Source organism: Comamonas squillarum (genome assembly GCF_025309455.1).
Taxonomy (GTDB): Bacteria; Pseudomonadota; Gammaproteobacteria; order Burkholderiales; family Burkholderiaceae_C; genus Comamonas; species Comamonas squillarum.
The window spans coordinates 3,052,501-3,166,197 of the sequence record NZ_CP104377.1 but is presented as its reverse complement, the minus strand read 5'-3'; the positions used below and the strand labels follow the sequence as shown (position 1 = coordinate 3,166,197).

General features: G+C 63.4%; 99 protein-coding genes, 8 tRNA genes and 1 pseudogene (2 of these 108 cut by a window edge). 59 read left to right on the top strand and 49 right to left on the bottom strand.

Annotated elements, in window-relative coordinates:
- Both N4T19_RS14665 and N4T19_RS14660 read left to right on the top strand, forming a co-directional pair.
- Window positions 1-564, top strand: the 3' end of a protein-coding gene (locus N4T19_RS14665; protein WP_260718423.1) for an OprD family porin. 771 nt of this gene lie to the left of the window's left edge; only the last 564 of its 1,335 coding nucleotides appear in the window; the start codon falls outside the window, past its left edge; its stop codon occupies window positions 562-564.
- Window positions 565-714: 150 nt separating this feature from the next.
- On the top strand, window positions 715-1,104 hold the full coding sequence (locus tag N4T19_RS14660) for a Fur family transcriptional regulator (RefSeq protein WP_116926839.1): 390 nt from the start codon (window positions 715-717) through the stop codon (window positions 1,102-1,104).
- 14 nt (window positions 1,105-1,118) lie between these two features.
- Here N4T19_RS14660 and N4T19_RS14655 read toward each other — a convergent pair whose 3' ends face one another.
- The 4 genes from N4T19_RS14655 to N4T19_RS14640 form a co-directional block, all read right to left on the bottom strand.
- A complete protein-coding gene (locus tag N4T19_RS14655; RefSeq protein ID WP_260718420.1) occupies window positions 1,119-2,309 on the bottom strand; it encodes a DUF1624 domain-containing protein in 1,191 nt (396 codons plus the stop codon).
- A gap of 121 nt (window positions 2,310-2,430) precedes the next feature.
- Window positions 2,431-2,949 (bottom strand): TPM domain-containing protein, encoded by a 519-nt coding sequence (locus N4T19_RS14650; RefSeq protein WP_182343998.1) that lies wholly within the window; start codon window positions 2,947-2,949, stop codon window positions 2,431-2,433.
- Window positions 2,949-3,887, bottom strand: coding sequence for a TPM domain-containing protein (locus N4T19_RS14645; protein ID WP_260718417.1), 939 nt, complete (start codon window positions 3,885-3,887; stop codon window positions 2,949-2,951). Before N4T19_RS14645 ends, N4T19_RS14650 begins: the two co-directional genes overlap by 1 nt.
- 4 nt (window positions 3,888-3,891) lie before the next feature.
- Window positions 3,892-4,494: a LemA family protein gene (locus tag N4T19_RS14640; RefSeq protein ID WP_021027151.1), complete on the bottom strand. Its 603-nt coding sequence runs from the start codon at window positions 4,492-4,494 to the stop codon at window positions 3,892-3,894.
- Window positions 4,495-4,624: 130 nt separating this feature from the next.
- Here N4T19_RS14640 and N4T19_RS14635 point away from each other — a divergent pair, with 130 nt between their 5' ends.
- Window positions 4,625-5,194 carry a DUF2946 family protein gene (locus N4T19_RS14635; RefSeq protein ID WP_260718413.1) on the top strand — a complete coding sequence of 190 codons (570 nt, stop codon included), beginning with the start codon at window positions 4,625-4,627 and terminating at the stop codon, window positions 5,192-5,194.
- 29 nt (window positions 5,195-5,223) lie between these two features.
- Here N4T19_RS14635 and N4T19_RS14630 read toward each other — a convergent pair whose 3' ends face one another.
- From N4T19_RS14630 to N4T19_RS14615, 4 genes are all read right to left on the bottom strand, one after another.
- Complete coding sequence (locus N4T19_RS14630) at window positions 5,224-6,111, bottom strand: c-type cytochrome (protein ID WP_260718411.1); 888 nt, start codon at window positions 6,109-6,111, stop codon at window positions 5,224-5,226.
- A 194-nt stretch (window positions 6,112-6,305) separates the two neighbouring features.
- Window positions 6,306-7,745 carry an efflux transporter outer membrane subunit gene (locus tag N4T19_RS14625; protein ID WP_116926845.1) on the bottom strand — a complete coding sequence of 480 codons (1,440 nt, stop codon included), beginning with the start codon at window positions 7,743-7,745 and terminating at the stop codon, window positions 6,306-6,308.
- Window positions 7,738-10,956 carry an efflux RND transporter permease subunit gene (locus N4T19_RS14620; RefSeq protein ID WP_260718408.1) on the bottom strand — a complete coding sequence of 1,073 codons (3,219 nt, stop codon included), beginning with the start codon at window positions 10,954-10,956 and terminating at the stop codon, window positions 7,738-7,740. Before N4T19_RS14620 ends, N4T19_RS14625 begins: the two co-directional genes overlap by 8 nt.
- A 15-nt stretch (window positions 10,957-10,971) precedes the next feature.
- Window positions 10,972-12,300 (bottom strand): efflux RND transporter periplasmic adaptor subunit, encoded by a 1,329-nt coding sequence (locus tag N4T19_RS14615; protein ID WP_409935114.1) that lies wholly within the window; start codon window positions 12,298-12,300, stop codon window positions 10,972-10,974.
- A 221-nt stretch (window positions 12,301-12,521) separates the two neighbouring features.
- Here N4T19_RS14615 and N4T19_RS14610 point away from each other — a divergent pair, with 221 nt between their 5' ends.
- The 22 genes from N4T19_RS14610 to N4T19_RS14505 all read left to right on the top strand — a co-directional run bounded on the left by N4T19_RS14610 (window position 12,522) and on the right by N4T19_RS14505 (window position 33,357).
- Complete coding sequence (locus N4T19_RS14610) at window positions 12,522-13,157, top strand: TetR family transcriptional regulator (RefSeq protein WP_116926847.1); 636 nt, start codon at window positions 12,522-12,524, stop codon at window positions 13,155-13,157.
- A 114-nt stretch (window positions 13,158-13,271) separates the two neighbouring features.
- Window positions 13,272-13,347 (top strand) — tRNA-Arg (locus N4T19_RS14605).
- Between the two features lie 352 nt (window positions 13,348-13,699).
- Window positions 13,700-13,776: transfer RNA gene (locus tag N4T19_RS14600), tRNA-Arg, on the top strand.
- A 153-nt stretch (window positions 13,777-13,929) separates the two neighbouring features.
- Window positions 13,930-14,015 (top strand) — tRNA-Tyr (locus tag N4T19_RS14595).
- 53 nt (window positions 14,016-14,068) lie between these two features.
- A tRNA-Gly gene (locus N4T19_RS14590) sits at window positions 14,069-14,142 on the top strand.
- A 39-nt stretch (window positions 14,143-14,181) separates the two neighbouring features.
- A tRNA-Thr gene (locus tag N4T19_RS14585) sits at window positions 14,182-14,256 on the top strand.
- A 66-nt stretch (window positions 14,257-14,322) separates the two neighbouring features.
- Window positions 14,323-15,513, top strand: coding sequence for an elongation factor Tu (tuf, locus tag N4T19_RS14580; protein ID WP_116926819.1), 1,191 nt, complete (start codon window positions 14,323-14,325; stop codon window positions 15,511-15,513).
- A gap of 13 nt (window positions 15,514-15,526) precedes the next feature.
- Window positions 15,527-15,602 (top strand) — tRNA-Trp (locus tag N4T19_RS14575).
- Between the two features lie 88 nt (window positions 15,603-15,690).
- Window positions 15,691-16,074 (top strand): preprotein translocase subunit SecE, encoded by a 384-nt coding sequence (gene secE / locus N4T19_RS14570; RefSeq protein ID WP_021025391.1) that lies wholly within the window; start codon window positions 15,691-15,693, stop codon window positions 16,072-16,074.
- Window positions 16,074-16,667 carry a transcription termination/antitermination protein NusG gene (gene nusG, locus N4T19_RS14565; protein ID WP_021025390.1) on the top strand — a complete coding sequence of 198 codons (594 nt, stop codon included), beginning with the start codon at window positions 16,074-16,076 and terminating at the stop codon, window positions 16,665-16,667. Before secE ends, nusG begins: the two co-directional genes overlap by 1 nt.
- Before the next feature lie 102 nt (window positions 16,668-16,769).
- Complete coding sequence (gene rplK / locus N4T19_RS14560; RefSeq protein WP_021025389.1) at window positions 16,770-17,201, top strand: 50S ribosomal protein L11; 432 nt, start codon at window positions 16,770-16,772, stop codon at window positions 17,199-17,201.
- A gap of 1 nt (window position 17,202) precedes the next feature.
- The gene (rplA, locus tag N4T19_RS14555; RefSeq protein WP_021025388.1) at window positions 17,203-17,898 is read left to right on the top strand and encodes a 50S ribosomal protein L1; all 696 of its coding nucleotides are present in this window, start codon (window positions 17,203-17,205) and stop codon (window positions 17,896-17,898) included.
- A gap of 242 nt (window positions 17,899-18,140) precedes the next feature.
- Window positions 18,141-18,659 (top strand): 50S ribosomal protein L10, encoded by a 519-nt coding sequence (gene rplJ / locus N4T19_RS14550; RefSeq protein WP_021025387.1) that lies wholly within the window; start codon window positions 18,141-18,143, stop codon window positions 18,657-18,659.
- Window positions 18,660-18,696: 37 nt separating this feature from the next.
- A complete protein-coding gene (rplL, locus tag N4T19_RS14545) occupies window positions 18,697-19,071 on the top strand; it encodes a 50S ribosomal protein L7/L12 (protein ID WP_021025386.1) in 375 nt (124 codons plus the stop codon).
- Between the two features lie 270 nt (window positions 19,072-19,341).
- Entirely contained in the window at window positions 19,342-23,454 is a 4,113-nt protein-coding gene (rpoB, locus tag N4T19_RS14540; RefSeq protein ID WP_116927794.1) for a DNA-directed RNA polymerase subunit beta, read from the top strand.
- 19 nt (window positions 23,455-23,473) lie between these two features.
- Window positions 23,474-27,703 (top strand): DNA-directed RNA polymerase subunit beta', encoded by a 4,230-nt coding sequence (gene rpoC / locus N4T19_RS14535; RefSeq protein WP_260718399.1) that lies wholly within the window; start codon window positions 23,474-23,476, stop codon window positions 27,701-27,703.
- A 283-nt stretch (window positions 27,704-27,986) separates the two neighbouring features.
- Window positions 27,987-29,396: a 16S rRNA (cytosine(967)-C(5))-methyltransferase RsmB gene (gene rsmB, locus N4T19_RS14530; RefSeq protein ID WP_182343965.1), complete on the top strand. Its 1,410-nt coding sequence runs from the start codon at window positions 27,987-27,989 to the stop codon at window positions 29,394-29,396.
- Window positions 29,397-29,406: 10 nt separating this feature from the next.
- Window positions 29,407-30,003 carry a DUF4390 domain-containing protein gene (locus N4T19_RS14525; RefSeq protein WP_165841254.1) on the top strand — a complete coding sequence of 199 codons (597 nt, stop codon included), beginning with the start codon at window positions 29,407-29,409 and terminating at the stop codon, window positions 30,001-30,003.
- A gap of 20 nt (window positions 30,004-30,023) precedes the next feature.
- Complete coding sequence (locus N4T19_RS14520; protein ID WP_260720305.1) at window positions 30,024-32,291, top strand: sensor histidine kinase; 2,268 nt, start codon at window positions 30,024-30,026, stop codon at window positions 32,289-32,291.
- 39 nt (window positions 32,292-32,330) lie between these two features.
- A complete protein-coding gene (locus tag N4T19_RS14515; protein WP_182343962.1) occupies window positions 32,331-33,023 on the top strand; it encodes a response regulator in 693 nt (230 codons plus the stop codon).
- 52 nt (window positions 33,024-33,075) lie between these two features.
- Window positions 33,076-33,151: transfer RNA gene (locus tag N4T19_RS14510), tRNA-Phe, on the top strand.
- A gap of 130 nt (window positions 33,152-33,281) precedes the next feature.
- A tRNA-Phe gene (locus N4T19_RS14505) sits at window positions 33,282-33,357 on the top strand.
- Between the two features lie 54 nt (window positions 33,358-33,411).
- Here N4T19_RS14505 and N4T19_RS14500 read toward each other — a convergent pair.
- The 3 genes from N4T19_RS14500 to N4T19_RS14490 form a co-directional block, all read right to left on the bottom strand.
- Window positions 33,412-33,900, bottom strand: coding sequence for an NUDIX hydrolase (locus tag N4T19_RS14500; protein ID WP_260718394.1), 489 nt, complete (start codon window positions 33,898-33,900; stop codon window positions 33,412-33,414).
- Between the two features lie 24 nt (window positions 33,901-33,924).
- Window positions 33,925-34,281, bottom strand: coding sequence for a helix-turn-helix domain-containing protein (locus tag N4T19_RS14495; protein WP_260718392.1), 357 nt, complete (start codon window positions 34,279-34,281; stop codon window positions 33,925-33,927).
- Window positions 34,282-34,513: 232 nt separating this feature from the next.
- Window positions 34,514-34,873 carry a helix-turn-helix domain-containing protein gene (locus N4T19_RS14490; RefSeq protein WP_260718390.1) on the bottom strand — a complete coding sequence of 120 codons (360 nt, stop codon included), beginning with the start codon at window positions 34,871-34,873 and terminating at the stop codon, window positions 34,514-34,516.
- Between the two features lie 349 nt (window positions 34,874-35,222).
- Between N4T19_RS14490 and N4T19_RS14485 the strand changes: the two genes are divergently transcribed.
- The 4 genes from N4T19_RS14485 (at window position 35,223) to N4T19_RS14470 (ending at window position 37,737) form a co-directional block, all read left to right on the top strand.
- A complete protein-coding gene (locus N4T19_RS14485; protein WP_165841255.1) occupies window positions 35,223-35,360 on the top strand; it encodes a hypothetical protein in 138 nt (45 codons plus the stop codon).
- 107 nt (window positions 35,361-35,467) lie between these two features.
- Complete coding sequence (locus N4T19_RS14480) at window positions 35,468-36,019, top strand: DNA-directed RNA polymerase subunit alpha C-terminal domain-containing protein (RefSeq protein ID WP_116927803.1); 552 nt, start codon at window positions 35,468-35,470, stop codon at window positions 36,017-36,019.
- A 16-nt stretch (window positions 36,020-36,035) separates the two neighbouring features.
- Window positions 36,036-36,485 (top strand): helix-hairpin-helix domain-containing protein, encoded by a 450-nt coding sequence (locus tag N4T19_RS14475; RefSeq protein WP_260718388.1) that lies wholly within the window; start codon window positions 36,036-36,038, stop codon window positions 36,483-36,485.
- Window positions 36,486-36,699: 214 nt separating this feature from the next.
- Window positions 36,700-37,737, top strand: a complete 1,038-nt coding sequence (locus N4T19_RS14470; protein ID WP_260718386.1) for a DUF7933 domain-containing protein — start codon at window positions 36,700-36,702, stop codon at window positions 37,735-37,737.
- A 141-nt stretch (window positions 37,738-37,878) separates the two neighbouring features.
- Here the strand turns inward: N4T19_RS14470 and N4T19_RS14465 are convergent, their stop codons facing one another.
- Together N4T19_RS14465 and panC are read right to left on the bottom strand one after the other, a co-directional pair.
- Window positions 37,879-39,888, bottom strand: a complete 2,010-nt coding sequence (locus N4T19_RS14465) for a DUF5979 domain-containing protein (protein WP_260718384.1) — start codon at window positions 39,886-39,888, stop codon at window positions 37,879-37,881.
- 414 nt (window positions 39,889-40,302) lie between these two features.
- On the bottom strand, window positions 40,303-41,151 hold the full coding sequence (gene panC, locus N4T19_RS14460) for a pantoate--beta-alanine ligase (protein WP_260718382.1): 849 nt from the start codon (window positions 41,149-41,151) through the stop codon (window positions 40,303-40,305).
- A 662-nt stretch (window positions 41,152-41,813) separates the two neighbouring features.
- On the opposite strand from panC, the gene N4T19_RS14455 reads away from it, so the two are divergent.
- Window positions 41,814-43,079, top strand: coding sequence for an Hsp70 family protein (locus tag N4T19_RS14455; protein WP_260718380.1), 1,266 nt, complete (start codon window positions 41,814-41,816; stop codon window positions 43,077-43,079).
- Between the two features lie 25 nt (window positions 43,080-43,104).
- Here N4T19_RS14455 and rsmI read toward each other — a convergent pair whose 3' ends face one another.
- Entirely contained in the window at window positions 43,105-44,037 is a 933-nt protein-coding gene (gene rsmI / locus N4T19_RS14450) for a 16S rRNA (cytidine(1402)-2'-O)-methyltransferase (protein ID WP_260718378.1), read from the bottom strand.
- On the opposite strand from rsmI, the gene N4T19_RS14445 reads away from it, so the two are divergent.
- The 3 genes and pseudogenes from N4T19_RS14445 to N4T19_RS14435 all read left to right on the top strand — a co-directional run.
- Window positions 44,028-44,474, top strand: a complete 447-nt coding sequence (locus tag N4T19_RS14445; RefSeq protein WP_116927666.1) for a YraN family protein — start codon at window positions 44,028-44,030, stop codon at window positions 44,472-44,474. The two genes, rsmI and N4T19_RS14445, sit on opposite strands and share 10 nt — an antisense overlap.
- 188 nt (window positions 44,475-44,662) lie before the next feature.
- The gene (locus N4T19_RS14440) at window positions 44,663-45,262 is read left to right on the top strand and encodes an SIS domain-containing protein (RefSeq protein WP_116927665.1); all 600 of its coding nucleotides are present in this window, start codon (window positions 44,663-44,665) and stop codon (window positions 45,260-45,262) included.
- Window positions 45,262-45,921: pseudogene (locus N4T19_RS14435) on the top strand (BON domain-containing protein); the annotation flags it as partial. The gene N4T19_RS14440 and the pseudogene N4T19_RS14435, both read left to right, overlap by 1 nt.
- Before the next feature lie 206 nt (window positions 45,922-46,127).
- Here N4T19_RS14435 and N4T19_RS14430 read toward each other — a convergent pair.
- The 4 genes from N4T19_RS14430 to N4T19_RS14415 form a co-directional block, all read right to left on the bottom strand.
- Window positions 46,128-47,054 (bottom strand): NAD(P)-dependent oxidoreductase, encoded by a 927-nt coding sequence (locus N4T19_RS14430; protein ID WP_021027360.1) that lies wholly within the window; start codon window positions 47,052-47,054, stop codon window positions 46,128-46,130.
- Window positions 47,055-47,130: 76 nt separating this feature from the next.
- The gene (locus tag N4T19_RS14425; protein WP_116927663.1) at window positions 47,131-48,267 is read right to left on the bottom strand and encodes a PilT/PilU family type 4a pilus ATPase; all 1,137 of its coding nucleotides are present in this window, start codon (window positions 48,265-48,267) and stop codon (window positions 47,131-47,133) included.
- A gap of 73 nt (window positions 48,268-48,340) precedes the next feature.
- Window positions 48,341-48,949: a cyclic nucleotide-binding domain-containing protein gene (locus tag N4T19_RS14420; RefSeq protein ID WP_116927662.1), complete on the bottom strand. Its 609-nt coding sequence runs from the start codon at window positions 48,947-48,949 to the stop codon at window positions 48,341-48,343.
- A 110-nt stretch (window positions 48,950-49,059) separates the two neighbouring features.
- Window positions 49,060-50,103, bottom strand: coding sequence for a type IV pilus twitching motility protein PilT (locus tag N4T19_RS14415; protein WP_021027363.1), 1,044 nt, complete (start codon window positions 50,101-50,103; stop codon window positions 49,060-49,062).
- A gap of 83 nt (window positions 50,104-50,186) precedes the next feature.
- On the opposite strand from N4T19_RS14415, the gene N4T19_RS14410 reads away from it, so the two are divergent.
- The 3 genes from N4T19_RS14410 to N4T19_RS14400 all read left to right on the top strand — a co-directional run bounded on the left by N4T19_RS14410 (window position 50,187) and on the right by N4T19_RS14400 (window position 52,656).
- Window positions 50,187-50,915 carry a YggS family pyridoxal phosphate-dependent enzyme gene (locus tag N4T19_RS14410; protein WP_182343914.1) on the top strand — a complete coding sequence of 243 codons (729 nt, stop codon included), beginning with the start codon at window positions 50,187-50,189 and terminating at the stop codon, window positions 50,913-50,915.
- 105 nt (window positions 50,916-51,020) lie between these two features.
- Window positions 51,021-52,157, top strand: a complete 1,137-nt coding sequence (locus N4T19_RS14405) for a pyridoxal-phosphate-dependent aminotransferase family protein (RefSeq protein ID WP_116927661.1) — start codon at window positions 51,021-51,023, stop codon at window positions 52,155-52,157.
- Between the two features lie 82 nt (window positions 52,158-52,239).
- A complete protein-coding gene (locus N4T19_RS14400; protein WP_116927672.1) occupies window positions 52,240-52,656 on the top strand; it encodes an FKBP-type peptidyl-prolyl cis-trans isomerase in 417 nt (138 codons plus the stop codon).
- A gap of 58 nt (window positions 52,657-52,714) precedes the next feature.
- Here the strand turns inward: N4T19_RS14400 and N4T19_RS14395 are convergent, their stop codons facing one another.
- Window positions 52,715-53,317, bottom strand: a complete 603-nt coding sequence (locus N4T19_RS14395; protein ID WP_165841247.1) for a zinc-ribbon domain containing protein — start codon at window positions 53,315-53,317, stop codon at window positions 52,715-52,717.
- Window positions 53,318-53,344: 27 nt separating this feature from the next.
- Window positions 53,345-54,964 carry a nitric oxide reductase transcriptional regulator NorR gene (gene norR, locus N4T19_RS14390; RefSeq protein ID WP_260718370.1) on the bottom strand — a complete coding sequence of 540 codons (1,620 nt, stop codon included), beginning with the start codon at window positions 54,962-54,964 and terminating at the stop codon, window positions 53,345-53,347.
- Between the two features lie 141 nt (window positions 54,965-55,105).
- Here norR and hmpA point away from each other — a divergent pair, with 141 nt between their 5' ends.
- Window positions 55,106-56,281, top strand: coding sequence for an NO-inducible flavohemoprotein (gene hmpA, locus N4T19_RS14385; RefSeq protein WP_260718369.1), 1,176 nt, complete (start codon window positions 55,106-55,108; stop codon window positions 56,279-56,281).
- A gap of 152 nt (window positions 56,282-56,433) precedes the next feature.
- Here hmpA and N4T19_RS14380 read toward each other — a convergent pair whose 3' ends face one another.
- Window positions 56,434-56,685, bottom strand: coding sequence for a DUF3297 family protein (locus tag N4T19_RS14380; protein WP_133858265.1), 252 nt, complete (start codon window positions 56,683-56,685; stop codon window positions 56,434-56,436).
- 171 nt (window positions 56,686-56,856) lie between these two features.
- Between N4T19_RS14380 and N4T19_RS14375 the strand changes: the two genes are divergently transcribed.
- The 4 genes from N4T19_RS14375 to N4T19_RS14360 all read left to right on the top strand — a co-directional run bounded on the left by N4T19_RS14375 (window position 56,857) and on the right by N4T19_RS14360 (window position 64,083).
- On the top strand, window positions 56,857-58,182 hold the full coding sequence (locus N4T19_RS14375) for a DUF445 domain-containing protein (RefSeq protein ID WP_021025983.1): 1,326 nt from the start codon (window positions 56,857-56,859) through the stop codon (window positions 58,180-58,182).
- Between the two features lie 343 nt (window positions 58,183-58,525).
- Window positions 58,526-60,592 (top strand): ligand-gated channel protein, encoded by a 2,067-nt coding sequence (locus N4T19_RS14370; protein ID WP_260718365.1) that lies wholly within the window; start codon window positions 58,526-58,528, stop codon window positions 60,590-60,592.
- Between the two features lie 395 nt (window positions 60,593-60,987).
- A complete protein-coding gene (locus N4T19_RS14365) occupies window positions 60,988-63,033 on the top strand; it encodes a ligand-gated channel protein (RefSeq protein ID WP_260718364.1) in 2,046 nt (681 codons plus the stop codon).
- A 69-nt stretch (window positions 63,034-63,102) separates the two neighbouring features.
- Window positions 63,103-64,083: a siderophore ABC transporter substrate-binding protein gene (locus tag N4T19_RS14360; RefSeq protein ID WP_182343908.1), complete on the top strand. Its 981-nt coding sequence runs from the start codon at window positions 63,103-63,105 to the stop codon at window positions 64,081-64,083.
- 67 nt (window positions 64,084-64,150) lie between these two features.
- On the opposite strand, the gene N4T19_RS14355 is transcribed toward N4T19_RS14360, so the two are convergent.
- A complete protein-coding gene (locus N4T19_RS14355; RefSeq protein WP_260718362.1) occupies window positions 64,151-64,549 on the bottom strand; it encodes a rhodanese-like domain-containing protein in 399 nt (132 codons plus the stop codon).
- Between the two features lie 92 nt (window positions 64,550-64,641).
- On the opposite strand from N4T19_RS14355, the gene ftrA reads away from it, so the two are divergent.
- Window positions 64,642-65,640 carry a transcriptional regulator FtrA gene (gene ftrA / locus N4T19_RS14350; RefSeq protein ID WP_116927653.1) on the top strand — a complete coding sequence of 333 codons (999 nt, stop codon included), beginning with the start codon at window positions 64,642-64,644 and terminating at the stop codon, window positions 65,638-65,640.
- A gap of 174 nt (window positions 65,641-65,814) precedes the next feature.
- Here the strand turns inward: ftrA and N4T19_RS14345 are convergent, their stop codons facing one another.
- From N4T19_RS14345 to N4T19_RS14310, 8 genes are all read right to left on the bottom strand, one after another.
- Window positions 65,815-67,041: a CaiB/BaiF CoA transferase family protein gene (locus tag N4T19_RS14345; protein ID WP_260718361.1), complete on the bottom strand. Its 1,227-nt coding sequence runs from the start codon at window positions 67,039-67,041 to the stop codon at window positions 65,815-65,817.
- Window positions 67,042-67,049: 8 nt separating this feature from the next.
- Entirely contained in the window at window positions 67,050-67,829 is a 780-nt protein-coding gene (locus tag N4T19_RS14340; protein WP_260718359.1) for an enoyl-CoA hydratase-related protein, read from the bottom strand.
- 192 nt (window positions 67,830-68,021) lie between these two features.
- Entirely contained in the window at window positions 68,022-68,816 is a 795-nt protein-coding gene (locus N4T19_RS14335) for a MetQ/NlpA family ABC transporter substrate-binding protein (RefSeq protein WP_116927650.1), read from the bottom strand.
- A gap of 109 nt (window positions 68,817-68,925) precedes the next feature.
- Entirely contained in the window at window positions 68,926-69,363 is a 438-nt protein-coding gene (locus N4T19_RS14330) for a hypothetical protein (RefSeq protein ID WP_116927649.1), read from the bottom strand.
- Window positions 69,364-69,430: 67 nt separating this feature from the next.
- On the bottom strand, window positions 69,431-70,015 hold the full coding sequence (locus N4T19_RS14325; protein ID WP_260718357.1) for a DJ-1/PfpI family protein: 585 nt from the start codon (window positions 70,013-70,015) through the stop codon (window positions 69,431-69,433).
- Between the two features lie 216 nt (window positions 70,016-70,231).
- Window positions 70,232-70,957, bottom strand: coding sequence for an OmpW/AlkL family protein (locus N4T19_RS14320; RefSeq protein ID WP_182343900.1), 726 nt, complete (start codon window positions 70,955-70,957; stop codon window positions 70,232-70,234).
- A 322-nt stretch (window positions 70,958-71,279) separates the two neighbouring features.
- Window positions 71,280-72,215 carry a tripartite tricarboxylate transporter substrate binding protein gene (locus N4T19_RS14315; RefSeq protein WP_260718354.1) on the bottom strand — a complete coding sequence of 312 codons (936 nt, stop codon included), beginning with the start codon at window positions 72,213-72,215 and terminating at the stop codon, window positions 71,280-71,282.
- Window positions 72,216-72,276: 61 nt separating this feature from the next.
- Window positions 72,277-73,194, bottom strand: coding sequence for a LysR family transcriptional regulator (locus N4T19_RS14310; protein WP_260718353.1), 918 nt, complete (start codon window positions 73,192-73,194; stop codon window positions 72,277-72,279).
- Between the two features lie 152 nt (window positions 73,195-73,346).
- On the opposite strand from N4T19_RS14310, the gene N4T19_RS14305 reads away from it, so the two are divergent.
- Complete coding sequence (locus tag N4T19_RS14305; protein WP_116927644.1) at window positions 73,347-74,717, top strand: hypothetical protein; 1,371 nt, start codon at window positions 73,347-73,349, stop codon at window positions 74,715-74,717.
- Between the two features lie 464 nt (window positions 74,718-75,181).
- Here the strand turns inward: N4T19_RS14305 and N4T19_RS14300 are convergent, their stop codons facing one another.
- The 5 genes from N4T19_RS14300 to N4T19_RS14280 all read right to left on the bottom strand — a co-directional run bounded on the left by N4T19_RS14300 (window position 75,182) and on the right by N4T19_RS14280 (window position 81,669).
- Window positions 75,182-76,348, bottom strand: a complete 1,167-nt coding sequence (locus tag N4T19_RS14300) for a hypothetical protein (protein WP_260718350.1) — start codon at window positions 76,346-76,348, stop codon at window positions 75,182-75,184.
- Window positions 76,349-76,656: 308 nt separating this feature from the next.
- Window positions 76,657-77,163 (bottom strand): hypothetical protein, encoded by a 507-nt coding sequence (locus N4T19_RS14295; protein ID WP_260718348.1) that lies wholly within the window; start codon window positions 77,161-77,163, stop codon window positions 76,657-76,659.
- Between the two features lie 90 nt (window positions 77,164-77,253).
- Window positions 77,254-77,937: a TetR family transcriptional regulator gene (locus N4T19_RS14290; protein ID WP_182343886.1), complete on the bottom strand. Its 684-nt coding sequence runs from the start codon at window positions 77,935-77,937 to the stop codon at window positions 77,254-77,256.
- A gap of 141 nt (window positions 77,938-78,078) precedes the next feature.
- A complete protein-coding gene (locus tag N4T19_RS14285; protein WP_260718347.1) occupies window positions 78,079-80,517 on the bottom strand; it encodes a membrane-bound PQQ-dependent dehydrogenase, glucose/quinate/shikimate family in 2,439 nt (812 codons plus the stop codon).
- Window positions 80,518-80,781: 264 nt separating this feature from the next.
- The gene (locus tag N4T19_RS14280) at window positions 80,782-81,669 is read right to left on the bottom strand and encodes a LysR family transcriptional regulator (protein ID WP_182343882.1); all 888 of its coding nucleotides are present in this window, start codon (window positions 81,667-81,669) and stop codon (window positions 80,782-80,784) included.
- Between the two features lie 93 nt (window positions 81,670-81,762).
- Here N4T19_RS14280 and N4T19_RS14275 point away from each other — a divergent pair, with 93 nt between their 5' ends.
- The 5 genes from N4T19_RS14275 to N4T19_RS14255 are packed head-to-tail and all read left to right on the top strand — an operon-like array spanning window position 81,763 to window position 85,698.
- A complete protein-coding gene (locus tag N4T19_RS14275; protein WP_260718344.1) occupies window positions 81,763-82,650 on the top strand; it encodes an amidohydrolase family protein in 888 nt (295 codons plus the stop codon).
- A 21-nt stretch (window positions 82,651-82,671) separates the two neighbouring features.
- Window positions 82,672-83,505, top strand: coding sequence for an SDR family NAD(P)-dependent oxidoreductase (locus tag N4T19_RS14270; RefSeq protein WP_116927639.1), 834 nt, complete (start codon window positions 82,672-82,674; stop codon window positions 83,503-83,505).
- A 25-nt stretch (window positions 83,506-83,530) separates the two neighbouring features.
- On the top strand, window positions 83,531-84,517 hold the full coding sequence (locus N4T19_RS14265; RefSeq protein WP_260718342.1) for a Bug family tripartite tricarboxylate transporter substrate binding protein: 987 nt from the start codon (window positions 83,531-83,533) through the stop codon (window positions 84,515-84,517).
- Between the two features lie 15 nt (window positions 84,518-84,532).
- Entirely contained in the window at window positions 84,533-85,051 is a 519-nt protein-coding gene (locus N4T19_RS14260) for a carboxymuconolactone decarboxylase family protein (RefSeq protein ID WP_116927637.1), read from the top strand.
- Window positions 85,051-85,698 carry a hypothetical protein gene (locus N4T19_RS14255; protein ID WP_260718341.1) on the top strand — a complete coding sequence of 216 codons (648 nt, stop codon included), beginning with the start codon at window positions 85,051-85,053 and terminating at the stop codon, window positions 85,696-85,698. The genes N4T19_RS14260 and N4T19_RS14255 overlap by 1 nt, the downstream gene beginning before the upstream one ends.
- Here the strand turns inward: N4T19_RS14255 and N4T19_RS14250 are convergent.
- From N4T19_RS14250 to leuS, 4 genes are all read right to left on the bottom strand, one after another.
- A complete protein-coding gene (locus tag N4T19_RS14250; protein ID WP_260720304.1) occupies window positions 85,695-86,090 on the bottom strand; it encodes a VOC family protein in 396 nt (131 codons plus the stop codon). The genes N4T19_RS14255 and N4T19_RS14250 overlap by 4 nt on opposite strands.
- Before the next feature lie 119 nt (window positions 86,091-86,209).
- Window positions 86,210-87,262, bottom strand: coding sequence for a DNA polymerase III subunit delta (gene holA, locus N4T19_RS14245; protein WP_182343872.1), 1,053 nt, complete (start codon window positions 87,260-87,262; stop codon window positions 86,210-86,212).
- 40 nt (window positions 87,263-87,302) lie between these two features.
- Window positions 87,303-87,815 carry an LPS-assembly lipoprotein LptE gene (locus N4T19_RS14240; protein ID WP_116927635.1) on the bottom strand — a complete coding sequence of 171 codons (513 nt, stop codon included), beginning with the start codon at window positions 87,813-87,815 and terminating at the stop codon, window positions 87,303-87,305.
- 5 nt (window positions 87,816-87,820) lie between these two features.
- Window positions 87,821-90,520: a leucine--tRNA ligase gene (gene leuS, locus N4T19_RS14235; RefSeq protein WP_260718338.1), complete on the bottom strand. Its 2,700-nt coding sequence runs from the start codon at window positions 90,518-90,520 to the stop codon at window positions 87,821-87,823.
- Window positions 90,521-90,822: 302 nt separating this feature from the next.
- Here leuS and N4T19_RS14230 point away from each other — a divergent pair, with 302 nt between their 5' ends.
- Entirely contained in the window at window positions 90,823-92,049 is a 1,227-nt protein-coding gene (locus tag N4T19_RS14230) for a mechanosensitive ion channel family protein (RefSeq protein WP_182345508.1), read from the top strand.
- 13 nt (window positions 92,050-92,062) lie between these two features.
- On the opposite strand, the gene N4T19_RS14225 is transcribed toward N4T19_RS14230, so the two are convergent.
- The 6 genes from N4T19_RS14225 to N4T19_RS14200 all read right to left on the bottom strand — a co-directional run bounded on the left by N4T19_RS14225 (window position 92,063) and on the right by N4T19_RS14200 (window position 97,845).
- A complete protein-coding gene (locus tag N4T19_RS14225; RefSeq protein WP_260718336.1) occupies window positions 92,063-93,904 on the bottom strand; it encodes a GDYXXLXY domain-containing protein in 1,842 nt (613 codons plus the stop codon).
- Window positions 93,904-94,905, bottom strand: coding sequence for a DUF2157 domain-containing protein (locus tag N4T19_RS14220; protein ID WP_260718335.1), 1,002 nt, complete (start codon window positions 94,903-94,905; stop codon window positions 93,904-93,906). The genes N4T19_RS14225 and N4T19_RS14220 overlap by 1 nt, the downstream gene beginning before the upstream one ends.
- Before the next feature lie 184 nt (window positions 94,906-95,089).
- The gene (locus tag N4T19_RS14215) at window positions 95,090-95,518 is read right to left on the bottom strand and encodes an ExbD/TolR family protein (RefSeq protein WP_116927822.1); all 429 of its coding nucleotides are present in this window, start codon (window positions 95,516-95,518) and stop codon (window positions 95,090-95,092) included.
- Window positions 95,519-95,546: 28 nt separating this feature from the next.
- Window positions 95,547-96,275, bottom strand: coding sequence for a MotA/TolQ/ExbB proton channel family protein (locus N4T19_RS14210; protein ID WP_182345507.1), 729 nt, complete (start codon window positions 96,273-96,275; stop codon window positions 95,547-95,549).
- A 51-nt stretch (window positions 96,276-96,326) separates the two neighbouring features.
- Window positions 96,327-97,163 (bottom strand): 4-hydroxy-tetrahydrodipicolinate reductase, encoded by an 837-nt coding sequence (dapB, locus tag N4T19_RS14205; RefSeq protein WP_116927820.1) that lies wholly within the window; start codon window positions 97,161-97,163, stop codon window positions 96,327-96,329.
- A gap of 115 nt (window positions 97,164-97,278) precedes the next feature.
- On the bottom strand, window positions 97,279-97,845 hold the full coding sequence (locus tag N4T19_RS14200; protein WP_182343865.1) for an outer membrane protein assembly factor BamE: 567 nt from the start codon (window positions 97,843-97,845) through the stop codon (window positions 97,279-97,281).
- 100 nt (window positions 97,846-97,945) lie between these two features.
- Between N4T19_RS14200 and fur the strand changes: the two genes are divergently transcribed.
- The 3 genes from fur to N4T19_RS14185 all read left to right on the top strand — a co-directional run bounded on the left by fur (window position 97,946) and on the right by N4T19_RS14185 (window position 101,345).
- Window positions 97,946-98,368, top strand: coding sequence for a ferric iron uptake transcriptional regulator (gene fur / locus N4T19_RS14195; RefSeq protein WP_021025553.1), 423 nt, complete (start codon window positions 97,946-97,948; stop codon window positions 98,366-98,368).
- Window positions 98,369-98,514: 146 nt separating this feature from the next.
- The gene (locus N4T19_RS14190) at window positions 98,515-100,125 is read left to right on the top strand and encodes a DUF1800 domain-containing protein (protein WP_116927818.1); all 1,611 of its coding nucleotides are present in this window, start codon (window positions 98,515-98,517) and stop codon (window positions 100,123-100,125) included.
- 11 nt (window positions 100,126-100,136) lie between these two features.
- Window positions 100,137-101,345 carry a DUF1501 domain-containing protein gene (locus N4T19_RS14185; RefSeq protein ID WP_182343861.1) on the top strand — a complete coding sequence of 403 codons (1,209 nt, stop codon included), beginning with the start codon at window positions 100,137-100,139 and terminating at the stop codon, window positions 101,343-101,345.
- A gap of 20 nt (window positions 101,346-101,365) precedes the next feature.
- Here N4T19_RS14185 and hprK read toward each other — a convergent pair whose 3' ends face one another.
- The 3 genes from hprK to hpf all read right to left on the bottom strand — a co-directional run bounded on the left by hprK (window position 101,366) and on the right by hpf (window position 103,411).
- Window positions 101,366-102,322, bottom strand: a complete 957-nt coding sequence (gene hprK, locus N4T19_RS14180; RefSeq protein ID WP_021026712.1) for an HPr(Ser) kinase/phosphatase — start codon at window positions 102,320-102,322, stop codon at window positions 101,366-101,368.
- 133 nt (window positions 102,323-102,455) lie between these two features.
- The gene (locus tag N4T19_RS14175; protein ID WP_116927816.1) at window positions 102,456-102,941 is read right to left on the bottom strand and encodes a PTS sugar transporter subunit IIA; all 486 of its coding nucleotides are present in this window, start codon (window positions 102,939-102,941) and stop codon (window positions 102,456-102,458) included.
- 137 nt (window positions 102,942-103,078) lie between these two features.
- Window positions 103,079-103,411: a ribosome hibernation-promoting factor, HPF/YfiA family gene (hpf, locus tag N4T19_RS14170; RefSeq protein ID WP_116927826.1), complete on the bottom strand. Its 333-nt coding sequence runs from the start codon at window positions 103,409-103,411 to the stop codon at window positions 103,079-103,081.
- 483 nt (window positions 103,412-103,894) lie between these two features.
- Here hpf and N4T19_RS14165 point away from each other — a divergent pair, with 483 nt between their 5' ends.
- Window positions 103,895-104,815: a phosphoribosylaminoimidazolesuccinocarboxamide synthase gene (locus N4T19_RS14165; RefSeq protein WP_021026709.1), complete on the top strand. Its 921-nt coding sequence runs from the start codon at window positions 103,895-103,897 to the stop codon at window positions 104,813-104,815.
- A 56-nt stretch (window positions 104,816-104,871) separates the two neighbouring features.
- On the opposite strand, the gene N4T19_RS14160 is transcribed toward N4T19_RS14165, so the two are convergent.
- On the bottom strand, window positions 104,872-105,159 hold the full coding sequence (locus tag N4T19_RS14160) for a hypothetical protein (RefSeq protein WP_232539465.1): 288 nt from the start codon (window positions 105,157-105,159) through the stop codon (window positions 104,872-104,874).
- A 77-nt stretch (window positions 105,160-105,236) separates the two neighbouring features.
- Between N4T19_RS14160 and N4T19_RS14155 the strand changes: the two genes are divergently transcribed.
- From N4T19_RS14155 to N4T19_RS14130, 6 genes are all read left to right on the top strand, one after another.
- On the top strand, window positions 105,237-106,568 hold the full coding sequence (locus N4T19_RS14155; protein ID WP_260720303.1) for a glutamate-5-semialdehyde dehydrogenase: 1,332 nt from the start codon (window positions 105,237-105,239) through the stop codon (window positions 106,566-106,568).
- A gap of 120 nt (window positions 106,569-106,688) precedes the next feature.
- Window positions 106,689-108,179 carry a Trk system potassium transporter TrkA gene (gene trkA / locus N4T19_RS14150; protein ID WP_260718328.1) on the top strand — a complete coding sequence of 497 codons (1,491 nt, stop codon included), beginning with the start codon at window positions 106,689-106,691 and terminating at the stop codon, window positions 108,177-108,179.
- 9 nt (window positions 108,180-108,188) lie between these two features.
- Complete coding sequence (locus tag N4T19_RS14145) at window positions 108,189-109,655, top strand: TrkH family potassium uptake protein (RefSeq protein WP_116927813.1); 1,467 nt, start codon at window positions 108,189-108,191, stop codon at window positions 109,653-109,655.
- 116 nt (window positions 109,656-109,771) lie between these two features.
- Window positions 109,772-111,061, top strand: a complete 1,290-nt coding sequence (gene gshA, locus N4T19_RS14140; protein WP_021026705.1) for a glutamate--cysteine ligase — start codon at window positions 109,772-109,774, stop codon at window positions 111,059-111,061.
- Window positions 111,062-111,222: 161 nt separating this feature from the next.
- A complete protein-coding gene (locus N4T19_RS14135) occupies window positions 111,223-113,100 on the top strand; it encodes a potassium transporter Kup (RefSeq protein ID WP_232539464.1) in 1,878 nt (625 codons plus the stop codon).
- A 69-nt stretch (window positions 113,101-113,169) separates the two neighbouring features.
- Window positions 113,170-113,697 carry the 5' portion of a benzoate/H(+) symporter BenE family transporter gene (locus N4T19_RS14130; protein ID WP_182343855.1) on the top strand. It continues 654 nt past the right edge of the window, so only the first 528 of its 1,182 coding nucleotides appear in the window; it begins with the start codon at window positions 113,170-113,172; its stop codon lies beyond the right edge, outside the window.

Below are 113,697 nucleotides of genomic sequence, written 5' to 3'. Positions count from 1 at the left end.
GCCGAGAAGCAAAGCCTCTCGCTGAGCCTGAACCTGTACCGCAACAAGGACACCGGCGCGGCCAAGGCCGGCCGGGTGGACAACCTGACCTGGAGCCTGATGGCGACCTATGCGGCCGGCATGCACCAGCTGGGCCTGGGCTACCAGAAGGTCGATGGCGATACGCCGTTCGACTATGTCAACCGGGGCTCCATCTGGCTGGACAACGCGATGCAGCTGTCGGACTTCAATGCGCCGCATGAGGCGTCCTGGCAGCTCAAGTACGAGGCCGATCTGGGCCAGTGGCTGACACCGGGCCTGCGCGCGGGCGTGGCCTATACACGCGGCTCGGGCATTGACTACCGCCGCGCCGGCAGCGTGTACGCCAACTACCTGGGCGCCAGCGGCCGTGGCGGCCGCCACTGGGAGCGCGACATGCTGCTGCGCTACACCGTGCAGCAAGGCCAGGCCAAGGGGCTGGCGCTGCAGCTGCGCTACGGCGTGCACCGGGCCAACCAAACCCAGGGTGAGCTCAATGTGAACCAGGTGCGGCTGCTGGCGGAGATGCCCTTGCAGATTTTCTGAGGCACCAGCGCGGCGACGGAGGGCCACTGAGGGCAATGGCGGGCAGTGGCCTGCCCGCCAGCGCTGCCTGGCTGCAGGCCGCAGCCCAAGCGGCTATGATGGGCGCTCCCCCGATTGCCCATCCGTTCTTCGGAACGCCCCTGTCAGACCATGCAACGTCCTACCCGCCAGCGCGCCGCCATCGCCGATGCCTTTGCATCGCAAGGCCGTCCACTCTCACCCCAAGAGGTGCTGGAGATTGCGGGTGCTGCGCTGCCGGCCTTGGGCATTGCGACCGTCTACCGCAACCTCAAGTTGATGACCGAAGAGGGCCTGCTGCGCGTGGTCACCTTGCCCGGTGGCCTGCCGCTGTATGAGCCGGCCACGCATGACCACCACCACCACTTCCAGTGCAACAGCTGCCGGCGGGTGTTTGATATCCAGGCCTGCCCGGGCGACCTCAAGGGCATGGCACCGCCGGGCTTTCTGGTGGAGGGCCATGAGATCACCTTGTACGGCCAGTGCAAGGATTGCCGCAGCGGCGCGGGCCCTGCGGCTTAAGCTATCACGGCGGCTTACAGGTACTTGAGCCAGGCAATATCGCGCCGGCGGGCCTTGAACGCGGCAAAGGCCTTGACCGGCGGGTAGAGCGCAACGCCCAGGGCGAGGGTGCTGAGCCAGACCATCCACATCGAACCAAAGCCGAACAGCTCGCCCTGGTTGTTGCCCCAGATCGCCTGCGCGCCCAGGTAGAGAAACTTGAGCACATAGAGGTGCAGCACATAAAAGAACATCGGCGCGGCGCCAAACACCGTCAGCGGTGCCAGCCAGCGCATCTGTGGCCGGCGCTCAAAGGCGCGCAGCAGCAGCAGGCCGATGCCCAGGGTCAGCGCCAGAAACAAGAGGGATGGCGGGTACTTGGTGATGTTCAAAAAGCCCATGGCGCTCACGAGGAACGAATCGTCCACCACCCAGGGCTTGTCGCCATAGACGTTGGTGGCACGCAGCAGCACAAAACCCACCAACAGGCCCAGGCCCCAGGTCAAAAGGCGGCGCTGGCGCTGCAGTGCATCGGCACCCTTGGCAAACCAGGGGCCCATCGCATAGCCCAGTGCGATCACGCCGATCCAGGGCAGCAGGGGGTAAGAGGTGCGCAGGCGCAGGGTCTCGCTCACCTCGATCCAGCCCCGGTCATGCAGCACGGCCCACAGCGTGTGCAGCGCATGGTCGGGCGCAAAGTGCAGGTGGTCGAGCAGGTTGTGGCCGGCCACCAGCAGCAGGCCCAGTGGAATGATCAGGCGGCGCGGTAGCCACACCAGGGCCGACAGCATCAGCATCGACAGGCCAATGGCCCAGATCACTTGCAGGAAGATCTTGGTGGGCGGGAACTGGAAGGTCCAGGCAAAGTTGACCACGGTCACCTCCAGCAGCACCAGAAACAGCCCGCGCTTGAACAGAAAGCCCGAGGCCGCCGCGCGCCCATCTTCGTACTTGCTGCCGTACAAAAAGGCTGACAGGCCCGTGAGCAGCACAAACACCGGCGCGCACAGGTGGGCAAGCAAGCGGCTGAAGAACAGCTCCGGTGCGGTGGCGGAGACATCCATCGGGTCGGGCACCTGGTGGTGCAGGTAGAAGGTCTCGCGCACATGGTCGATCAGCATGAAGAGGATGACCAGGCCGCGCAGGGCGTCAATCGATTGCAGGCGGCTGGCGCCCGGCAGACCGGCAGCAGGGCTGCGGGGGAGGATGGGGGTGTCGGAGGACATGGAGAAGGCAGGCGAGAAGGGCGGGCGAAAGGCGTATCAAATGATATTGATTGCGCATTATCATTTATATCGACTGCCCGGTTGGGCTGGGAGGCAGAAATTCGCCTCCCGTGCGCCGTGCTCAGCCGATCAGCGGCTGGTCATCGAGTTCGTTACCTGCCGCCGAGGGTGCGGCGCCGCGTGGGAACTGCTGCTCCAGATGGTGCGAAACCTGGCCAATGGCCGCCAGCAAGGCCTTTTCGTACTGGCCGCTGCGCAGGTCGTTAGCCAGGCTGTCGACCATCGCCTGCCACTGCGGGCCGCTGACGCAGCGCGAGACGGCCCGGTCGGCGACGATCTCGATCGCATGGTCGGTCAGCAGCAGGTAGATGAGCACGCCATTGTTGTGCTCGGTATCCCAGACGCGCTGCTTGCCAAACTGCATCACCGCGCGCTCGCGCGCGGGCGCATCACGGCGGATATAGCTCCAGGGCAGGGCGCTTTCCACATAGACGCGGATCTGGCCGCTGTGCCTGGCCTCCGATGCCGCGATGGCCTGCGCCAGGCGCTGCCTTGCGTCATCGGGCAAGGCATGGGAGGCATCGCGCTCCAGAAAGCGGTGGCGCAGTTGCCTGCCCCAGCGTTGCAACCAATGGCCCATCACCAGCTCCCCGAGGCGCCACCGCCCCCAAAATTGCCGCCGCCGCCGGAGCTGAATCCGCCGCCTCCACCGCCGCCGCCACCAAATCCACCCCCGCCAAAGCCGCCTCCGCCGCCAAAGCCTCCACCACCGCCGCCGATCGAGCTGCCCCCTCGCATGGTGCCGGCCAGCAAGACCACAAAGAGCGCAGCAACGCCAGCGCCAATGCCCAGCAGCACGCTGGAGGTGAGCCAGGCCGCTACTAGGCCAGCTGCGCCGCCGGTGGTCAGCGAGCCCAGCGCGCGGCCCAGCATGCTGCGCAACACGCTGCCGCCCACCATCACAAAGATAAAGAAGAACAGCAGCAGCTGCGCCGGGTCATCGGGCAAGGCCGACGACGCTTGGTTGCGGGCGGGGGGCGTGCTGCGGGGCGGCGGCAGCGCCTCGCCCTTGATCAGCGCGCTGATCTGGGCCAGGCTGTCGCCAATGCCGGCGGCAAAGTTGCCGGCGCGGAAAGCCGGTGCCATCGTCTGGTCAATGATGCGCGCAGCGCGCAGGTCAGGAATCGCGCCTTCCAAGGTCTTGGCGACCTCGATGCGCATGCGCCGGTCGTCCTTGGCCACCAGCACCAGCAGGCCATCGCCCACCTCCTTGCGGCCAATCTTCCAGGTGCTGGCCACGCGCTGGGCATAGGCGGCAATGTCTTCGGGGCTGGTGCTGGCGACCATCAGCACCACGACCTGCGCGCCGGTGTCGCGCTCCAGCGCCGTCAGCTGCGCTTCGAGCTGGGCCTGGTCCTGCGCGCTCAAGGTGGCGGTCTGGTCGATCACATGGGCGCTGAGTGCGGGCACCGGCTGCACGGCAGCGCGCGCTGGCGCGCTGAGCCAGGGCAGCAGCACGGCCACTGCCAGGGCCAGCACCCAGGCCAGCGGCGGGCGCCAAGCGGGCATCCGGGCCATGCGCTTACTTCCGCTCGGACGAGAAGTCGACGCTAGGCGGCTGGGAAATCTGGGCCTCGTTCTGCACCGTGAAATTGGCCTTGGGCTGGTAGCCAAAGACCTTGGCCGTCAGGTTGGTGGGGAACACGCGGGCCTTGATGTTGTAGGCCTTGACGGTGCCGATATAGCGGTCCCGCGCCACGGCAATGCGGTTTTCTGTGCCTTCCAGCGTCACGCGCAGATCGCGGAAAGCCTGGTTCGCCTTGAGCTCGGGGTAGCGCTCCGAGACCACCATCAGGCGCGACAGCGCGCTCGACAGCTCGCCCTGGGCCTGCTGGAACTTGTTGAAAGCCTCGGGGTTGTTCACCAGCTCGGGCGTGGCCTGGATCGAGGTGGCCTTGGCCCGCGCTTCGATCACCTTGGTGAGCGTGTCCTGCTCGAAGTTGGCCTCACCCTTGACGGAGGCCACGATGTTGGGCACCAGATCCGCACGGCGCTGGTACTGGCTCAGCACCTCGCTCCAGGCGGCGGTGGATTCTTCGTCCAGCCGTTGAAAATCGTTATAGCCGCAGCCCGTCAGTGCCAGCGCTGCGGCTGCGACCACCAGAAATCGTTTCCATGCGTTCATGAGGGCTCCTCGCCATGTTCAGAGCCGCCATTGTTACCGATCTGGCAGCGGCCCATTGTCAGCGATTATTGACGGTCTGAGGGGCGCATGACCGGCATGTCGGCGTCAGCGCATGCAGTAGGATCAGCAGATGGACGATATCGTGAAACAAGCCATGGCCAAATGGCCCAACGTGCCCGCCTGCTGGGGCTGGCTGGCGCTGGATGCGCGCGGCAACTGGTGGCTGCGCGATGCGCAGGCCCAGGCCGTCGGTGCTTTTACCAGTGGCCTGCCAGGCGCCAAGGGCTCGCGGGTGGAGCATGACAAGCTCGCGCAGTTCATTGCCCGCAATTACCTCGCCGATGCCCAGGGCTGCTGGTATTTCCAGAACGGCCCGCAGCAGGTGTTTGTGGAGCTGGAGGCCACCCCTTGGGTCTGGCGTGCGCAGTGGCGCGATGAGGCCCTGCATCTGCATGCCCATACCGGCGCTGTGCTGGCGCCTGCGCAGGTGCAGGCCGTGCTGGCCGATGAGCAAGGCGCCGTCTACCTGCACACGGACCAGGGGCTGGGCATTGTGCATACGCAGGATGTGCTGGATGTGTCGCAGGCCCTCGAGCAGGGCCTGCTGCCCGAGCCCACCGAAGTGGCCAGCGTGCTGCTGGAAAAGCGCTATGGCTTTGTGCGCTCGCCCGCTGCGCTGAAGGCGGCGGGCCAGGCTTGATCTTTTAGGTCGCGCGGTGGGCGGCTTGGTTACTGCGCTTGCTCCACCATGTACTGCACCGCCGCATGGATCTCTTCATCCGATGCGCTGGAGCCGCCGCGCGGGGGCATTGCGCCCTTGCCGCTGATGGCAATCTTCACCATGCTGTCGATGCCCTGGGCGATATAGGGTGCCCAGGCGGCCTTGTCACCGAACTTGGGCGCGCCTGCCACACCAGCGGCATGGCAGACAAAGCAGGCCTTGTCATACAGCGCCTTGCCATTGGCGGCGGCGTTGGCTGTGGGAGCAGCGGCTGCGGGCGCTGCGGCTACGGCCGCTGCTGGCTCGGAGGCTGCCGCAGCAGGGGCACTAGTGGCAGCCGGTGCAGCCGCAGCAGCAGTGGCGGGGGTGGCACTGCCCGCCGCATCGGCGCTGGCAGAGGCCGGGCGCTGGGGTTCGTCAAACTTGGCGCCTGCAGCATTGGCCATGTAGACCACGCCGCGCGCGATTTCGGTGTCTTCAAAGTCACCGCCGCCTTGCGGGGCCATGGCGCCCTTGCCGGCCAGGGCCGAGTGCACCAGCGCTTCCAGGCCGGTCTTGATGCGCGGCGCCCAGGCAGCAGCATCTTCAAACTTGGGGGCGCCGGCGGCGCCGGTGGCATGGCAGGTGGCGCACTGCGCCTGGTAGACCTCCTGGCCGGATTTGAGGGGGCGGTTGGCGTCGCGTATTTCGACCGAGCCCACTTTTTGCAGCCGGCTTTCGATGGATCCTGCGTTATCGGCCGCGCCAGGGCCGGATTTGTTGGCCGAGGTCACAAAGGTCACCAGGCCAATGATGGCAAATACCGGGATCACAAAAGCAAAGATCACCGTCCACAAAAATTGCTTGGGTGATTTGACGGGGCCTGTATGTGCTTCTTCTTGCTGGATGTCGCTCATGGCTTCCTCAAATTCTCTGTGGGCTTGTTGTTCATCGTGCAGAGGCCAAAATCATTATATCGACGGGTTTTTTGGCAGGGCCTCCGGGCAAATACCTGCAGGTAAACAACCACAGTTGCACCGCGCGCGCATAAAAAAATGGCTTGCCAGCAGGTCTGGCAAGCCATTGTGGGGCCGCAGTCGCGGGCAGGAACCTATGGTTTGCCAGCAGTCGGGGCCGCCTGTGCGACAGTGTCGGCCGGTGCCGGATCGGTCCAGCCGCCACCCAGTGCCTTGTACAGGCCGACCTGGTTTTGCAGCTGGGTCAGGCGCACTTGCACCACGGCTTGCTGCAAGGTGAACAGCGAGCGCTGCGCATCGAGCAGGTCCAGGTAGCTGGCCACGCCATTCTTGTAGCGCAGGTCCGACAGCTTCAGGCGTGCCGACTCGGCCTCGACCTGGGCTTGCTGCGACTGCAGCTGGTCGGACAGCGTCTGGCGGCTGACGAGGGCATCCGACACTTCGCGGAACGCCGTCTGGATGGCCTTCTCATACTGCGCAGCCGCAATCTGGGTCTGCACCTGCGCCACTTCCAGGTTGGCCTGGTTGCGGCCGGCATTGAAGATCGGCAGGTACAGCGAAGGCGCGATCGTGAAGCCCTTGGACTTGGAGTCGAACAGGTCGGACAGCTCGGAGCTGGCAAAGCCGGCGCTGGCCGTCAGCGAGATCGCCGGGTAGAACAGCGCACGCGCCGCGCCAATGTTGGCATTGGCGGCGATCATGGTCTGCTCGGCCTGGCGCAGGTCGGGGCGGCGCAGCATCAGGTCCGAGGGCAGGCCCGCTGGTACATCGGCCATCACCGGCAGATCGGTCAGGCGCTTGCCCTGCAGGCTGGTCAGCAGCTCGGCCGGTGGCGTCTGGCCCAGCAGCAAGGTCAGGGCGTTGACGTCCAGCGCGCGCTGGCGCAGTTGCTGGGCCAAGGTGGCCTTGGCGTTTTCCGTCAGCGACTGGGCCTGGCGGTAGTCCAGCTCCGAGGCCACACCGGCATCGAGGCGCAGCTTGGACAGCTTGATCGATTCCTCACGCGTCTCCAAGGTGCGGCGCGAGATGTCGATCAGCTCCTCGTCGGCCTGCAGGGTCAGCCAGGCATTGGCAACCGAGGCCACCAGGCTGATCTGGGCCGACTTGCGGCCTTCTTCGGTGGCCAGGTACTGGGCGAGAGCCTGCTCCTTGAGGCTGCTGATGCGGCCAAAGAAGTCAATCTCCCAGCTCTGGATGCCGACACCTACGCTGAAGGCATTCGCATAGCCGCCAGTGATCTGGCTGCGCTGGCGCGAGGCCGCACCCGAGACGCCCACTTCCGGAAAGCGCTGGGCGTCCTGGATCTGGTAGAGCGCACGGGCCTGGGCGATGTTGAGCACCGCCACGCGCAGGTCACGGTTGTTGTCCAGCGCGGTCTGGATCAGCTGCTGCAGGCGCGTATCGGTGAAGAAGTTCTGCCAGGGAATATCGGCAGCGGCCTGCTGCGTCTCTTCCGTGGCCACCGGGTACTGCGCCGCCACCGGGCTGGCGGGCTTGTCCAGTGAGGGAATCAGCGAGCAGCCCGAGGCCAGCAGCGCTGCAGCCAAAACGGTTGGGATCAGTTTCTTATTCATGGTGGGTTCCTTTCCCCACATTGGCAGACAGAACGGCGTCATGTCCGCGGTCAGGCGAATGCGGCGCGGGCGGGCTGCCTTGCGGTCCCTGGTTCTGCTCGCCCTTGCGGCCGAACAGACGGAAGACCTCGACAAAGAACACCGGCACCAGGAACACGGCCAGGAAGGTGCCGATGATCATGCCCCAGAACACGCCGGTGCCGATCTCGTGCTGGCTCACGGCGCTGGCGCCCGAGGCGATGTACAGCGGCACCACACCCAGGATGAACGCGAGCGAGGTCATCAGGATCGGGCGGAAACGCAGGTGACCGGCTTCGAGCGCCGCATCGAGCGCACTCATGCCCTGGTCGTGCAGGTCTTTGGCGAACTCCACAATCAAGATGGCGTTCTTCGCAGACAAGCCGATCACGGTGATCAGCGCCACCTGGAAGTAGATGTCGTTGGGCATGCCACGCAGGTGCATACCGGCAACGGCGCCCAACACACCGAGCGGCACCACCAGCAGCACGGCCAGCGGAATGCTCCAGCTCTCATACAGCGCTGCCAGGCAGAGGAACACCGCCAGGATCGAGAACGCGTACAGGATCATCGCCGACGAGCCGGCTTTCTTTTCGTCCAGCGACTGGCCGGTCCACTCATAGCCAAAGCCTTGGGGCAGCTCGGCCGAGAGTTTTTCCATCTCTGCCATCGCGTCACCGGTGGTGTAGCCGGGCTTGGCCTGGCCGGTGATGCTCATCGACGGATAGCCGTTGTAGCGCGACATCTGCATCGGGCCGGTGATCCACTTGGCCGTCACCAGAGTTGAGAGCTCGACCAGCTTGCCGTCCGCATTGGGCACGGTCAGCTTCAGCACGTCCTCGGGCTGCATGCGGGTGGCGGCGTCGGCCTGGATGGTCACGCGCTGCATATAGCCCTTGTTCGGGAAGTCGGTCGAGTTGCTCGAGCCCAGTGCCGTCGACAAGGTGGTGGCGATATCGCCCATGCTGACCTTTTGCGCATACACCGCATTGCGGTTGATATCGACCTGCCACTGCGGCGCGTCGTCCACACCGTCAAAGCGCATGCCGGTCAGGATCGGGCTCTTGCTGGCCTTGGCGATCAGGTCATTGCGGGCCTTGAGCAGCTCGGCGTGACCATGGTTGCCCCGGTCCTGCAGACGGAAGGTAAAGCCATCGCTGTTGCCCAGCTCGGAGATCGATGGTGGCACCAGGGTGTAGATGAAACCATCGCGCAGGCTCATCATCGCGCCCATGGCACGGCCGGCGAACGACGAGGCGTCCGAGCCCGGCGCGGTGCGCTCGGACCAGTCCTTGAACACCGTGAAGGCCAGACCCATGTTCTGCGCTTGACCGGCAAAACTGAAGCCCAGAATGCTCACGATGTTGGCCGTCTCAGGTTGCGCCAGGGCAAAGTCTTCGAGCTGCTTCATGGTCTCGCTGGTGCGCTCCTGGGTGGCACCTGGGGGCAGCTGCACCAAGGAGATCACATAGCCCTGGTCTTCCACCGGCAGGAACGCGGTGGGCAGCGCCTTGAAGCCAAACACCACACCGACGATCACCGCGGCATAGACCAGGAAGGCCATGAAAGTGCGCTTGACGACGCCGACCAGGGTCTTCTGGTAGCCCTTGGTGGCCTTGCCGAACATGCGGTTGAACCAGTTGTAGAAGGGGCCCAGCAGGCCGGTCTTCTTGTCATGCGCATGGCCCTTGGGAATGGGCTTGAGCATGGTGGCGCACAGCGCAGGCGTCAGGGTCAGCGCGAAGAAGCCCGAGAAGAAGATCGAGATCGCCATCACCAGCGAGAACTGGCGGTAGATATTGCCGGTCGCGCCCGAGAACATGGCCAGCGGGATGAACACGGTCACCAGAATCACGGTAATACCGACCACGGCGCCCTGGATCTGGCCCATGGCCTTGATCGTCGCCTCCTTGGGCGATAAACCCTCTTCGGACATGATCCGCTCGACGTTCTCGACCACCACGATCGCATCGTCCACGACGATACCGATCACCAGCACCATCGCGAACATCGACAGAATGTTGATGGTCAGCCCCACGCTGTACATCACCGCAAAGGCCCCGAGCAGCGCAATGGGCACGACGATGGTCGGGATCAAGGTGTAGCGGATGTTCTGCAGGAAGATCAGCATCACGATGAACACCAGCACGATGGCTTCGAGCAGCGTGTGCAGCACTTTTTCAATCGAGATCTTGACGAACTTGGAGGTGTCATACGGCGCGGCCCACTTCACGCCGGCTGGCAGGAAGGGTTCGAGCTCGTCCATCTTGCTGTAGACCTCTTTGGCGGTGGCCATCGCGTTTGCGGTCGAGGTCAGCTGCACGGCCAGCGCCACGGCGGGCTTGCCATCCAGGCGCGAGTTGGTGGCATAGCTCTCGGAGCCCAGCTCCACGCGGGCCACGTCCTTGAGGCGCACGGTCGAGCCGTCCGAGTTGGAGCGCAGCACCACCTCGCCGAACTCTTCGGGCGTGGACAGCTGGCCCGGCACGACGATCGTGGCATTCATCATGGTGCCCGGCAGGCTCGGCGTATCGCCCAGCGCGCCGCCCGAGATCTGCTGGTTCTGCGCGGCAATGGCGGCATTGATTTGTGCGATCGACATGCTGTAGCCCTGCAGCTTGGCAGGGTCGACCCAGACGCGCATCGCGCGGCCGGCCGCAAACAGCTGGGCCTTGCCCACGCCGTTCAGACGCTGGATTTCCGGCACCACATTGCGGTTGACGTAATCGGAGATTTCGTCACGCGAGGTCTCCCCGGTGTCCGACTGGAAAGTCAGAATCATCAGGAAGTTGCTCATCGACTTGTCGACACGCACCCCCAGCGATTGCACGATGCTGGGCAGGCGTGGCGTGGCGCGGGCCAGCCGGTTTTGCACATCCACCTGGGCCAGGTCGGGGTTGGTGCCGGGCTCGAAGGTCACGGTCAACTCGCCGCTGCCGGTGGCAGAGGCGGACGACGACATGTACATCAGGCCTTCGGCGCCGTTGATTTCCCGCTCGATCAGTTGCAGCACCGAGTCAGTCAGGGTTTGCGCGGTTGCGCCAGGGTAGGTCGCCGTCACCGTGATGGTGGGCGGCGCCACACTCGGGAACTGCGCCACCGGCAGTCGGGTAATGGACACGATACCTGCGAGGACCACGAAGATCGCGATCACCCAGGCAAAAATCGGTCTGTGAATAAAGAACTTTGACATTCCGCTGTGTCCTGTTTATTTGCTGGCGGCGGTGTTGCCTGCAGCTTCTGGCGAGGCGGCGGGCTTGTCCGCCGCGGGTGCCTCAGCCTGGGGCGCTGCCCCGGCTGCGGGAGCCGCTGGCGCTGCCGCCTTGTCGCTCGGGTTCTTCCATGGCACCGGCGTGACGTGTGTCGCGCCCATGCCCAGCTTGATGAAGCCATCGACCATGACCTGGTCGCCCGCCTTGAGGCCTTCGCTGACCACCCAGTTCGTGCCCTTGGACTGGCTGATCTGCACCGGCCGTGGGCTGACCGAGCCATCGGCAGCGACGACCATCACGATGTTGCCCTTTTCATTGCGGGTGACGGCCTGCTGGGGCACCAGCACGGCGTTTTCCACTTGGGCTTCCTGGATGTGCACACGCACATACATGCCCGGCAGCAGCAGGTTTTCGGGGTTGGGCAGCTCGGCGCGCACACTCACCTGGCCGGTGGCAGGGTCCACCGTCAGATCGGTGAACAGCAGCTTGCCGGGGTGGGCATAGGGCTTGCCGTCGTCGGTGTAGACGATGACCTTGGCGGCGTTGTCACCGGCCTTGGCCAGCTTGCCGGACTTGAGGGCCTCCCGCATGCGCAGGATGTCGGACGACGACTGCGTCACGTTCACATACAGCGGGTTGATCTGCTGAATCACGGCCAGTTCGGTCACACCGCTTTGGCCCACCAGCGCGCCTTCGGTCACCAAAGAGCGGCCAATGCGGCCGGAGATCGGAGCCGTCACCGAGGCATAGCCCAGGTTGATGTTGGCATTGGTGACTGCAGCTTTGCCGGCCGCGACCTGGGCCTGTGCTGCCTTTTCGTTGGCGACGGCAACGTCGTATTCCTGCTTGCTGATGGCGTTGGCTTCGACCAGGGGCTTGTAGCGGCGGGCGGTGGATGCCGCCTGGGCCAGCGTAGCCTGGGCCTGGGCCAGAGTCGCCTGTGCGCTTTCCAAGTTGGCCCGGTAGGGCGCATTATCGATCTGGAACAGCACCTGGCCGGCCTTGACGTCCGAGCCTTCGGTGAACAGACGCTTTTGCAATATGCCCGCTACGCGCGCGCCGACCTGGGCGACGCGGACGGGCTCCAGGCGACCGGGCAGGTCGGAGACCACGGGAATGCTCTCCAGCTTCACCGTCAGAACGCTGACCTCAGGCGGCTTGGGCGCGCCTCCTTGTGGGGCTGCGTGTTCGTCTTTCTTGTTGCCGCAGGCGGTCAAGACCAGGGCAGCGACCAGCGTCAGGGCCAGCACGCCGGTTTTGCGGCGTGGGCTGGTAGCGGCTGGGCGGTTCCCGGTAGATTGGTTTGCTTCATACATCTGCTGCATGAAAGTCCCTTCGGTAGATGAGAAATGGTAAAGATGGAGAACCCGGAGGTTCCTCTAGGGCTTGTCTCACATCCGGGCGCGGATGATCCTCAATTCCCATGAAATTGCTGCGCGATTATACATACATGCGCAAATGTATAATTGTCGAAATTTGATAAATAACGCATGGCCTTTGGGTTGACAAACAGGGGTCATGTGCTTGCAAGAACGGAATACACGCGATGGCCCGACGTACCAAAGCAGAGGCAGATGAGACCCGCATCAAGCTGCTGGATGCGGCAGAACAGGTGTTCTTTGAGAAAGGCGTTGCGCGCGCCTCACTCAACGAAATCGCCCAGCGGGCAGGTGCGACCCGCGGGGCGGTGTACTGGCACTTCAAAGACAAGGTCGATGTGTTTTCATCGATGCTCGATCGCATTTGCATGCCCTTCGAGGAAATTTGTGATGACAAATACGGTGACCTCGCACCGCTGGACCGCATTCGCCGGTCCATCTATGCGGTGTTCGACAGTATGGATGGGGATGAACGCCGCCGCAAGGTATTTGACACGGCGCTGTTCAAGCTCGAATACGTCGGTGAGCTAGAGAGTGTGCGCGAAGGCCATGTCGAGAGTTTTGCCTGCTCGCAGCGCAAATTTGCCGCGGATCTGGAAGAGGCCGCCAGCCGGGACCGGGTGCAGATGCAGATGACGCCCCAGGAGGCGGCGCTGGGCTTGCACTCCCTGTTTGTGGGGCTGATCCATGGCTGGGTGCTCAATGAAGGCAACTTTCCGCTGCGCAGCATGGGTGAAAAAGCGGTCGAAGCCTATCTGGCAGGCCTGGGCTTTGGCCCCGGCAAGCTGCCTGCGGGTGCCTGAAGGCTGGTGGTGCCGGCAACAGGTGCGATGCCGCGCGACAACTGAACGGCCAGGGCATCCAAGCCATGCCATAATCTGCGGGTTGATCTGCAGCGCCTGGCGTCTGCAGCTTGTGCGGCTGTAGCTCAGTGGATAGAGTATTGGCCTCCGAAGCCAAGGGTCGTGGGTTCGATCCCCGCCAGCCGCACCAACGCCTTCTTTGTGCGCTGCCAGAGCAGCGCCAACCCGCCTGTGGAGCCGCAGTGCGGGTTTTTTGTTGCCTGGTGCCTGATGCCTATTGGGTGCTGCTGGTGTGCGGTTGTTGGGTTGCCCGGCTGCAGATGGGGCTGCATTCTGCGGAGGGAGGCGTTGCGCAGCGGTGGCTACCAGGCCTTTGCGTGTCGCTGGTTGGGCATTGCTATGTGTCTCTGCAGGTATTAAAGAGGAAAGAGGCCCCATGTGCGCCATCGCTGCGACGGATCGCACAGCTTTCGCACGATTTTTTGAAAAAACCTGGCCGATTCGTCTGAGGCACTCAAAAACCGCCTACAATATGCAGCTTAGCGGCTGTAGCTCAGCTGGATAGAGTACTTGGCTACGAACCAAGGGGTCGTGGGTTCGATTCCTGCCAGCCGCACCAGTTAAGAGCCTCGAGATTCAGGTCTCGGGGCTTTTTATATAGAGTGAAGCATTGTTTTCGGGTTTGTTCGGGTTGCGTCCCTTGAAGAAATTTGCGAGAAATCGGAAGTTTCTAAAAACAGCCAAAAATGATGCTACAATCTAGTTCTTCTTCGGAGGGGTGCCCGAGTGGCTAAAGGGGGCAGACTGTAAATCTGTTGGCTTACGCCTACACTGGTTCGAATCCAGTCCCCTCCACCAGAAATGGTTGAAGAAGAAAGCTTTGCAGCAATTGCGCTTCTGGCGCGGTTGATGCGGGAGTAGTTCAATGGTAGAACCCTAGCCTTCCAAGCTAATGACGCGGGTTCGATTCCCGTCTCCCGCTCCAGTCTGCAGTAAAGCGATCCTGTTGCAATTTGAAAAAATTGCCCATGTGGCTCAGTGGTAGAGCACCCCCTTGGTAAGGGGGAGGTCGGCAGTTCGATCCTGCCCATGGGCACCATATTTAAGTGCGCACGGTTCTTGTTGCGCTATATCCCATTAGGTTTAGGTTTTTTCGGAGTCTAGAATGGCAAAAGGAAAATTCGAGCGCACCAAGCCGCACGTGAACGTGGGCACCATTGGTCACGTGGACCACGGCAAGACCACGCTGACGGCTGCTATCGCAACCGTGCTGTCTGCCAAGTTCGGCGGCGAAGCCAAGAAGTACGACGAAATCGACGCTGCTCCTGAAGAAAAGGCACGCGGCATCACCATCAATACCGCACACGTTGAGTACGAAACGGCTAACCGCCACTACGCTCACGTGGACTGCCCAGGTCACGCCGACTATGTGAAGAACATGATCACCGGCGCTGCCCAGATGGACGGCGCTATTCTGGTGTGCTCGGCTGCTGACGGCCCCATGCCCCAGACCCGTGAACACATCCTGCTGGCTCGCCAGGTGGGCGTGCCTTACATCATCGTGTTCCTGAACAAGTGCGACATGGTGGATGACGAAGAGCTGCTGGAGCTGGTGGAAATGGAAGTCCGCGAACTGCTGGACAAGTACGATTTCCCAGGTGACGACACCCCCATCATCCGCGGCTCGGCTAAGCTGGCTCTGGAAGGCGACCAATCCGACAAGGGTGAACCCGCTATCCTGCGTCTGGCTGAAGCGCTGGACACCTACATCCCAACGCCAGAGCGCGCTGTGGACGGTGCTTTCCTGATGCCCGTGGAAGACGTGTTCTCCATCTCCGGTCGTGGTACCGTGGTGACCGGCCGTATCGAGCGCGGTATCATCAAGGTCGGCGAAGAAATCGAAATCGTCGGTATCAAGGACACCGTCAAGACCACCGTGACCGGCGTGGAAATGTTCCGCAAGCTGCTGGACCAAGGTCAAGCTGGTGACAACGTTGGCCTGCTGCTGCGCGGCACCAAGCGTGAAGACGTGGAGCGTGGCCAAGTGCTGTGCAAGCCTAACTCGATCAAGCCACACACTCACTTCACCGCTGAAGTGTATGTGCTGAGCAAGGACGAAGGCGGCCGCCACACCCCCTTCTTCAACAACTACCGTCCTCAGTTCTACTTCCGTACCACGGACGTGACCGGCGCCATCGAGCTGCCAGCTGACAAGGAAATGGTGATGCCTGGCGATAACGTGTCGATCACCGTCAAGCTGATCAACCCCATCGCTATGGAAGAAGGTCTGCGTTTCGCTATTCGCGAAGGCGGCCGTACCGTGGGCGCTGGCGTGGTTGCCAAGATCATTGCGTAAGTATTGATTTCGTAGGGGTATAGCTCAATTGGCAGAGCGTCGGTCTCCAAAACCGAAGGTTGTAGGTTCGATTCCTACTGCCCCTGCCACTGAATAAGTGGTCAACCAAGCCCGCCTGATTACAAGGCGGGCTTCGGCGTCTTGAGTGATGCCTATTTTCATCTCTGAATTGTCGACATGGCTGCTACACAAGTTGAAACTGTTAGTTCTGGTGCGGACAAGCTCAAGCTGTTCGCCGTAGCTGCATTGGTCATAGCTGGTATCGCCGGCTTTTACCTGTTGGCCAAACAAGGTGCGATTGCCCAGTGGGCCGTGCTGATTGTGGCTCTCATTGCGGCTGTCACCGTTTTTCTGGTGTCTGAACCAGGTAAGCAATTTGTTGGTTTTGCCAAGGACTCCTGGCGTGAAGTCAAGAAGGTTGTTTGGCCTTCGCGTAAAGAGACGCTGCAGATGACCGCCTACGTGTTCGCGTTTGTGGTCATCATGTCTTTGTTCTTGTGGATGACTGATAAAACGCTGGAATGGGTCTTGTATGACCTGGTTCTGGGCTGGAGGAAGTAATGTCGAACACGGACGAAACAACCAACACAGGCGCTGAGGCGCCTATGAGTGCTGCTAATCCCGATCTGCGCTGGTACATCGTGCATGCCTACTCGGGCATGGAGAAGGCCGTCGAGCGCAATATCCTGGAGCGCATTCACCGCTCGGACATGCAAAGCAAGTTCGGTCGCATCCTGGTGCCTACCGAGGAAGTGGTGGAAGTGCGCAATGGTCAGAAGAAGACCACCGAGCGCCGCCTGTTCCCCGGTTATGTGTTCGTCGAGATGGTCATGGATGACGACACTTGGCACTTGGTCAAGCACACCAGCAAGGTGACGGGTTTTGTGGGCGGTGCCAAGAACCGTCCGGCACCCATCTCCGAAGCAGAAGTTCAGAAGATCGTTCTGCAGATGGAAGAAGGCTCGGACAAGCCACGCCACAAGATCGAATTCACGGTGGGTGAATTCATCCGCGTCAAGGAAGGTCCGTTCACGGACTTCAACGGATCTGTCGAAGAAGTAAACTACGAAAAGAGTCGACTTCGCGTTTCTGTTATGATCTTTGGCCGTTCAACTCCGGTTGAGCTGGAATTTGCGCAGGTCGAAAAAACCTGATTCATTTTCATGCACTTACGGACTCGGTGCCTAAACAGAGTCTTAACCCCCGGGGAGCCCGCGCTATGCAGTGCGGGCGTTTTTACCCGTAAGGAGCTATAAATGGCAAAGAAAATTGTCGGCTTCATCAAGCTGCAAGTGCCAGCTGGTAAAGCCAATCCATCGCCACCCATTGGTCCAGCGCTGGGTCAACGTGGTCTCAACATCATGGAATTCTGCAAGGCGTTCAACGCCCAGACCCAAGGTGTCGAGCCAGGTCTGCCACTGCCTGTGGTGATCACCGCTTTTGCGGACAAGAGCTTCACGTTCGTCATCAAGACCCCGCCCGCAACGGTGCTGATCAAGAAGGCGATCAAGCTGGACAAGGGCTCTTCGAACCCTCTGGCCACGAAGGTCGGCAAGATCACCCGCGCTCAGCTGGAAGAGATCGCCAAGACCAAGCTGAAGGACATGAACGCTGCTGACGTTGACGCCGCTGTGCGCACGCTGGCTGGTTCCGCCCGTTCGATGGGCGTTACGGTGGAGGGCCTCTAAGATGGCAAAGTTGACCAAGAAGCAAAAGGCCCTGCAAGGCAAGGTGGACACCACCAAGCTGTACGCATTCGCTGATGCAGTTGCAATCGTCAAGGACGCAGCAACGGCCAAGTTCGACGAATCCATCGACGTGGCTATCCAGCTGGGCGTGGACGCCAAGAAGTCGGATCAAGTGGTTCGTGGCGCTGTCGTGCTGCCTAACGGCACCGGCAAGACCACCCGCGTGGCCGTGTTCGCACAAGGCGCCAAGGCTGAAGAAGCCAAGGCCGCTGGTGCCGATATCGTGGGTATGGACGAGCTGGCCGCGATGGTCAAGGCTGGTGACATGCCTTTCGACATCGTGATCGCTGCGCCTGACGCCATGCGTATCGTTGGTACCCTGGGTCAAATCCTGGGCCCACGTGGTCTGATGCCTAACCCCAAGGTGGGCACCGTGACTCCCGACGTCGCTACGGCTGTGAAGAACGCCAAGGCAGGTCAGGTGCAGTTCCGCGTTGACAAGGCTGGTATCGTTCACTCGACCATCGGCCGCCGCTCGTTCGAGAACGACAAGCTGCAAGGCAACCTGGCAGCCCTGATCGACGCTCTGAACAAGGCAAAGCCAGCTACCAGCAAGGGTCTGTACCTGCGCAAGGTGGCGGTGTCGTCGACGATGGGTATCGGCGTGCGCGTCGATGCACAGACCATCGCAGCGTAATTGCTAAAAAAATCGTCAGGCAGGTGCTTGCACCTGTCTGGTGTGGTGGGCTGGCAAGGGGTTTTGAAAAAGACGCCATGCCAGGCCATCCAAGACCGTTGGTGTGATTCGATCACTTAAATCTTTTTGCCAACGCAGATGGCGATCCCGCTGCAGATGGATGAATTTCCAAAACAGTTGGTCGCTGCAACAAGAGCGCGCAGGTGGAGTTCGCTCCTAATGCGCATTTGAAGGAGTAGACCTTGAGTCTGAATCGCAGTGAGAAAGAAGCGGTCATCAATGAAGTGACCAGCCTCGCCGCTAAAGCTCAAACGCTTGTGTTCGCGGAATACCGCGGCATCACGGTCGCTGACATGACGAAGCTGCGTGTGGAAGCACGCAAGCAAGGCGTGACGCTGAGTGTTCTGAAGAACACCCTGGCTCGTCGCGCTGTTGCTGGTAGCAGCTTTGAAGTGGTCGCTGACCAGATGACCGGCCCGCTGATCTACGGTTTCTCTGAAGATGCAATCGCCGCTGCCAAGGTAGTGGCCGATTTCGCGAAGACCAACGACAAGTTGGTGATTCGCGGTGGTGCATTCGAAGGAAAGGCGTTGGACGCTAACAGCGTTAAGCAACTGGCAAGCGTGCCTTCCAAGGAAGTGCTGCTGGCCCAATTGTGTGGCTTGCTCATGTCGCCAATCTCGCGTACGGCCGTTGTGCTGGGCGCATTGGCGGCCAAAAAGGGCGAAGGCGCGGAAGTCGCCGAAGTCGCTGCAGCTTAAGCGCGGCAAAACCAACCGATATATTTAGGAAATCAAAATGGCATTCGATAAAGACGCATTCTTGACCTCCCTGGACAGCATGACTGTTCTGGAACTGAACGACCTGGTCAAGGCAATTGAAGAGAAGTTTGGCGTGAGCGCTGCTGCTATGGCCGCTCCTGCTGCTGGTGGTGGCGGTGCCGCTGCTGCTGCTGAAGAAAAGACCGAGTTCAACCTGGTGCTGCTGGAAGCCGGCGCTAACAAGGTTGGCGTGATCAAGGCCGTGCGTGAAATCACCGGTCTGGGTCTGAAGGAAGCCAAGGACATGGTCGACGGCGCTCCTAAGGTTCTGAAGGAAGCTATGCCTAAGGCTGACGCTGAAGCCGCTGCTAAGAAGCTGGTGGACGCTGGTGCAAAGGCCGAACTCAAGTAATTGAGGGCTTTTTCAAGGCTGGAGTACCCGAAAAGGTGCTCCAGCCTTTGGCGCTTCTGGAATATCGTTCGCTAGAGCACACCAAAAACTGGCTGTTGATGGCTGATTTTTAGTGTTTTCTAACATCCGACACTAGAAAACCCCTTGGTTCGGGTGGTGTGCAATGCACCACCGTCTGCCATGGTTGGTAGTGGCCAACCCACCAAGCTGCAACCCCCTCGCGGGGGTGTCGTCGAAGACCCAGGACTCATGTCTTTGCCCGGAGATCTCATGGCCTATTCTTACACCGAACGCAAGCGAATCCGCAAAAGTTTCGGCAGCCGCGATAGCGTGCTCGAAGTGCCTTACCTGCTGCAAATGCAAAAAGATGCTTACACCGCATTTTTGCAAGCAGACTCGGCCCCCAAAAAGCGTACTGATGAAGGCTTGCAAGCTGCCTTCAACTCGGCTTTCCCCATCGTCTCGCACAACGGTTTTGTGGAGATGAAGTTTGTCGAGTACAACCTCGCCAGGCCCGCTTTCGACGTGCGCGAATGCCAGACCCGTGGTCTGACCTTCTCGTCCGCTGTGCGTGCCAAGGTGCAGTTGATTATCTATGACCGTGAATCCTCCACGCCCCAATCCAAGGTGGTCAAGGAAGTGAAGGAGCAGGAAGTCTACATGGGCGAAGTGCCCCTGATGACGGACAAAGGTTCATTCATCGTCAACGGCACCGAGCGCGTGATCGTCTCGCAGCTGCACCGCTCGCCAGGCGTGTTCTTTGAACACGACAAGGGCAAGACGCACAGCTCGGGCAAGTTGCTGTTCTCGGCTCGCATCATCCCTTACCGCGGCTCCTGGCTGGACTTCGAGTTCGACCCCAAGGACCTGCTGTTCTTCCGTGTGGACCGCCGCCGCAAGATGCCGGTGTCGATTCTGCTCAAGGCCATCGGCATGACGCCCGAGTCCATCCTGGCGACGTTCTACGAGAACGACAACTTCCGCCTGATGGACAGCGGCGCGCAAATGGAATTTGTGGCTGACCGCCTCAAGGGTGAAGTCGCGCGCTTTGACATTACCGACAAGTCGGGCAAGGTCGTCGTCGCCAAGGACAAGCGCATCACCGCGCGCCACACCCGCGAGATGGAGCAATCGGGCACCAAGTTCATCAGCGTGCCTGAAGACTTCCTGCTCGGCCGCGTCGCTGCCAAGAACATCGTTGACCCTGACACCGGTGAAATCATCGCCAAGGCCAACGAAGAGATGACCGAAGCGCTGCTCAAGAAGCTGCGCGCAGCTGGCATCCAGGATCTGGCTTGCATCTACACGAACGAGCTGAGCCACGGCGCCTACATCTCGCAGACCCTGCGCACCGATGAAACCGCTGACGAGTTCGCTGCACGCGTTGCCATCTACCGCATGATGCGCCCTGGTGAGCCTCCCACCGAGGACGCCGTGCAGGCGCTGTTCCAGCGTTTGTTCTACAACGAAGACACCTACGATCTGTCGCGTGTCGGCCGTATGAAGTTCAACGCCAAGATCGGCCGCGACACCGCGATCGGCCCCATGGTGCTGTCCAACGAAGACATCCTCGAAGTCGTGAAGATCCTGGTGGATCTGCGCAACGGCAAGGGTGAAGTCGATGACATCGACCACTTGGGCAACCGCCGCGTGCGTTGCGTGGGCGAGCTGGCCGAAAACCAGTACCGCACCGGTCTGGCACGTATCGAAAAGGCTGTGAAGGAGCGTCTGGGCCAGGCTGAGCAAGAGCCCCTGATGCCGCACGACCTGATCAACAGCAAGCCGATCTCGGCCGCCCTGAAGGAATTCTTCGGCGCCTCGCAGCTGTCGCAGTTCATGGACCAGACCAACCCCCTGGCTGAAATCACGCACAAGCGCCGTGTTTCCGCTCTGGGCCCAGGCGGTCTGACTCGCGAACGTGCAGGCTTCGAAGTGCGTGACGTGCACGTGACCCACTACGGCCGCGTCTGCCCGATCGAAACGCCTGAAGGTCCCAACATTGGTCTGATCAACTCGCTGGCTCTGTACGCGCGTCTGAACGAGTACGGTTTCATCGAAACCCCTTACCGTCGCGTGATCGATGGCAAGGTGACCGACCAGATGGACTACCTGTCGGCCATCGAAGAAGGCAAGTACGTGATCGCGCAGGCCAATGCCGAGCTCGACGCCGAAGGCCGCCTCACCGGTGACCTGGTCTCTGCCCGTGAAAACGGTGAATCGACCCTGCTGTCCGCCGAGCGCGTGCAATACATGGACGTGTCGCCCGCACAGATCGTGTCGGTGGCTGCGTCGCTGATTCCGTTCCTCGAGCACGATGACGCGAACCGCGCATTGATGGGTGCCAACATGTCGCGCCAGGCCGTGCCTGTGCTGCGCCCTGAAAAGCCCATGGTTGGTACCGGTATCGAGCGCGTTGCAGCGGTCGACTCGGGCACCGTCGTGACGGCTACCCGTGGCGGTATCGTCGATTACGTGGACGCGACCCGTATCGTGATCCGTGTGAACGACGAAGAAGCTGTGGCCGGTGAAGTGGGTGTGGACATCTACAACCTCATCAAGTACCAGCGTTCCAACCAGAACACCAACATCCACCAGCGTCCCGTGGTTCGCCGCGGCGACAAGCTGGCCAAGGGTGACGTGATTGCCGACGGTGCATCGACCGACCTGGGCGAAATCGCCATTGGTCAGAACATGCTGATCGCCTTCATGACCTGGAACGGCTACAACTTCGAAGACTCGATCCTGATCTCCGAACGCGTGGTGGCTGAAGACCGCTACACCTCGATCCACATCGAGGAGCTGGTGGTGATGGCCCGTGACACCAAGCTGGGTGCCGAGGAAATCACACGCGACATCCCGAACCTGTCCGAGCAGCAACTCAACCGTCTGGACGAGTCCGGCATCATCTACGTGGGTGCAGAAGTGCAGCCCGGGGATGTGCTGGTGGGCAAGGTCACGCCAAAGGGCGAGACCACGCTGACCCCAGAAGAGAAGCTGCTGCGCGCCATCTTCGGTGAGAAGGCGTCCGATGTGAAGGACACCTCGCTGCGCGTGGACCAGGGCTCGCAAGGTACCGTGATCGATGTGCAGGTCTTCACCCGTGAAGGCATCACGCGCGACAAGCGCGCCCAGCAGATCATCGACGACGAACTCAAGCGTTTCCGTCTGGACCTGAACGACCAGCTGCGTATTGTGGAAGCCGATGCGTTTGACCGTATCGCCAAGCTGCTCAACGGCCGCGTGGCCAATGGCGGCCCACAAAAGCTGGCCAAGGGCACCAAGATCGACAAGGCCTATCTGGACGGCGTGGAGAAGTTCCACTGGTTCGATATCCGCCCTGCCGAAGACGACGTCGCCGCGCAGCTGGAGTCCATCAAGAACTCCATCGAGCAGCAACGCCACAACTTCGACCTGGCTTTCGAAGAAAAGCGCAAGAAGCTCACGCAAGGCGACGAGCTGCCCGCTGGCGTGCTCAAGATGGTCAAGGTCTACCTGGCCGTCAAGCGCCGTCTGCAGCCTGGCGACAAGATGGCCGGCCGTCACGGTAACAAGGGTGTGGTCTCCAAGATCGTGCCGGTGGAAGACATGCCTTTCATGGCCGATGGCACCACCGCCGACATCGTGCTGAACCCGCTGGGCGTGCCTTCGCGCATGAACATCGGTCAGGTGCTCGAAGTCCACCTGGGCTGGGCCGGCAAGGGCCTGGGCCAGCGTATCGGTGACATGCTGCAGGCCGAAGCCCGTGCCACTGAAGTGCGCTCCTTCCTCGAAGAGGTGTACAACAGCCGCGGTCGCAAGGAAGACCTCAAGCAACTGTCCGATGACCAGATCATGTTCATGGCGGAGAACCTGAAGAACGGCGTGCCTTTCGCAACGCCGGTGTTTGACGGTGCTTCCGAGCAGGAAATCAAGGACATGCTCAAGCTGGCGTACCCGGATGACATCCAGGCACGCAAGGGTCTGACCGAGCCACGCACGCAGGCCTACCTGTATGACGGCCGCACCGGTGAGCGCTTCGAGCGCCCCACCACGATCGGCTACATGCACTACCTGAAGCTGCACCACTTGGTCGATGACAAGATGCACGCCCGCTCCACCGGTCCTTACTCGCTGGTGACGCAACAACCTCTGGGCGGTAAGGCCCAGTTCGGTGGTCAGCGTTTCGGTGAAATGGAAGTGTGGGCGCTGGAAGCCTATGGCGCCGCTTATGTGCTGCAGGAAATGCTGACCGTGAAGTCCGATGACGTGGTGGGCCGTACCAAGGTGTACGAATCCATCGTCAAGGGCGAACACGCTATCGAAGCCGGCATGCCGGAGTCGTTCAATGTGCTGGTCAAGGAAATCCGTTCCCTGGGCCTGGACATCGAACTGGAACGTTCTTAATTGAAGGGGGAAAGAGTCTATGAAATCGCTACTCGACCTGTTCAAACAATTCACGCCTGATGAGCATTTCGATGCCATCAAAATCGGCCTGGCTTCGCCCGAAAAGATCCGTTCGTGGTCTTTCGGTGAAGTGAAGAAGCCCGAGACCATCAACTACCGTACCTTCAAGCCCGAGCGCGATGGTCTGTTCTGCGCCAAGATCTTTGGCCCGATCAAGGACTACGAATGCCTGTGCGGCAAGTACAAGCGCTTGAAGCACCGCGGTGTGATCTGCGAGAAGTGCGGCGTTGAAGTCACGCAGACCAAGGTGCGCCGCGAACGCATGGGTCACATCGACCTGGCCGCGCCTTGCGCCCATATCTGGTTCCTCAAGTCCCTGCCATCGCGCCTGGGCCTGGTGCTGGACATGACCCTGCGCGACATCGAGCGCGTGCTGTACTTCGAAGCCTATGTGGTGACCGACCCCGGCATGACCCCGCTGAAGAAGTTCAGCATCATGTCGGAAGACGAGTACGACAAGAACGTCGAAGAGTATGGTGATGAATTCGTGGCCAAGATGGGCGCCGAAGGCATCAAGGACCTGCTCGAAGGCATCGAGATCGACGCGGAAATCGAGCGCCTGCGCAACGACCTGACCGGCTCCGAAGTCAAGGTCAAGAAGAATGCCAAGCGCCTGAAGCTGCTCGAAGCGTTCAAGAAGTCCGGCATCAAGCCCGGTTGGATGGTGATGGAAGTGCTGCCTGTGCTGCCTCCCGATCTGCGTCCGCTGGTGCCGCTGGATGGCGGCCGCTTTGCGACCTCCGACCTGAACGACCTGTACCGCCGCGTCATCAACCGTAACTCGCGTCTGCGCCGCCTGCTGGAGCTCAAGGCCCCAGAGATCATTGCCCGCAATGAAAAGCGCATGCTGCAAGAAGCGGTCGACTCGCTGCTGGACAACGGCCGCCGTGGCAAGGCCATGACCGGCGCGAACAAGCGTGCCCTCAAGTCGCTGGCCGACATGATCAAGGGTAAGAGCGGTCGTTTCCGTCAGAACTTGCTGGGTAAGCGCGTCGACTACTCCGGTCGTTCCGTGATTACCGTGGGCCCAACGCTCAAGCTGCACCAGTGCGGTCTGCCCAAGCTGATGGCGCTGGAGCTGTTCAAGCCTTTCATCTTCGCGCAGCTCGAAGCGCGTGGCATCGCCACGACCATCAAGGCCGCCAAGAAGGAAGTGGAAACCGGCACCCCCGTGGTGTGGGACATCCTGGAAGAGGTGATTCGCGAGCATCCGATCATGCTCAACCGTGCGCCTACGCTGCACCGTCTGGGTATTCAGGCGTTCGAGCCTATCCTGATCGAAGGCAAGGCCCTGCAACTGCACCCGTTGGTTTGCGCGGCATTCAACGCTGACTTCGACGGTGACCAGATGGCTGTTCACGTGCCGCTGTCGGTGGAAGCACAGATGGAAGCCCGCACCCTGATGCTGGCCTCCAACAACGTGCTGTTCCCCGCTTCGGGCGAACCCTCGATCGTTCCTTCTCAGGACGTGGTGCTGGGCCTGTACCAGGCCACCCGTGAGCGGATCAACGGCAAGGGCGAAGGCATGGTGTTCTCCGACATCGGCGAAGTGCAACGCGCACTGGATGCCGAGCAGGTCGAGCGCGCCACCAAGATCAGCGTGCGTCTGACCGAGTGGAACAAGAACAAGGCCTCGGGTGAGTTCGAGCCGACGACCAAGCTGGTGGAAACCACCGTGGGCCGCGCGCTGCTGTCCGAGATTCTGCCCAAGGGTATGCCTTTCTCTTCGATCAACAAGACGTTGAAGAAGAAGGAAATCTCCAAGCTGATCAACATCTCGTTCCGCAAGTGTGGCTTGAAGGAAACCGTGGTGTTCGCCGACAAGCTGCTGCAAAACGGCTTCCGTCTGGCAACGCGCTCCGGTATCTCGATCGCCATTGGCGACATGCTGGTGCCACCGCAAAAGGCCGAGATCATCGCCCGCTCCGAAGCGGAAGTGAAGGAAATCGAGCAGCAGTACGTCTCCGGTCTGGTGACGGCTGGCGAGCGCTACAACAAGGTGGTGGACATCTGGGGCAAGGCCGGTGACGAAGTCTCCAAGGTCATGATGGCCCAGCTGGCCAAGGAAAAGGTCATTGACCGCCATGGCAACGAAGTCGATCAGGAATCGTTCAACGCGATTTACATGATGGCCGACTCCGGCGCCCGTGGCTCGGCCGCACAGATCCGCCAGCTGGCAGGTATGCGTGGTCTGATGGCCAAGCCCGATGGCTCGATCATTGAGACGCCTATTACCGCGAACTTCCGCGAAGGCCTCAACGTGTTGCAGTACTTCATCTCCACCCACGGTGCCCGTAAGGGTCTGGCCGATACGGCGCTGAAGACGGCTAACTCCGGTTACCTGACGCGTCGTCTGGTGGACGTGACGCAGGACTTGGTGATCACCGAGCTCGACTGCGGCACGCACAACGGCACCTTGATGCGCGCTGTGGTGGAAGGCGGTGAAGTGATCGAATCGCTGCGCGACCGTATCCTCGGCCGTACCGCTGCGGACGAAGTGCTGCACCCCGAAACCCGCGCGGTGCTGGCCAAGGCCGGCGACCTGCTGGACGAAGACCTGATCGAAGATCTGGAAGCGGCTGGCGTGGACGAAGTGAAGGTGCGCACCGCACTGACCTGCGAAACCCGCTTTGGTCTGTGCGCTACCTGCTACGGCCGCGACCTGGGCCGTGGCGGCATGATCAACCTCGGCGAAGCCGTCGGTGTGATCGCTGCCCAGTCGATCGGTGAGCCTGGCACGCAGCTGACCATGCGTACGTTCCACATCGGTGGTGCGGCTTCGCGTGCGGCTGTGGCCTCCAGCGTGGAAGCCAAGTCCAACGGTATCGTGGGTTTCAACCCACAGATGCGCTATGTGACCAACAACAAGGGCGAACTGGTTGTGATTTCCCGCTCCGGCGAAATCGTGATCCAGGACGAGTACGGCCGCGAGCGCGAGCGTCACAAGATGCCTTACGGCGCTATCTTGTCGATCAAGCCTGATCAACAGATCAAGGCGGGCACCGTGCTGGCCAACTGGGATCCGCTGACCCGACCCATCATTACCGAATACGCCGGTCAGGTGAAGTTCGAGAATGTGGAAGAAGGTCTGACCGTGGCCAAGCAGGTCGACGAAGTGACCGGTCTGTCCACCCTGGTGGTGATCGATCCGAAGCACCGTGGTTCTGCCAAGGTGGTGCGTCCGCAGGTCAAGCTGGCGGATGCCAACGGCCAGGAAGTCAAGATTCCTGGTACCGACCACGCGGTGACGATCGGCTTCCAGGTCGGCGCTCTGCTGCAGGTGCGTGATGGCCAGGAAGTGGGCCCCGGCGAAGTGCTGGCCCGTATTCCTATGGAAGGCCAGAAGACCCGCGACATTACCGGTGGTCTGCCACGTGTGGCCGAGCTGTTCGAAGCCCGTACGCCGAAGGACAAGGGCGCGCTGGCCGAGATGACCGGTACCGTGTCCTACGGTAAGGAAACCAAGGGCAAGGTGCGCCTGCAGATCACCGATCTGGAAGGCAAGGTCTGGGAAGAGCTGGTTCCAAAGGAACGCAACATCCTGGTGCACGAAGGCCAGGTGGTCAACAAGGGCGAGCTGATCGTCGACGGCCCAGCCGATCCGCAGGACATCCTGCGTCTGCTGGGTATCGAAGAGCTGTCGCGCTACATCGTTGACGAAGTGCAGGACGTGTACCGCTTGCAAGGCGTGAAGATCAACGACAAGCACATCGAGGTGATCGTTCGCCAGATGCTGCGCCGCGTGGTCATCGAAGCCCCAGGTGATACCTCCTACATCCAGGGTGAGCAGGTCGAGCGCTCCGAAGTGCTCAACACCAACGAAGCTGCACAGCGCGATGGCAAGATCCCAGCGGTCTACTCCAACGTGTTGCTGGGTATTACCAAGGCTTCGCTGTCGACCGACTCCTTCATCTCGGCCGCTTCCTTCCAGGAAACGACCCGCGTGCTGACCGAGGCTGCCATCATGGGCAAGCGCGACGAGCTGCGTGGCCTGAAGGAAAACGTCATCGTGGGTCGTCTGATCCCCGCTGGTACCGGTCTGGCTTACCACCAGGCACGCAAGGCCAAGGACGAGATGGACGAGGCCGAGCGCCGCGCCATCGCCGATGCAGAAGCGGCCGATCTGGCCGGTGTGTCGGAAGAAGCGGTGGCCGCTGCCGACAGCGCTGCAGACCCTGCTGCTGACTAAGCCGCCAATCCCTGACCGATACCTATCGGTCAGGTTGGGCTGAGCAAGACCCGTAATTTCGCGCCGCGGAATTACGGGTTTTTTAATGCCTGGCAGCCCGGCTGCTGACGCGCCCTGATGATGGCTCTGTGCAAAGTCCTCTGCTCCATTTCGTGTCTGAAGCAGGTCACTTTGCACAGCGTCTTTACCAGGCAGGCTCTGCACGCGCAGAGGCCTCCTGGGGCATATCGATTAGTATTCCTTTTGATCCGCAGCGGCACCCAGGCCATTGCACTCCTTCGGCATGAACCTCCCTTCCCGTCCACGACAACCCTCCCGGGCCGCCACAGCGCCCAACACCAACCAGGGCCCCAGCCTGTCCGCCCAGCTGCTGGCGGTGGCGCGCGCCTTGCAGGATGTGCGCCAGGGGCAATCTGCCCGCGCCGTGTTGGGCGGGGTAGAGCCCGCGCTGCGCGCCGGCGTGCAGGCCTTGCTGATGGATGTGCTGCGCGTGCTGGGCACCGCAGAAGCCGTGCGTGCCGAGCTGGCCCCGCGCAAGCCTGCCAGCGCGGTCGATGCCTTGCTGTGCACGGCGCTGGCCTTGCTGCTGCCCGAGGTGCCGCGCTACGACGCCTTCACCGTGGTGAACCAGGCGGTGGATGCGGCCAAGAAGCGCTCGGCCACCAAGTCGCAATCGGCCTTCATCAATGGCTGCCTGCGCAGTTTTTTGCGCGAGCGCGATGACCTGCTGCGCGCCGTGGCCCAGGAGCCGGTGGCGCAGTACAACCACCCGCAGTGGTGGCTGGGGCGCCTGCAAAAGGACTATCCGCAAGATTGGCAGGCCATTGTGGCGGCCAACAATGCGCAGGCGCCGATGGCCTTGCGCGTGAACCTGCAGCGCTGCAGCCGCGCCGATTACCTGGCGCTGCTGGATGAAGCGGGCATCGAGGCCGTGGTGGGCGTGGGCGAGGCCGGCCTGGTGCTGACGCGCGGCGTGCCGGTGGACCAGCTGCCGCAGTTTGCGCAGGGCTGGGTCTCGGTGCAGGACAGCGCCGCCCAGATGGCCGCGCCGCTGCTGCTCGATGGCTTGCAGCCGCACGATGGCCGCGCGCTGCATGTGCTCGATGCCTGCGCCGCGCCCGGCGGCAAGACCGCGCATCTGTTGGAAGCCGCCACGCCCCAGCGCCCCATCGACATGGTGGCGCTGGAGATCGATGCCAAGCGCGCCGAACGCATTGGCGATACCTTGGCGCGGCTGTCACTGCAGGCCGATGTGGTGGTGGCCAGCGGCAGCGAAGTGGCCAGCTGGCTGCCGGCGGTGCAAGCGCGCCACGGGTTGCAGCAATTTGATGCAATTTTGTTGGATGCGCCTTGCTCGGCCTCGGGCATCGTGCGCCGCCAGCCCGATGTGCGCTGGCTGCGCCGCGCCACCGACATCGCGCAGCTCGCCGCCATCCAGCGCCAGCTGCTCGAAGCCCTGTGGCCCCTGGTCGTGCCCGGCGGCCGGCTGCTGTACTGCACCTGCTCGGTCTTCCATGAAGAGGGCGAGGGCCAGGTGGCGCAGTTCCTCCGCCGCCACGCCGATGCCCAACGCCTGCCTGCGCCAGGGCATTTGTTGCCACAGTTGCGCGAGGCCGGTCACAATAGCCTGGGCAGCCTGGCGCGCGACCATGACGGTTTTTACTACGCGCTGCTGCACAAGCCGCTTCGTTGAGCCCGTCCGTATGCGATTGATCCACCATTTCCTCCTTGCGCTGATGCTGTGCTGTGCCGCAGCGGCACCGGCCATGGCGTCGGAGAATGAGAAAAAGGTCGAGCTGCAGCTGGTGCGCAATGCCGACGGTGCCTTTGCCACGGTGGCGCTGCAGTTTGCGCTGCCCGACCAGATCGAAGATGCCCTCAACAAAGGCGTGGCGCTGTACTTTGTGCAGGAGGCCGAGGTCATCTCCGAGCGCTGGTACTGGCGCGACAAGACCGTCAAGAAAACCGCCCGCTACCTGCGCGTGAGTTACCAGCCGCTGACCCGGCGCTGGCGCCTGCATGTCTCGAGCATGCCGCTGACCGACGCCGGCGCGGTGACCTCGCTGGGCCAGAGCTTTGACAGCCTCGAAGAAGTGATGCTCGTGGTCAAGCGCGTGCGCAACTGGAAGATCGCCAGCGCCGATGAGCTCGCAAGCGATGTGGACTACCTGGTCAAGTTCAGCTTCCGGCTCGACAGCAGCCAGCTGCCGCGTATCTTCCAGTTCGCGCCGTTCAGCAATGGCGGCCTGAACCTGCAGCTCAGAAGCCAGCTGCCGCTGCCCGAGGCGAGCGCGCCGTGAAAATCGAAAAGTCATCGTCGATGCGCGTGGCCTACACGCCCAGCCGTGCGCGCTGGTCGGTGATCGTTGGCCTGTCGGCGATGATCGGCATCGGCCTGGTGCTGCTCTTCCTGCTGTCTTTCGCCACCAACAACCGCGTGCTGTACGAGCGCTATTACGGCGTGCTGCTGGGCGTGAACATCGGCGTGGCCTGTGTGCTGAGCATGGTGGTGCTGTGGGGCGTAGTCATCCTGGTGCGGCGCCTTGTGGCTCGGCGCTTTGGCAGCAAGCTGCTGCTCAAGCTGGCTGCCACCTTTGCGCTGGTGGGCGTGCTGCCCGGCGTGGTGATCTATTTCGTCTCCTACCAGTTCGTCTCGCGCTCGATCGAGAGCTGGTTCGATGTCAAGGTCGAAGGCGCGCTGGACGCCGGGGTCAACCTCGCGCGCATCACGCTCGACACCACCTCCACGGCGATGGCCGAGCGCACCCGCACCGCCAGCAGCCAGCTGTCCCAGATATCGGATGCCGCATCGGGCCTCGTGCTCGAGCGCATCAAGGACCAGCTCGGCGCCGATGATGTGGTGCTGTGGTCGGCCAGCTCCCAGGCCATTGCCAGCACCGGCCAGTCGCGCTTTGTGCTCAACCCCGACAAGCCCTCGGCCGCCTTGCTGCGCACCGCCACCCAGCAGCAGCGCGCCTATCAGATCGATGGCCTCGAAGAGGTGTCCGACATCAACGGCGCCATCACCGGCGACCCGTCCAAGGTGCGCGTCAAAACCCTGGTGCAGGTCGCCAATGGCGATGTGGGGGTGATCCCCGACGGCCGCTTTTTGCAGGCCACCATGCCGCTGCCAGCGGCCTTGGTGGTCAACGCCCTCAAGGTGCAGGAGGCCAACCGCGAGTACCAGGAACGCGCGCTGGCGCGCGACGGCCTGCGCCGCATGTACATCGGCACGCTCACCTTGAGTCTGTTCCTGGCCGTTTTCGGCGCCGTGGTGCTGGCCGCCTTGCTGGGCAACCAGCTGGTGCGCCCGCTTTTGGTGCTGGCCGAAGGCGTGCGCGAGGTGGCATCGGGCAATCTGCGACCCAAACCGGTGCTGCCCAGCAAGGACGAGTTAAGCGGCCTGACCCGCTCGTTTGCCGAGATGACCCAGCAGCTGCTCGACGCGCGCCGTGCGGTCGAGCGCGGCATGCGCCAGACCGATGAGGCGCGGCAGAGCCTGCAGACCATTCTGGACAACCTTACCGCCGGCGTCATCGTGCTTGATGCCCAGGGCGTCATCCACTCCAGCAACCCCGGGGCCACCCGCATTCTGCGTGCGCCGCTGGCCGCCTTTGAAGGCCGCCCGCTGCGCGATCTGCCCGGCCTGCAGGCCTTTGCGCAAGAGGTGGACCGGCAGTTTGCCCGCCTGCACGATGTCACCGACGAGCACTACCTGGACCACTGGCAGCAGCCCTATGAGCTCCATGGCGACAGCCAGCTGCCCAACCAGAACAGCATCAACCTGGTGGCGCGCGGGGCCACCTTGCCCGACAACCGCCGCCTGCTGGTGTTTGACGACATCTCCGAAATCGTCTCGGCGCAGCGCGCCCAGGCCTGGGGCGAGGTGGCCAGGCGCCTGGCCCATGAGATCAAGAACCCGCTCACACCGATCCAGCTGTCGGCCGAGCGGCTGGAGATCAAGCTGGGCAACAAGCTCGAAGGCCAGGACCAGGCGATTTTGAAAAAGTCTGTCACCACCATCGTCGACCAGGTCGATGCGATGAAGCGCCTGGTCAACGAGTTCCGCGACTACGCCCGCCTGCCGGCCGCCGAGCTGCAGTCCATCGACCTCAATGCGCTGGTGATGGACGTGCTGCATTTATATGGCGCGGAAAATGCTGTGGTACCGGTGGAGGCGGAGCTGGACAGTGCGGCCCCACGTATCATGGGCGATGCGCAGCAGTTGCGGCAGGTCATCCATAACTTGCTGCAAAATGCGCAGGATGCAACGCAACAGGCCTGGGTGGGCAAGGAGGCATCAGCACCGGCGGTGCGGATCTCCACCCGGTTCAGTGGCAACAGCAAACGCGTGCGTTTGACAATTGCTGACTGCGGTTGCGGTTTTCCAGAACATATATTACAAAAGGCATTTGAGCCCTACGTGACGACCAAGCCCCGAGGTACCGGCCTGGGCCTGGCCGTCGTCAAAAAAATTGCGGACGAGCATGGCGCTCGCGTAGAAATCTCTAATCGAGTCGAGGGGGAAAAAATCTTAGGTGCCCAAGTGTCGTTATCATTCTCTATCGAAAAAGAGTTGATGATTTAAAATAACTCTCACACCTGCTGCACTGGATTTTCAAAAAATATGGCAAATATTCTGGTTGTCGATGACGAATTGGGAATTCGGGATCTCCTGTCGGAGATCTTGAACGATGAAGGCCACAGCGTGGACGTTGCGGAGAACGCCACACAGGCGCGCTTGGCCCGCAACGAAAGCGGCTACGACCTGGTGCTGCTCGACATCTGGATGCCCGACACCGATGGTGTGTCGCTGCTCAAAGAGTGGTCGATGACCGGCCTGCTCACGATGCCCGTGATCATGATGAGTGGCCACGCCACCATTGATACCGCCGTCGAAGCAACGCGCATTGGCGCGTTCTCTTTTTTGGAAAAGCCCATCACGATGCAAAAGCTGCTCAAGGCAGTAGAGCAGGGCTTGCAGCGCAATGTGCCCGCGCCCGCCGCAGCCCCGGCGGCTGCCGTTCCGGGCAAGGTGGTGCCAACTTTCACCCCCACAGGCTACAGCGCCCCGGTGGTTGCCACCGTGGCCACCGCAGCTGCAGCGGACGCCGCGCCCAATGCCCACCAGGGCTTTGATCTGGACCGGCCGCTGCGCGAGGCACGGGACGGCTTCGAGAAGGCCTACTTCGAATTTCACCTGGCGCGCGAAGGCGGCTCGATGACCCGCGTGGCCGAGAAGACCGGCCTGGAGCGCACCCACCTCTACCGCAAGCTGCGTCAGCTGGGCGTGGACCTGAGCCGCAATAAAAAGAACTGATTTCAGTTTTTTGAAAAAGCGCCCTTTTTTTCGGGCTATAATTCAACTCGTGGGCCCGGTAGCTCAGTTGGTAGAGCAGCGGATTGAAAATCCGCGTGTCCGTGGTTCGATTCCGCGCCAGGCCACCACAAAACAACAAGCCTCTGCACCAGTGATGGTGCAGAGGCTTTCTTGTATCTGCACATGCATCGCATGTGCAGCAATTCCCCCAAATTTCCGAACGGGCGCGCGGCGCAGGCTATAATGCTAGCTTGTGTTGGCCCGGTAGCTCAGTTGGTAGAGCAGCGGATTGAAAATCCGCGTGTCCGTGGTTCGATTCCGCGCCAGGCCACCAAACGCATTCCCAAGCCCATCCTCTGTGATGGGCTTTTGTGCGTCTGGTGCGGGCTCAGCGGCTGGGCGGCGCCGTGCCGGCAGCTCGGTCAAGCAGCACTTGCTTGAGCCCTGCCGGGTAGAGCGCCGGGCCGCCCGGGGCATCGAGCGCCGCCAGGTCAAACCAGCGCGCTGTGCACAGGGTGCCGCTGTCTTCGTGAAAGCAGATGTGGTCCAGGTGCGCAAAGGGCGCTGCATCAAACACGACATTGGCGATAAACAGCACCTCGTGGCCTACCGCCCCGTGGTGCGTGTAGAGGTTCTCCATCACGATGGGTGGTCCCTGGACTTGCGCTTCCACGCCCAGCTCTTCCAGGAACTCGCGTTGCAGCGCTGCCTGCCAGCGCTCGCCAAACTCCACGCCGCCGCCAAGGGGGCGCACCCCTGTCAGGCGGCCCGCATCATCCATGACCTCGGTCGCCAGCAATTGGCCATTGCGCCAGTGCAGGCCAAGGGCTTTGACTTTGATGTGCTGGGGTGGGCGCCATGGGGTGGTTGCCGTCATGCTTGCTTCTATAAAAGTAGGTTGTTAGTGGTGGCCGCTGCGTGCGCGCATACGCTCACACAGTTGCTGTATGACTCCGGTCACCAGCGCGTGGTCGGCTGGCTCCAACTCAGCAAGCCATTCACTGATCTGCATGGCTTGCTGATCAGGGGTGGCTGCGCGTTCGCTGACCAGGTCACTGATATGCACCTGCAGCGCTGCCGCGAGGCTCTCTAGCGTTTGCAGCGAGGGCGTTGATTTTCCGCATTCGAGGCGGTCAATGGCCTCGGGCTCGACCTGCAGGCGGTATGCCAAATCTGCTTGCGACCAGTTGCGTGATTGTCTGAGTTCTGCAATGCGATTTCCAACTCGCTTGGTGATGGACTCTCTCTTTTTCGCCATATTCGTTCAACTCCCATTCGCCCCACCTTCAAACGCAAGAAGAGAAGGGGGCAGGGCACGAGTTTCAGGAGTTCTTCAAATGCTGTCGTCACGAAATACGTGACAACAAACAGGCGCGTTGATGGCACAGTCCGGTGGAGTCAATGGGCGCTGCGTTCTGCTGCCGGACTAAGGTTTTTGTCTACTGTGCGATGCGAGGGTGCCGCGATGTCGATGATGAATACGCCCTCCATCAACCACCAGGTGAACGCAGCCGCTCACAAAGCTGCTGCACGATACCAGTGACAAAGGCGCGGTCCGCCGGCTCCAGATCAGAGAGCCAGGCGCTGATCCGCATGGCCTGGTCATCGGGGGCGGTGGAGCTGTGGGCGAGCAGATCGGCGATGCCCACGCGCAGTACCGAGGCAAGGCTTTCGAGCGTATGCAGTGAGGGCACGGAGGCCCCGCGTTCAAAGCGGCTGATGGTCTCGGGCTCCACCTGCAGGCGCTCTGCCAGTTGCGCCTGCGTCCATTGGCGCGACTTGCGCAGCTGGGCAATGCGCTGGCCCAGCAGTTGGGCCAGGGGCTTCTCGGCAAGCTTCTTATTGATCATATCTGTCTAGTTCAAATCCAACAGTTATGGTTGTGTGCCGGTGTGGAATGGGCCAGAATGCAATATGTGGAATCCAATGTAATTTCGCTATATATGGTGCGGCCGCCGGGCGCTGCCATGCGGCGATGCAGACCCGGATCCATGGCATCCGAGCATTCACACCACCCAACGAAAGGAAGTCAGCGCCATGCAGCAGGTCCGGCCGCAGAAGCGACATAGCCCAGCCGCCGATGGGAGGGCAGGCAGCGACGGTGCGATACAGACCGGCACCACCGCGGCAAGGCCTGCTCCCGGCGTGGCGGCGGCCCCCGTGCGCCGCCGGTGGGGCGCGATACAGATAGGCATTTGCGTGCTGTTCTTTGTGGAAGGTCTGTGGGGCCTGTACCTGGTGGGCTGGCCGGCGCTGAGCCTGTGCGTTCTGGGGGCGATGTACATGGCCAAGGTGGCCAGGCGCCATGGGGCGCCGCAAGGCAGCGGTAAGCGCTAAGCCCTCCACGCCCTCCGAATGAGGCGGTTGTTGGCACTGGGCATCACCAACCACAGCGATGGCGGCAGGAAAAAAGGCATGCGGACATGCTGCTCTGTGTATAAGACATGTCAACAAATCTAATTTCAGCCGCCCATGTAATATTTTGCAAGGCCAAGGGGCTACGATGGTTACAGATGACTACATCACCATCCCCACCGCCTGACCGGCCTGATAAGCCGCTCCAGGATCTGCTGCCGCCAGATCTGTGGAAGCTGCTGGCCAGGCATGACATCACCACGCTGGCCCAGGTCGACGCACTGTATCCGGCCAAGCTGCTGAAAATCCACTACCTGGGGCCCGTGCGTTTTCGGCAGATCGAGGCGCTGCTTTTCCCCGGGCGGCGCTATGAGGTGCCTGTGCTGGCACCGATCGAGACAGAAGATCTGGATGGCACCTCGCTAGAAGGCCTGGTGTCCCGGCGCGTATTGATCACCCTGCGCCGGCATGGCATCAAGACCGTGCAGCAGCTGGTCGCGGCCTATCCCCGGCGCCTGGTGGAGATAACGGGCTTTGGTATCAAGGCGCTGCGCGAAGTGGAGGCCACGTTTTTTGATGGGCAGCGCTTTGAGCCGATGAAATCAAGAAAAACCATAAGTAACACAATTAAGCAAAGATGATTATGATTTCATAAATATGGCAAATGGTTCAGAGATCCACCCCTCCACTTCACTAGACGGGAAGCTGCCTGCGCCATTGGTACGGATTCTGGTGCACCACGGCATTGATACGGTCGAGGCGGTGCGCAAGGCCTACCCGCTGGGGCTGCTCGCGATCAAGGGCATTGGTCTGCTGCGGCTGCGCAAGATCGAAAAGGCCTTTTTGCCTGGCCAGTCCTATGTTCCCATGCACTCGAGGCCCAAGCTGCCCTTTGTCTCCGGCTCTTGCCTCAATGGCTCGCTGCCCGTGGCCATTGTCCGGGCACTGGCGCGCGGTGACATCACCACCCCCGAGCAACTGCGCCAGGCCTACCCGCATGAACTGCTCAAGATCCGCTCGCTGGGCGAGGGCTCGCTGCGCGAGATTGAACGGGTCTACTTCCCAGGCCAGCGCTACGTGCCGCCAGGCAACGGAAAAATCCGCTAATCGGGCGGTTGTCCATGTTGTCCTATCCGTAGCTAGGTGCATCGGATTTGGTTATGCGGTGCCAGGGGTGCCGCAGGCGCCGCCCGTAATATTCACGGAAGACTTTCAAAATATTCCACCCGCCACCAGCGGGGATATTCTGACGGATTATGTGGGTGTGATAGGCCAAACCTATACGGCCGCCCCGTCATGGCTCACAGGCTGCAATGGGCTGATGTCATCGGCAGACCAGCCGGTTGCGGGAGCGGATGGCCAGACGGCCAGCTGTGGCACCCAGGAGGCCTGGAATGTCACCCAGCAGTTGGCACAGGCGCTTGGCGCCTTCAAGGGCCAGGCCGCCCCCGCGACCAATTTCGCCGTGTCGGCCTATACCTCCAACAATCCTGGCGCGGGCAATGTGGAGTTTGAAACGGCGACGCCCCTGACGCTGCCGATCCCCAGCCGCTTCATCGCCGTGGGTATAGACGTGGCGGCCGCCAACTGCTACCGGGCCAGCGCACCACAGTTGCAGTTCGCTTTGCTCGATGACGGCACCCCAGTTGCTGCCGGTGGTCAGATCAAGGGATGTGGCGGCACGTTGCAGGACATGCCAGCGCTGGGCGCTGCTGGCGCCGCGACGGCGGGGCAAGGTGCACGGGTGGGCACCTATACCAGTGGCGGTGTACTGGTCAACAGCGCCTCGGTCGGCATCCGCATGACCAATGCCAATGGCAGTGGCGGCGGTAATGACCATGCCTTTGACAATATCCAGTTGCTGGACGTCAGCCCGACCCTGGACAAATCGTTCAGCCCGGCGACCCAGCCAGTAGGCGGCGTGAGCGTGCTGACCTTCACGGTCACCAATACGACGGAGCTGGGCGCCAAGGCCGGCTGGTCGTTTACCGACAACCTGCCTGCAGGCCTGGTGGTAGCGCCCACACCTGCAACCGCCACGACCTGCCCCAGCGGCGTCGTGACGGCAGCAGCCGGTGCCACCAGCATCGATGTGACCGGCAATCTGGCCGATGCGATGGAGTCCTGCACGGTGTCCGTCAGCGTCACATCTGCCACTGCTGGCGCCTATGCCAATGGGCCTGACAACATTGAATCGGCGGGCTTGAACCCACCGCAGGTGTCCACCGTGACCTTCACTGCGCCCAGCACGCCATCCACCCCAACACCGGTTCCCACCAATGCACCTTGGGGCGTGCTGCTGCTGTCGGCCTTGGTCGCAGGCTTTGCCAGCCTGCGCGCCGCTCGCAACCGCGCCTGATCTGGCGCGCTGCGCAAGCGCTGCACCGGGTTAGGTCCCGCCACCAAGGCACAAGGCCTGGGTTCAGCACCATGCCGAACCCAGGCCTTTTTTTGATAGCGGGGCGCTGTACCACTGTCAGTGGCACGCGCTGCCATCATCTCAGCGGCGTTGCGTGCGTCGCAGCACCAGCATGCCCATCAGCGCCATCGCCACGGCCATCAGCAGCAGCTTGATGGTGTCCAGTGCTGGCACTGCCGCTGGTACCGCAGGCGCTGTGCGCACCAGCGTGTTGACGAAGGAGGCCGTGTTGCCATTGGCTGCGGTGACCAGCGTCACCGGCGCGGGCAGGCTGGTACTCCAGGTGTAGCCCGCCGGCGCATCGGGCATGGTGGGCGCTTCGCTCACCGTGCAGCTGGCGCCCTGGGGCACGTTGGTGATGGCGATGGCCCCTGCGTTGCTCCCGCTCAAGCCCACTGCCGTTGTGAAGCTGCCGTCTGCACCGCAGTTGGCGGTAAAGCTGAAGCTGCCGCTGATACCCGCTGCCGGGCCGCCGGCCACGGTCTTGCTGATCGTGATGTCGGTGTTGGCACGCGCCAAGGTGTTGACCAGCTGCGCGCTATTGGCCGCTGGCGGTGCTGCCATCGCCACGGAAACACTGGGCGCAGGGTCTTCCACCCAGAGATGGTTGGCGGGCGGTGTGGGGCGTGTGCCCTCGGTCACCACGCAGCTGCCGCTGGCGATCACCGGCGTGATGGAGACGCTGCCCGTGGTGGCCGTGTCCAGCGTGATCGAGGTGTTGATTGCTGGCGCGACCACGCCGTCGCTGCCGGTGCAGACCACCGAGACGGGAAAGCTGCTGCCCGTCAGATCCACGGGCGTGATGTTGGCGGGCCAGACCACCTGCTTGGAGATGGCAAGCTGCGCGGCATGGCAGGCGAGGCTTGCGGTGGCTGGCGTATTGACCTGGCCGGTGGGCGAGACAAAGTCGGTACCCGGCGTGATGGTGTTGGTCACCGATGGGGTGCTGATGCATGCCTGGCGGCCGGCATCGGTGTTGGGCCATTGCACGGGCACGGTGATGGTGCAACCGCCGCCAGGAATGCCAAAGCCGCTATCGCTGATGATGTTCGAGCCCGGCACCGCACTGAAGTTATTGGCCGTGCAGGTGTTGCTCACGGCGCCCGTTGCCACCACCAGGGGGGCAGGCAGGGTGTCGCTCAGCGTCACGTTGCCGATGGCCTGCGGCGTGCTGTTGGACAGCGTGATCGTCAGCTGCGTGGTGTTGTCACTGCCACCCAGAAAGAGGTCCGCTTTATCAAAGCGCTTGCTGACCTTGGGCAGGCCGCAGGCGCCGCTTTCCGAGGTAGCGGCATTGAGGAAGGCGGGCGCGACCTTGCTTTGGTTGGTGGTCCAGGGTGGGCCGTAGAAAATCGAGATGTCGACCACGGCAAACACGCAAGCGCCTCGGCCGGCATTGGATTGCACGGTGGGAATCAGCAGCCCATAGACATTGTCCGTTGGCGTTGTGCCTGCCGATGGCAGCGCTCCGGCAACGTACAGCGCGTTGTTGGCCGGCACGTTGTTGATGTAGGTGATGTAGCCGCCCTGCAAAGGGTTCAGTGCCGTGAACGAGCCGGCATAGGGCGAATTCGTGTTCAACGGGAAAGCGCCATATGCATTGACAGTGGTGCCCAAGCTAAACGTGGACTGGGTGCCGGCATTGAGCGTATCCACCATTCGCTGGGCATTTTGGGCGTTGCGGTTCTCGCAGCAGCCATCGACAAAGAAGACGATGGAGTTGGCCCAGCGATTGGCCACCGCCGTCTGCAGCACGGCCCAGTTGCTCGGGTCAACCGCCCGGTAGGTGCTCGCCACAATCACGATGTCATAGGCTGAGCCAGACGCGGCGGTAAAGGTTGCCGCAGAGATCGCATTGGCGTTGCCCAGCACGGACCTGCGTGTCAGTTGGCCAGAGCTGGGCAGCGCATTGGTAAATTCATTCTCAAGATTTTGGTAGGCCTCGATGGCATCCCCGTCTTCAGGATTGGGACCTGCGGGATCCGAGTTGGTGGTCAGCAGCAAAACCTGTTGTGCCAGCGCATGCTGCGCGCCGAAGCTCAACAAAAAAGCTGCCAGCAGCAGCCTGAAAAACATCAATGGATTGGTCATGTCTCTTCCCATGGAATCTGCTCAGCCACAAAACGCAGCACATAGCCTCATCTGGCAATGTAACCAGTAGATGATATATGTATCAATATGAATCATAAACCAGGCGTGTGATGGCCCTTGCAGGCACTCGACAAAGCCATGCATGGACCTTCAATCCAGGTCATAAATTGATTAATTAAATGGGAATGTACTGTCTATTGATGATTGGGCGTGTATGTTTTTTGCCCGACTGCAGCGCGAATGCAGCAAACAATTGTCAGCCCATAGGCAGCCTTCACTGCCGCCTGCCTGCTTTCTTGATTGCTATCAAAAGTGGAGCGTTTTAAGGTTGGGTGCGCCCATCACACTCTGGCTGCCCAGACCCCGGCCGGGCTGCTGGCCCATGGGCCACAGCGATGGGGCTGGCGCAGCGCCTTAAAACTCCAGGTTATCGATCAGCCGCGTGCTGCCCAGGCGTGCCGCGCCCAGCGCCACCAGCGGCGCGCTGGCCAGCTCGCCTTCGGCGGGCGCCAGCAGGTTGTGGCGCTGGCGCACGGTCAGGTAATCGGGCTCCCAGCCCAGGGCCCGCAACGACTGCATGGCCTGGGTTTCGAGCTCCGGCAGGTTGGCGGGCGCGTTGCGGGCGGCAGCGGCCAGCGCCTTCAATGCTTGGGACAGGGCCATGGCCTGCTGGCGCTCGGCCGCGCTCAGGTAGCCATTGCGCGAGCTCAGTGCCAGGCCGTCGTCGGCGCGCGCGGTGGGGCAGCCGATGATCTCGATGGGCAGCGCAAACTGCGCCACCATGCGGCGGATGACCATCAGCTGCTGGTAGTCCTTCCAGCCAAAAATGGCCGCGCCCCCGCCGGTGCTGGCAAATACGCAGCTGAACAGCTTCATCACGACGGTGCAGACCCCGGTGAAAAAGCCGGGGCGGAACTCGCCTTCCAGAATGTCGGCCAGTGCTGGGTCGGGCTGCACCTTGAACAGCTGGGGCTCGGGGTACAGGTCCTTCTCGCGCGGGGCAAACAGGATGTCGCAGCCGGCCGCCTGCAACTGGGCGCAGTCGCCCTCCCAGGTGCGGGGGTAGCTGTCGAAATCCTCGGTCGGCAGGAACTGCAGGCGGTTGACGAAGATGCTGGCCACCGTCACCGCGCCATGGCGTTTGGCCTCATGCACCAGCGAGATATGGCCTGCATGCAGATTGCCCATGGTGGGCACAAAGGCGGGCCGGCCGCGCTCGGCCAGGGCTTGTCGAAGTTCTGCGATGGTGTGGGTGACTTGCATGGTGGGCATGGGCGTTGCCAGCGGTGGTGCAGGGAGCGCAGAGCATAGCAGCACGCCGATGGGCTTTGTATAGGGCTATTAGAACCTGTTCTAAGTCTCTACGCAGCCGCGTTGGAGTGCAATCGGGATGAGTTCGAAGGGATGGAACGCAGCTTGCACCGGAGTGCAAGCAAGGGCCAGCGCGCAGAAATCGCCCGATTTCACCCCAACCCGTAGGGACAGTGGCTTTGCGCTGCCCGGGAAGGGGCGCCCTGCGAGGGCCGCCCGGGCAGGGGCGGTCTGCGTCGTTGCAAATCCTCGCAATAGCTGGGCTATTGCTGCGGTGTTGCGCGGCTGGGCGTCCCCCTCGCATCCCATCCCGCAAAGACACTGTCGCGGCGCGAGGAGACTTTGAACAGGTTCTTAAGGGGTTATGGTTTGCCCGCGGTCGCGGCATGCGCTTGCCCTATAATTTTCCGGTCGCGGCGCGCAAAGACCGTTTACCGGTGCTTGCAGCGCATGCCTGGGTCCACCGACTCCGTGTCAGGCCAGTCGTATTGAGGCCTCTGTTCCCGCAAGGGTGCAGAGGCTTTTCCCTTTTTATACCGGCGCCTTGTCTGCCTTGTGCGCAGACCTGGCCGCCTTGCTTTTTTGGTCCGATTCCCGCGTCGGATCTGGTCTTTATGTCATCTGCATCCGCCATCCTGGGCATTGATTTCGGCACCTCCAATTCGGCCATGGCGTTCAAGCCCGACCTGGCCGCGCCCGGCCCCTCGACGCTGTTGCAGGCCGAGGGCGCCGCGCAAGCCATGCCGACAGCCGTATTCTTCAACACCGAGGACCACAGCACCCACTATGGGCGCGACGCCGTCTCGCGCTATCTGGAAGGCACTGAAGGGCGGCTGATGCGCTCGCTCAAAAGCATGCTGGGCAGCGCGCTGATGCAGGAGAAAACGGTGGTGCACGGCAAGCTGGTGGCCTACCAGGACATCGTGGCGCTGTTTGTGCAGCAGCTGGCCGCTACGGCCGAGCGCCAGATGGGCCATCTGCCCAGCACCGTCGTCATGGGCCGGCCGGTGCATTTTGTTGACGAGGACGCGGGGCGTGACCAGGCGGCGCAAACGGCCTTGCAGCATGCCGCGCAGGCAGCAGGCTTCAAGGATGTGCGCTTCCAGCTGGAGCCGATTGCCGCAGCGCTGGACTATGAGCAGCGCATTGCCAATGAGGCGCTGGTGCTGGTGGTCGACATCGGCGGCGGTACCTCGGACTTCACCGTGGTGCGCCTGGGCCCCGAGCGCCGCAACAAGCCCGAGCGCAGCAGCGATATTCTGGCCACCACCGGTGTACACATTGGCGGCACCGATTTTGACCGGCGCCTGAGCCTGATGGCGGCCATGCCGCTGTTGGGCCTGCAGCATGTGGGGCCCAGCGGGCGCGAGGTGCCCAGCGCGGTCTTCCATGACCTCTCCACCTGGCACCTGATCCAGTGGCTGTACAGCCCGCAGCGCCAGCGCGAGGTGCAGGCGCTGCGCAGCAGCTACAGCGATACGGCCCTGCATGACCGGCTGGTGCGGCTCTTGCAAGAGCACTGGGGCCACCGCCTGGCCAATGCGGTCGAGGAAACCAAGATCGGCCTGTCCAACCACCAGCGCGTGCAAAAGCTCGAAGTCGATTGGCTGGAGCCGGGCCTGAGCCCCGAGGTCTGGCCCGACGATCTGCAGCAATGCCTGCAGGCCTTGCTGGCCCAGGTGGCGCAGTGCGCGCTCGATTGTGTGCAGGCTGCGGGCCTGCAGCAGGGGCAGATCGATGCGATCTACCTGACCGGCGGTTCATCTGCCTTGCAGCCGCTGCGCGCGGCGCTGGCGCAGGCTTTTCCCGATACCCCGCAGGTCGAGGGTGATCTGTTCGGCGGTGTGGCGGCGGGTCTGGTGCACGGCCAGGCGCTTTAAAGGTTGAAGGTCGCCTGAAGGGCGATCAGTCGTCGGCTTGCTCGGCATCGCGCTTCCAGGCCAGCGCCGTGTCGTACAGCGCATTGCGTGGCGCGCCGGTGATGTCGGCGGCCAGCTTGACGGCGGTCTTGGTCGGCAGCTCGGCCAGCAGCAGGGCCAGCACGCGGTGGGCATCGGCCAGGCCATCGGTTTGCACTGCTTGCGGGTGCAGCAGCAGTGCAAACTCGCCCTTGCTGCGGTGCGGGTCGGCCGCCAGCCAGCCGGGCACATCGGCCGCAGCCATGGTGGCAATGTCTTCAAACTGCTTGGTCAGCTCGCGGCCCAAGGTCACGGGCCGGTCCTGCAGCACCGCCAGCGCCTGGGCCAGATCGGCAATGCGGTGGGGCGCCTCCAGCAGCACGAGGGTGCGCGAGTCTTGCGCCAGTTGGGCGACGGCCTGCTGGCGCTCCTGCGCCTTGGTGGGCAGAAAACCGATAAATGCAAAGCCGCTGCTGGCGCCTTCACCGGCCACCGCACCGGCAGCGCTGACCAGCGCGGTCACGCTGCTGGCGCCGGGCAGGGGGCTCACGCGCAGGCCGGCGCGCGCCACGGCCGCCGCCAGGCGTGCGCCCGGGTCGCTGACGCCGGGCGTGCCGGCATCGCTCACATAGGCAATGCGCTGGCCTTGCTGCAGGCGGTGGATGACCTGCTCGGCCGCCTCGGCCTCGTTGTGTTGGTGCAGCGCAATCAGCTGGCCGCCCGACTTGCCAACGCCATAGGCGCGTAGCATGCTGTGGGTGTGGCGGGTGTCCTCGCAGGCGACGGCATCGGCCAGCTCCAGCACATGCAGCGCGCGCAGGGTGATGTCGGCCAGGTTGCCGATGGGCGTGGCCACCACATACAGGGTGGAGGCAGGGTAGTGCTGGGTGCCGGCGGCAGCCTGGGCTGCTTGCAAAGCGGAGGTGAAAGATGCAGACACCGTGGAAGATCCTTGAAAAATGGCGCGGCCAGGGCCCGTCTGCTGCATCGCCCGGCGCCACCAGCGAAGGGGCAGACAACAGCAAGCTGCGTGGCCAGCAGGCAGAAGATGCCGCGCTCCATTATCTCCAACAACAGGGGCTGCGCCTTTTGGCGCGCAATTACCGCACGCCCGGGCGCGGCGGCGGCGAGATCGATCTAGTGATGCAGGAGCGCGATGGTACCGTCGTGTTTGTCGAGGTGCGCCAGCGCCAGCACAGCGGCTTTGGCGGTGCGGGCGGCAGCATTGGCAGCAGCAAGCAGCGGCGCATTATCCTCGCCGCCCGCCACTACCTGGCCAGCCTGCGCCAGCAGCCGGCCTGCCGCTTCGATGCGGTGCTGGTCGAGCAGGAGATCGTCTGGCTGCGGGCGGCCTTTGATGTGCCAGAAGGGGGCTAGGGCCCTCTGCAAAATTCGCTGCTTGGTCTGAACGCGGGCTCGTGCGATTCGCGCCCATCCCATGGGGCGAGGGTGGTGCAAAGGGCCCTGAAGCGCGCAGTTGCTGGGCTTTGCATGCGCATGGAGACTGAGAAAAGTCATCATCCCGACCCAAGGGGGAAACCGGCCAAGGTTATCATCGGGCCTCCATGCTTGAGCAACACATCCAACAGCACTTTATCGATAGCGCCGATCTCCACTACCAGGTGTCACAGGAGATGAGCGAAAGCGTCGCCAGCGCGGTCTACGCGCTGCTCGCCTGTGTGACCAGCGGCAACAAGGTGATGTGTTGCGGCAATGGCCTGTCCTGGGCGCAGGCGGCGCAATTTGCCGCCATGTGCGTCAGCGGCATGGAGCGCGAGCGCCCCGAGCTGGCGGCCCTGGTGCTCGACAACGATGCACTGGCGCAGGCCCAGCTGGGCAGCAGCCTCACGCCCGAAGGCCTGCCGCAGGCGCTGGCGCGCCAGGTGCGAACTTTGGGCCAGCCTGGCGATCTACTGCTGGTCATCAGTGCCGATGGCCATGACAGGGCCCTGTTGGGTGCGATCGAGGCGGCGCATGAGCGCGACATGTCGGCCGTGGTGCTGACCGGTCGCACCGGCGGCCTGCTGGCCAATGCCTTGAGCGAAACCGATGTACTGATGCGCGTGCCGCATGACCGCAGCACCCGCGTGCGCGAGGTGCACCAGCTGGTGCTGCACTGTCTGATTGACGGAATCGATACCCAATTGTTAGGAGAAGAGGAATGATGCCTGTGTCTTGGAAGCGATTGACCCTGTGTCTGGTGGCGACCGGCGCCGTCGCTGGGGCCGTGTCCGGCTGCGTTCCGCTGGTGATCGGCGGCGCTGCCGTCGGCGGCACGGTGATGGCGATCGACCGCCGCACCGCCGGCATCCAGGTGGAGGACGAGAGCATTGAGATGCGCGTGGCCAGCGCCATCCGCGAGCGTGCCGGCAATGACGGGCATATCAATGTCACCAGCTACAACCGCCAGGTGCTGCTGACCGGTGAGGCGCCCAACGAGGCCTTCAAGCAAAAGGCCGAAGAGGCCGCCAAAACCGCGCAGAATGTGCGCTCCGTCGTCAACGACGTGGGCGTGATGTTCAACTCCAGCCTGTCGCAGCGTTCGACCGATACCCTCATCACCGGCAAGGTGCGCGCGAGCATCATCGACGCCAAGGACCTGAGCTCCAGCGCCATCAAGGTGGTGACCGAGCGCAATGTGGTCTACCTGATGGGCCGGGTGACCGAGCGCGAATCCAAGCGTGCGGCCGAAATCGCACGGGGCGTGGCCAATGTGCAAAAGGTGGTGCGCGTGTTCGAGGTGATCAGCGAGGAAGAGCTCAAGTCGCTCAGCAACAACCGCAGCACCGGCAATGCCGCCCCGGTTGTCAACGACAGCAGCGCATCGGCCATCACCACCCAGCCTGCGACCGTGGTGCCCGCGCCTGCCGCCGCACCGGCAGCGCCGGTGTCAACGGGCGTGACCACCTCGCCGGTCAACACCACGCCGGTGCAACCGCTCAATGATGGTTTCACGACCAAGCCCTGATCTGCACAGATCCTCCAGCAAAAAGGCCGCATCAGCGGCCTTTTTGCATAGGGTGATCCGTATCAGGCCTTCTTGCCCAGGCGGGTGATCAGGCTGGACGTATCCCAGCGGTTGCCGCCCGATTGCTGCACATCGGCATAGAACTGGTCGACCAGGGCCGTGAGCGGCAGGCGCGAGCCGTTGCGCTTGGCCTCGTCGAGCACCAGGCCCAGGTCCTTGCGCATCCAGTCCACGGCAAAGCCAAAGTCGAACTTGCCCTCGACCATGGTCTTGCCCCGGTTTTCCATCTGCCAGCTTTGCGCTGCGCCCTTGCTCACCACGTCCAGCACCTGGGGCATGTCCAGGCCGGCATTCATGCCAAAGGCAATCGCCTCGGACAGGCCTTGCACGACACCGGCGATGCAGATCTGGTTGACCATCTTGGCCAGCTGGCCCGCACCGCTGCTGCCCAGCAAGGTGAAGGCGCGCGAGAAAGCCATGGCCACCGGCTTGACGGTGTTGAACACGGCCTCATCGCCACCGCACATGACGGTGAGCTGGCCGTTGACGGCCCCGGCCTGGCCGCCGGAGACGGGCGCATCGATAAAGTGCAGGCCCTGGGCCTGGGCCGCGGCATAAAGTTCACGGGCCACATTGGCCGAGGCGGTGGTGTGGTCGACAAAGATGGCGCCGGGCTTCATGCCGGCCAGCGCGCCATCGGCGCCCAATACGACCGAGCGCAGGTCATCGTCATTGCCCACGCAGCAGAACACGATATCGGCGCCGGCAACGGCCTCGCGCGGCGTGGCCGCATGGCGGGGCGCCTTGGAGCTGGCAAATTCGTCGCACCAGCCTTGCGCCTTTTGCGCGGTGCGGTTGTAGACGGTGACCGCGTGCCCGGCCTGGGCCAGGTGGCCCGCCATGGGGTAGCCCATGACGCCCAGGCCCAAAAAGGCGACGTTCAGGGAAGGGGTGCTGTCATAGCTGCGTGCTTGAATACTCGATGCCATTGCGGTGACTCCAAAAAGAGCGGCACCCAAGGCGGGCCTGGGTGCCGTGTCGCTGAAAACCCAAAACGCTGACAGCTTAAACGATTGTCAGGTGCTCCGTGCCCTCGGCCAGGTCACTGCGCTTGGCGCGCTGGCTGCCCAGCTTGATCTGCAGGCGCAGGTCGTTGACCGAGTCGGCGTTGCGCAGCGCGTCTTCGTAGGTGATCATGTTGGCCTCGTAGAGGTCAAACAGCGCCTGGTCAAAGGTCTGCATGCCCAGGTTGCGGCTTTTCTTCATGATCTCCTTGATCTCGCCCACTTCGCCCTTGAAGATCATGTCGGAGATCAGCGGCGAGTTGAGCATTACCTCGACGGCGGCGACGCGGCCCTTGCTGTCCTGCTTGCTCAAAAGGCGCTGCGACACCAGGCCGCGCAGGTTGAGCGACAGGTCCATCAGCAGCTGCGCGCGGCGCTCTTCGGGGAAGAAGTTGATGATCCGGTCGAGCGCCTGGTTGGCGCTGTTGGCGTGCAGGGTGGCCAGGCACAGGTGACCGGTTTCGGCAAAGGCCACCGCGTGCTCCATGGTTTCGCGGTCGCGGATTTCGCCCATCAGGATGACGTCGGGCGCCTGGCGCAAGGTGTTTTTCAGCGCCGCTTCCCAGTTGTCGGTGTCCAGGCCCACTTCGCGCTGGGTCACGATGCAGTTCTTGTGCGGGTGGACAAATTCCACCGGGTCTTCGACGGTGATGATGTGGCCGTAGGAGTTTTCGTTGCGCCAGTCGACCATCGCCGCCAAGGTGGTGGACTTGCCCGAGCCGGTGGCGCCCACCATGATGCACAGGCCGCGCTTGGTCATCGCCAGGTCCTTGAGCACCTGGGGCACGCCCAGGCCGTCAATCGTTGGCAGGGTCAATGGAATGGTCCGCAGTACCAGACCCACATGGCCTTGCTGCATGAAGGCATTGACCCGGAAGCGCCCGATGCCCGAGGGCGAGATCGCGAAATTGCATTCCTTGGTCTTTTCGAACTCGGCGACCTGCTTGTCGCTCATGATCGAGCGGGCCAGCGTCAGCGAGTGGGTGGGCGACAGCGGCTGGCTGGAGACCTTGGTGACCTTGCCATCGATCTTGATGGCCGGCGGAAAGTCAGCGGTGATGAACAAATCGCTGCCATTGCGCTGCACCATCAGCTTCAACAGGTCGTTGATGAACTTACTGGCCTGATCCCGTTCCATGACAATCCTCTCTGCGCTCCGTTATTGTTGCGGATGCAGCAGAAGCGCCCTGGGAACGGCCGCCCTGAGGGGCTCAGGGTTCGATCCGGGCGCTGGTCTGCCGCAGCCGCGTGGAGAGTTTGCGCGTGAACAGGGCCAGCAAATAGGCGGCCGTGGACGCGTCCAACTCCATCATGGCATCCAGTGTATCGGCCTTCAGCACGGCCAGTGCACAGTCGGTGGTGGTGGTGCACGAAGAAAAACGCGGACTGCTGTCAAACAGAGACATTTCGCCCAGCACTTCGCCGGGGTGGGTGTCGGCCAGGTGCACGCTCTGGCCATTGGCGAGTTGCCGATCGACCCGCACCTGGCCGCTCAGCACGATCAGCAGGTAGTCGCCCAGCTCGCCTTGCTGGATCAGGGTTTGCCCGGCCGGCACCTGGTAGAACTCCAGGTACTGCACCATCTGGTCGATAAAGGGCGATTGCAGCATGGACAGCGCCGCATCCTGGGCCCAGACCATGCGCAGCGCGGTGGCCGGGTCGGCCGGGGCCAGCAGCTGGGCGTGGATGGCCTTGCGGCGCTGGCTCCAGAGCACATAGGGGGCCTCCGACGTGCTGGCCTGCTGGAAACCATGGAGGAAGAAGCCGGTGTCTGCCTCGGCGGCATCGTCTGCCGGGGATGCGGAATGCAAGCGGTTCATGGCCCAGGGTCTCCTTTGATCCCGCAAAGCATAAAGGGCACCCGCGGTACTGGCAATGACCGCTGGTGCCCTTCGTGCAACCGTTTGTCAGTTGCTGTTTGTCTAGGCTCTTAACCTGGGAAGTTTTCTGGCGTCTTCGCCTTGGCGCGGGCCTCGGCCGGGCTGATCACATTGCGGCGCACCAGGTCGGTCAGGTTCTGGTCCAGCGTCTGCATGCCCATGCTGTTGCTTGTCTGGATGGTGGAGTACATCTGCGCGACCTTGGCCTCACGGATCAGGTTGCGGATGGCGGGCGTGCCCAGCATGATCTCGTGGGCGGCCACGCGGCCCTGGCCGTCCTTGGTCTTGCACAGCGTCTGGGAGATCACAGCCTGCAGCGATTCGGACAGCATCGCGCGGACCATTTCCTTTTCTTCGGCGGGGAAGACGTCGATGATCCGGTCAATGGTCTTGGCGGCGCTGGAGGTGTGCAGGGTGCCGAACACCAAGTGGCCGGTTTCTGCGGCCGTCATCGCCAGGCGGATGGTTTCGAGGTCACGCATTTCGCCCACCAGGATCGCGTCCGGGTCTTCACGCAGCGCCGAGCGCAGCGCTGCGCTGAACGACAGCGTCTGCGGGCCCACTTCGCGCTGGTTGATCAGGCATTTCTTGGATTCGTGCACGAATTCGATCGGGTCTTCCACCGTCAGGATGTGGCCGTATTCGTTTTCGTTGAGGTAGTTGACCATGGCCGCCAAGGTGGTGGACTTGCCCGAGCCGGTCGGCCCGGTCACCAGCACCAGGCCGCGCGGCTTGAGCGACAGGTCGGCAAAGATCTTGGGGGCGTTGAGCTGCTCGAGGGTCAGGATCTTGCTCGGAATGGTCCGGAACACGGCGCCCGAGCCACGGTTCTGGTTGAAGGCATTGACACGGAAACGGGCCAGGCCTTCGATCTCGAACGAGAAGTCGACCTCGAGAAACTCTTCATACTGCTTGCGCTGGGCATCGCTCATGATGTCGTAGACCATCGCATGGACCTGTTTGTGGTCCAGCGGATCGACATTGATGCGGCGCACATCGCCATGGACCCGGATCATCGGCGGCAGGCCTGCAGACAGGTGCAAGTCCGACGCTTTATTTTTGACACTGAATGCCAGCAATTGGGTGATATCCACTGCAGTTCCCTCGTTGTTTTGGTACGCTTTGCGTGCAAGGCCTCGTTGTCAACCAGTTCCAAGGCCGTGCATATTTTTACATTATGAGCACGATTCCCGAAAAAATTCAGCAGGTTCGCCTGCAAATCGACAACGCCTGTCGTGCCAGCGGCCGGCCCGAGGGCAGCGTGCAGCTGCTGGCCGTCTCCAAGACCTTTGGCGTGGACGCCATTGCCGAGGCGGCCGAAACCGGCCAGCGCGCCTTTGGCGAAAACTACATCCAGGAAGCGGTCGAGAAGATCCGCTATTTTGCCGAGCATGACAGCTGGAAGGACCAGGGCCTCATCTGGCACTGCATTGGCCCGATCCAGAGCAACAAGACGCGCCTGGTGGCCGAGCACTTTGACTGGGTGCATACGGTGGACCGGCTCAAGACGGCCGAGCGCCTCTCCGCCCAGCGGCCCGCGCAGCTGGCACCGCTGCAGGTCTGCATCCAGCTCAATGTTGATGGCGGCATCACCAAGTCGGGCGTCGCGCCGGCCGAAGCTGCGGCGCTGGTGCAGCAGATTGCGCAGATGCCCCAGCTGCAGCTGCGCGGCGTGATGAGCATCCCCGATGTGCTGCCCGACTTTGCCGCCCAGCTGGCCGTGCACCAGCGCGTCAAGGCCGTGTTCGATGACATCGCCGCACTGGGCCTGCCGCAGCTGGCGCAGTGGGACACCATCTCGCTGGGCATGACGGCCGATCTGCAGGCCGCCGTCGAGGCCGGCTCGACGATGGTGCGTGTGGGCAGCGGCATCTTTGGCCAGCGCGACTACGGCAGCGCCCACTGAAGGGCCCCCTCTGCCAACCCGCCAGCCCCGCAGCAGCGCTTGAAGCTGCGTGCTAAGCTGGCCCCCGATTGTTCTGTGTACCCCTCAAATAGACAGGAGACCCCCATGCCAGGATTGCTACCCGACGTTGACCCCGATGGCCTGTTGGAGTTTTCGGTGGTCTACACCGACCGCGCGCTCAACCACATGTCGCACCGCTTTATCGGTGTGATGGGCGAGGTGCTGCGCATCCTCAAGACCACCTACCACGCACACACGGCCGTGATCGTGCCGGGCAGCGGCACCTTTGGCATGGAGGCTGTCGCCCGCCAGTTTGCCAACCGCGCCAAGGTGCTGATCGTGCGCAATGGCTGGTTCAGCTACCGCTGGACGCAGATTTTCGACGAAGGCGGCCTGGGCGGCAGTGCGGTGATCTGCAAGGCCCGCCCCCAGGGCACGGGCCCGCAAGATGCCTGGGCCCCATGCCCGGCCGAAGAAGTAGCCGCCGCCATCCGCAAGGAAAAGCCCCAGGTGGTGTTTGCCCCGCATGTCGAGACGGCCAGCGGCATTGTGCTGCCCGACGACTACATCCAGACCATCAGTGCCGCGGCGCATGAGGTCGGCGCGCTGATGGTGCTCGACTGCGTGGCCAGCGGCGCGATCTGGGTGGACATGCAAAAGACAGGCGTCGATGTGCTGATCACCGCGCCGCAAAAGGGCTGGAGCGGCCCGCCTTGCTGCGCGATGGTGATGCTGTCCGAGCGTGCGCGCAAGGCCATCGAAGATACCAAGAGCAGCAGCTTCTCTTGCGACCTGAAGAAGTGGATGCAGATTGCCGAAGGCTACGAAAAGGGCCAGCATGCCTACCACGCGACCATGCCCACCGATTCGCTGGTGCAGCTGAGCAAGGTGATGCAGGAGGCCGAGGCCTATGGCCTGGACAAGCTGCGCAAGGAACAGACCCAGCTGGGCAAGGAAGTGCGCGCACTGCTCAAGGCGCGCGGCTTTCCGAGCGTGGCGGCGCCAGGTTTTGAGGCGCCCGGCGTGGTCGTCAGCTTCACCACCGACCCCGAGATCCAGAACAGCAAGAAGTTCGCCAGCGTGGGCCTGCAGACCGCCGCTGGCGTGCCGCTGATGTGCGACGAAGGGCCGGAGTTCAAGACCTTCCGCATCGGCCTGTTTGGCCTCGACAAATGGCATAACGTCGATCGCACCGTGGGCCATCTGCGCCAGGCGCTCGATGGTTTGGGTATCAAGGGTTAACTTGTGTTTTTAACGTGTTCTGCGCCTGCTATCCGGGTGCAGAATGCTGGTTTTTCTGAAGAACATTGGATTGGATTTCGCCATGAAAGCATTGACCGCCAGCGCCCTGTTCGCTGCCATCGCCCTGACCGCCGGCTTTGCCCAGGCACAAAGCAAGCCTGTGACGACCAAGAGCGGCCTGGTGTTTGAAAGCATCAAGGACGGCACCGGCGCCAGCCCCAAGGCCAGCGACACCGTCAAGGTGCACTACAAAGGCACCTTCCCCGACAGCGGCAAGGAATTTGACAGCTCCTACAAGCGTGGTGAGCCGATTGAGTTCCCGCTGCAAGGCGTCATCCCCTGCTGGACCGAAGGCGTGCAGCTGATGAAGGTTGGCGGCAAGGCCAAGCTGACCTGCCCGGCCTCCATTGCCTATGGCGCCCGTGGCGCGGGCGGCGTGATCCCGCCCAACGCCACCCTGAACTTTGAAGTGGAACTGCTGGGCATCAAGGGCCAGTAAACGCCGCTACTCACAAGCTAAAAAGCCTCCGCGTCTTGCTGGCGCGGAGGCTTTTTATTTAGTCGCTTTTACTGTCAGTGGGCATCAATGCGTCCTTGTTGCGCAGCGCTTCCACCAAGGCCAAGGTGCCCGGGTAGTCCGGAATCAGCCGGAGCGCAGCATTTTTGAGCTGGCCTAAGCGATCACGACTCTTGAGCGTGCCTTGTGCATGCAGCGTTAGCGATGCATCGACCAACTGCTGCAACTCATCTGGGGTCGGCTTGGCAAGCAGAGTCAAAGCGGAATAGCGTTGAAACGCGCGTTTGGCGGCCATGCGCTGCACACGGCATTCGGGGCAATGCACGCAGTCGGCGTCTACGTAAAACTGCAACACTTCAAACCAGTGTCTTTGTTCGGCCGCAAAAAAGATGAAGGGACGTTTGCAGCTACGACAGGTTTTGCGCATGTCGACATAGCACTCGCGCGGGAAGATGCTGAAATTCTGCTTGCTGGTATCCGCCATCAGCACCGATTCTGGAAAAATCTCCTCGGATTTATAGGACCAATGGCACTGCAAAATGGCCTCTTCTGAGACGCCTTGCACATGCGATGGCATGGGTGCACTTCCATAGCGCGGGTGCGGTACAAAGTCAGTTGACTGGCTGTGCTTTTTCTTTTTCATGTGCCTCATGTGCGGATGCTGTCCGGCTTAGTGTCGCTCAATCCCCAGCCGCTTGGCCAGCCGCTGCAGGTTGGCGCGGTCCAGTTGCAGCTCGCGCGCGGCGGCCGCCCAGTTGCCGTTGTGGCGGGCCAGGCTGGCGCTGAGCAGCTGGCGCTCGTAGCGTTCCACCTGGGCGCGCAGGCCCAAGGTCTCGGCACTGGCTGTTAGCCCTTCGGCCACTTCGGCCATTTCGGACGCGGGAACAGGCGCGATAAGGCCCGTTGCCTGCTGGCCGGGCGGCAGCGGTGCGGCGGCGGCGCCGTCCCAGAGGTCCTCCTCGCCAATGCTCAGCATGCGCGGTTTGCTGCTGTCCTTGCGCTGGCCCAGGGTGCGGCTCAGCGCCTTGAGCACGGCGCGGCTGATGCAGTGCTCCAGCTCGCGCACATTGCCGGGCCAGGGGTAGCGCAGCAGGGCGGCCTGGGCGGCGGCATCCAAGCGCAGGCCGCCCAGTTGCAGGCGGGCGCGGTTCTCTTCCAGAAAGCAGCCGGCGAGGACCAGGGTGTCGCTGTCCCGCGCACGCAGCGGCGGCACCACGACCGGGTAGACGCAGAGGCGGTGGTAGAAATCGGCGCGCATACGGCCGGTCTGCACTTCGGCGGCCAGGTCGCGGTTGGTGGCGGCGATCACGCGCACATCGACCTGGTGCTCGCGGTCCGAGCCCAGGCGCTGCAGCTGGCCGCTTTGCAGCACGCGCAGCAGCTTGGCCTGCACCGACAGCGACAGCTCGCCGACCTCGTCGAGGAAAAGAGTTCCATGCTGGGCCTGCTCGAACTTGCCGCGCCGCTCGCTCAACGCGCCGGTGAAGGCGCCGCGCACATGGCCGAACAGCTCGCTCTCGACCAGGTTGTCGGGCAGGGCGGCGCAGTTGATGCTGACCAGCGGTTGTGCCGCGCGCAGCGACTGCGCATGCACGGCCTGGGCGACCAGCTCCTTGCCGGTGCCGGTCTCGCCGGTGATCAGAACGCACAGGTCGCTGGCGGCGACCAGCGCAATGCTGCTTTGCAGCTGGCGGATCGCAGGGCTGGTGCCCAGGATCTGGCGGCTGCGATCCGCACCCGGGCTGCGCGGCGCCGGCGCGCTGGCGCTGCGGGCAGCCTGGGACAGCTGCTGCACCCGCTCGGCCGTGGCCACGGTGGCGGCAGCCAGGTTGCTGAAGGCCTGCAGCAGTTCGAGCGCATTGCCATCGGCAAAACGGTCGGGCTCCAGCGCATCCAGGGTCAACAGGCCCCAGGCCAGGCCCCCGGTCTGCAGCACGCAGCCCATGCAGTCATGCACATGCAGCTCACCCGGGGTGGTGATCAGGCCGTCATAGGGGTCGGGCAGGGGGCTGTCGGGCGCAAAGCGCATGGCCTGGCCAGCGGCCAGCAGCTGGGCCAGGCGCGGGTGCTCGGCCACCTTGAAGCGCCGGCCCAGCGTATCGGGCACCAGGCCATCGATGGCCACGGGCTCGAGCCATTCGCCGTTGAGGCGCAGCAGCGCCACTGCATCGGCGGGCAGCAGGGTGCGCAGGGCCGCAAGCAGGCGGCGCAGGCGCTCGCGCTCGGGCAGCTCCTGGGCCAGATCGGCCACCAGCGGAATGACCGCGTTGAGGATTTTGGAGGATGTCAAAACGACTCGGGGTGTCAAAAACACAGCATTTAGGTGATGTCAGTATGACTGCATGCATTGTGCAAGGTATTGATATTCCACAAACCCGGTGTTGGCACGCTGCATGCATTGTCAAGACCAACCACATGCAAGGAGAGTTAGATGCTGAGCGATAGCCAAAAACAGATCATCCAGGCCACCGTCCCGCTGCTGGAGACCGGCGGCGAGGCGCTGACCACACACTTCTACCAGATGATGCTGAGCGAGTACCCCGAGGTGCGCCCGCTGTTCAACCAGGCCCACCAGCAAAGCGGTGCCCAGCCCCGTGCGCTGGCCCATAGCGTGCTGATGTATGCCAAGCATATCGACAAGCTGGAGAACCTGGGTGACCTGCCCGCGCAGATCATCAACAAGCATGTGGCGCTGCAGGTGCAGCCAGACCAGTACCAGATCGTTGGCAGCTGCCTGCTGCGCGCGATCCGCGAGGTGCTGGGCGCCGAGATCGCCACCGATGCGGTGATCGATGCCTGGGCCGCTGCCTACACCCAGCTGGCCGACATCCTGATCGCTGCCGAGGCCAAGGCCTATGACGACATTGCCCATACGGAAGGCGGCTGGCGCGGTGCGCGCACTTTCAAGCTGGTGCAAAAGGTGGCCGAGAGCGCCGAGATCAGCTCCTTCTACCTGGAGCCGGTCGATGGCCAGGCCGTGATCGCCCACCAGCCGGGCCAGTACATCGGCCTGCGCGCCATCGTGGGTGGGACCGAGCAGCGCCGCAACTACTCGCTGTCGGCTCCGAGCAATGGCCGCAGCTACCGCATCAGCGTCAAGCGCGAGCCCGGTGGCAAGGTCTCCAACTACCTGCATGACCTGCAAGTGGGCGACACCCTGGAGCTGTTTGCACCGGCCGGCCATTTCACCTTGCAGGCGAGCGAGCGCCCGCTGGTGCTGATCAGCGGCGGCGTGGGCATCACCCCCACCTTGCCGATGCTCGAAGCCGCGCTGCAGACCGAGCGTCCCATCACCTTTATCCACTGCGCCCGGGACAGCGCCGTGCATGCCTTCCGCCCGCAGATCGATGCGCTGGCCCAGGCGCACCGCCAGCTGCAGCCGCTCTATGTGTACGACAAGGTGGCCGAGGGCGAGGCGGTGGCTGCCCAGGGCCATCTGACCGAGGACCTGCTGGGCCAGTGGCTGCCCGCCTCGCGCGATGCCGATGTCTACTTTCTCGGCCCCAAGCCCTTTATGCGCTCGGTCAAGGCCTCGCTGCGCAAGCTCGGCGTGCCCGATGCCCAGGTGCGCTATGAGTTCTTTGGCCCGGCCGAGGCGCTGGCCTGATCGCAAGCTTCTGAAGCGCTGAGGCGCGCGGCATTGACCGCGCCACATGCAAAAACCCGAGCCATGCTTGCCTTGAGTGGCCAGCGTGGGTCGGGTTTTCGTTTTACCGGGCCGCATTCTATACAGCCCAGCGGGGGCGATCAGGCCAGGACTCAGTCCTTGTAATAGGCCTCGACCTTGCCCTTGAGCTTGATCAGCAGGGGCTTGCCCTTGCGGTCCACGGTCTTGCCGGCGGGCACCTTGACCCAGCCTTCGCTCACGCAGTATTCCTCGACGTCCACGCGCTCGGTGCCGTTGAAGCGGATGCCGATGTCATGGTTGAAGACTTCGCGCACAAAGTGCGGGCTCTTGGGGTCGATGGACAGGTGGTCGGGCAGTTCGGGGCGGGCAGTGGTATCGGTCATGGTTGGTGCAGAAGAGAACGCGGCCCTGGGCCGCACAGGCCGCCATTGTCCACACTTTGGCGGCACCTCGCATGGTGGAGGGAAACCCGCGGCCATGGCAGGCAAGCGGCAGGCAAACCGCGCAGTTGGCTGACTTGGCAAGCCCCGCTGCTTGCCGCTACAGTGGTCGCCATGCCTTTGCTACTGACCGACGAGCAGCAGCGTTTGCTGCGCCGCGCCAAGCTCACCCCCTTGCTGCTGCTGCTGCTGGTGGCCTTGCTGTTCATCGTGGCCAGCTGGTGCCTGGGCCAGCCGTTTGCGCAGTCACGCCACTGGCAGCTGGCGCTGCGCTGCCTGCGGGCGATGACCGAAGCGGGCATGGTTGGCGCGCTGGCCGACTGGTTTGCGGTGGCCGCGCTCTTCAAGCACATCCCGATACCGTGGATCTCGCGGCACACGGCCATCATTCCGCGCAACAAGGACCGCATTGGCGAGAACCTGGCCGTCTTTGTGCGCGAGCGTTTTCTCGATGGCGACTCGCTGGTGCAACTGGTGCGCACGCACCAGCCGGCCGACAAACTGGCGCAGTGGCTCAAGTCGCCGGCCAACGCCGAGCTGCTGGGCCACCAGGTGGCGCGCCTGGCCGCCGCTGCACTGGCCACCGTGCAGGATGCGCAGGTCGAGCGCTTTATCAAGCTGGCGCTGCGCACCTTGCTCGGCCAGATCGATCTGTCGCAGTCGCTGTCCAAGGTGCTGGCGGTGCTGACGCACAACGGCCGCCACCAGGTGCTGCTGGCGCAGGCGCTGGACAAGCTCGTCGAGCTGCTGCACGAGGCCGAAACCCGCGCCCTGATCGCGCAGACCATTGCGCATTGGCTCAAGACCGAGCATCCGCTCAAGGAAAAGATGCTGCCCACCGGCTGGCTCAGCGACAAGGGCTCGGCGATGATTGCCAGCAGCCTGGAGCACCTGCTCGACGCCATTGCCGACAACCCCAGCCATGTGCTGCGCGCCAAGTTTGACCAGACCATGCAGGAATGGGTGGAGCGGCTGGCCCAGGACCCTGCCTGGCATGCCAAGGGCGAGGAAGTGCGCCGCTACCTGCAGCACGACCCTGCCGTGGGCCAGTATGTGCAGGAGCTGTGGCAAAGCCTGCGCGCCAGCCTGCAGGCCGACCTGGCCAACGAGCATTCGGCGATGGCGCGCAATGTGCGCGGCATGGGTCTGTGGCTGGGCAAGTCGCTGGCGGGCGACGCGGCGCTGCGCACCGCGCTCAATACGCGCATGGAGCTGTGGGTGCGGGAGCTGGCGCCCGAGATTTCGCAGTTTTTCGGCACGCATATTGCCGACACCGTCAAGCGCTGGGATGCGCGCGAGCTGGGCGAGCTGATCGAGTGGAACATTGGCCGCGACCTGCAGTACATCCGCATCAATGGCACCTTGGTGGGCGGGCTGATCGGCTTTGCGCTGTTCTGGCTGGGCTGGCTGGTGAACCACCTGGGTGCGGGCTCCGTGTAGGTAAAACCGCAACAGTGGGCGGTGTCTATGCTTCACGCCAGCTTCACATTAGTCAACACTTCTTTATTGTTCTATATAATAAGAAGCATTCGCATTTGCTAAGCGTCAATCCACGTTCTTCGTTGCCCAGCCAGGTGGCGCCAGCCATCTCCATGCCGCACAGCCCGGCATGCACGCCAGGGCGGCCCAGGCTCAGCCCGTCCTGACCCTGCCGCGCCGCGACTGACCGCGCCAACCCCCCGCGAATAACCGCTGGCCCTGCGCCTGCGCCTTTGCCTGCTCGTTACGAGCGAGCAGGTAGCGCTGCCGCATGCCATACCTTGATCTGAACCGGAGTTTTTCCATGACCGCCCGCCCCCTTGCAGCCTGCGCTGCCCGCCATTCCTTGCTGTTGCACGCCAGCCCGTCGCCGCGCAGTGCCGTGCCCCATGCATGGCGCGCCACGGCGCTGGTGGCCGCTGCCCTGCTGGCTGCGGGCCCTGCGCTGGCGCAGACCGAGGCGGAGGCCGACAAGACCTTGTCGACCGTGGTGGTGACAGCCTCGGGCTTTGAGCAGGCGGTAGAAGATGCACCGGCCTCGATCACGGTGATTCCGCGCCAGGAGCTGGAGAAAAAGGCCTACCGCGATGTGACCGATGCGCTGCGCGATGTGCCCGGCGTGGTCATCACCGGCGGCGGCAGCTCCAGCGACATCAGCATCCGGGGCATGGCCTCGAACTACACAATGATCCTGGTGGATGGCAAGCCGCAAAACTCGCGCGAGACCCGCCCCAACAGCGATGGCGCCGGCATCGAGCAAGGCTGGTTGCCGCCGCTCAGCGCCATCGAGCGCATCGAGGTGGTGCGCGGCCCCATGTCCTCGCTTTACGGCTCGGATGCGATGGGCGGTGTGGTCAACATCATCACGCGCAAGGTGGCCAAAGCGTGGACCGGCACCCTGAGCGCCGAGACCACGCAGCAGGAGTCTTCATCGTCGGGTGATATCTACCAGAGCAACTTCTACCTGGCCGGCCCGATCCAGAGCGAGGTGCTGGGCCTGCAGATCTATGGCCAGAAATCGCGCAGGCTGGAGGACAGGTTTGTCGGCGGCTTCAACGAGCAAGACAGCAGCTCGGGCACCGCCAAGCTCACGCTCACGCCCAACAAGGACCACGACCTGGCGCTCGAAGTGGGCCGCACCCTGCAGGACCGCTATGCGACGGCCGGCAAGAGCGCGAGCCGCGCCTCCAGCTACTCGGACTATGCGCGCAACCACATCGCCCTCTCGCACACCGGGCGCTGGGGCTTTGGCACCTCGACCACCTACCTGCAGCACGAGGAGATCGACAACCCAGGCCGCCAGATGAACCTCAAGAACACCGAGTTCAACAGCCAGATCGTGGTGCCGATCGGCGAGCGCAACCTGACCACCTTGGGCCTGAGCTACAAGCATGAAAAGCTCGTGGACAACGGCAACCAGATGAAGGTCGACAACCCGATCAACACGCTCAAGCGCTACCAGTGGGCGCTGTTTGCCGAGAACGAATGGCGGGTGACCGATGCGATTGCGCTGACCACCGGCCTGCGCATGAACCATGACCAGAACTACGGCACCGATTGGACGCCGCGCGTCTATGGCGTCTGGCATGCAACGCCCGAGTGGAGCGTCAAGGGCGGTATCTCCACCGGCTTCAAATCGCCCAGCCTGCGCGCTGCGGTGGCCGATTGGGGCCAGATCACCGGCGGCGGTGGCGACCCGGCCATCATCCGAGGCAACCCCAACCTCAAGCCCGAGAAAAGCACCAGCCAGGAGCTGGGCGTGATCTGGGACAACCGCCGCGATTTCACCGGCAGCCTGACCCTGTTCAACACCGACTTCAAGGACAAGATCACCGAGGTGCGCAGCTGTGAGGACACCGAGGGCGGCGGCCGCGCCATCGTCACCGGCAACTGCACGGTGCTGGGCACGCCCTACAAGTTCATCAGCGACCGCACCAATGTCGACAAGGCCACCATGCGCGGCGTGGAAGCGACTGCCACCTGGAAGGCCAGCGAAGCGCTGCGCCTGGCGGCCAACTACACCTTCACCCGTTCGGAGCAAAAGAGCGGCCGCTTTGCCGGCCAGCCGCTCAACAAGATGCCCAAGCACATGCTCAACGCCACCCTGGACTGGCAGGGCACGGACAAGCTGGGCGTCTGGAGCCGCCTCAACTTCCGGGGCAAGAGCTCGGACTACCTGAGCCGCACCTCGATGGCCAAGGGCACGCCGTCCTTTACGTTCATGGACCTGGGCCTGAACTATGCCTACAGCAAGGATGTGCGTTTCAGCACCGGCATCTACAACCTGTTCGACAAGCGGGTCGATAGCGCCACCTATGACGCGGTCTATGACGGCCGCCGTTACTGGGCCAAGGTGATGGTGGGTTTCTAAGCTTGTAGCTTTTAAACCATAGCCAAGCGCTGGTGCCGCAGGATGGCGCCAGTGCTTGCAAACCCGCGCCATCCCTGGCTTTCACACAGCAGTCAGGCGGCGCGGCATGGTTGCGCCCGAAATAACTTTACAGTCGCGAAACTTCGCAAACCGTAACAATTCTTCATCAATCTCTATAATGAGAACTATTCGCATATAAACGTCTCGCGTCCCTCTTGCTGCCTATCGCGCGATAGCGCAGCCATGCCTTCCCGGGACGGCGCCCTGACAAGCGCCGTGACCGCAGACCTGCACAACAAGCGAAGCATCGCTGGCCCGCCGCCAGTGCCTGCGGGTGGTCTCCATCTGCAGGCGCCTGGGGCGAGCTGTTGTCTACCTGATTACCGATTATTCCCATGTCCTCCTCTGCCCCGTTGGCAGCGGGTCGCGCGCCAGCACGGCCTCTGCGTCTTGATTTCCACCCACTGCCATCGGCACCCCAGCGCCATGCACTGCGCGCCATCGCGGGCGTGGTGGCCGGCATGCTGGTCCATGGCGCAGCGGCCGCGCAGACGGCCGATGCCGAAGGGCAAGCTGCCAGCGACAAAACGCTGGGCACCGTGGTGGTGACCGCCGCTGGTTTTGAGCAGGAGGTGACCCAGGCGCCGGCCTCGATCACCGTGATTCCGCGCGAGAAGCTCGAGCAGGGCGCGTACAGCAACCTGCATGACGCGCTGCGCGATGTGCCCGGCGTCATCATGACGCCCTCGGACAACAACTCCAACGACATCAGCCTGCGCGGCATGGGTGCCAACTACACCTTGATCCTGGTCGATGGCAAGCGCATGAGCACGCGCGAGACGCAGACCAATGGCTCGACGGGGACCGACCAAAGCTGGGTGCCGCCGCTCGAAGCGATCGAGCGCATCGAGGTGGTGCGTGGGCCCATGTCCTCGCTCTACGGCTCGGACGCGATGGGCGGCGTGGTCAACATCATCACGCGCAAGGTCGCCAAAGAGTGGCATGGCTCGCTGCGTGCCGACGCCACCTTGCAGGAGCGCTCGGCATCGGGCAATGCCTACCAGAGCAACTTCTACCTCTCGGGCCCGATCAAGGACGAGCTGCTGGGCATCAGCCTCTACGGCAACTACAGCAAGCGCGACGAAGACCGCATCTACCAGGGCTACAACGACAGCGATACCAAGGCGCTCAACGCCCGCATTGCGCTCACGCCCAACAAGGACCACGACATCATTGCCGAAGTGGGTTCGGCCAGGCAGCACTTTATCTCCACGCCGGGCAAGACCTTGCTGGAGACCGGCGAGCTGTCGGACCGCAAGTTCGAGCGTGAGAATTACTCGCTGCAGCACAAGGGCCGCTGGGGCTGGGCCTCGTCCGATACCTATGTGCAGCATGAGAAGACACGCAATATCTCGCGCGAGATGACCATCAAGAACACGGTGGCCAACAGCAGCTGGGTGATTCCGGTGGGCGACGCGCACATCGTCAGCACCGGCTTGTACTACAACAAGCAGGACCTGACCGACACCACCACCAACACCTTGCCCGGCAGCAACCGCACCACCGCCGACCGCACCCAGTACGCCTGGTTTGCCGAAGACGAATGGCGCCTGCCCGAGGACTTTGCGCTGACCGGTGGGCTGCGCTATGACCACGACAGCAAGGGCGGCTCGCAATGGAGCCCGCGCCTGTATGGCGTGTGGAACCTGAGCCCGCGCTGGACTGTCAAGGGCGGCGTCTCGACCGGCTTCCGCGCCCCATCCTTGCGCCAGACCCTGGGCGACTGGGGCCAGGCCAGCCGAGGCGGCAATATCTATGGCAACCCGGATCTGAAGCCGGAGAAATCGCTGTCCAAGGAAGTGGGCGTGCTCTACAACGATGGCGCCGGCCTGTCGGCAGGCCTGACGGTATTTGACAACGACTTCCGCGACAAGATCACCCGCATTGCCTGCCCCGAGTGTGGGCCGCTGAATTCGTCCGGCAACACGCCCACCACCAATGTCAATATCGACAAGGCGGTGACGCGCGGCATCGAGGCAACGCTGACCATGCCGCTGGCGCGCAGCCTGGACCTGAACTCCAGCTACACCTTTACCCGCTCCGAGCAAAAGAGCGGCGAGTTCGCCGGCCAGCCGCTGTCGCAGCTGCCGCGCCACATGCTCAATGTTGCGCTCGACTGGAAGCCGTCGGACCGCTGGAACGGCTGGACCAAGCTGTCCTACCGGGGCAAGGAAAGCCAGCCCACTGGCGGCCGCTCGGCCCGCACCTGGGTCGCTGGCAGCTATGCGATGTTCGATGTGGGCGGCTCGTTCCACTACAACAAGAACACCACCTTCTTTGCCGGCATCTACAACCTGTTCGACAAGGACGTGTACTACGAAGACTACGCCACCGTGCAGGATGGGCGCCGTTACTGGGTCGGCATGAACCTGAAGTTCTAAACCACCGCGCGGCGCCCCGCATGCCTGCGGGCGCCGCCTCAACTTGATTGACATGCATTGGAGAAAGACATGACCCAGCCATTGACCACGGCCTGCTGGCGCGCCAGCGCCGGTGCTGCCCTCGCCACGTCGCTGTTTGCTGCCCCGGCAGCCTTTGCGCAAGCCCCCGCCCCCAAGGCCCCGGCAACGATCACCGTGCAACACGCCAAGGGCAGCACCGTGGTGCCCTTGGCGCCCAAGCGCGTGGTGGTCTACGACCTGGCATCGCTCGACACCATGCAGGCACTGAACCTGCCAGTGACCGCCTTGGCCAAGGCCAACTTCCCCAGCTATATGCAGGCCTATGCCGATGCGCGCTACCTGCCAGCGGGCACCTTGTTCGAGCCCGATTTTGATGCGCTCAGCCACATCCAGCCGGACCTGATCGTCGTTGCGGGCCGCAGCGCCGGCAAGTACGAGATCCTGAGCAAGATTGCGCCGACCGTGGACCTGAGCGTCAACAACCAGCAGCTGCTGGCCGATATGCAGCGCAATGTGACGACGCTCGCCTCGCTGTGGGGCAAAGAGGCCCAGGGCGAGCAGCTGATGCAGCGCGTACGCGCCGAGGTGGACAGCACCCGCGCGCTGGCCCAGCAGCAAGCGCCGGGCCTGTTGGTGCTGGCCATCAGCACCATGCTCAATGCCCAGCCTCCCGGCGCGCGCTTTGGCCTGCTGCACGATGTGCTGAGCGTCCAACCTGCCCTGCCCGCCGATGCCAGCAAGCCGCGCGGCGTGCCGATGAAGATGGAAGAGATCCGCCAGCTCAACCCCGCCTGGCTCTATGTGATCGACCGCAATGCCGGCACCGGCAGCACCACCGGGCGCGACGGCAAACCGGTCGTCGCCAGCACCGAGCTGTTCAACAACGACGCTATCCGCAACAGCGCTGCGGGCCAGCAGGGCCGGGTGGTGTTCCTGGATCCACAGGTCTGGTACCTGCTGGGTGTGGCCGGGCCGCAGGCGATGCTGCATACGACGGCGCAGCTGAAGGCCGTTTGGAGCCCACGCTGAGGTCTTGACGCGGGAAGACGCTTTCAGGGGGCGGCATGTTATGCCTCCCCTTTCTTGCGACGGGCGGTCAGGATGCGGTTGCCAGCGCAAACCCCTCATCCAGCCAACCGGTGATGCCGCCGGCCATGATCTTCACGGGCCTGCCCAGTTGCGCTAGGCGCAAGGCGCCCCGGGCCGCGCCATTGCAGTGCGGGCCGGCGCAATAGGTCACAAACAGCGTATCGGCGGGCCAGGCCGCCAGCTTGCTCGCAACGATCTTGCCGTGCGGCAGATGCAGGGCGCCAGGGACATGGCCTTGTGCATACAGTGCCGCGCTGCGCACATCGAGCAGCACAAAGTCGGGCTGGCCATGGCCTAGGGCATCGTGCACATCCCAGCAGTCGGTCTCGAACGTGAAGGACCGGGAAAAATGCGCCACGGCATCGGCACTGGCGGCAGCGGGAATCTGGCTGACATAGCGGCTCATGAAGTACTCCTGGTAAACATGCCAGCGATTTTGCGGATCGAACCTGTTGCCTACAATTGGCGCAGAAGACATAAAGGGAAGGATTTGCGCCAATGTCTGCACGCTTGCTGGGCCCGCTGGTCGTCGCACCGGTCTACAACGGTCTTTGCACCTTTGAGTTCTCGATGGTGGCCGAGGTGTTTGGCCTGGAGCGGCCCGAGATGGGTGAGGGCTGGTACCGTTTTGCGAGTGTGGCCGTTGAGCCGGGCCCGCTGCGGGCCCAGGGCGGTTTGCTGGTGCAGGCCAGTGCAGATATGGCCTTGCTGGAGCAGGCGGACCTGATCGTGGTGCCCGGCTGGCGCGGCATGGACGAGCCGGTCCCGCCCGCGCTTCAACAAGCCCTGCGGCGCGCGGCGCGGCGCGGGGCCACCCTGGCATCGATATGCTCGGGCGCGTTTGTGCTGGCCGCCGCCGGCTTGCTTGACGGGCGCCGTGCCGCCACCCATTGGCGCTACGCCCAGGCGCTGGCGCAACGCTACCCTGCCATCGACGTGGATGCCCAGGTGCTGTACGTGCAGGATGAGCGCATCTTTACCTCGGCGGGCAGTGCGGCGGGGCTCGACCTGATGCTGCATCTGGTGCGCTGCGATTTTGGCGTGCAGGCGGCCAACAGCGTGGCGCGGCGCCTGGTGGTTGCTGCGCACCGCAGCGGTGGGCAGGCGCAGTTCATCGAGCAGCCGCTGGTGGCCGATACATCGGGCAAGCTGGCGCAGCTGCTGGACCAGGTGCGCGCCGATCTGCGGCGGGACTGGACGGTGGCCGCGATGGCCGAGGTGCTGGCGATGAGCCGGCGCACCTTTTTGCGCCGTTTCACGGCAGGCACCGGCATGGCGCCCAGCGCCTGGTTGGCGCAGGCGCGGATGGAGGAAGTGCGGCGGCTGCTGGAGAGCACCAGCCTGCGTGTGGAGCAGATTGCCGACCAGGCAGGCTACCGCAGCGTGCAGGTGCTGCGCGACCAGTTCAAGCGCAGCCTGGGGGTGTCCCCCAGGGCATACCGCGCATCATTCACCGCGCCCTTGGGACCCTCTGCAAAACTCCCTGCCGTGGTCTGAACGCGGTCTCGGGCGATCCGCTGCGTTGTCTTCCTTGTCAATAGCTACGGCTATTGACTGCAAAAGACGCCTTGCGGCTCATCCCAATCCGCGTCCATCCCGCTTGGCGAGGGTTTTGCAGAGCATCCCTAGCGCCCAGACCCGCCGCTGTGGCGGCCGGGCTGCGGCACAGTCTCAGCGGCCTTGCAACTGCACCGCCTGGCTGGCGGCCAGCGCCGCGATGTCGTCGCTGCTGTAGCCCAGCTCCTGCAGCACCTCGGCGGTGTGCTCGCCATACTGCGGCGCGCCGCGCCGCGTGACGCCATTGCCGTGCGAGAACTTGATCGGCAGGCCCAGCGCCTGCACCTGGCCGGCGACGGGGTGGTCGACCTCGATCACCATGTCGCGCGCCAGCGTCTGCGGGTCTTCGAGCATGTCCTTGATCTTGCGCACCGGGCCTGCAGGCACACCGGCCTGCTCGAACTTCTCGACCCAGTAGTCGGTGGTGTTGCTGCGCATGGCCTCGGTGATGATCGAGATCAGCAGATCGCGGTGGGCCATGCGCTCGCGGTTGCTGGCAAAGCGCTCGTCTTCGAGCAGGTGCTCGAGCTGCAGCACGCGGGTCATGCCGACCCAGGTGGCCTGGCTCACCGCGCCGATGTTGATCCAGCCGTCCTGCGTCGGTATCGCCTGGTAGGGCGCGGCCACCGGGTGGGCCGAGCCCATGGGGCCGGCCGACTCACCGGTGGCAAAGGCCATGGCCACCTGCCAGTAGGTGTGGACCAGCGAGGCCTCGTACAGCGAGGTGTCGACATACTGGCCTTCGCCGGTGCGCAGCCGCTCGATGTAGGCGGCCAGCACGCCGGTCGAGGCCAGGATGCCGGCGGTCACGTCGCCAATCGGTACGCCGACCTTGACGGGCGGGCGGCCCGGGCCTTCGCCTGTCAGGCTCATGATGCCGGACATGCCCTGCGCAATCAGGTCATAGCCGGCGCGCTTGGCATAGGGCCCATTGAGGCCAAAGCCGGTGATCTTGCAGTAGATCAGGCCCGGGTTGCTCGCGCGCAGCACGTCGTAGCCCAGGCCGAGCTTTTCCATCGTGCCGGGGCGGAAGTTCTCGATCACCACATCGGCCTTGTCGATCAGGCGGCGCACCACCTGCAGGCCATCGGGGTGCTTGAGGTCGACCGCAATACCGCGCTTGTTGCGGTTGACCATCATGAAGGTGGCGGACTCGCCCTGGATCTCGGGCGGGATCGCGCGGCGGGTGTCGTCGCCGCCGGGCAGGCGCTCGACCTTGACCACCTCGGCGCCCATGTCGGCCAGCAGCAAGCCGCCAACGGGCCCTGCCATGACATTGGTGAGCTCAACAACAACGAGGCCCGACAGCGGGCCTTTGCGCGGGGTAGGGGAGGGCTGCATGAACGCTGTTACTTTCCTGTGAATACCGGCTTGCGCTTGTCCAAAAAGGCGCGGTAGCCTTCGATGAAATCCTGCGTGTCAAAGCAGGCGTAGCCCTCTTGCTGGTCGGCATCCGTCAATGGGGTGCCGCTTTGCAGCCGGGCGATGAATTTTTTGTGCCAGCGCGCCGACAGCGGCGCTAGATCACTGATGCGGGCGATGGTCTGGGCCAGCTCCTCGTCCCAGGCAGCTTGGGGCACCACGCGGGTCACCAGGCCTTTGCTGAGGGCCTCTTGGGCATCGAGCAGGCGGCCTTCGAGCAGCAGCTCCAGCGCCACCTGGGGGCCGGCGACATGCACCAGCGCCTCGAGCTCCGGGTAGGCGAGCACACCACCGAGGCGGCCGATGGGAATGCCAAAGCGGGCGTCGTCGCTGGCCAGGCGCAGATCGCAGCAGGCGGCCAGCTCCAGCCCGCCGCCGACGCAGGCGCCACGGATCGCGGCCAGGGTGGGAATGGGGCAGTGGCGCAGCAGGGCCATGGCCCGGTGCGCCTGCTGGGCAAACGCAATGCCCTTTTCCTTGGACGAGCGCAGCGATTCGAACTCGTCGATATCAGCGCCGCTGCCAAAGGCCTGGGTGCCTGCGCCGCGCAGCACGATGCAGCGCAGATCGCTGTCTTGCACCAGCGCGTCCAGTTGCTCGGCCAGGTGGACCCACATCTGGTGGCTGATGGCATTGCGTTTGGCCACGTTGTCGATCCACAAGGTGGCGACATGGCCTTCACGGTTTAAGCTGATCTGTCCGCTCATGGGCTGGCTTTATGAAAGAGGAGGATGGAAAAGGCGCGCCCGTTTGCGCGCCTCTGGGGTGAACGGTTGCGGAGGGGCTAAGACGGCCCAGCAAACCCAAGGTTTGCGGTTGAGACGAGGCGCGATGCCGCAGGCAGTACAAGGGTACGAAAAGGCATCGCAACGACGTATCAAGGCTCGTGTCAGCCCCTGTCAGAACGCGGGGACGATGGAGCCCTGGAACTCCTTGTCGATGAACTGGCGCACCTCGTCCGAATGGTAGGCCTTGACCAGGCGCGCCACCCAGGGCTTGTCCTTGTCAGCCTGGCGCACGGCAATCAGATTGGTATAGGGCGACTTGGCCGACTCGCGGGCAATGGCGTCCTTGGTGGGGTTGAGCTTGGCTGCAATCGCATAGCTGGTGTTGATGACGGCGGCATCGAGGTCATTGAGCGCATGCACCAGCTGGGCGGCATCGAGCTCGCGCAGGCGCAGCTTCTTGGGGTTGTCAACAACATCCAGCGGCGTGGCCTTGATGCCGGCCGAGGCGCGCAGCTTGATGAGGCCATGCTCTTGCAGCAGCAGCAGCGCGCGGCCGCCGTTGGTGGGGTCATTGGGCAGACCGATCTGCGCGCCGGCGGGCAGGTCGGCCAGCGATTTCACTTTCTTGGAGTACAGCGCAATGGGCAGCACCACGGTGTTGGCGGCTGCCACCAGCTTGTAGCCCCGGTCCTTGACCTGCTGGTCCAGATAGGGGTGGTGCTGGTAGGCATTGGCATCCAGATCGCCGGCGACCAGCGCGGCATTGGGCTGGATGAAGTCGCTGAACTCGATCACCTGGATGCTGAGACCCTCTTTGGCGGCCGCTTGTTTGACGGCCTCGGCAATCTGCGCATGGGGGCCCGCCGTCACGCCCAGCTTGAGGGGCTTGTCCTGCGCAAAGGCAGGCGCGGCAAAGGTGGCAGAAACCGCCAGCAGGGCGGCGAGGGTGAAATGGCGCTTGAGCATGGAGGGCAGTCAGAGACAGGTAGACGGGCCCACATGCTACGTTCGATCGCTCAGATTAAAAAATAATATTATCGAATAACCAAAGACGCCATTCGCTATATGGAGCTGGTCAGTCGTCTGTTGGGTCGCCAGGTTCGGGGGCTTGGTCGCCGCCCGATGCCAAGTGCTGGCCGATCTGCATCCAGGCCTGGGCCGCTTCGGCATCGCCGGCAAAGTGGTGGCAGCTGGCCGCAGCCATGGCGATGCGGGCATTGCGCGGATCCAGGTCAAAGGCCAGCTCGTTCTGGGCGGCGGCGTTTTGCCACATCACCGTGGCATTGGGCGAGCCTTCCTTGTGCAAGGCATGGGCCTCGGCCATCCAGGCCTGGGCCAGGCGCAGCGCGGCTTCGGGCTGGTTGCGGTCGGCCTGGTGGGCGCGGTAAAACGCCTGGCCCGCCTGCTGCCACAGCGCGCGGGCGGCAGCGAAATCGGTGGTGGCAATCTTTTGTGCCTCGGCAACGAACTGGTTGCCGGTGGCGAGGTGGTGGCTGTAGCTGTCTGCGGTCATGGGGCTGCGATGGTAGCAGCGATGGCAAGGGCTTGCAGGCGGCCCAGCACTTGCCACCGCGCGCGGTTTAGCTGTGCGAAATACGCGTTCCGAGCAAGGCCAGGAACTGCGCCAGCCACTGCGGGTGGGCAGGCCAGGCGGGGGCGCTCACCAGGTTGCCGTCGGTATGGGCCTGGTCCACGGCGATATCGGCATAGGTGCCGCCGGCCAGCACCACCTCGACTTTGCAGGCCGGATAGGCCGAGCAGGTTCGGCCTTGGAGCACACCAGCGCCGGCCAGCAGCTGCGCGCCGTGGCAGACGGCGGCGACGGGCTTGTTGGCCGTGAAGAAATGGCGCACGGCGGCCAGCACCGCTTCGTTGTTGCGCAGGTATTCGGGGCCGCGTCCACCGGGGATCACCAGCGCGTCGTAGTCCTCTGCCTTGACGTCGGCAAAGCTTGCGTTCAGCGTGAAGTTGTGGCCGGGCTTTTCGCTGTAGGTCTGCGCACCTTCAAAGTCATGGATCGCCGTCTTGATATGGTCACCGGCTTTCTTGTCCGGGCAGACCGCATGCACCTGGTGGCCGACGGCCAGCAAGGTCTGGAAGGGCACCATGGTTTCGTAGTCCTCGCAGTAGTCACCACAGATCATCAGGATTTTCTTGGCCGGCATAGGGTCTCCAAAGGTTGGGTTCAGGCGGGTCTGCCTGCGCCATTGTGGGCCGGGCGGGCCCGGATGCCAAGGGCGGCGCGCGCGGGCAAAAAAAACCCTGCTCGTGGAGCAGGGTGGCAAAAGATGGCTTGGAGCCATCGCATGCTGTGGCATTCATGGATACAGGCCACATCTTGGGCGCAGCGCAGGCGCTACGGGCTTCTCCTCTCGGAAAAATCAGAACTTGTAGGTGACGTAGAGGAACGGGATGATCGGGTCCAGCGTCAGGCGGGTCTGCGATACCGCCACCTTGTTGCCATTGACCGTCGTGGTCAGCTTGGCGTCGGTCTTCATCGGCACATAGGACACCGAGAAGGTGATGCCCCAGTTCTTGTCGATCGCGTAGTTGGCACCGATGTTGAAGACCGGCGCCCATTGGCTGTCGATCTTGGCCGTGGTCTTGGCAACCCCTGGAGGCGCGCCGATCACACTGCCCAGCGTGTTTTGCAGACCGCTGGTCAGCCGCACACTGCGGAACTGCGAGTAGGTGACACCCAGGCCCAGCGAGACGCGGAACTTGTCATCGGCATTGCCAAAGAAGTACTTGCCCAGCAAGGAAGGCGCATACAGGCGCGCATTGCCCAGCTCACCAATGGGCTCCAGGGTGCCGGCGCCGTTGAGCTTGAGGCGCGGCGGAATGCCCAGCACGCCTTCGACTGCCCAGTTGTCGGTCAGGAAGTAGTGCACGTTCAAGCCCAAGGTGGTGGCGCTCTTGAGATCGGCACCCGAGCCAGGGATCTGGCGCTCAAAGGGCTCGACAAAGGTCAGCGGCTTGCTCTTGTCCTGGGGCGAGTAATTGAGCGCTCCGGCCCCTAACACCCAGTCGCCTGCCTTTTGGGCATAAGCGCTGCTTGCGAGCAAGGCGGTGGCCGCCAGCCACATCCATTTCTTGGCTTGTCTCATTGCTTTGTCTCCTTGGGTTGCTGTTTGAACGATCGTCAAATCTGGCTTGTCTCGAAGACAGAGCATAGGAAGCCTGGCAGGCCATGTCGACAGGGTAAGCGCTGAATTTCAGCAAAAAAAGCACACTCGTTCTAATTTGTGCAGACTTGGGGAAAATGCAGATGGAAAAGGGCGGGAGTTTGTTGTAAAAGCAGGCCTTTCTTATGCAGGCGTCTGCGGATCAGCGGCACGAATTTTCCGGGCAGATGGAGGGGAAACCTCGACTGATCGGGATGCGCAACGTCCATGCACCGGCCCCAACATGTCATACCAACCAGCTGGATCAACGATCGGTTTCGCGCTCCACCTGCCTTGCAAAGTCCTGCACCGATCCCTCGTAGGGCTGGTTGTTGGCATCGAGCAGGATCTGGCGAATGGCAGGCGAGCGAAGGGCTTGTTCGATCAATGCATGCAGATGCACCACCACCTGGGAGGGCGTACCCGGTGGGGCGAAGAGCCCGAACAAGGAATCCAGATTCGCGGATGGATAACCTAGTTCCGCGAGGGTCGGCACCTCTGGGAGCACTGGCAGGCGACGCGGTGCGCCAACCGCCAAGGCCTTGAAGCGCCCGTCACGCAAGGCTGCGAGCTGGCTCGGTGCGACGTTGGTCGACAGCAGCTCGAAGTGGCCACCGAGCGCATCGGTCAATTGCTGCCCGCCGCCCTTGTACGGAATATGGCTGATGCGCACGCCCGCAAGCTGACTCACGCGTTGCAGCACGGTGTGCCCCGTCGTGCCTTCGCCTGTCGTTGCCCAGCGCAGCATGCCCGGGTGCTTGCGCGCCTCGTCGATCATGTCGGCGAACGCAGAGGGTGCGAGCGCGGAGGTGCCCACCAACAGCAGCGGCGTGCGCATGACACCCGCCACGGGCTGCACGGGCAATGGCGCTGCACCCCCTGGCGCTCGGGCACGCCGCGCGGCCGCGTGGCGCAGCAGGCCCAATGCGGCGGCGGCGGTAAAGACCAGCATCTGGCCATCGGGCGGACTGCGTTGCAAGAGCTCTAGCGCCAGCGTTCCACTGGCGCCAGACCGGTTCTCGACGATCACCTGCGCCTGGCGCTGATCGGCCATCTCCTTGGCCAGGGCGCGCGCCACCAGGTCGCTGACACCGCCGGGGGGATAGGCCACCAGCATCTTTAGCGCAGCGCCTGGCCTTTTCTGGGCGGCCAGTCCCTCCGTGGCCACGAGCGACGCGCCCATCCAGCCGCTCAGCAGCATGGCCCTGCGCGACCATCGTGGGGCGTTTGCCGGACTCAGCTTGGGCCATTCGGACATCGATTCACCGGCTTTTGGAGGCATGCCGCTTGGCCAGCTTCTTGGCCAAGGCGATCACCGTCCCCAGCGGGCCATCGCAATCATGCGCCCGGTACACCAAGGTCAACGGCGCCCAAAGATCGAGGGAGGGATCAAGCGAGCGATACACCACCGCATGGCGATGCGATCCTTTGATCGATGCCGGAACAATGGACAAGCCCACGCCTGCTGCCACCAGGTTCACATTGGTCATCATGCGCTCGACTTCGGCGGCCACTTCCACATGGACATGGCGTTGTGCACACAGCGCCAGCAGATTGGCATACAGGCCCGGTGCACCGGGCCTGCGCACCAGCACCAGTTTTTCGCCATCGAGCTCCTCCAGCATGACGGGCTGGGCGCTGTTGTGCGCCAACCGGTGGTCCACCGGGATGGCCAGCAGCGCTTCTTCCCGCAGCAGGGGCTCGAACGCCAATCCCTCCGGGTGTGCCACCGGCACACGCAAAAAGCCGCAATGCAGACGTTGGGCCGCGACCGCTTCGGTGATTTCAGCGGCGTTGTTTTCGCTGACGCTCAGCAAGATGTCGGGGTGCGACTTGCGGCAGGTGCGCAGCACTTCCGGGGTGAAGGCATGCGCCGCGGCCGAGCTGGTGAGGCCTATGCGCAGATGGCCCCGCTCACCGCGCGCATACGCCTCGATGCGCTGCTGCATGGCGCCAAAGTCGCCCAGCAGCCGCTCGGCTTCTGCGCGCAGCTCATGGCCCAGATCGGTGAGATCCACGCCTTTGGGATGGCGACGAAACAGCGCGCTGCCCAGCTCGTTTTCCAGCGCCAGAATCTGCTGCGACAACGGCGGCTGCTGGATGCCCAGGCGCTCTGCGGCACGCGTGATATGGCCGCATTCGGCCACCGCAAGAAAATACCGGAGATGACGCAGTTCCATATATTTGAAAAGTATGCAGTTGATATCTTAGAAATCTTTGAAATATTTCGCAAGCCGACCAAGAATAGGGAGGCCCTCGCCAACCAAGCGCTGGTCCGCCAGCCTTGCGGGGAGCCGCACCCATTAAAAAAACGCTTGATAGGAGACAAACCATGAAATCGCCTCTTCCCAAACTCGGCCTGCCCCTGCTGGCGCTGCTCGCGCTCAGCGGCTGCGGCGACGGCTCCCTGGTGCTGCAAGGGCCGTCCACCTCCAACGAGGCAGCGCCGGTGACGGCCACTTGCCCTGCCGATGTGCCCAGCGACGCGAAATGCCTGTCTGGCCGCGACTCCAAGGGCGCGTTCTACATGATTGCAGTGCCGGCAAAGTGGAATGGCATCCTGGTAATGCATGCGCATGGAGGCCCCGATCTGGCCGCCCCCGATCTGGACCGCTCCATGGAAGACCTGACCCGCTGGTCCATCATGGTGAAGTCAGGCTACGCATGGGCGGGCTCCTCCTACCGCCAGGGCGGAGTGGAAGTGCGCGCTGCCGCCGAAGACACGGAGCGTCTGCGCGGCATCTTCCGCAAGCATGTGGCGATCCCCAGCAAGACCATCTTGCATGGTCAGTCCTGGGGCGCTGGCGTGGCAGCCAAGGGCGCGGAGATGTTCACGCTAGAGACCGTCGGCGAGCGTCCCTACGATGGCGTTTTGCTGACCAGCGGCGTGCTGGGCGGGGGCACCCGTTCCTACGATTTCCGGCTTGATCTGCGCGTGGTCTACCAGTACCTGTGTGGTAACCATCCACGTCCCAGCGAACAGCCTTACGCACTCAACCTCGGCCTGCCCGCCAATGTCACGATGAAGCAGGCGGACGTGGCGCTGCGTGTCAACGAATGCCTGGCGCTCAACAAGCCCGCTGCCGAGCGCACACCCGAGCAGAAGGCCAAGATCCAGACCATCGTCCATGTGATCAAGATTCCCGAGAGCGCCATCCAGTCGCACATGAACTGGGCGACCATGCACTTCCAGGATATCTCCGCCAAGCGCACCGGCGGGGAGAGCCCGTTCGGCAATGAAGGCGCGGTCTACAGCGGCTCTACCGACGATGCGGCCCTCAACGCCGGCGTGCTGCGCTACAAAGCCAACCCTGCCGCCTACCAGACGTTCGCCACCGACACCGACCCGGTCGGCAAGATCCCTGTGCCGGTGCTGTCCACCAAATGGATCAGCGACCCGACCGCATTTGTAGAGCTCGATTCTCGTTTCCGCGAGGTGATGCAAGAAGGCGGCAGTGCTGCGCGTCTGGTGCAGACCTTCACGACAAACGGCACCCACAGCTTTATCAGCGATCCAACCTATCCCGCGCTGATGGACGCGCTGCTGCAGTGGGTGAACACCGGCACCAAGCCCACGCCTTCCGGTATCGCCAGTGCCTGCCTGGCCCTGGAAGCGACCTACGGCAAGGGTTGTAGCTTTGATGCGAGCTACACGTCGCCTGCACTGTCCACACGCGTCGCTCCACGCCAACGTCCGCAGTGATCGCTGCTCAGCCTGGCACCGGTGCAATAGCTGTGAATGGGGGCGGCTTCATGGGTGCGCCTACGCATGCCTAAGACGAATAAAACCGCAGACGCGGCTTGCGATCTTGCTGCAAAACTGGGCAGAGGCGGTCAAATCGGCAGTGAGTAAACTTCCGCGTTTTTGCGGAGGAGGGTCCCTCGGGACCCTTTATAAGACTGTCTGCCTTGGTCGGAACGAAAACTCGGGCGATCCGCAGCGTTGTGTTACTTGTCAATAGCAAAATAAAAAAGCTAACTCAAGTGAGTTGTATGCTTACATGTTCACAACTAAAAGAGTAGGGATTTCAAGAATTTTCGCTTCACCTAGATGCAAGTCATTGTTTCTCGAGAGTGCTAGCTCAAACCACGTGCGAATCGACAGTCTGGTTGTCAGGGCTACGTGGTGATGGTGCGATTCTTCTGAGCGCTTTTCCCTTTAACTACTCAAGATGGGTTCCAGCTTACGTCGCCGCTGGTCCTAGGAGGACTCTGGTAGGCCCCGGCATTGGCTTCAATTTCGCGATCTTTAGGCTCAAAAACGCAATTAAAAAGCTCCTCGACCTCACTCCAATTTTTCTTCGCCTGCCACATCGTCAAGAATGCACGACTCACATCGACAGCGCTCGGGCTAATCTGAGATGTGTGAAGGCCCAACGCTTTTGTCGTGTCCTCTTCGTCATGTAAGGCGCTGGATTGCTTTGCGTAGCTGTGAAACTGCTGTATCTGACCTGGTCTATCAAAACCAGTGGATCCACACTGTGCACCAGGCTCCTGTCCACGCACGGCATGCGCGTTGGAAAAGCTATCCTGAACCATGTGCAGCAAGACTCCGATTGCTACTTCATCCAGATTCTTGCGAACCTCGACAATGCCAGTTGCGAATAGATTCATGGTCGTTAAGTCACCAGGAAAGTATGTCGCCATCTTTGAGTTGCCCAAGTCTCTTATAAACACGCCCGTAGGCGTAGAACCAATCGCAACACCCCATAAAAATTCAGCCCAGGTTTTCATGCGGTCTACTGTCTCACCTGCCGTTTCACCGTCATATGCACCCATTGAGTGCATGAACTGGAGGTCACCGTAGTGTGATCGATACAGCATATAGTCACCGGGTCCGAATGCTGGCTCTTTGAGATGAGCTTTCCTTTTGGCTTGCGAACCTGCATCCGAGAACAAGCCCCACCAGCAAGTGGGTTGAGAGGTTGATCGCAAGGTGATACGAACATCACAACCTTTGATCCTTGGGGGGGATTTGGCGTTCAGCAGAAATGGCGGGTCATCTGGCCATCGAACTCCATAGAGAAGGATGCGATTCTCACGGACAGCTTCAATGGTTACGCATTCGTCTTCGTGCCCCATAGCTGAGCTGCAGCCAATGGCTGCCAGCGTAATGGATTCGTGCACCGGGGATTTCAGAATAGGAATGGCTGAACCAACAACCCAGTGTCCAAGATAATCCAGCACTGGATTTCGGCCAAGCGAGGATATCTTTCGATCTACATCACTGACTTTGGGGAGTACCTGAAAAGCGCTCACGTTTGAAAATGTCGCAACGGCCGCGCCAAGGATAAAAAATGTGCGCAAGTATTTGAAAATTTTGAGATTATTCATGCAAACTCACTGCTGTTTCTAATTTGAAGTCCATTCGCTTTCACACTATAGCTTGCGTAGCCTTCTTGCATATTTATGTGACTGAGTGCCCCAATCGGATTAGGTCTCGAATTTTTTTGCTGGCATTGCAATCGATAAATTAATTTAAATATCGATATGAAATGCTTGGATGTCATGGGTCTACCTTCAAACGTTGAAGTCAAGAGGGCAGAGATCAAATGAACTGCTTTCTCGTATTGATGCATGCTCATGATTCGCTGTGACCGCCAGTTCTACCAACAATGAGCGCGGACAAGGTGCTCATGCGTTCAGTCGCTGGGTGTGTCGGATGGGCGCTGCTTGAGCATTCGGCTGATCCGGATGCTCAGCCCCCACGCCATCGCTGCGAATATGGCGCTGCCCGTGATAGAGCCCATAGAGCGGCCGGAAAACGAGGGGCTGAAAAGCGACCGCTGAACGGTGCTGGCGAGCGTGCGATCTGCAGGAGCGACCCAGGACATGCCCGCTGTGGATTGGTGGACTGAACAGAAGACATACAGCATGGCGCAGCAAACCAAGCCACCCAGCGCGCAGCGCTGTGCGACTTTGGTGAGGTGAACAGACTTCCATCCGTAGGCGATCAGCGGCAGCACCCACAGGGCAATGCCCGGCTGCACATAGCGTTTGAGGCTATCCAACCCTGGCTGGTAGGCATCCGAAAGTGATGCGGTGGCAGCATGGAAGTACACACCCGCGGCGTAGGCCAGCATGAAAGAGAAGGTGGCCATGACTTCCCAATGCAGCCATGGCGATAGAGGGCGGTTGTCGGGGTGCATGCGCGGATTATCAAAGCGCGCATGCAGATGAGGATGAAGTCAGTGTGAACTCGAAACACGGCACACCGGCCCGTGTTTCTGCGTCCGCCCTCAGCCTTGCGCTGCCCGCACACACACCAGCGCTTCCACCTGGTCCAGCAGCATCTGCAGATGGCGCTCGCGCAAGCTGTCACCCAGCAGGTCCACCTGCAGCAGGCTGCGCCAGGTGGCGGCGTGGTCGATGCGAAAGCCGCTCAGCGCAGAGATCAGGTAGTGCACATCGGTGGCAGTGACCTCGGGCTTGAACAGGCCCTGGGCCACGCCGCGCTCCAGGATGCGCTCCAGGGGGGTGAGGGCCGCGCGGCGCAATGATTCGGTGTTGGAGATCTGGCCCAGCATTTCGCCGCCCTGGAAGTTCTCCTGCAGCACCAGGCGGGTGAAGGCCTGGTTGTTGGCGTGGTAGTCAAAGCTTTTCTGGGCCAGTGCATGCAGCGCTTGCAACGGCTCTAGCGCGTCGAGGTTCAGGCTTTCTTCGGAGGCGCGGATATCGGTGTAGCTTTGCTCGATGACGGCCAGGTACACATCCTTCTTGTTGCCGAAGTAGTAGTACAGCATGCGCTTGGCGCAGCCGGCCTTGGCGGCTATGCGTTCAAGCCGGGCGCCGTCATAGCCATAGTTGGCAAACTCGGTCTTGCCGGCGTCGAGCAGGGCCTGGCGCATGCCTGCCGATGCGCCGGGCTCATCGGTCTGGGGGGGTTGAGAGGTTGGCTCTTGCTGGCCTTGCTGCTTGCTCACTGCCGGATCTCCGTGGACACAAGCGGGCAAGCGTACCATGCGCGCCCTTCGCGGAGCGTCGGCAACAAAAAAGCCATGGCTTGCAGTGCAGGCCATGGCGGGTTGTGGGTCAAGGGGCTGGGTCCGACCCCATGCAGGTGCTTACTGGGCCTTGTCAGGCAGCGCGTAGGCGATCACATAGTCGCCACGGTCGGGCGACTGGCGCGCGCCGCCAGCGGAGATCAGCACATACTGCTTGCCGGTCTTGGGCGATTGGTAGGTCATCGGGCCGCCCTGGCTGCCCACGGGCAGGCGGCTTTTCCAGATCTCCTGGCCGTTGGCGGTGTTCCAGGCGCGCAGGTAGTAGTCCTGCGTGCCGGCAAAGAACACCAGGCCGCCCTGGGTGGACAGGCTGCCGCCCAGGGTGGGCAGGCCCACGGGCATCGGCATGCGCATCTTGATGCCCATCGGGCCGGTGTCCTGCACGGTGCCCACGGGCACCTGCCAGACCACTTGCTGGGTCTTCATGTCAATCGCCGAGAGCGTGCCAAAAGGGGGCTTTTGGCAAGGGATGCCCAGCGGCGACATGAAGCGGTCCTTGATGACGGCATAAGGCGTGCCGCCCAGCGGCACCTGGCCCATGCCGGTGTTGGGCTGCTCGCCACCATCGGACAGCGCGGCCTTGGGCTTTTGCGGCATCATCTGCACCCACAGGCCCAGGCGCATGTCGTTGACAAAGATCAGGTGGTTGTTCGGGTCGGCCGAGATACCGCCCCAGTTCATGCCGCCCAGCGAGCCGGGGAAGCTCAGCGACACATCGGTGTCAGGCGCGGTGAACAGGCCGTCATAGCGCATCGACTTGAACTTGATGCGGCAGACCAGCTGGTCCAGCGGCGTCGCGCCCCACATGTCGGCCTCGGTCAGGGTCTGGGTGCCAATCTGCGGCATGCCGACGGAGACGCGCTGGGTGGCGGCATATTTCTCACCGGCAATGCCTGCGGGCTTGACCGGCACATCGTCCACCTGGGTCAGCGGCTGGCCGCTTTGGCGGTCCAGCACAAAGATCTGGCCGGCCTTGGTGCCAACCACCAGCGCGGGCGTGGTGCTGCCATCTTTTTGGGGGAAGTCGATCAAGGTCGGGGCCATCGGAATATCAAAATCCCAGAGGTCGTTGTGCACGGTCTGGTAGACCCATTTCTCATGGCCGTTGGTGGCATCCAGCGCCAGGATGGAGGCGCCGTACTTCAGATCGGCTGCGGAACGGGGTACGCCGTACAGATCGACCGAGGGCGAGCCCATGGGCAGGTAGACGGTGTTGGAGCTGGGGTCGTAGGTGGTGCCGGCCCACACATTGGCGGACGAGCGCGTGTAGGTGGCGCCGGGGGCCAGCACCTCGTTGGGCGTGTTGGAGCCCGCATCAAAGGCCCAGCGCAGCGCGCCGGTCATCACGTCAAAGCCACGGATCACGCCGCCGGGCATATCGACCTGGACGTTGTCGGCCACCCGTCCGCCGACGACGATGGTGGTGCCGGCCACGGTGGGGGCCGATGTGAGCGTGTAGTAGGCCGGGTTGGCAATGGCGCCCAGGCCCTGCTTCAGATCGACAATGCCCTGGTTGCCAAAGCCGGCGCAGAGCTCGCCGTTGTCGGCATTGATGGCAAACAGGCGCGCGTCGATGGTGTTCATCACAATGCGGCGCTGGCACTGGTCGCCTGCGGGCAGTTCGACGGGCTGCACCGGCGACGATCCCGCCACCTGCGGCACCGGCAGCGGCGCATTCGCATCAAAGTAGGCCAGGCCCCGGCAGCGTTCCCAGACACCGCCCACATGCGAGTTGGTGTCGTGGCGCCACAGCTGCTTGCCGGTATCGGCATCGAGCGCAATCACGTTGTTGCTGGGCGTGCAGACAAAGACCTTGTCACCCACTTGCAGCGGCGTGGTCTGGTCTTCGGCACCGGCGCCGGTGGATTGGGGTACATCGCCGGTGTGGAAGGTCCAGGCCACTTGCAGCTGGTTGACGTTGTCCACATTGATCTGGTCCAGCGCCGCAAAGCGGTCGTTGTTCGTGCCGTTGCCGTAATGGCTCCAGTCCTTTTGCGCGCTGGCGGCATCGACCGGCTTGCGGCTGATGGCCGCCTGGTTCTGCACCTCGGGATGGATCTGGAACATGGAGGCAAAGCTCACCAGGCCCACCAGCAACAGCACGCCCGCCAAAGCCAGCGGGCCCTTGTTGCTGCGCGCGCGCGGGGCGCCCGCCTGCAGCAGCGGCAGGCAGGCGCTGACCACCGCTGCGCCAAAGGTCATCGCCAGCAGGCGCGAGACCAGGCTCCAGTAGTCCAGGCCCACCTCGGCCAGGGCCCAGAGCACCGTGGCGGCAAAGGTAGTCAGGTACAGCCAGCCGCCCGAGCGGCGGCCGCGCAGCACCTGCACGCCCGACAGCAGCAGGCCCAGGCCCGCCAGCAAAAAGTACCAGCTGCCGCCCAGGCTGATGAGCTTGCCGCCGCCGACCAGGAAGGCCAGGCCGGCGATGGCCAGCACTGCGCCCAGCACGCCGAGCAGCAGGCGCACGGCCAGTGACGGTACACGCGCTTGTTGTGTCATATCGATCCTCGAATCTGTCTTGGGCCTGGCAGGCGCAGCAGCCCTCTGCACCAGGCCCGGGATGGGGCGTTGTGCAGAGGGCCCGAAGCAGTCGCTGCTACAGACCTTGTCTTGTGTGAGAAAAAATGTCCATTGTGGTGGGAAATAAAGTCCATCGCTGCCTGATGTGTACCGGATATTTCAAGAATTTCTGAAACAAATAGCCGCCGAGCAGCCATGGGCTGGCGCAAATGCTGCTGGGGCGCGCGCTGAAGCGGCGTGGATTCAGGCGCTGAAATGCTGCTTCATCAGCGGCTTGAGGATGCCGTGCACGGCTTTGACCAGGCGGTTGTGCGGCCGCGCGGCCGGTGTGGCCAGCACGATGCGGTTGCGGATCACAGGGTGGCTGACCTGGGCGGTGAACACCGGCGCGCTGCCTGGCCAGGTCTTCACGGCGCTGGCGGGCACGACCGAGCAGCCCACATTGCGGGCGACCAGGGACAGCACCATCTTGATCGAATCGACCTCGGCGACGATGCGTAGCGGCAGCTGCTGGTCTTCGACTGCGTCGTCAAAAATCATGCGCAGCGCCTGCGGGCGGCTGGGCAGCACCAGCGGGTAGTCCACCAGCTGGGCCACTTTGACCCGCTCGGGCAGGGGGCGGGTGCTGATCAGCACCAGGGGCTCGCGCGCCAGCGGCTCGGTCAACAGCTGCGGCGTGGGGCTGGGGTCAAACAGCACGGCCACATCCAGGCGGTCGGCCAGCAGCCATTCGCGCAGGCGAATGCTCAGGCTCTCTTCGACAATGATCGAGGCATCGGGGCAGGCCTGCAAAAACTGCTGCACCACATCGGGCGTGACCAGGCTGGCCACCAAAGGCGGCAGCCCCAGGCGCACCTTGCCGCGCGGGCTTTGCAGACGCGCGGCCATGTCGGCCTTGGCGGCATCGACGGCCGCGCTGATGCTGCGCCCATGGGCCAGCATGGCCTTGCCCGATTCGGTCAGCCGCACGCCCCGGCCATGGCGCTCGAGCAGCGGCTGGCCCAGCTCGGCCTCCAGCAGCTGCACCTGGCGGCTCAGGGTCGGCTGGCTCAGGTTCAGCGCCGCAGCGGCCTTGCTGTAGCTCTGTGCCTGGGCGACCGCCATGAAGTACTGCAAGCGCACAAAATCCATGCATCACCTCTATATCTGATATTTGGATTTTATAGGCGATCAAAAAACTGGCAGTTCCACAATGCGCTCAAGACGACTCTTTGATGGCCTTGCATGAACGCCCCGACACCCGACCTCCAGCAGCCCGTACAGACCTATACGCTGGCGCCCTCGCGCCCCAGTCTGGTGCTGCCCGCCGGCAGCTGCGACAGCCATGTGCATGTGTTTGGCCCGGTGAACGAATTTCCGTATGCGGAGCCGCGCAGCTTCACCCCCGCCGATGCGGGCAAGGAGACCTTGTTTGCGCTGCACCGCCATCTGGGCATCAGCCGCTGCGTGATCGTGCAATCGGCCTGCCATGGCTATGACAACCGCGTGGTCGAGGATGCGATTGCGCATGGCGGCGGCCGCTACCTGGGGGTGGCGCTGGTGCCACTGTCGGTAACGCGTGCCGAGCTGCAGCGTCTGGCCGCAGCAGGTTTTCGGGCGATCCGCTTCAACTTCATGAAGCACCTGAACACTGGCGCTTCCGTTGAGGACGTGGTGGCCTTGACACCGATGCTCGCCGAGCTGGGCATGCACCTGCAGATCCATTTTGAGAGCGCACTGATCCACAGCCTGGGCCCCGTGCTGCAGCAATCGGCCTGCCCGGTGGTGATCGACCACATGGGCCGTGTGGATGCCGCGTTGGGCCGGGAGGGCGCCGATTTTCAGGCACTGCTGCGGCTTCTGGAGCAGCCGCTGTTTTACGTGAAGGTCAGCGGCATCGACCGCATCGATGCGACGCCGCCTTACCTGCACGGCATTGCGCGGGCGCAGGAGCTGGTGGCCCATGCGCCCGACCGCGTGCTCTGGGGCAGTGACTGGCCGCACCCCAACCACACGCATGTGCCCGATGACGGTGTGCTGGTCGATGCGCTCGCGCGGTTCAGCCCCAACCCGGCGCATCTGCAGGCCCTGCTGGTGGACAACCCCCAGCGCCTCTACCGCTTCCCAGCCTGAGATATTCGCAAGGAAAAAAGCATGGCGATTTTTGATGCCCATACCCCCGTCAACCCGCAAGGCCGGCTCGCCGGCAAGGTGGTCTATATCACCGGTGCCGGGGCCGCTGGCGCGGGCTGGGGCAATGGCCGGGCGACGGCGATCCGCTTTGCGCAGGAAGGCGCACTGGTGTTTGGTGTGGACCGCAATGCCCAGGCGCTGCGCGAGACCGAGGGCAGCATCCGCAGTGCGGGCGGCCAGTTTGTCGCCGGCCACTGCGATGTGATGGATGCGGCCTCGATAGCGGCATCGGTGCAGGCCTGCCAGGCGGCGCTCGGGCGCATCGATGTGCTGGTCAACAACGTGGGCGGCTCGGCCAAGGGCGGGCCGGTCGAGATGGACGAAGCGGTCTGGGATGCCCAGCTGGACTACAACCTCAAAAGCGTGTTCCTGTGCTGCAAGGCGGTGCTGCCGCTGATGCAGGCGCAGGGCGCGGGCAGCATCGTCAATATCTCGTCGACCTCGGGCATGCGCTGGACCGGTGCGGCCCAGATTGCCTATGCATCGAGCAAGGCGGCGGTGATCCAGTTTTCCAAGGTGCTGGCCGTGCAGTACGCGCCGCACCGCATCCGCGTGAACACCGTCGTGCCGGGCCAGTTGCACACGCCGATGGTCGAGACCCGCTTGGCCGGCCAGCGCGCAGGTGGCGATGTCGAGGCGCTGCTGGCCCAGCGCCAGGCGCGTATTCCGCTGCCCTTCATGGGCGATGGGCGCGACACCGCCAATGCGGCGCTGTTTCTGGCCTGTGACGAATCGCGCTTTGTGACGGGCACCGAGATTGTGGTGGACGGCGGTATGACCGTGCGCTGCGGATAAAGCAAGATTATTGAAGGAGACAACGATGAGATTCCAAGCCTTTCCCGCAGCCCGCCAGTGGCTGCACGCTGCCGTGCTGGGCACCGCGCTGGGTTGCGCCAGCAGCGCCATGGCGCAAAGCGAGATGACGCGCCTGCTGGTGGCCTTTCCGCCCGGCGGCCCGGTGGACTTCATTGCGCGCACGATGTCGCAGCAGCTGGCCAAGGAATTGGGCCACCCGGTGATTGTGGAAAACAAGCCAGGCGCCAACGGCGCGATTGCTGCCGACAGCGTGATCCGCTCAGCACCCGACGGCAAAACCCTGTGGCTGACCAGCGTGGGTGCGGTCGCCATCAACCCTGCCCTCTACCCCAAGCTGAACTACAAGCCCGCCAGCGACCTGGTGCCCGTCTCGCTGGTGGTCAACAACGTGGAGATCATGGTGGTCAATGCGCAGACCAGTTTCAAGGACGCCAAGGACTTTGTGCAGGCCGCCAGCCAGCGCAAGGACAAGCCGATGACGATGGCGTCGTCCGGCACCGGCAGCGTGCCGCATCTGGCAGCCATCCAGCTCAATGAATCGGCCGGCCTGAATCTGATGCATGTGCCCTACAAGGGCGCGGCCCCTGCCATTACTGACCTGATGGCCGGCCATGTCGATGGCTTCTTTGGCGATATTCCCGGCCTGGTGGGCGCCATTGACAGCGGCAAGTTCCGGCCCGTGGGCATTGCCGCTGCCAAGCGCAGCGCCCGCTACCCGAACGTGCCCACCTTTGACGAGCTGGGCTACAAGGGCGTGGATTCGAACAACTGGTATGCGGTGTTTGCGCCCAAGGGCACCAGCGCCCCGGTGGCAGCCGCTTTGAGCCGCGCCATCCATGCGGCCTTGCATGCACCCGATGTGCAGCGCAAGATCGAGGCCTCGGGTGCCGAAGTGGTGGGCTCCAGCCCCGAAGCGCTGGCCCAGCAGCTGGCGACCGACACCGACAAGTGGACGGCCATCATCCGCCGCAACCGCATCACCCCCGATTGAGTTTGAAAGACTGCCATGCGCATTGAAGCGATTGAGCCAGGCACGCGCAGTGCCCTGGCGGAGTTGGAGCAACAGATTAAGGCCGAGCGCGGCCGCATCTCGCCGCTCTACCAGGTGCTGCTGCACAGCCCGGCCATTGCCAAAGGCTGGGAGCAGATGCTCTCTGCCGTGCGCAACTACAGCAGCATCGATGCCGGGCTGCGCGAGCTGATCATTCTGCGGGTGGCCATGCTCAACCAGGCCGCCTATGAGTTCGAGGCCCATGTACCGCATGCGCTCAAAGCCGGCGTGACGCAGGCCGCCATCGATGCGACGCGCGACACCGGCACCACTGCCAGCCCGGCCTGGGATGGCCTGCAGCAGCTGGCCATCGCGGTGACCGACGCGCTGACCCGCGATCTGCAGGTGCCCGAACCCTTGTTTGCGCAGGTGGCTGCGCGCTTCAATGCACAAGAGCAGGTGGAACTGTTTGCCACCATCGGCGCCTACAACATGGTGTCGCGCTTTTTGAACGCCTTTGAGATTGGCCACTGATGCCCGCACCTGCTAACGCTATCGACAGCCTGCTGCTGCGCTGCACGCCGGCAGCCCATGAAACCGCCACCCCGCTGGCGCAGGCCGCCCTGGCGCTGCTGCGCCAGGACTTGGCCGATCTGCAGCTTGACCTGCGCCTGGCGCGCGTGGCCCAGCAGCCCCAGGGCATTGCCTATCTGTACTTTGCACTCGGCAACCCGCAGCCGCTGAGCGCTGATCAAACCGCGCAGGCCGAGCGCCGTTTGCAGGGCGCGGGCATGGCCGGCCTGGCCGCTTGCGAGCTCTCGCGCCTGCAGCTGGTGATGCACCGGGTGGGCTCCACACACGGCGAGGCCACACCGGTGCACTATGCCGTTGAGATGGACCCCGAAGCCGGCTGGCAAGACGAGTTGTTCGCCTGGTATGACCAGGAGCATCTGCCCGGCCTGGCCGCCGTGGCCGGCACCGCCCAGGCCTTTCGCTACCTGAACCTGGACCATGGCCCGCTGTCGCTCGCCTGCTATGACCTGGTCGATGCCGAGGTGATGGGCTGCCCGGCCTGGCTGGCGGTGCGGGGTACAGATTGGAGCGCGCGCGTGCGGCCCCATTTCACCAACACGCGGCGCACGATGTTTGATGCGCAGCCGCTGGTTGTGGCGATACGCTAGGCACCGGCCACTGGCGAGCACAGCTCCACCAGCGTGCCATCCGGGCAGCGCACATAGGCCACCACCTGGCCCCAGGGCTTGGTGGTGGGGGCAGCGAGCGCCGTAGCACCGGCCGCCAATGCGCTGGCATAGGCCTGGGCCACATCACTGCTGACCAGCGCAATCTCTACCCCCAGCGGTTGGGCCGATTCGGACGCGGCCACATGACCGCCGCTGAAGTTGGCATGGCCCAGCGCATGGTCGGCAAAGGCCAAGGTGGTGGCACCGGTCTCCAGCTCGCCATAGCTGCCCGAGGGGTGCAGAAAACGGGTGGCCAGGCCAAAGGCCTGCGAGAAAAAAGCCAACGATGCCGCGACATCGGGCACATAGACGATGGTGTAGCCGAACTGCAGTGCTTGCATGGTGGGCGCCCTTTTTTTAGAACATATTCCTGGACCCGCACCAGCGGGCCACGCTTGCCGAACGCCCGAGACCGTGTTCAGACCACGGCAGGGAGTGGGGCTGAAAGACTTTAGCGGCTGGTGCAGGCCTTGCAGGTTTGCAGGGCCAGGCGGTGCAGTGCCTGCCAACCATTGGCCGGCCACTCGGGCACCTTCAGGCCCTTGACGATGCCATCGACCGCGTGGGCCGAGTGCAGCAGGCGGGCGACGGTGGCATCGCTGATGCGGGGCAGCACGCGCTCAAAATGGCGCTCCTTGTTGCCCCAGACGCGGTTCTCGCGCAGGGCCATTGGCATGGGCCTGCCGTTGCGCAGCGCGTCTTTCACCCGCTTCATCGCGCGGATGTCTTCGGCCAGCGCCCAGTGCACCAGCACCTCGGCCTCGCCCTCAGCCTGCAGGCCGTTGAGCATGCGCTCGGTGCGCAGCACCTGGCCGGAGAGCACGGCATCCGAGAGCTTGAACACGTCGTAGCGGGCGACATTCAGCACCGCCTGTTCGACCTGCTCAAAGCCGAGCTCGCCTGCCGGGTAGAGCAGGCCGAGCTTTTGAATTTCCTGGTGGGCGGCGAGCAGGTTGCCCTCGACCCGGTCGGCAAAAAAGGCCAGGGTGCGCTGGCCTTCCTCGCCGGCTTTGACATGCTGCTCCTGCCGCTGCAGGCGCTGGGCGATCCAGGCGGGCAGCGCGGCGCGCTCGATGCTGTCGACCTGCAGGGTGACGCCATGCGACTCCAGCGCGGCAAACCAGGCGCCGGTCTTGGTGGCCTTGTCCAGGCGCGGCAGCACCACGATGGTCAAGGTGCTGTCGTTGTCCACACTGCTGCTGACCAGCTGCTGCAGCGCCGTGCTGCCATCCTTGCCAGGCTTGCCGCTGGGGATGCGCACTTCGATGATCTGCTTGTCGGCAAAGAGGCTCAGGCTCCCGCCGGCAGCGAGCACTGCGCTCCAGTCAAAATGCGCGCCAGCGACGGTGAAGCTGCTGCGCTCGGTGTAACCGTTGGCGCGCGCGCTGGCACGGATGGCATCCACGGCCTCCTGCACCAACAGGGGCTCGTCGCCATGCACGGTGTACAGAGACCGCAGCCCCTTGCCCAACTGGGCACTCAACTGATTCAACGGCACTTGCATGCTTGGTGGCGCTTCCAGCGCGGCGTGGCCGCAGCGCTTGTCATTCGGTAGGGGTGACGGACTTGACGATGGCCAGGCGCCGCACGATCTGCTGAACGATGTCGGTCTGCATGTTGCGGTAGAGCATGTCCTCTTCGTTCGCCTTGGACAGTGCGTAGGTTTCCAGGTAGCTGATCTCGCGGTACTGCATCAACTCGGAATCGGGCACATAGAGGGCGCCCTTGGCATCACGCACCCGAAAACGCGTGATCAGGCGGATCTGCAGCTCGCGCACCTCGCCGGCCGCATTGCGCGAGACGACGACGCGCTCGCGGCGCTGGCCCAGGTCATCGAAGATGGCCTCAGCCTGCGTGGCCTGGCTCGGGTCGCGCAGCACCTGCAGGCTGCCGGCAGCCTCCAGGTGGCGTTGCAGCTCTTTGAGGAAGCCCGAATTGGCGTTGCCGTTCAAATACAGCGATTTGAACGCGAAATCCACCGATCCGCGCAGTTTGAAGCCGCATGCCGCCAGCAGCGGCACGCTTGCCAGGGCAGTAAGCAGCGTGCGTTTTTGCATGGCGCTTAGACTACCACGTTCACCAGGCGGCCCGGCACGATGATGACTTTCTTCGGGGTCGCGCCATTGGCGATTTTCTGGAAGTCTTCATTGGCCAGAGCAGCCGCTTCAATCGTGGCCTTGTCGGCGCCGGCAGCGATGATGATGGAGCCGCGCAGCTTGCCGTTGACCTGCAGCATCAGCTCGATTTCGTCCTGCACCAGCGCCTGGGCATCGACCTCGGGCCAGGCGGCGTCCAGCAGGCCCCCAAAGGCCTGCTGGTAGCCCAGCGCATCCCACAGCACCTGCGTCAGGTGGGGCGTGGCCGGGTAGAGCGCGCGCAGCAAAATGCCAAAGCCCTCGACCAGCGCGGCGCGGCCGCCTTCGCTGTCCACGGCCTTGAAGTCTTCCAGCGCGTTGATCATCTTCATCGCGCCCGACACCACCGTGTTGTACTGCATGCGGCTGTAGTCATAGGCCACTTGCTTGAGCACGGTGTGGATCTCCAGGCGCAGCGCCTTGGCTTCCTTGCCAAAGGCGGCGTTCGCAGCACTGGCCGCCTGGGCGCGGGCGGCATCGAACTCAGGCGCATGCAGCTTGCTGCCGAAGTTGTAGACACGGCGCAGGAAGCGGTAGCTGCCCTCGACGGCCGACTCGTTCCACTCCAGGGTCAGCTCGGGCGGCGCGGTGAACATGGTGTAGAGCCGCGCGGTATCGGCGCCGTACTTCTCGATCAGGTCCTGCGGGTCGACCCCGTTGTTCTTGGACTTGGACATCGTGCCCACGCCCTCGTAGTCGATCGCGGTGCCAACGGGCAGCAGGCCATCGGCGCTGTCCACGGCCACCTTGAGCTGGGCGCCCACGACCTTGCCGGTCTCGTCCAACACCTGCTCCACATCCTTGGGCCAGAAGTATTCCTTGCCACCCTTGGCGGTGCGGCGGCTGTAGATGTGGTTGAGCACCATGCCTTGCGTGAGCAGCTTGGTGAAGGGCTCGTCGACCTTGACCAGACCCAGGTCGCGCATGACCTTGGTCCAGAAGCGTGCGTACAGCAAGTGCAGGATCGCGTGCTCGATGCCACCGATGTACTGGTCCATCGGCATCCAGTAGTCGGCGCCGTCGGCCACCATCTTCTCGCTGTTCTTGGCATCGCAATAACGCATGAAGTACCAGGAAGAATCCACAAAGGTGTCCATGGTGTCGGTCTCGCGGCGGGCCGGCTTGCCGCAGCAGGGGCAGACCACGCCGGCGTGGAAGGCTTCGCTCTTGATCAGCGGGTTGCCCGAGCCATCGGGCACCAGGTCTTGGGGCAGCACGACTGGCAGGTCCTTCTCGGGCACGGGCTGGGCACCGCAGTCTTCGCAGTGGATGATCGGGATGGGGGTGCCCCAGTAGCGCTGGCGGCTCACGCCCCAATCGCGCAGGCGCCAGGTGGTTTTCAGTTCGCCCAGGCCCTTGGCTTCGAGCGCCTTGGCCACCGCTTGCACGCCTTCCTTGTAGTGCAGGCCATCAAAGGCGCCGGATTCGATGAGGACGCCGCGCTCCTTGTCGCCATACCAGTCATGCCACTGCTGCTGGTCGTAGGGGCCTTCGCCTTCGACGGCCACCACCTGGCGGATCGGCAGGCCGTATTTGTTGGCAAACGCAAAGTCGCGCTCGTCGTGGGCGGGCACGCCCATCACGGCGCCGTCGCCATAGCTCATCAGCACATAGTTGCCGATCCAGACCTCGACCTGCGCGCCGGTGATCGGGTGCGTGACGAACAGGCCCGTGGGCTTGCCTTCCTTTTCCTTGACGGCCAGTTCGGCCTCGGTGGTGCCGCCCTTCTTGCATTCTTCGATGAAGGCCGCCAGCTCGGGGTTGGAGGCAGCGGCATGGGTGGCCAGTGGGTGCTCAGGGGCCACTGCGCAGAAGGTCACACCCATGATGGTGTCGGCACGCGTCGTGAAGACATACATCTTGCCCTCGCCGATCAAGCTGCCATCGGCGTTCTTCACGCCATGCGTGAACGCAAAGCGCACGCCGGCGCTCTTGCCGATCCAGTTTTCCTGCATCAGGCGCACCTTGTCGGGCCAGCCGGTCAAGGTTGCCTTGTCGTTGCCCATCTGCACATGGTCCAGCAGCTCTTGCGCGTACTGGGTAATGGCCAGGTAGTAGCCCGGGATCTCGCGCTTTTCCACCAGCGCGCCGGTGCGCCAGCCACGGCCGTCGATCACCTGCTCATTGGCCAGCACAGTCTGGTCCACCGGGTCCCAGTTCACGGTCTGGGTCTTGCGGTAGGCGATGCCCTTGTCCAGCATCTTGAGGAACAGCCACTGGTTCCACTTGTAGTAGTCGGGGTCGCAGGTGGCCACTTCGCGGCTCCAGTCGATCGCCAGACCCATCGCCTGCATCTGCTTTTTCATGTAGGCGATGTTGTCGTAGGTCCACTGCGCAGGCGGCACGCTGTTCTTGATAGCGGCGTTCTCGGCCGGCAGACCAAAGGCATCCCAGCCCATGGGCATCAGCACGTTGTAGCCTTGCATGCGCAGCTGGCGCGTGAGCATGTCGTTGATCGTGTAGTTGCGCACATGGCCCATGTGCAGCTTGCCGCTGGGGTAGGGCAGCATCGAGCAGGCGTAGAACTTTTTCTTGCCCGCGTCCTCGGACACGCGGTAGGCATCTTGGGCTTGCCACTGGCTTTGCGCGGCGGCTTCTACGTCGGAGTGGTTGTATTTTTCTTGCATGGAACTGGTCAGGAAAAAGCGGCCGCCCACGGGCATTCCGGGGCGAGGTCAATTGGGCAAAGATTGTAGGCCCATCGCCATAGCCCGTGGATGGCGAGTGCCGCACGCTGGGGTGCGGTTATACATGCCATGTAAAAATAAATGAATATCTCTCTATTGATAGCCAATATGGTGGTGGCTTGCCCTTGGCGGGTCGCCCTGGGCGGCGCCGGCCGCATCCCCCCATTTCCAACCGATTTATCCCCCCTTTGAAAGGACTCTGCCTCGTGACCTGGGAAACCCTGGACCAATACGAACCCTGGATGCAAACGGCCGCCGGTCTGGCGGCCTTGGTATTGCTGGCCTATGCACTGCGCCTGGTGGTGCGCATGGCGCTGCTGCAGATCGTGCCGCGCTTTCGCTCCAGCCTGGGCGCGGCCTGGCTGCGCACCTTGCTGGACAACCGCATTCTGGTGCGCGTGGCGCAGATCGTGCCCTCGCTGGTGGTTCAGACGGGCATTGCCGCGGTGCCGCACCTGCCAGTCATTGCCAGCACGGTGATCCGCAATGTGGCGATTGCGGTGACGGCGCTGCAGGTGGCGCGCCTGCTGTGCGCCATCATGGACGGCATCCAGCAGGCCAACGAGAGCCAGCTGGAATCGGCCCAAAGCACGCGCTCGGTCAAAAGCTATGTGCAGCTGGGCAAGATGCTGGTGATGGTGGTCGCGGGCATCGTGATGGTGGCGACCTTGATCGACCGCTCGCCGCTGATTCTGCTCAGCGGCCTGGGCGCCATGTCGGCGGTGCTGATGCTGGTATTCAAGGACACGATCCTGTCGTTTACCGCTGGCGTGCAGCTGTCGAGCAATGACATCCTTCGCGTGGGCGACTGGCTGGAGATGAACCAGGTCGGCGCCGATGGTGCCGTGGTGGACATGGCGCTCAACACCGTCAAGGTGCGCAACTGGGACAACACGATCACCACCATTCCCACCTGGCGCTTGATGAGCGACAGCTTCAAGAACTGGCGCGGCATGTCGGAATCGGGCGGCCGCCGCATCAAGCGGCCCCTGTGCATCGACACCACCTCGGTGCGCTTTCTGACCCGCGCCGAAATCGCTGAACTCAGCCACATCGCCTTGCTGCGCCCCTACCTGGAAGGCAAGGTCGCTGAGATCACCGCCTACAACCAGGATTTCTCGGCCAAGGCGCCGGACATGGCCGACGAGATCGTCAACCTGCGCCAGCTGACCAATATCGGCACCTACCGCGCCTACTGCAATGCCTATTTGCAAGCCCACCCCAAGCTGCGCAAGGACATGACCTTGATGGCCCGCGCGATGGAGCCGACCAACCAGGGCTCGCCGCTCGAGATCTATGCATTTACCGACACCACCGCCTGGCTCGAGTACGAGGCGATCCAGGGCGATATCTTTGACCACCTGATCGCCATCCTGCCGGAGTTCGGCCTGCGCGTGTTCCAGGTGCCCTCAGGCAATGACATGCAGGTGGCGCTGCGCCAGCACGAAGTGCAGGCCCTGCAGCGCTGATCGTGTCTGTTGCCTAGTGCCGCGCCCCCTGGGCCGGTGCTGGCGCGGGTGACGGTGACGATGAGGGCACATTCGCTACCGCTTCGGGCAGCGGCTCGGGCGCCACGGCCACCGGCTCGTCGGCCTCTGGCACGGGCGCTTCGCTGGCCACACCGGTCGCTTCCGGGCTGGTGATGCCCAGCGGGCTTTCCCAGATCGAGCGGCCTGGCAGCGGCAGCACCGGCTGGCCATCGCCATCGGCCAGGCCCACCAGCAGCGCGCGGCCATCGGGCAGCACGCGGAAGTCGCCATAGCGGGTCTGCTCAAAATGCCGGCCCTGGCCTTCGGGGAAGAAGTAGGCATCGGTCACCAGCACCCACTGGCCCTTGAGGCGCTTGAGCGGCAGCGCCACCTCGCCTTTTTGCAAGGGCTCGGTCGCGGTCAGCAAGCCCAAGATGGTGGCCACGCCCTGGTCGTCAACGCTGGCGCGCACCAGCTGGCTGGCGCTGACGATGTCCTTGAGCTTTTCACGCATCTCAAAGGGCAGCGCAAAGTTCAGCGCCATATAGTCGCCCTGCATCAAGGAGCGCGGGTCCACCGGGATCAGCGGCACCAGAATGCGCTGGCCATGGGCAATGACCTGCTCCTTGCCGCGCACATCCCAGTTGACCAGGCCCAGCGCCAGCACCGCGCCCACGACCAGACCGACCCATTGCAGCCGGCGCTGCGGCGCTGCAGGCGGCGTGTCTGCGCCAGCGCCGGCATCGGCCGCGCGGCGCAGCGCCCACAGGCAGGCCAGCAGCAGCGCGCCAGCCAGCGCCAGGCCCAGGCCCTTGGCCGCCAGCGACCAACCCAGGTGGTAGTAGAACTGGCCTAGCGCGACCAGCGCCAGCAGCGCGCAGAGCACTGCAATTCGCCAGCGCGCCGCCAGCAAGGCACCCGCGGCGACCAGGCCAACAACGGCCAGCCCGGTGCTGAACCAGGCGGCCAGCGCCAGCATGGCGCCCGCCAGCAGCAGGCTGTGCTCGCCCTGGCGGTTGGTGGTGCCGCGCGCACGCCATTGGCGGGCCAGCATCCAGGCCGACAGCGCCACCACCACCACGGCCAGCGCGCGTCCGGCAGGAAAGGCCCAGGGCATGAAGTCGCCGCTCTGCTCCCAGAAGATGGCGCGGGCGACATAACCCGAGGCGAAATTGCTGATCAGCACGCCGACGATGGCCGCATCGGCAAAGGCGGCCCAGCGCGGCCGGGACCAGCGCTGCGCCGGCGTGGCCAGGCGCGCGGGTTCGGCACGCAGCCACAGGCACCACAGCAGCGCGGGCAGCAGCGCATCGATCTGCAGCGGCAGCAAGGCTGGCAGCCAGGACTGCAGCGCCATGAGGCTGACCACCACGGCCATGCCCCAGCCCAGGCCCATCAGCGACTGGATCCAGCGCATCTGCGCCAGCGCGGCGCCCAGCATCAGCACCAGCGCCGAGACCGTACCAATCAGCAGCACACCCAGGCGTGAGTCAGCCACATCGCCCAGGTTGACCAGCACCAGCAGCCCGCCCGCGCACCAGAGCACCAGCGCCACGCAGTTGATGAAGGCATGGCGGGACTGGCGCATCAAACCACCGGCTGCGGCCAGAAACACCAGGCCCAGCACCAAGCCGCCGGCACCAAAGACAAAACGCTCGCCCAGCGCCAGCGCCAGAAATACCGCCAGCGGCACCAGGCTGGCCAGCGCACCCAGCATGGCCAACGCCAGCACCAGGACCGGGGGCTCATCCAGATCTTGCACAGGCGCATCGCCTTGCACCAGGCCTTGCTGGCGGGCCGGGGACCACCAGGCCGGTTGCGTGCGCAGAAATGACAGAGGACGGATAGCAGCCATTACAGCACCTCCTGGTGGTCGCGCTGCTGGGCATGCAGGTAGTGCTGCGCTGCCATCAAGGCCTTGACCGAAGCGCCCAGGCAGACCATCACCACCACGGCAAAGGCGAGCAGGGCCTCGGTCTCATGCCACTCGAATATCCAGCGGGCAATCAGCGACAGCACCAGCACATTGGCGGCCAAGGTGGCCAGGCAAGTGCAGATAAAGTCGCGAAAACGGCTGAACAGCGCCACCAGCAAGCTGGCAGCCACCAAGGCGCCGCTGAGCGCAAAGGCCGCCAGGGTCTGGCGCGTGGCCTCGTCAAACAGCTGTACGGTGGCAATGGCCGACCAGGCTGCCAGCGCGACGCCCAGCGCCAGGCGCTGCGACCACCAGCCCATGCCGCCGCGCACCCGCAGGGCCGGCACGCAGTACACCAGCAGCGGCACCAGCGCCAGCGCCAGCCAAAGCGCCAGGCGCAGCAGCAGCTGGGGCAGGGTATCGCGGTCGGCGACCAGGACCTGCCAGAGGTCGAGCTTGCCGGTCCAGAACACGATGGCGGCTGCGACGATCAGCACCCAGACGCACCAGAGCAGATCGCTGGCAGCCAGTGCCACCCAGATGAGCGAGAGCGCCGCCCAGGCGGCAAACAGCTGCCAGGCATCGGCGCCGGTCTGGTAGGTCTGGCCCACATAGGCCAGCAGGCCGCCCAGCACCAGGGTGGCGCACAGCAGCGCCGCCAGCCGCAGGCGCGGCCACAGACAGGCGGCCAGCACGGACAGCGCCAGCGTGCCCTCGATCAGGCCCAGCTTGAACCAGTGCGACTGCGCCTGCCAGTTGGCCGCCACCCAGAAGATCAGCCCGCTGGCCACCAGCAGCGCGGCCACCAGCAGCAGGCCGGCGCGGATTTTGCGGGCCAGATCGGCCGGGGCACCGGCTGAGACAGCCAGTGCATACAGCGGCGCGATGCGCGGGTCGCCTGGCGCCGACTGGGCGCTGACCTGGTACAGGGTGGAGTCCATGCGTTTGTTCCTCGTTGGTGGGCCGCTTGCACGGCGGTGCAGCGGTGGCCCTGGTGCAGCCGCCCCAGGCAGCCTGCACACAGCCTGCAATATAACCAAACGCTTCTGGGCCAGGGCATGCGCCAGTTCAGGTAGCTTCAAACGATACTGCCGGAGCCCGCCAGGCGAGACCGGGCCGGGGTGCTCAGCGTGCGGCGGCAGCCTGGGGTTGGGCCACAAAGCCCATGCGGCTGAGGCCGGCGCTTTGCGCCGCATCCATCAGTTCGACGGCGCGGGCATAGGGCAGGCTCTGGTCGATGGACAGCTGCACCTCGGTCTGCGGATTGCGCTCGGCCTGCTGCTTGAACAGCGCTTTGAGGGCCTCCATGTCGGTGGGCTGGCCATCGGCAAACAGCGCGCCCTGGGCATTGAGCTGCACCGCAATCGCCGCCGGCGGATTGGCCCGGGTGGCGCTGGCGGCCTGGGGCAGGTCCAGGCGGATGGAGGCGGCCAGCAAGGGCGCTGCCATGATGAAGATAACCAGCAGCACCAGCATCACATCCACCAGCGGCGTCACATTGATGGCGCTGATCGGCGCGCTGGCCGGGGTTTTGTTGAAGCGACCGAATGCCATGGTGCGAAGGGCCTGGGTTGGCGGCGGCTCAGCGGCTGCCCACCAGGGCGATGCTATCCACGGCATTGTGGGCCTGCATGCCGGCGTAGGCCTGCGGCGCCTGGGCGGCTTGCTGCAAGGCCCAGGTCTGCATGTCGTGGGCAAAGCCTTCGAGCAGCTCCTCGACCTGCGCGAGCTTGCGGCCCAGCAGGTTGTAGGCCAGCACGGCCGGCAAGGCAACGGCCAGGCCGGCGGCGGTCATCACCAGCGCCTCGCCCACGGGGCCGGCCAGTTGCTCCAGGCTGACATGCTCGGCGCCGGCCAGTGCCGCCAGCGCCTGGTGGATGCCCCAGACGGTGCCCAGCAGGCCGACAAAGGGGGCAGTGGCGCCAATGGACGCGAGCACCGTCTGCCCCCATTGCAGCCGGTGGCTGGCGCCATGCAGCGCCTCGCGCAGCACGCGGGTGGTTTGCACCTGGGCGCCGCTGGCCACAGCCAGGCTGTGGTTGGCTGCGGGCTCGGCCGCCACAATGTGCGCAATCGCATCGGCTACCGGGGTCAGCAAGGCGGCGCGGTCAATGGTTGGCAGCGCCAGGCGTGCCTGCTCCCAGCTGCTGGCCTGCCAGAAAGCATCGGTGGCCCGCAAGGTGGCGCCATGGGCGCGGCCCAGCCACCAGGCCTTGTAGAGAATCAGCACCCAGCTGGTGACGGACATGAGCAACAAGACCAGGGCCGTGGCCCGGGCGACGCCGTCTGCTTGCGAGAGCCATTGCCCCATCGTCATGGTTGGCCGTCCTTGTAATAGCGGGGTGGGTGTGCCGGGCTGGGTTTATTTCAGGCCGAGCACGTCGTACATGTCGAACAGGCCGGTCTTCTGGCGCGCCAGGTAGCGCGCTGCCCGCAGGCTGCCATTGGCGTAACCGGCGCGGCTGCTGGACTTGTGCGAGATCTCGATGCGCTCGCCATCGCCGGCAAACAACACGGTGTGGTCGCCGACGATATCGCCGCCGCGCATGCTGGCAAAGCCAATGCTGTTGGCCACGCGCGCGCCGGTGTGGCCAAAGCGCTCGTAGACGGCGCGGTCGGCCAGCTGTGTGCCCTGGGCCTCGGCAATCACCTCGCCCATTTTCAGCGCCGTGCCCGAGGGGGCATCGACCTTGTGCTTGTGGTGCGCTTCGACGATCTCGATGTCGTAGCCGCCTTCTTGCAAGGCCTTGGCCGCCATCTCCAGCAGCTTGAAAGTCACGTTCACGCCCACGCTCATATTGGGCGAGAGCATCACCGCCGTCTTGTCGGCAAACTGGCGGATCTGCGCCTTTTGCTCCTCGCTAAAGCCCGTGGTGCCGATGACCACGCCCACGCCGCGCTCGGCCGCCAGTGCCAGGTGGGCCAGCGTGCCTTCGGGGCGGGTGAAATCGATCAGTACATCAGCGCCTTGCAAGCCCTGGGCCAGGTCGGCGGTGATCTGCACGCCGGTGTTGCGGCCCAGGAAGGCACCCGCATCAGTGCCCAGGCTGGGGTTGCCGGCGGCATCGAGCGCGCCGCTCAGCTGCAGGTCCGTGCTGGCCAGCACGGCTTCGATCAGCATGCGGCCCATGCGGCCGCTGGCGCCTGCAATGGCGACGGCAATACGGGGGCTGTTGTCGGGGGAGAGGGGGGCGGTCATGGGTAGTTTCCTGGGGCTCAAACGGGCGGCATCTCAGCAAACATCGGACACGGCCCAAAGACGGCGCTGGCCACCCGCTGCCAGTGCAGGGCGGGGGCATGCCAGCGCCATGGCATCAGCGCTGGGGGGATTCCAGCGGCGGGTAGCTGGCAGGCGGCGTGGCGGTGCTCGTGTCGCTGCTGCTGGTGTCGGCGCTGGGGGCGGGGGCTGGCTGATCGGCCTTGTACTTGGCCAGTTCCTCGGGCGTTGCTTCCAGGCGCGGCACCTTGGGGTTCTTGATCGAGGTCGTGACCGAGGCGACGAACTCCTGCTCGCTGGGCATCTCATCGCCTTCAAAGCGCTCCAGGCCGGTGTCGTTGAAGTACACGGTAAAGCGGCGCTCCTGCTCGGGCACACCCTTGCGCTTGATGGTGAACACGTAGTCCCAGCGGTTGGCGTGGAACACGCTGGCCAGCAGCGGGGTGCCCAGCAGATCCTTGACCTGCTGGCGGCTCATGCCTTTTTGCAGCGCGTCGACCTGCTCCTTGGTGATCACATTACCCTGCACCACCTCCACCTTGTAGGGGGTGATGGCGCTGGCGAACTTACGGCTGGCTTCATTGAAGGAGCCGCAAGCGGCCACACTGGCGCCCAGGGCCAACAGCGCCGCCATGCGGACACCGGAACGAACAAATTCAGGCATGGTTTTAGACATAGCGATATGATCGGCCATTGTAGCGGCTGGTCTCCAGGCCTTCTCCAGAAGTCCGTATACCAATCGGGCCCACTTGAAAGACCTTGTTATGAAAAATATTGAAGAACTCAAAAGCACTGGCCTCAAGGCAACGCTGCCTCGGCTGAAGATTCTGGATATCTTCCAGAATGGTGCTCAGCGCCACATGACGGCGGAAGATGTGTTCCGCGTGCTGCTGGAAGAGCGCTCCGACATCGGTCTGGCCACGGTCTACCGCGTGCTGACCCAGTTCGAGCAGGCCGGCATCCTGATCCGCAGTAACTTCGAGAGCGGTAAGGCGGTTTACGAGCTCAACGAAGGCCAGCACCACGACCATTTCGTCTGCACCAGCTGCGGCAAGGTCGAGGAGTTCTATGACCCCGAGATCGAAAAGCGCCAGCAGTCCATTGCCAAGAGCAAGGGCTGGATCGTGCATGACCACTCGATGGCCCTGTACGGCCAATGCGCGGAGTGCGCGGTCAAGGCCAAATAAGCACGGCATCCCACCGCTGCCCGCCAGAATCTGAAAAGCGAAGCGCCGAAAACGCTTCGCTTTTTACGTTTTGCACACATAGCTTTACAGCAGCGCGACGGCACAGGCGCACCATGGGGCCTTCTGCACCAGGCTCCAGACTCCCCATGCGCCCTAACCGACTGCCCCGACTGCTCACCCTCAGCGCCGCCGCCTTGGCGGGCACCTTGTGGCTTGGCGCCTGCGCCTCCCATGCGCCGCCAGATGCGGCCAGCGCGCAGGCGGCGTTGCCCGATACGGCAGCGGTGCCGCTGAGCGCCACCCAGCGCCTGCAATGGCTGGACCGCGTCAGCTGGGGCGCGAGCGACAGCGCCGACCAGCAGCTCCAGCGCCTGGGCCTGCAGCGCTGGCTGGATGCGCAGCTCGCGCCGCGCCAGCCGCCCCGCCTGCCCGCCCAGGCCGAGCAGCAGATTGCGGCCTTGGAAATCAGCCAGCGCAGCATGCTGGAGCTGCAGCGCGACATTGCTGCGCAGCGCCTGGCTGCCCGCACCGCCACCGAGCAAGGCCAGGGAGAGGGCGAAGGCGCGCGCCTGCGCCAGGAAGTGCAGCGCCACCTGAACCAGCTCGCCGCCCAGGCCCAGCAGCGCCAGGTGCTGCGTGCGCTGTACTCGCCCGCCCAGCTGCAGGAGCAGATGACCTGGTTCTGGATGAACCACTTCAATGTCAGCACGCGCAAGGCCGAAACGCGGCTGTGGATAGCAGATTACGAGGAGCGGGCGATCCGCCCCAACGCCCTGGGTAACTTCCGCACGCTGCTCGAAGCGAGCATGCGCCACCCGGCGATGCTGCTCTACCTGGACAACGCCAGCAACGCCAAAGGCCACATCAACGAAAACTACGCCCGCGAGCTTCTGGAGCTGCACACCATGGGCGTGGGCAGCGGCTACACCCAGGCCGATGTGCAGGCCATGGCCCATGTGCTGACGGGCGTGGGCTTCAGCACCCGCGATGCCGATGCACCGCCGCCGCGGATGGACCCCGAGCTGCAGGCCGATTACCTGCGCGATGGCTTTTTCGAGTTCAACCCCAAGCGGCACGACTATGCGCCCCAGGTCTTGCTGGGCCAGCCGCTGCGAGCCAAGGGCATGGCGGCGGTGGACGAGGCGCTGGACCGCATCGTGGCCTCGCCCGCCACGGCGCAGTTCATTGCGCGCAAGCTGGCGGTGTTCTTTATCAGCGACAACCCGCCACCCGCCTTGGTGCAGCGCACGGCAGCGGCTTTCTCGCGCAGCCATGGCGATATGGCCACCACCTTGCGTGCGCTGCTGACCGCGCCCGAGGCGCTGGCCCAGCAAGGCCAGCGCTTCAAGGACCCCATGCACTATGTGCTGGGCGCCGTGCGCCTGGGCTATGACGAGCGCGTAGCCAGCGATGTGCGCCCGGTGATCGGCTGGATCAACCGCCTGGGCCAGCCCCTCTACGGCCATGAAACGCCCGATGGCTACCCCGTATCGCAATCGGACTGGGCCAGTTCCGGACAGATGGCCGCGCGCTTTGATGTGGCGCGGCAGATTGCGACACGCAGTGCCGTGCTGTTCCGCGCCGAACCTCAGGCCGCGCTGGAGCAGCCGCCGTACCCGGACCTGGCGCAGCGTGCCACCGCCCAGGCGCGCGTGGCCCAGTGGAGCGCGGCATCGCGCGACGCGCTGGCCAAGGCGCGCAATGTGCCCGACTGGAATACCTACTTTCTCTCCGCCCCCGAAATGATGGTTCGCTGACGAGGTACGCCATGCAAAGACGCCACTTTCTCTCTGCCGCCGCCAGCCTGCCGCTGGCCTTCAGCCTGGCACGGGCCCGCGCAGCAGCGCCCCGCAGCGATACACCGCGCTTTTTGCTGGTGTTCTTGCGCGGCGCCTACGACAGCAACAGCCTGCTGGTGCCCACGCACAGCGACTTCTACTACGCCGCGCGCCCCACGATCGCCATCGCACGCCCGGGCGAGGCCAATGGCGCGCTGCCGCTGGATACGCGCTGGGGCCTGCACCCGGCGATGGAAGGGAGCGTGCTGCCGCTGTGGCGCAGCAAGCAGGCCTGCTTTGTGCCCTTTGCCGGCACCGACGACCTCTCCCGCAGCCATTTTGAAACCCAGGACTCGATCGAGCTGGGCCAGCCGCTCGATGCCCACCCGAGTTTGCGCAGCGGCTTCATGAACCGCCTGGCGCAAACCTTGCAGGGGCGCAGCGACCTGGCGCCGATGGCGTTCACCGCGCAACTGCCGCTGTGCATGCGCGGGCCGGCCCGCATTGCCAATACCGCGCTGGCCAATGTCGGCAAGGGCGGCGTGGATGCCAACCGCAGCCGCGCCATTGCCGCGATGTATGCCGGCACCGCACTGGCGCCTGCCGTCAACGAAGGCTTTGAGGTGCGCGCGGCCGTGCTGCGCGGCATGCAGGAGGAGATGGACAAGGCCGGGCGTGATGCCATCAGCGCCAAGGGCTTCAGCCTGGTGGCCCAGCGCATGGCCACTTTGATGCGTGACCAGTTCGATCTGGGCTTTGTCGATGTGGGCGGCTGGGACACCCATGTGAACCAGGGCAATGCCAGCGGCAACCTGGCCAACCGGCTCGATGACCTGGGCCGGGGCCTGGCCGCCTTTGCGCAGGAGATGGGCGCCGAGCCCTGGCGCCACACCGTCGTCGCGGTGGTCAGCGAGTTTGGCCGCACCTTCCGTGAAAACGGCAACAAGGGCACCGACCACGGCCATGGCACCGCGTACTGGATATTGGGCGGCGGCCTGTCGGCGCAGGCCGGTGGGCGCATTGTGGGCGAGCAGATCGAGGTGAGCGAGGCGAATCTGTTCCAGAACCGCGACTACCCCGTGCTCAACGAGTACCGCAGCGTGCTGGGCGGCCTGTTTGCGCGCATGTACGGCCTGTCAACGGCGCAGCTGCAGCAGGTGTTTCCGCAGGCCGCGGTCAAGGACCTGCGGCTGGTTTGAGGCTGCAGGCCTCGGTGGTTTTAAAACTCACGCCCGCTGGCCATGGCCTTGCGGTGCCGGTCGACAAACTCCTGGTAGGTGTCAATGCCGCGCAGCTGCAAGATGGTGTTGCGCACCGCCGCTTCCACCAGCACGGCGATATTGCGGCCGGCCACCACCTGGATGACCACCTTCATCACCGGAATGCCCAGCACATCCTGGGTCAGCGGTGCGGCGGGCAGTCGGTCGTAGTCGCGCTCCATGGTTTCCTTGCGCACCAGGTGCACGATCAGCTTGAGCCGCATCTTGCGGCGCACGGCCGTCTCACCAAAGATGGCGCGGATATCGAGCAGGCCGATGCCGCGCACTTCCAGCAGGTTCTGCAGCAGGTCGGGGCATTTGCCCTCGATCGTGGTCTGGTTGATGCGGTACAGGTCCACGGCGTCATCGGCCACCAGGCCGTTGCCACGGGTGATCAGCTCCAGGCCCAGCTCGCTCTTGCCCAGGCCGGATTCACCGGTGATCAGCACGCCCATGCCCAGGATGTCCATGAACACGCCATGCATGGTGGTGCGGTCGGCGAAATGCTTGGACAGGAAGGCGCGCAGCACATCGATGACAAAGGCGGCCGACTCCTTGGTGGAGAACATCGGGATGTGCGCGCGCTCGCACATGGACAGCAGCTCGTCAGGGGCGCCCTGGCCATCGGCCAGCACCAGCACCGGCGGCTCCAGGGTCACGATGCGGGCGATGCGGCGGCGGCAGTCTTCGGTGGTGGAGTTGGTGAGGTAGGCGATCTCGCGCTCGCCCAGCACCTGCGCGCGGTAGGGGTGGATGTAGTTGAGGTAGCCCACCAGGTCGGCGCTGGAGCGGGCGCTGCGCACCGCCACTTCGTCAAAGCGGCGCTCGGAGGCCCCCAGGCCCGCCAGCCATTCCCAGCGCAGCGAGGCACGGAACTCCTCGAACAACACATCTGCGCTTACGACATTGGGTTTCACGGTGCAGTCCTTTCAAAGCCAGAGCGCGCAGCAAAGCCACCCGCCAGTGTGAAAGACTAGCAGGAAAAACGGGGTTCAAGGCAGATACGCGTGCTTGCTTGGGCCTGCTGGCGCTGGCGCAGGCGCGCGGCGTTCAGGCGTGGGCGGTCGAGGTGTTGTTGGTAGACGATTGCCAGGTGTCGATCATCTGGTGGAGCTGCTCGGCATTGGTACTGGCCTTCATCTGCTCGCGCAGGCTGGCATTGGACAGCAGCTCGGCAATCTCGCCGAGGATCTCCAGATGCTGCTGGGTGGCCGCTTCGGGCACCAGCAAAAAGATCAGCAGGTTGACCGGCTGCTCATCAGGGGCGTCAAAGCCAATGGCGCGCTCGAGCTGGAACACCGCCGCCATCGGGGACTTGAGGCCCTTGATGCGCCCATGCGGAATGGCCACGCCATGCCCCAGACCGGTCGAGCCCAGTCGCTCGCGTGCAAACAGGCTGTCGGTGACCAAGGCGCGCGAGAGGCCGTGCAGACTCTCGAACAGCAGGCCCGCTTCTTCAAATGCACGTTTTTTACTGGAAACATCCACACTCACTAGCACTTGAGCTGGAGGCAAGATAGAGGCAAGACAGTTCATAGTGGAGTGCGGCTATATGGCTAGCTACTGGAGAGCATGATCAAACGAACGCAGCAACACCTGGATGCAGGTGTTGCTGCACGTATTATCGGTCAGTACTCAAACAGAATCTTTTTCCTCAGCAAAAAGCAGAGGGTTTACGCCATTGCTTGCCGCAACGCATCGCTGTAGTGGGATTGAACACGTTGCTTGTGACGGGCCACCATACGGTCCAGCCTGTCGACCAAAGCATCTACCGCGGCGTACAAATCGTGGTGAGAGCACTGAACACAGAGTTCATCACCCTTCACCCGCAGATTGCACACCACACGCTGCCGTTTCTCCTTTTCCTTCTGCTTTTCCACCGAAAGTAAAACTTTGGCATCCACCACCTGGTCAAAGTGTCGCGTAATGCGCATCAGCTTGGATGTTACATATTCGCGCAGCGCCGGGGTCACCGCCAAATGGTGACCACTGATCGTCAGGTTCATGAATAAGTCTCCTTCTGCAAACCGAGAAAAGTGACTGAGGCCGTTTAAAACCCAAGCCACCCCGAGGGGGAAACACATGCATGCGTGTAAACCATGATGCGCCCGGACCTGCAAAATTGCAAGTCTATGACAACCCGGTTCACTGGGTTTCTGGGCCTGGGTGGCCGCGCAAGGCCGCCGCGTTGGTTACAAATGCGCCGCGCCGTGCTGCAAAAAATGGAGGGCCCATGCGCGGCGCATGGCGCTTTGGGCGCAATTGCAACCAGTGGCAAGCAGCGTTGACTTGGTGCGCCAGCACGTAAGGGCCTACGTGTTCGAGGCGCTGCGGCGCCCAATACTGCACTGCAATCCAAGGCATCCCGGCAACCCGGGCGAGGTCATGGGGGGTGACGACTACAATCGAGCGCTTGCCTTGCCGAGGTTGCGCGGCTGTCCGTGCCTTCCGTTTTCCCGCAGGGTGCCTGTCCATAGTTCTGCATCACCATGACCCAGCCCGTACCTTCTGCACTGCATACCTCCAAGCTCCATTCCCTGCCCCTGCTGGCCCGCGGCAAGGTGCGCGACAACTACGCCGTCGGCAACGACCGCATCCTGATGGTGGCCTCGGACCGTCTGTCGGCCTTCGATGTGATCATGGGCGAGCCCATTCCGGGCAAGGGCGCATTGCTGACGCAGATGGCGCTGTACTGGTTCGACAAGCTCGGCGACATCTGCCCCAACCACCTGACCGGTGAGGCGCCCGAGTCGGCCGTGCAGCCCGATGAAGTGGCCCAGGTGCATCTGCGCTCCATGCTGGTCAAGCGCCTGAAGCCCGTGCCGATCGAGGCGGTGGTGCGTGGCTACCTGGCGGGCAGCGGCTGGAAGGAATACCAGGAATCGCAAGCGGTCTGCGGCGTGCCCCTGCCCGCTGGCCTGATCAACTCCGCCAAGCTGGCCGAGCCCATCTACACGCCAGCGGCCAAGGCCGAAGCGGGCGAGCACGATGAGAACATCACCTTTGAGCGCACCGTCGAGATGGTGGGCCCCGAGCTGGCCGCGCAGATCCGTGACATCAGCATCGCCATCTACAAGAAGGCCGCCGCGATTGCGCTGACCAAGGGCATGATCATTGCCGACACCAAGTTCGAGTTTGGCCTGGATGAAGACGGCAAGCTGGTGCTGATGGACGAGGTGCTGACGCCCGACAGCTCGCGCTACTGGCCGGTGGAAGGCTATGCCGACGCGCTGGCGACCGGCGCCAACCCCCCCAGCTATGACAAGCAGTTTGTGCGCGACTGGCTCGAGCAGGCCAAGGTCAATGGCAAGCCCTGGGACAAGACGGCCCCGGCACCGCGCCTGCCGCAAGAAGTGATCGACAAGACCGCGGCCAAGTACCGCGAAGCGCTGGAGCGCCTGACGGCCTGACGGCCTGACGGCTGGGGGCCTGATGGCCCCGCAGGCTGGTATGTGCTGCGGCCCGCTCAGGCCGTGGCGCTCAGTCTAGCGTCTGCCTTTTTCAGCCACAGGCGCAGGCTGTCCACCAGGTCTTTGCGGCTGAACGAGCAGCTTTCCTCGTCAAACAGCGCGCTCGATTCGAGCCGGTCGAGCAGCTGCAGCAACACCTCCTGGAACTGCGCAGGCAGCGCGCCGAGCAAATCGGTGTAGCCGCGTGCCTGCTGGCTCAGGGCCGCCGCATCCATGTGGCCGGCCTCGAAATGGTCCAGTCCGTCTTGTAAGGCACCCAACTGGCGCAGCGCAGCGGATTGCATGGGGGTCTCCTGGTGGCTCAACATGGCTGCAGTGTAGAGGCCTTTGTGCCGGCCGAGCCTGGGATTTGCCAGGGGCCATTGGCCGTGCAGCCTCGCCGCCCGGGCGCAAATGCCCGACAATAGCCCCCATGAATGCCCTGAACATTTCGGAAACCATGCAGGCCCTGGGGCTCCAGGCCAAACAAGCCTCTGCCCAGATGGCTAAAGCGCCTTCTGCTATCAAAAACAAGGCCTTGCTGGCGCTGGCACGTTTGCTGCGCGACCAGACCGAGGCCTTGCAGGCCGACAACGCCAAGGACCTGGCGCGCGCGCAGGCCAACGGCCTGTCTGCGCCGATGGTCGATCGCCTGCGCCTGACGCCCAAGGTGCTGGAGACCTGTGCCCAGGGCTGCGAGCAACTGGCGGCCATGGCCGATGTGGTGGGCGAGGTGGTGGGCATGAAGCAGATGCCCAGCGGTATTCGCGTGGGCCAGATGCGTGTGCCCCTGGGTGTCTTCGGCATGATTTATGAAAGCCGCCCCAACGTGACCATCGAGGCGGCCAGCCTGTCGATCAAGAGCGGCAATGCCTGCATTTTGCGCGGTGGCTCCGAAGCCATCGACTCCAACAAGGCGCTGGCACGCCTGGTCGAGCAGGCATTGCAGGAGGCTGGTTTGCCCGCCACAGGCGTGCAGCTGGTGCAGACCACCGACCGCGAGGCCGTGGGCCAGCTGATTGCGATGCCCGAATTTGTCGATGTGATCATTCCGCGCGGCGGCAAGGGCCTGATCGAGCGCATCAGCCGCGAAGCCAAGGTGCCGGTGATCAAGCACCTGGACGGCAACTGCCATACCTATATCGATGCGCCTAGTGATCTGGACATGGCCGTCAAGGTGACGGAAAACGCCAAGACGCAGAAATACAGCCCCTGCAACGCGACCGAAAGCCTGCTGGTGGCGCGCGCCGTGGCGGCAGATTTTCTGCCCCGCATTGGCGCGGTGTTTGCGGCCAAGGGCGTGGAGATGCGTGCCGATGCCGAAGCGCTGGCGCTGCTGCAGGGCGTGCCCGGTGCCCGCCTGCAGGCGGCGACCGAGCAGGACTGGTCCGAAGAGTACCTGGCCGCCGTCATCAGCATCAAGGTGGTGGCTGGGGTGGACGAGGCGATTGCCCATATCAACCACTACTCCAGCCACCATACCGATGCGATCATCACGCGCGACCACATGCATGCGCAGCGTTTTTTGCGCGAAGTGGATTCGGCCAGCGTCATGGTCAACGCCAGCACGCGCTTTGCCGATGGTTTTGAGTACGGGCTGGGCGCCGAAATCGGCATCAGCACCGACAAGTTCCATGCCCGGGGACCGGTGGGTATCGAGGGGCTGACCTCGCTGAAATACATTGTGCTGGGCGAAGGTGAAGTGCGCGGCTGATGCCGGTCGCTCCCAGCTGCTCTGGCTCGCTGGTCGGTGATCTTTGCTGACCGGCCGCCTCTTGCCCACGTTATGATGCGGCCATGCCAGGCCGCTCCCTAGCGGCTGGCGCCTCATGCTATGAAAATTCTGATCCTCGGCGCAGGCCGCGTGGGCGAGAGTGTCGCCGAAAGCTTGCTGAGTGAAAAAAACGACATCACCGTGATCGACACGGATGGTGTGCGCCTGCGCGATCTCGAAGGCCGCTTCGATCTGCGTGGCGTGGTGGGCAATGGCATCAGCCCCGAGGTGCTGGCCGAGGCCGGTGCGGCGGACACGGACATGCTGATCGCCTGTACCTCCCAGGACGAGACCAATCTGACCGCCTGCAAGATCGCGCAGGTGCTGTTCAACATCCCCACCCGCATTGTGCGCGTGCGCTCGGTGGCACTCAAAAGCCATGCCGAGCTGCTGTCCGACACCGGCTTTGGGGTGACGCATGCCTTCTGCCCCGAAGAAGCGCTGATGGGCTACATCGGCAAGCTGGTGACCTACCCCGAGGCGCTGCAGGTGCGCGAGTTTGCCCAGGGCCATGTGGCGCTGGCGTCCGTGCGCGCACGCGGCGGCGCGCCGGTGGTGGGCTTGAGCGTGGCCGATGTGCGCCAGAACCTGCCCCATGGCACCGTGCGTGTGGTGGGCGTCTACCGCCGCTTTCACCACGAGGCCGACCGCCTGGTGCCGACCGAGGGCAGCACCCGCATCGAGCCGGGCGACGAGGTGTTTGTGCTGTCGGACAAGGAGCAACTGGGCGATGTGCTGGCAGCCTTCAACCGCCAGGTGGGTGAACAGGCCGAGGTGGTGCGCCGCGTGATGGTGGCCGGCGGCGGGCGTGTGGGCATGCGCCTGGCGCGCGCGCTGACCAAGGAATCGAGGCGCTTCCAGGTCAAGATCATCGAGAAAAGCGAGGACCGCTGCGTCTATCTGGCTTCGCGCCTGCCGTCGGATGTGCTGGTGCTCAAGGGCGATGCGACCGACGAGACCTTGATGGAGAACGAGAACGTCGAGGATGTGGACCTGTTCGTGGCCATCACCGATGATGACGAAGACAACATCATGTCCTGCCTGCTGGCCAAGAAGCTGGGCGCGACCCGGGTGCTGGCGCTGATCAACCGCCGCACCTATGCCGACCTGATGCATGGCACGCAGATTGATATTGCGCTGTCGCCCGCCCAGGCCACCCTGGGCGAGCTGCTCGCTTATGTGCGCCAGGGCGATGTGCAGGCCGTGCACAGCCTGCGCCGGGGCGTGGCCGAAGCGATCGAGATTGTGGCGCGTGGCGATGCGAAAACCTCGCGGGCCGTGGGCCGGCGCGTGGGCAGCCTGCGCCTGCCGCGCGATGTGCACATCGGCATGATTGTGCGCGGCCTGCCCGCGCCCGATGCGCGCAACACCAATGGCAGCGAGGCGGCCGAGCGCGATGAAGACGAGCGCGATGACGAGCAGGTGGAGGTGATCGTGCCCACCAGCGGCACCATCATCCAGAGCAATGACCATGTCATTCTCTTCTTGCCGAACAAGCGCCTGGTGCATGAGGTCGAGGCCCTGTTCCGTGTCGGGGTGACCTTTTTCTAGGCCCGGCCGATGACTGATCTTCGACCCGTGCTGCGCGTATTGGGCATTTTGCTGCTGATGTTTGGCGGCACGATGGCCGTGCCCGCGATCTCCTCGCTGTGGGCGGACGATGGCGTATTTGGCGTCTACCCGCTGACCATGGGCATCACCTGGGCCTGCGGCACGGTGCTGTGGTGGATGGCTCGGCATGAGCAGCGTGAGCTGCAGGCGCGCCACGGCATCATGCTGGTTGCCTTTGTGTGGATGGTGTTCCCGTTGTTTGCGGCGCTGCCGCTCTACCTGGGCTTTGAGCGCATCGACCGGGCGCTGAGCTGGCAGCATGCCTATTTTGAAGCGGTCTCGGGCCTCACAACCACCGGATCCACCGTGCTCAACCATGTGGATACCTTGCCGGTGTCGCTCAACATCTGGCGCACCTTTCTGCAGTGGATGGGCGGCATGGGCATCCTGATTCTGGCTGTGGCCATCCTGCCGATGATTGGCATGGGCGGCAGCCAGCTCTTCCGCGCCGAGGCGGCTGGCCCGGTGAAGGACACCAAGCTCACGCCGCGCATGGCCGAAACCGCCAAGGGGCTGTGGGGTGTGTACGGCCTGTTTTCCGTACTCTGCGCGCTGGCCTACTGGCTGGCCGGCATGACGCCGCTGGACGCGGTGATGGTCATGTTCACCACGGTGAGTCTGGGCGGTCTCACCCCCCATGACGCCAGCTTTGCCTATTTCAATTCACCGCTGATCGAGGGCATTTGCACCGTCTTCATGCTGCTGGCCAGCTGCAACTTCGCGCTGTATTTTGTGGCCATCCGCAAGCGCAATGTCTGGGTGCTGTACCGGCAGCCTGAGTTCCGCGCCACCATCGGCACCTTGCTGGGTGGCGGCTTGCTGGTGGCGGCACTGCTGTGGTTCAAGGGGGTGTATGGCCCGCTGGAATCGCTGCGCATGGGCGTTTTCCACACCGTATCGGTTGCGACCACCACCGGCTATGCAGCCGTCGATTTCGGGCTGTGGCCGCCTTTTGCGCCGGTCTTCATGCTGCTGCTGTCGGGGGTGGCCACCAGTGCGGGTTCGACCGGCGGCGGTATCAAGATGATCCGCATGCTGCTGCTGCTCAAGCAAACCCGGCGTGAAATGCGGCGCCTGGTGCACCCCAATGCAGTGCAGCCGGTGACGGTGGGCGGCCTGGCGGTGGATGAGCGGGTGATTTTCTCGGTGCTGGCCTTCATGCTGGTGTACTGCGCCACCATTGCGGTGCTGACCATGGCCTTGCTGTTCACGGATATGGATTTGCAAAACGCGCTGGGCGCCGTGCTTGCCAGCGTGAACTGTGCCGGTGTAGGCTGGGGCGACCTGGGCCCCAGCAACAATTTTGCCGGGCTGACCAGCTTCCAACTGAGCGTGACCACCTTGGGCATGCTGATGGGCCGGCTGGAGATTCTCAGCTTTCTGGCCCTGTTGACGCCGGCTTTCTGGAGAAGGTGAGTGCTTGCTAGGTAGGGCGGCAGCAAAGTTCTGGTGACTTTGGCCCTCAACTCTCTACAATTGGTACTCAATTGTTTTTTGCTCGTTTTTTTTGAGCCCTCAAACAGTATTCATTTATGGTCCCGAATCTCATAACAGCCCTAACGGGGCCCATCAACGAATTGGAACAGCGCATGCTCGATGCCATGCCCGCGATCGAGCGCTGGTTCCGTCTGGAGTGGATGGAGCACACGCCTCCGCTCTATTCGTCGGTGGATATCCGCAATGCTGGCTTCAAGCTCGCACCGGTTGATACCAACCTGTTCCCTGGCGGTTGGAACAACCTGACGCCAGAGATGGTGCCGCTGGCTGTGCAATCGGCGATGGCTGCGATTGAAAAGATCTGCCCTGAGGCGCGCAACCTGCTGATCATTCCCGAGAACCAGACGCGCAACCCGCAGTACCTGGCCAATCTGGTGCAGCTGCAGCATATCTTCTCGATGGCGGGGCTGAATGTGCGCATCGGCTCGATCGATCCGGAAGTCAAGGAGACGATCAAGCTCAAGGTGGGCAACAAGGAGCTGGTGATCGAGCCGGCGCTGCGCCATGGCCGCCGCGTGGGCCTGAAGTATTTCGACCCCTGCACCATCTTGCTGAACAATGACCTGTCCACCGGCGCACCCGGCATTCTGGAAGAGGTCTACGAGCAGTTTGTGCTGCCGCCGTTGCATGCGGGCTGGAGCGTGCGCCGCAAGAGCCGCCATTTTCAAAGCTATGAAGAGGTGGCCAAGCGCTTTGGCAAGCTGATGGGGATCGATCCCTGGCTGATCAACCCGATGTTCAGCAGCCGCAAGGGCGTGGACTTCACCGATGGCAGCGAGCATGCACTCGATGAGTTGCGTGAAGATGTCGACGTGATGCTGACCAAAGTACGGCGCAAGTACAAGGAATACGGCATCAAGGAGACGCCCTTTGTCGTCGTCAAGGCCGACAACGGCACCTATGGCATGGGCGTGATGAGCGTGCATGACGCCAAGGAGCTGCGGCAGCTGTCGGTCAAGACCAAGAACCAGATGTCGCTGGTCAAGGACGGCCAGCAGGTGCACGACATGATCATCCAGGAGGGTGTGCAGACCGTCGAGCGCATGGACAAGGAAGCGGCCGAGCCGGTGGTCTACATGATTGACCGCTATGTGGTGGGCGGCTACTACCGCGCCCACTCGGACAAGGGCGCGGAGGACAACCTCAATGTGCCCGGCGCGCATTTCATCCCGCTGTCGTTTGAGCACGGCATCTCGCCGGGCGATTCGGTGGGGGCCAGCGCACCCAACCGCTTCTATATGTATGGCGTGGTGGCGCGGCTGGCGATGTTGGCGGCCAGCTATGAGCTCGAGGCGACCGATCCGGACGCCGAAATCTACGACTGAGCCGTTTGCGGCCTTCCTACAACCTCTGATTGCCGCCCGCTCCTGATCCGCCATTCGGGCTTGTCCGGATGCGCGGCTTCACTGCGGGCGCAACAACAGGCGCACAATGCAAACCAATCCACTACAAGCATGCCTGATGCGGCATGGCACAAAGGCTTGATGTGCAACACAACAATAAATCCGCACTGCCCGCGCTGACCCTAGGCGCCATCGGGGTGGTGTATGGCGATATTGGCACCAGCGTGCTGTATTCGCTCAAAGAGGTGTTTGGCTCAGGCCATGTGCCTTTCACCCACGACAACGTCTATGGCGTGCTGTCCATCCTGTTCTGGACCTTGACGCTGATCGTCTCGCTCAAATATGTGGTCCTGGTGCTGCGGGCGGACAACAACGGCGAGGGCGGGCTGATTGCGATGCTGGCACTGGCCTCGCAAGCGGTCAAGGACAAGCCCAAGCTGCGCTCGGTGCTGATGCTGGTCGGCATCTTTGGCACCTGCCTGTTCTACGGCGATGGCGTGATCACGCCTGCGATCTCGGTGCTCTCGGCCGTCGAAGGCCTGGAGGTGGTCTCGCCCGGCTTCAAGTCCTGGGTGATTCCGCTCACCTTGGTGGTCTTGCTGCTGCTGTTTTGGGTGCAAAAGCGGGGCACGGCGGGCATCGGCAAGTTCTTCGGGCCCATCATGGTGGTCTGGTTCATCTGCATTGCCGCCTTGGGCGTCTGGAACATTGTGGACCACCCGCAGGTGCTGTGGGCGCTCAGCCCGCACCATGCGCTGGGCTTTATCGGCCGGCATCCGGGCATCAGCTTCATCATTCTGGGCGCCGTGGTGCTCTGCGTGACCGGGGCGGAGGCCTTGTATGCCGACATGGGCCATTTTGGCCGCAAGCCGATTCGCCTGGCATGGTTCAGTGTAGCCATGCCGTCCCTGGTGCTCAATTACTTTGGCCAGGGCGCGCTGGTGCTGGAGAACGCCGAGGCAGTGAAGAACCCCTTCTTCATGCTGGCGCCCGGCTGGGCGCTGCTGCCCCTGGTGCTGCTCGCGACGATGGCGACGGTGATCGCATCGCAGGCGCTGATCACCGGCGCGTTCAGCGTCACCAAGCAGGTCATCCAGCTCGGTTACCTGCCGCGCATCCAGATCCTGCACACCAGCGTGCGTGACACGGGGCAGATCTACATCCCCTTTGTGAACTGGAGCCTGTTCCTGACCATTGTGCTGGCAGTGATCCTGTTCAAATCCAGCAGCAATATGGCGGCGGCCTACGGGATTGCGGTGACCCTGGACATGACCATCACCACGGTGCTCACCTTCTTTGTATTGCGCTATGGCTGGAAATATGCGCTGTGGATGGCGCTGGCGCCGACGGTGTTCTTCTTCTGTATAGACATCACTTTCTTTGCCTCCAATCTGCTCAAGCTGTTCGATGGCGGCTGGTTCCCGCTGGCCATCGGTCTGTGCCTGTTTGTCGTGATGATGACCTGGAAGCGCGGGCGTGAGCTGGTCTACCAAAAGCTGCATGCCGATGGCATCGACCTGCAGTCCTTCCTGCAGATGGTGCTGCAGGCGCCGCCCACGCGGGTGCCGGGCACGGCGGTGTTTATGACGTCTGACGCCCATGTGGTGCCCACGGCCTTGCTGCACAACCTCAAGCACAACAAGGTGCTGCATGAGCAGAACATGTTCGTCAACATCGTCTACCACGAGGTGCCCTGGATCGGCCTGGAAAAGCGCGCGGTGATCGAGCCGCTGGGCGGCGACTGCTGGCGCGTGCAGCTGAACTACGGCTTCAAGAACGATGTGGATGTGCCCAATGCGCTGCACCAACTGCGCGGCCATGGCTGCGATACCGGGCAGATGGTGACCAGCTACTTCCTCTCGCGCGATGTGTTTGTGCCCACGGACAAGACCAGCGCTGGCATGGCACCTTGGCGGCAGAAGTTGTTTGCCCAGATGCACCACAATGCAGCAGGTGCGGCAGAGTTCCTGCTGCTGCCGAGCAACAGCGTGGTGGAGCTGGGCTCGAAACTCGAAATTTAACCAGCCAGGGCTGCTCACCCGCTGCGCGCACCCCGGGCCAGCGAACACCTTGGCGGCGCGAAAGGGTGTATGCGGTTTTTCAAGGACATGAGCGCATCGGCGCTCATCGCAGGCTTTGTCACGGTGCTGGTGGGCCTGACCAGCTCCATTGCGATTGTGTTCCAGGCGGCGCAAAGCTTTGGCGCCACGCCGGCGCAGGTCTCGTCCTGGGTCTGGTCGCTGGGCATCGGTGTCGGTCTGTGCTGCTGGGTGCCCAGCATCTTGCTGCGCAAGCCGGTGGTCGTGGCCTGGTCCACGCCCGGGGCCGCGGTGCTGGCCACGGCCGGCGCCACCGGGGCGTTTGGCATGGGTGATGCCATTGGCGCCTTCATCATCAGTGCGGTATTGATTGCGCTGGTAGGCATGACGGGCTGGTTTGAGCGGCTGATGAACCGCATCCCGATTGCGATTGCCTCGGCCTTGCTGGCGGGCGTGCTGACCCGCTTTGGCCTGGATGCCTTTGCCGCCGCGCAGACCAATACCTGGCTGGTGGTGGCCATGCTGGTCACCTACCTGCTGGGCCGGCGCCTGCTGCCGCGCTATGCGGTCATGCTCACC

Coding starts and splice junctions, on each gene's coding strand:
- N4T19_RS14660 (WP_116926839.1), top strand. CDS start 715: ATGCAACGTCCTACCCGCCAGCGCGCCGCCATCGCCGATGCCTTTGCA.
- N4T19_RS14655 (WP_260718420.1), bottom strand. CDS start 2,309: ATGTCCTCCGACACCCCCATCCTCCCCCGCAGCCCTGCTGCCGGTCTG.
- N4T19_RS14650 (WP_182343998.1), bottom strand. CDS start 2,949: ATGGGCCATTGGTTGCAACGCTGGGGCAGGCAACTGCGCCACCGCTTT.
- N4T19_RS14645 (WP_260718417.1), bottom strand. CDS start 3,887: ATGGCCCGGATGCCCGCTTGGCGCCCGCCGCTGGCCTGGGTGCTGGCC.
- N4T19_RS14640 (WP_021027151.1), bottom strand. CDS start 4,494: ATGAACGCATGGAAACGATTTCTGGTGGTCGCAGCCGCAGCGCTGGCA.
- N4T19_RS14635 (WP_260718413.1), top strand. CDS start 4,625: ATGGACGATATCGTGAAACAAGCCATGGCCAAATGGCCCAACGTGCCC.
- N4T19_RS14630 (WP_260718411.1), bottom strand. CDS start 6,111: ATGAGCGACATCCAGCAAGAAGAAGCACATACAGGCCCCGTCAAATCA.
- N4T19_RS14625 (WP_116926845.1), bottom strand. CDS start 7,745: ATGAATAAGAAACTGATCCCAACCGTTTTGGCTGCAGCGCTGCTGGCC.
- N4T19_RS14620 (WP_260718408.1), bottom strand. CDS start 10,956: ATGTCAAAGTTCTTTATTCACAGACCGATTTTTGCCTGGGTGATCGCG.
- N4T19_RS14615 (WP_409935114.1), bottom strand. CDS start 12,300: ATGCAGCAGATGTATGAAGCAAACCAATCTACCGGGAACCGCCCAGCC.
- N4T19_RS14610 (WP_116926847.1), top strand. CDS start 12,522: ATGGCCCGACGTACCAAAGCAGAGGCAGATGAGACCCGCATCAAGCTG.
- tuf (WP_116926819.1), top strand. CDS start 14,323: ATGGCAAAAGGAAAATTCGAGCGCACCAAGCCGCACGTGAACGTGGGC.
- secE (WP_021025391.1), top strand. CDS start 15,691: ATGGCTGCTACACAAGTTGAAACTGTTAGTTCTGGTGCGGACAAGCTC.
- nusG (WP_021025390.1), top strand. CDS start 16,074: ATGTCGAACACGGACGAAACAACCAACACAGGCGCTGAGGCGCCTATG.
- rplK (WP_021025389.1), top strand. CDS start 16,770: ATGGCAAAGAAAATTGTCGGCTTCATCAAGCTGCAAGTGCCAGCTGGT.
- rplA (WP_021025388.1), top strand. CDS start 17,203: ATGGCAAAGTTGACCAAGAAGCAAAAGGCCCTGCAAGGCAAGGTGGAC.
- rplL (WP_021025386.1), top strand. CDS start 18,697: ATGGCATTCGATAAAGACGCATTCTTGACCTCCCTGGACAGCATGACT.
- rpoB (WP_116927794.1), top strand. CDS start 19,342: ATGGCCTATTCTTACACCGAACGCAAGCGAATCCGCAAAAGTTTCGGC.
- rpoC (WP_260718399.1), top strand. CDS start 23,474: ATGAAATCGCTACTCGACCTGTTCAAACAATTCACGCCTGATGAGCAT.
- rsmB (WP_182343965.1), top strand. CDS start 27,987: ATGAACCTCCCTTCCCGTCCACGACAACCCTCCCGGGCCGCCACAGCG.
- N4T19_RS14525 (WP_165841254.1), top strand. CDS start 29,407: ATGCGATTGATCCACCATTTCCTCCTTGCGCTGATGCTGTGCTGTGCC.
- N4T19_RS14520 (WP_260720305.1), top strand. CDS start 30,024: ATGCGCGTGGCCTACACGCCCAGCCGTGCGCGCTGGTCGGTGATCGTT.
- N4T19_RS14515 (WP_182343962.1), top strand. CDS start 32,331: ATGGCAAATATTCTGGTTGTCGATGACGAATTGGGAATTCGGGATCTC.
- N4T19_RS14500 (WP_260718394.1), bottom strand. CDS start 33,900: ATGACGGCAACCACCCCATGGCGCCCACCCCAGCACATCAAAGTCAAA.
- N4T19_RS14495 (WP_260718392.1), bottom strand. CDS start 34,281: ATGGCGAAAAAGAGAGAGTCCATCACCAAGCGAGTTGGAAATCGCATT.
- N4T19_RS14490 (WP_260718390.1), bottom strand. CDS start 34,873: ATGATCAATAAGAAGCTTGCCGAGAAGCCCCTGGCCCAACTGCTGGGC.
- N4T19_RS14480 (WP_116927803.1), top strand. CDS start 35,468: ATGTCAACAAATCTAATTTCAGCCGCCCATGTAATATTTTGCAAGGCC.
- N4T19_RS14475 (WP_260718388.1), top strand. CDS start 36,036: ATGGCAAATGGTTCAGAGATCCACCCCTCCACTTCACTAGACGGGAAG.
- N4T19_RS14470 (WP_260718386.1), top strand. CDS start 36,700: ATGTCATCGGCAGACCAGCCGGTTGCGGGAGCGGATGGCCAGACGGCC.
- N4T19_RS14465 (WP_260718384.1), bottom strand. CDS start 39,888: ATGACCAATCCATTGATGTTTTTCAGGCTGCTGCTGGCAGCTTTTTTG.
- panC (WP_260718382.1), bottom strand. CDS start 41,151: ATGCAAGTCACCCACACCATCGCAGAACTTCGACAAGCCCTGGCCGAG.
- N4T19_RS14455 (WP_260718380.1), top strand. CDS start 41,814: ATGTCATCTGCATCCGCCATCCTGGGCATTGATTTCGGCACCTCCAAT.
- N4T19_RS14445 (WP_116927666.1), top strand. CDS start 44,028: ATGCAGACACCGTGGAAGATCCTTGAAAAATGGCGCGGCCAGGGCCCG.
- N4T19_RS14440 (WP_116927665.1), top strand. CDS start 44,663: ATGCTTGAGCAACACATCCAACAGCACTTTATCGATAGCGCCGATCTC.
- N4T19_RS14430 (WP_021027360.1), bottom strand. CDS start 47,054: ATGGCATCGAGTATTCAAGCACGCAGCTATGACAGCACCCCTTCCCTG.
- N4T19_RS14425 (WP_116927663.1), bottom strand. CDS start 48,267: ATGGAACGGGATCAGGCCAGTAAGTTCATCAACGACCTGTTGAAGCTG.
- N4T19_RS14420 (WP_116927662.1), bottom strand. CDS start 48,949: ATGAACCGCTTGCATTCCGCATCCCCGGCAGACGATGCCGCCGAGGCA.
- N4T19_RS14410 (WP_182343914.1), top strand. CDS start 50,187: ATGAGCACGATTCCCGAAAAAATTCAGCAGGTTCGCCTGCAAATCGAC.
- N4T19_RS14405 (WP_116927661.1), top strand. CDS start 51,021: ATGCCAGGATTGCTACCCGACGTTGACCCCGATGGCCTGTTGGAGTTT.
- N4T19_RS14400 (WP_116927672.1), top strand. CDS start 52,240: ATGAAAGCATTGACCGCCAGCGCCCTGTTCGCTGCCATCGCCCTGACC.
- N4T19_RS14395 (WP_165841247.1), bottom strand. CDS start 53,317: ATGAAAAAGAAAAAGCACAGCCAGTCAACTGACTTTGTACCGCACCCG.
- hmpA (WP_260718369.1), top strand. CDS start 55,106: ATGCTGAGCGATAGCCAAAAACAGATCATCCAGGCCACCGTCCCGCTG.
- N4T19_RS14380 (WP_133858265.1), bottom strand. CDS start 56,685: ATGACCGATACCACTGCCCGCCCCGAACTGCCCGACCACCTGTCCATC.
- N4T19_RS14375 (WP_021025983.1), top strand. CDS start 56,857: ATGCCTTTGCTACTGACCGACGAGCAGCAGCGTTTGCTGCGCCGCGCC.
- N4T19_RS14370 (WP_260718365.1), top strand. CDS start 58,526: ATGACCGCCCGCCCCCTTGCAGCCTGCGCTGCCCGCCATTCCTTGCTG.
- N4T19_RS14365 (WP_260718364.1), top strand. CDS start 60,988: ATGTCCTCCTCTGCCCCGTTGGCAGCGGGTCGCGCGCCAGCACGGCCT.
- N4T19_RS14360 (WP_182343908.1), top strand. CDS start 63,103: ATGACCCAGCCATTGACCACGGCCTGCTGGCGCGCCAGCGCCGGTGCT.
- N4T19_RS14355 (WP_260718362.1), bottom strand. CDS start 64,549: ATGAGCCGCTATGTCAGCCAGATTCCCGCTGCCGCCAGTGCCGATGCC.
- ftrA (WP_116927653.1), top strand. CDS start 64,642: ATGTCTGCACGCTTGCTGGGCCCGCTGGTCGTCGCACCGGTCTACAAC.
- N4T19_RS14345 (WP_260718361.1), bottom strand. CDS start 67,041: ATGCAGCCCTCCCCTACCCCGCGCAAAGGCCCGCTGTCGGGCCTCGTT.
- N4T19_RS14340 (WP_260718359.1), bottom strand. CDS start 67,829: ATGAGCGGACAGATCAGCTTAAACCGTGAAGGCCATGTCGCCACCTTG.
- N4T19_RS14335 (WP_116927650.1), bottom strand. CDS start 68,816: ATGCTCAAGCGCCATTTCACCCTCGCCGCCCTGCTGGCGGTTTCTGCC.
- N4T19_RS14330 (WP_116927649.1), bottom strand. CDS start 69,363: ATGACCGCAGACAGCTACAGCCACCACCTCGCCACCGGCAACCAGTTC.
- N4T19_RS14325 (WP_260718357.1), bottom strand. CDS start 70,015: ATGCCGGCCAAGAAAATCCTGATGATCTGTGGTGACTACTGCGAGGAC.
- N4T19_RS14320 (WP_182343900.1), bottom strand. CDS start 70,957: ATGAGACAAGCCAAGAAATGGATGTGGCTGGCGGCCACCGCCTTGCTC.
- N4T19_RS14315 (WP_260718354.1), bottom strand. CDS start 72,215: ATGCTGCTGAGCGGCTGGATGGGCGCGTCGCTCGTGGCCACGGAGGGA.
- N4T19_RS14310 (WP_260718353.1), bottom strand. CDS start 73,194: ATGGAACTGCGTCATCTCCGGTATTTTCTTGCGGTGGCCGAATGCGGC.
- N4T19_RS14305 (WP_116927644.1), top strand. CDS start 73,347: ATGAAATCGCCTCTTCCCAAACTCGGCCTGCCCCTGCTGGCGCTGCTC.
- N4T19_RS14300 (WP_260718350.1), bottom strand. CDS start 76,348: ATGAATAATCTCAAAATTTTCAAATACTTGCGCACATTTTTTATCCTT.
- N4T19_RS14295 (WP_260718348.1), bottom strand. CDS start 77,163: ATGCACCCCGACAACCGCCCTCTATCGCCATGGCTGCATTGGGAAGTC.
- N4T19_RS14285 (WP_260718347.1), bottom strand. CDS start 80,517: ATGACACAACAAGCGCGTGTACCGTCACTGGCCGTGCGCCTGCTGCTC.
- N4T19_RS14280 (WP_182343882.1), bottom strand. CDS start 81,669: ATGGATTTTGTGCGCTTGCAGTACTTCATGGCGGTCGCCCAGGCACAG.
- N4T19_RS14275 (WP_260718344.1), top strand. CDS start 81,763: ATGAACGCCCCGACACCCGACCTCCAGCAGCCCGTACAGACCTATACG.
- N4T19_RS14270 (WP_116927639.1), top strand. CDS start 82,672: ATGGCGATTTTTGATGCCCATACCCCCGTCAACCCGCAAGGCCGGCTC.
- N4T19_RS14265 (WP_260718342.1), top strand. CDS start 83,531: ATGAGATTCCAAGCCTTTCCCGCAGCCCGCCAGTGGCTGCACGCTGCC.
- N4T19_RS14260 (WP_116927637.1), top strand. CDS start 84,533: ATGCGCATTGAAGCGATTGAGCCAGGCACGCGCAGTGCCCTGGCGGAG.
- N4T19_RS14255 (WP_260718341.1), top strand. CDS start 85,051: ATGCCCGCACCTGCTAACGCTATCGACAGCCTGCTGCTGCGCTGCACG.
- holA (WP_182343872.1), bottom strand. CDS start 87,262: ATGCAAGTGCCGTTGAATCAGTTGAGTGCCCAGTTGGGCAAGGGGCTG.
- N4T19_RS14240 (WP_116927635.1), bottom strand. CDS start 87,815: ATGCAAAAACGCACGCTGCTTACTGCCCTGGCAAGCGTGCCGCTGCTG.
- leuS (WP_260718338.1), bottom strand. CDS start 90,520: ATGCAAGAAAAATACAACCACTCCGACGTAGAAGCCGCCGCGCAAAGC.
- N4T19_RS14230 (WP_182345508.1), top strand. CDS start 90,823: ATGCAAACGGCCGCCGGTCTGGCGGCCTTGGTATTGCTGGCCTATGCA.
- N4T19_RS14225 (WP_260718336.1), bottom strand. CDS start 93,904: ATGGCTGCTATCCGTCCTCTGTCATTTCTGCGCACGCAACCGGCCTGG.
- N4T19_RS14220 (WP_260718335.1), bottom strand. CDS start 94,905: ATGGACTCCACCCTGTACCAGGTCAGCGCCCAGTCGGCGCCAGGCGAC.
- N4T19_RS14215 (WP_116927822.1), bottom strand. CDS start 95,518: ATGGCATTCGGTCGCTTCAACAAAACCCCGGCCAGCGCGCCGATCAGC.
- N4T19_RS14210 (WP_182345507.1), bottom strand. CDS start 96,275: ATGGGGCAATGGCTCTCGCAAGCAGACGGCGTCGCCCGGGCCACGGCC.
- dapB (WP_116927820.1), bottom strand. CDS start 97,163: ATGACCGCCCCCCTCTCCCCCGACAACAGCCCCCGTATTGCCGTCGCC.
- N4T19_RS14200 (WP_182343865.1), bottom strand. CDS start 97,845: ATGCCTGAATTTGTTCGTTCCGGTGTCCGCATGGCGGCGCTGTTGGCC.
- fur (WP_021025553.1), top strand. CDS start 97,946: ATGAAAAATATTGAAGAACTCAAAAGCACTGGCCTCAAGGCAACGCTG.
- N4T19_RS14190 (WP_116927818.1), top strand. CDS start 98,515: ATGCGCCCTAACCGACTGCCCCGACTGCTCACCCTCAGCGCCGCCGCC.
- N4T19_RS14185 (WP_182343861.1), top strand. CDS start 100,137: ATGCAAAGACGCCACTTTCTCTCTGCCGCCGCCAGCCTGCCGCTGGCC.
- N4T19_RS14175 (WP_116927816.1), bottom strand. CDS start 102,941: ATGAACTGTCTTGCCTCTATCTTGCCTCCAGCTCAAGTGCTAGTGAGT.
- hpf (WP_116927826.1), bottom strand. CDS start 103,411: ATGAACCTGACGATCAGTGGTCACCATTTGGCGGTGACCCCGGCGCTG.
- N4T19_RS14165 (WP_021026709.1), top strand. CDS start 103,895: ATGACCCAGCCCGTACCTTCTGCACTGCATACCTCCAAGCTCCATTCC.
- N4T19_RS14160 (WP_232539465.1), bottom strand. CDS start 105,159: ATGCAATCCGCTGCGCTGCGCCAGTTGGGTGCCTTACAAGACGGACTG.
- trkA (WP_260718328.1), top strand. CDS start 106,689: ATGAAAATTCTGATCCTCGGCGCAGGCCGCGTGGGCGAGAGTGTCGCC.
- N4T19_RS14145 (WP_116927813.1), top strand. CDS start 108,189: ATGACTGATCTTCGACCCGTGCTGCGCGTATTGGGCATTTTGCTGCTG.
- gshA (WP_021026705.1), top strand. CDS start 109,772: ATGGTCCCGAATCTCATAACAGCCCTAACGGGGCCCATCAACGAATTG.